We start from the raw sequence: 112,512 nt of genomic DNA, 5'->3' as shown, positions 1-112,512 counted from the left end.
GATCCGCACCAGCGTGCCTTGGGGGGAAACCAGCAGCACATAGGGTCGCAGGTCCTCCAGCACCAGGCGCTCGCGTGCCGCCAGCGGGTGCCCGCTGCGCACCACCAGCAGCAGGTCTTCCTCATACAGCGCTTCGAACACCACCCCGAGCATGTCGCGCCCGATCAGACGCCCGACGATCAGGTCCAGCTCGTGGGTGCGCAGCTTGCCCACCAGAAAGTCATACACCCCCGCCAGCACCTGCACCTGGATCTGCGGGAAGCGCTGGCGCATCTGCGCGATCACCGGCGCCAGCATGTAGCCGGCCGCCGTCGGCAAGGCGCCAACCCGCAATACCTGCGGCGCCTGGGGCTGCACCTGGCCCTCGTCCAGGGCCATGCGGAAACTCGCCATGGCCTGCGCCGCATGCTTGTGGAAGGCCTCGCCGGCCCGGGTCAGTTGCACGCCCTTGCGCCCGCGCACCAGCAATTGCGAGCCCAGTTCCTGCTCCAGTTCCTTGATGCTCTTGGACACCGCCGAGAGGGTGATATGCAGCAGGCGCGAGGCGGTGGCGAGGCTGCCGGAGCTGACCACGGCGAGAAACACGCGGAAGTGACGCAGGTTGATAGTGGAGAGATTCACTGGACCGACTCGAGAGTTAATCAACCTGCAAGTTAACCAAGGCGCGCTTTTATATCAATTTAATCAACCGCCAACTTCATCTAGCATCCTCTCCATCGTCAACAAGGATTCCCTCGCCATGACTCAAGCCCGCCCCCGCCTGGGTGTTTCCAGCGCCTCGCTGCCCAGCCTCGCTCCCGAGGCGCTGGTGGACGAACTCGCTCGCCTGGGTTACCAGGGCGTCGAATGGCGGGTCGCCAACACCGACCTGCTGGACGCCAGCCGCGGCTGGGATGCCCGCAGCAACAACCGCTGCACCCTGCCGCCGTGCGAATGGACCATCGCCCGGATCCGCCAGCAGTGCCAGGCCAACGGCCTGGAGATCTTCGGCCTGAGCCCCTACCTGCCGGTGGGCGATGTGGAGCAGGCCTTCCGTCTGATCGACCTCGCTGCCCTGGCCGGCAATGCCCGCCTGCGCCTGTGGGCGCCGGGCTACGAAGACGAACGCTACGCCGCTGCCAGCGCGCGCATGCGCCGCTTCCTCGACCAGTTGCTGCCCCGCGCCGAAGCCGCCGGGGTGCGCCTGGCCCTGGAAGTGCACCAGCGCACCATCTGCTCCAGCCCGTCCCTGGCCATGCGCATCGCCGAACACTATCCGGCGCAACACCTCGGCATCATCTACGACCTCGGCAACCTGGCCATCGAAGGCCGCGAGGATGTGCGCCTGTCCCTCGACCTGATGGGCGAGCACCTGGCCCATGTGCAGGTGAAGAATGTGGCCTGGGTGGCCCAGGCCGACGACTTGGGCTGGCGCTGGGAATGGTGCCCGCCGGACCAGGGCGTGCTGCCCCTGCGCAGCATGCTGCAGACCCTGGCCGCCCGCGGTTTCGCCGACTGGCTGTCGATCGAGGACTTCGACGCCACCTGGCCCGACGCCCACAAGCTGCTGCGCAACCGCGACCTGATCCGCCGCTATATCGACCTGGATGCGCCGGCTGTCCCTGTTTCCACCCCAGAGGTACTTTGCCCATGAACCTGCCCCACACCCCGCGCCGCGTCGCCCTGGTCACCGGTGCCGCCGGCGAGCTGGGCCGCGCCATCTGCCAGCGCCTGAGCCAGGACGGCCTCGACCTGATCGCGGCGGATATCAACCTGGACGCCGCCCAAACCCTGGTCGATAGCCTGCCGCAGGCCGAGGGCCAACGCGCCATCGCCGTGCACGCCGACCTCGGCGACGCCGCCTCCATCGCCGCCCTGGTGGCGCTGGGCGGTAGCACCTTCGGTCGCATCGATGTGGTGGTGAACAATGCCGCAGTGAATCATCGCGGCTCGATCTACGACTTCGACCCGGGGCAATGGGACCACATGATGGCCGTCAACCTGCGCGGCCCCGCCCTGCTCTGCCAGCAGGTGGCGCCGTACTGGAAAGCCCAGGCCAGCGGCCGGGTGATCAATATCGTTTCGCGCTGCTGGGTCGCCGGTGGCCCGCCCGCCTATGTCGCCTGCAAGGCCGGCCTGGTCGGCCTGACCCGCTCCATGGCGCGGGAACTGGCGCCGCACAACGTCACCGTCAATGCCATTGCCCCCGGCCTGTTGCCGTCGGCCTTCACCCTGGACGGGCGCGATGCCGAGAGCTTCGAGCGCATGGCCCAGGGCTCGATCAACAACACGCCGCTGAAGCGCCTGGTGACCCCGGACGACGTCGCCGGCACCACCGCCTTCCTGGCCTCGAAGGATGCCGCCTTCATCACTGCCGAAGTCATCCATGTCTGCGGTGGCAGCCAGCTGGCGCCCTTCGGCAACTGAAACCTGCCTTACCCGACCATCACAACTACAAGAAAGGTTCGCTATGACCACTCCCCATCCCGATAACCGGCGCATGGCGCGCCGGGCTGCGTTCGGCAGCTTCCTCGGCAGCGTCGTCGAGTACTACGACTTCTTCATCTACGGCTCGGCGGCGGCGCTGGTGTTCAGCACGCTGTTCTTCCCCTCCAACGACCCCATGGCCGGGACCCTGGCGGCCCTGGCGACCTTTGGCGTGGGCTATATCGCCCGGCCGATCGGCGCGCTGGTCTGCGGCCACCTCGGCGACCGCATCGGACGCAAGCAGGTGCTGATGATGACCCTGCTGCTGATGGGCCTGGCCACCTTCACCATCGGCCTGCTGCCCACCCACGCCAGCATCGGAGCCTGGGCTCCGGCGCTGCTGGTGTTCTGCCGCCTGCTGCAAGGCTTCTCTGCCGGCGGCGAACAGGTCGGCGCCAGCCTGCTGACCATGGAACATGCGCCCGGCAAGAGCAAAACCTTCTACACCAGTTGGTTGATCAACGGCGCGTCCATGGGCTCGATCCTGGCGACCTCGGTGTTCATTCCACTGTCGATGCTCAGCCAGGAACAACTGCTGGCCTGGGGCTGGCGGATTCCCTTCCTGCTCAGCGCGGTGATGGTGGTGATCACCTGGCTGATCCGCCGTGGCGTCGAGGAAAGCCCGGAGTTCAAGGCCAGCAAACCGGAGCCCCGGCGCCTGCCGGTGGCCGAGCTGTTCAGCAAGGAACGTCGGGCCTTCTTCACCGTGTTCTGCTGTGCGCTGATCTGCGCGGTGTCGTCGCTGGTGATGATCTTCGGCCTGTCCTGGGCGACCAACAACCAGAACGTCGATCGGCCCTCGATGCTTAGCGCGATTGCCGCGAGCCAGGTGGTGGCGCTGATCTGCCAGCCGCTGTTCGGCCTGCTCGCCGACCGCATCGGCCGCAAGCGCATCTTCGCCATCGGCTCGCTGGCCTGCTGCGCCGGAGTGTTCCTGTTCCTCTGGTCGATCAGCACCGGCAACCTCGGCCTGATCCTGTTCAGCACCGTGCTGCTCAAGGGCGTGCTGTACAGCGCACCGAACGCCCTGTGGCCGTCGTTCTATGCGGAGATGTTCAGCATTCGCGTGCGCTATACCGGGGTCGGGCTGGCGACCCAGTTGAGCTTCATCATCTCCGGCTTCTCGCCAAGCCTGTGCTATGCGCTGATGAGCGATGGCAATGACTGGCTTCCGGTGGCGTGCTTTATCGGCGGGCTGTCGTTGTTCGCGGCGATCGCGGCCATCGTGTCGCGGCCGGCGGGTGCCGACGAGCCGGTGTTGCAGGCACGACACGCCTGATTCCCTCTTGGCCCCGTCTTAGTGCGGGGCCTTTCTTTTTTCAAGGAGTACACACATGGCTTTTGCAGTGATCGCCCACGATTACCCGGATGCGCTTGAGCGGCGCCTGGCTTGTCGGGAGCAGCATCTGGGGCGGCTCAAGGCGCTGGCGGAACAGGGGCTGTTTCTCGGCGGCGGGGTGTTGCTGGATGAGGGCGGGAAGATGATCGGCTCGAATGTGCACCTGGGGTTCGAGCGGCGGGAGGAGCTGGAGGATTGGTTGCAGGGTGAGGTTTATGTGATGGAGCGGGTTTGGGAGAAGGTGGAGATTCGGGAGATCCGGCTGTTCAGCCCGGCTTGATACCGGGTCGATCCCATCGCTGGCAAGCCAGCTCCCACAGGTTCACCAGTGTTCTTGAGAGCACCGCGATACCTGTGGGAGCTGGCTTGCCAGCGATGAGGCCCGAGAGAACAACCATAAGCCAGGGTTGAAATGAGATTCGATATCAACTAGAGTTTTGTTACTTTATATCGTATCAATTGGAGTACCCCATGAAACCCGGCATCCACCCCGCCTATCGCCCTGTCCTGTTCCACGACACCAGCGCCAACGCCTTCTGGCTCATCGGTTCCACCGTCGACACCGACAAGACCTACGTCCACAGCGACGGCAACACCTACCCCTACGTGACCCTGGACGTGTCCAGCGCCTCCCACCCGGTCTACACCGGTCAGGAGCGCAAGGCCAAGACCGAAGGCCGGGTCGCCGGCTTCAACAAGCGCTTCGCCGCCTTTACCAGCAAATAAAAAACGCCGCTTTCCGGAACCCGGAAAGCGGCGTTTCTCTTCAATCCCGAAGCGGCTTAAACGGCCAGGGCGCGCTCACGCAGTTCGGTATTGAGGATGCGATCGTTCTCGCTGTAGTCCACCGGCACGTCGATCACATGCACGCCCGGAGTCTTGATGCAGTGCTCCAGCAGCGGCAGCAGGCCTTCCGCGCTTTCCACCCGGTGACCATTGGCACCATAGGCCTCGGCGTATTTGACGAAGTCCGGGTTGCCGTAGTCCAGGCCGAAATCGGTGAAGCCCATGTTCGCCTGCTTCCAGCGGATCATGCCGTAGCCATCGTCACGCAGGATCACCACGGTGACGTGCATGTTCAGACGCACAGCCGTTTCCAGCTCCTGGCTGTTCATCATGAAGCCGCCATCGCCGCACACCGCGATCACCGGACGGTCCGGGTACACCAGGTGCGAAGCCATGGCCGACGGCAGGCCCGCGCCCATGGTCGCCAGGGCGTTGTCCAGCAGCACGGTGTTGGGCTTGTGCGCCTTGTAGTTACGGGCGAACCAGATCTTGTAGATGCCGTTGTCCAAAGCCACGATGCCTTCCGACGGCAGGGCGCGACGGATGTCGGCAACCAGGCGCTGCGGATAGACCGGGAAGCGGTCGTCGTCCTTGCCTTCGGCGATCTGTGCTTCGTTGGCTTCGCGAATCGCCATCAGGCGGGTGAAGTCCCAGTGCGACACATCGCCCAGGCCTTCGCCGATCTGCCACACGGCGTTGGCGATATCGCCGATCACTTCGATCTGCGGGAAGTACACGGCATCGACTTCAGCGGAGCGGAAGTTGATGTGGATGACTTCGGTGCCGCCACGGACCATGAAGAACGGCGGCTTCTCGATCACGTCGTGGCCGATGTTGATGATCAGGTCGGCCGCTTCGACGGCGCGGTGCACGAAGTCACCGGAGGACAGCGCGGCGTTGCCGAGGAAACGCGGGTTGCGCTCGTCCACTACGCCCTTGCCCAGCTGGGTGGTGACGAACGGGATGCCGGTCTTGTCGATCAGTTGCTCGAGGACCTTGGCGGTCATCTTGCGGTTGGCGCCGGCGCCGATCACCAGGATCGGGCTGCGGGCGGTACGCAGCTTGTCGATGGCGGCGTCGATCGCCACGTGCTCGGCCAGCGGGCGACGGTGCAGGCTTGGCGGGATCGGCAGGACGTCGGTCTGCTCGGCAGCGATGTCTTCCGGCAGCTCCAGGTGCACGGCGCCCGGCTTCTCTTCCTCGGCGAGGCGGAAGGCCTCACGCATGCGCGACGGGATGTTGTCGGCGGAAGCAAACTGGTGGGTGTACTTGGTGATGGGGTCCATCATTGCGCACACGTCGATGATCTGGAAGCGGCCCTGCTTGGACTTCTTGATCGGCTTCTGGCCGGTGATCATCAGCATCGGCATGCCGCCGAGGTAGGCGTAGGCACCGGCGGTGACCAGGTTGGTCGCGCCCGGGCCGAGGGTCGACAGGCTGACGCCGGTCTTGCCGGTCAGGCGGCCATAGGTGGCGGCCATGAAGCCGGCGGACTGTTCGTGGCGGGTCAGCACCAGCTTGATCTTCGACTTGCGCAGGGATTCCAGCAGGTCGAGGTTTTCCTCACCGGGAATGCCGAACACATACTCGACACCTTCGTTTTCCAGGCATTGCACAACGACATCGGCGGCCTTGGCCATCTTGCTTGCTACCTCAAATGGGATTGCAGGATCGGGGAAAAAAGGTTGAGCGGTCAGCGCGGGGCACTGACATCAGTCTGTCCGGTCGCCAGCAAAGCGGCACGGACGAAGTCTTGACGTAAGCAACGCTGGATAAAGTCACTTACAAAGACGGCGCCATTGTCGCACCTTTTCGGCACCGCCATGGCTTGACGAATGGCCGTAAATGCACCGTTCAGCACACGAAAGCGCGAATCGGCGGCGGCGACCTTCTCCAGCGGCTGACGCACACCGGCCGCCGCATCGAGGTTTTGCTCGATAAACAGGTCTACGGCGCCAGCCGAGGTGCCGGCCCGCTGCAGTTGTGCGTGTTGCAGGGTGCGGCTGAGATACAGGTCATAAGCGGCGCCCTCGCCGACTGCCAGGCGCAGGCCGGGCTGGTCGAGTTGTTCCACATGCTGGAACGGCGCGCCTTTTTTCACCAGGTAAGTGCCTTCGATCAACACGTAGGGGGCGCTGAAATGGATCTGCGCCTCGCGCACCGGTTCGATGGCGAGGAAGGCGACGGTCCAGGCGTTGTCCTCGAGGGCGGCGAAGACCTTGCCGGCGGCGTCGAAGGTGCGCATTTCCAGGGTGACACCGAGTTCTTCGGCGAGGGCCTTGGCCAGGGCCACGGAAACGCCCTGGGGCTCGCCGTCGGGGCCGCGCTGGGCGAGGACCGGGTTGCCGAAGTTGATGGCGGCGCGGAGGATGCCGTCGGGGGCGAGGTCGGCGAGGATGGCGGGGGTTACTGGGGTCATTGGTGTGTCTCCGGCATTGATGGGATCTCTAGGGCCCTATCGCTGGCAAGCCAGCTCCCACAGTGTCCGCGGCGCTGCTGAACCCTGTGGGAGCTGGCTTGCCAGCGATGAGGCCCGAAAGGCTTACCAGATCGGCAAGGTATAGGAAACGATCAGGCGGTTCTCGTCCGCACCACGGGCAAAGCTGGAACGATAGGCCGCATTGCGCCATTTGACCCCGACATTCTTCAAGGCCCCGGTCTGGAACACATACCCCACATCGGTGTTGCGCTCCCATTCCTGCCCGCCACCGGCCGCCGTCGCGGCATCGGCCTGGTCACCACGGACATAGCGGCTCATGAAGGTCAGCCCGGGAATCCCGATGGCGCTGAAGTCATAGTCATAACGCACCTGCCACGAACGCTCCCCCGGCTCGGCGAAGTCGTTGATCTGGATGTAGTTGGCCAGGTACGGGTCGGTGCCATTGACGAACGGCATCGAGGTCGAGCCGTTCATCTTCTGCAAACCGAGGCCAAAGGCATGGCCGCCGAGGCTGTAGGTGAACAGGCCGCTCAGCGCCCCGCTGTCGATACGCCCGCCACGGGCCGCGCCGGCATCGTCGCTGAGCATGTAGCGCAGGTCGCTTTTCAGCTTGCCCGGGCCCAGCGGCAAGGTGTGGACCAGGCCCAGGAAGTGCTGGCGGTAGACCTCTTCCAGCTCGGCGTACTGGTAGCTGAGGGTGAGCTGCTTGTTCAGCGCATAGTCGGCACCGCCGATCAGCAAGGCATCGCCATCGGCTGCGGCGCGGAAGCGGCGGTTCTTGTTGTTCAGGGTCAGGCCCACGGCATTGGTCGAGTCGCGGTCGGTCATGCGCTCGAAACGCGCGCCGGTGACGGTCAGGCCGTCGATTTCCTTGCTGGTCAGCAGGCCGCCGTCGAAGGTCTGCGGCAGGATGCGCCCGGTGTTGGCCTGCAGGGTCGGCAGCTTGGGAATCAGGGTGCCGTACTTCAGTTCGGTGTCCGATACACGGACCTTGGCGGTCAGGGCAACCCGGCCGAATTCGTCGGCGGCGCGGCCGTCATCGTGGGTCGGCAGCAGGCCGGTGCCGGTACGGTCAGGGCTGGAGTCGAGCTTGAGGCCGAGCATGGCCATGGCGTCCAGGCCGAAACCGACGGTGCCCTGGGTGTAGCCGGAACGCAGGTCGAGGATAAAGCCCTGGGCCCATTCCTCGCGCTTGTTCTGCCCGGCACCGTCGCGGAAGTCGCGGTTGAAGTAGTAGTTGGAGGTTTGCAGGCTGGCCTTGCTGTCTTCGATGAAACCGGCGGCGGTTGCGGTGCCGGTGGCCAGGCAGGGGGACAGGGTGAGCAGGGTTTTGATGATGTTCTTGTTGTTGTGCATCGGTGGGGTCCGTCTTTTTATAGGTATAGGGCGGCCGGGGCCCTCGGGATCGGGGCCAGGCGGAGAAATAGGGGTGAATGGATTTGGGCCTGCTTTGCAGGCCTTCGCGGGCAAGCCACGCTCCTACCTTGGAATGCGGTGCTCTTGTAGGAGCGTGGCTTGCCCGCGAAGGACCGCGCAGCGGTCCCCGACGATCAATGAGCCGAAGCAGGAACCGTCTGACCCGGCTCCTTGTTGCTGACCCGCATCAAGGCCGTCATCAGGAAGGCAATCGCCAGCAGCCCGCTGAGGAACAGCAACCCGGTCGCCGCACTCTGGCTACTGCCCTTCACCACGCCGATCATCGAAGGCCCGACGAAGCCGCCCAGGTTGCCGATCGAGTTGATCACCGCGATCGACACCGCCGCCGTGGTGCGGTCGAGGAACAGCGTAGGCAGCGCCCAGAACGGCGATTTGAAGCTGTACAAGCCGGACAGCGCGACACAGATCATCGCCATCGACAGCACCGGGCTACCCAGCATGCCCGCCCCCACCAGCCCCAGCGCCGCCACCAGCAGCGGGATCGCCGAGTGCAGCTTGCGCTCGTTGCGGCGGTCGGAACTGCGCGACCAGATGACCATGGCAATGGTCGCGACGATATACGGCAGCATGGCGATCAGGCCGATCTCGGTGTGGGTCAGGCTGGTGGAGAAGCCCTTGATGATCTGCGGCATCCAGTAGCCGACGCCGAGGCTGCCGCACTGGTAGACGAAGTAGATGAACGCCAGGTACAGCACCTTGGGGTTGGTCATGGTCTTCATGACTCCCAGACTCTTGACGTTCTTGCGGCTCTTGCGGTCGCGCTCAAGCTCGGCCAGCAGCCATTCCTTCTCCTCGGGCTTGAGCCATTTGGCCTGCTCCGGCTTGTCGGTGAGGAAGAAGTAGCAGGCGACGCCCAGCAGCACGGCAGGGATGCCTTCGAGGAACAGCATCCAGCGCCAGCCGCTCCAGTCGAACCACTTGACGTTGTCCATGATCCAGGTGGAAAGCGGCGCACCGATGATGTAGCTGACCGGGATCGCCGCGGTGAACAGGGCCACGGTGGTCGCCAGTTCCTTGGAGCGGAACCAGTAGGTCAGGTAGACGATGATCCCCGGGAAGAACCCGGCCTCGGCCACGCCCAGGAGGAAGCGCAGCACATAGAGCTGGTTGGCGGTCTGGGCGAAAGCCGTGCCGGCGGCGATCAGGCCCCAGGTCACCAGGATCCGCGCGATCCACACCCGCGCTCCGTATTTGTTGAGCATCACGTTGCTCGGCACTTCGAAGAGGAAGTAGCCGATGAAGAAGATCCCGGAAATGAAGCCGAAGGCCTCGCTGGTCAGGGCCAGTTCCTTGTTCATCTCCAGCGCGGCGTAGCCGATGTTGGCCCGGTCCAGGTAGGAAACGATGTACAGCAGGAACACAAAGGGGATGATCCGCCAGGTGATCTTGCGGACTATCGCGTGTTCATCAAGCGTCTTGTTGTTGTTCATGGCGACCTCGTGGAGGACAAGCTTGCGCCCGCCTCATGCATTTTTATAGTGACCGGGGCAAATCCCGGGTGGATCAGGCAGAAAAAACCAGGCACACCGGGCTGCCGGTGGCGATCGAGAAACCGCTGTCGTGTAGCTGCCCGCTGGCGGCGTCGACGGCCAGCGAGACGATGGAATCGCTGTCTTCGTTGAGCACGAAGAGGAAGCGCTGGTTGGGCGTCAGGGCGAAGAATCGCGGAGTGCGGCCCAGGCTCGGGGCGAATTCCACCGGGCTCAGGCAGCCGCTGGCGGTATCGATGGCGAACACTGCGATGCTGTCGTAGCCGCGGTTGGAGGCGTAGAGGAAACGCCCGTCGGCGCTGACCTCGATTTCCGCTGCGCGGCTGTTGCCGGTGTAGGTCGAGGGCAGGGACGGCAGTACCTGCACGGGGTCCAGCGCGCCGGTCAGAGGATCGAAGCGGTAGCTGGTGACGCTGGAGTCCAGTTCGTTGACGGCGAATACCAGTGGCGCGCTCGGGTGCACGGCGACATGACGCGGGCCCGAGCCTTCGCGGGTGGCGACGAAGCCCTGGGCGGTGGGGACCAGGCGGCCGTCCTCGAAGTGGAAGACGAAGATCCGGTCCAGGCCCTTGTCCGGCACCAGGACGAACCGGCCGCTGGGGTCGAACAGGTTGAAATGGGGTTTGGCGAACGGCTGTTCGATCCGGTGCGGGCCGGCGGGGCCGTGCAGGGCGACCAGTTGCACGAGTGCGCCGAGTGCGCCGTCGACTTCGATGGCCAGTACCGCGAGGGTGCCGCTCAGGTGGTTGGACACCACCAGGAAGCGCTCGCTCGGGTCCAGGGCCAGGTGCACCGGGTTCTTGCCTTCGCAGCTCTGACGGTTGAGGAAGGTCAGCTGGCCGCTGGACTTGTCGACGCTGAAGGCGCTGACTTCGCTACGGTCGCCGTGGACGCAGTAGAGACGGTCGCCGGCGCGGTTGAGGGCGAGGAAGGACGGGTTGACCAGGTCCTCGACGACCTGCACACGCTCAAGCCGGCCTTGCGCAGGGTCGACGGCGAAGACGCTGATGCCGTCGCCGCGGGCGTGGCGTTCGCGGGTGGTGCGGGAGCCGATGTAGGCAAACATGGGGGTTACTCCGGGATTCTTGTTGTGTTAACGAGGACCGCTTTGCGGTCCTTCGCGGGCAAGCCACGCTCCTACAGGCGACCGCGCTCTACCGTAGGAGCGTGGCTTGCCCGCGAAGGAGCGCGCAGCGCTCCCAATCAATCCTTGGTCCTGGCCACGACCTTGCGGATCACATAGGGCAGCACCCCGCCATTGCGCAGGTAGCGCACCTCCTGCAGCGAATCGATGCGCACCCCGACCTGCACCTCTTCCCGCTCGCCACCGGCCCGGCGAATCACCAGCAGCACCGGGTTGTCGCCGACCTGCAGATCATCCAGCCCGACAAAATCCAGGGTTTCACTACCGTCCAGCTTCAGGTCGTCCACCGACTGCCCGTCCCTGAACTGCAGCGGGATCACCCCCATGCCGATCAGGTTGCTGCGGTGGATCCGCTCGATGCTGCGCGCCACCACCGCCTTGACCCCGAGCAGGGCCTGGGCCTTGGCGGCCCAGTCGCGACTGGAACCGGCGCCATAGTTGCTCCCGGCGAACACCACCAGCGGGGTGCCGGCGTAGCTCTTGGCCGCCTCGTACAACGGCAGCACGTCAGCGCCATCCGCCGTGCGCACCCAGGCGCCCTGCCCCGGCTGCTCGGTCAGCAGGCGGTTGTGCACGGATTTGTTGGTGAAGGCGCCGCGCAACATGACTTCGTGGTTGCTGCGTCGGGTGGAGTACTGGTTGAGGTCCTGCGGATCCTCGCCGCGCTCCAGCAGCCATTGCCCGGCCAGGCTGTTGGCCGGAATTGCCCCGGCCGGGGAGATATGGTCAGTGGTGACGTTGTCGCCCAGCACCATCAGAGCCCGCGCCCCGGCAATCGCCAGGCTGTCGCGGGCCTCGGCCTGGATATCGGCGAGGTATTGCGGGCGGCGCAGGTAGGTGGACTGCGGGCTCCACGGGAACTGCACGCTGCCCTCGGCAGACAGCGCCTGCCAGTGATGGGTCCCGTCCCAGACGGTCGCCAGGCGCTGCTGGAAGTACTCCGGCCGTACTACACGCGCCACCTGCTCGGCGACATCGGCGTCCGCCGGCATCAGGTCATGCAGGTAGACCGGCTGGCCGTCGGCGTCTTCACCCAGGGCATCGCAGTTCAGGTCGATATCGATGCGCCCGGCAATGGCATAGGCCACGCACAGCGCTGGCGAAGCCAGATAGCCGGCAGGCACCTTCGGGTTGACCCGGCCTTCGAAGTTGCGGTTGCCGGACAACACCACCACACCCTTCAGGCCCTGCTCGGCGAAGTCCTCGACATGTTCTTCGAGCTTGCCGGAGTTGCCAATGCAGGTCATGCAGCCGAAACCGGCGAGATCGAAACCAAGGGCGGAAAAGTCTTCCAGCAACCCGGCCTCGGCCAGATAGTCGGCAACCACCCGCGAGCCCGGCGACAGCGAGGTCTTCACCCACGGCTTGCGTTGCAGCCCCAGTTCACGGGCTCGGCGGGCCAGCAGGCCGGCCTGGATCATCAGCGACGGGTTGGCGGTGTTGGTGCAACTGGTGATCGCCGACATCACCACGGCGCCATGGGAAATGGATTCGCCAAAGGACGGCTCGAAGAATTGCTGGGCCGCAGGACCGGCGATCAGCCCTTCCCCGCCCAGCACTTCCTGGCGGAACGAAGCACCGGCGGCGGACAACGATTGCCGCTGGTGCGGCTGGTGCGGGCCGGCGACGCTCGGTTCCAGGCTGGCCAGGTCCAGTTCGATCAGTTCGTCGAACTGCGGCTCCACCAGGTCGTCCTGGCGCCACAGCGGCTGGGCCTTCATATAGGCGACCACCTGGCGGCGCAGCGCCGGCGAACGGCCGCTCAGTTCCAGGTAATTCAGGGTCTCGTCATCGAACGGGAAGAACACCACCGTGGCGCCATACTCCGGCGCCATGTTCGACACCGTGCCCCGCGCCGCCCAGCCCAGGGTCGACAGACCGGGACCGGTGAACTCGACGAACTTGCCCACCACCGAACGCCGACGCAGGATCTCGGCCACATGCAGGGCCAGGTCGGTGGCGGTGACACCCGCACGCAATGCGTTGCTGACGCGGATACCGATCACCTCCGGGAAGCTGATCGGCACCGGCTCGCCGACCATCGCCGCCTGCCCTTCGAGGCCGCCGACGCCCCAGCCGAGCACGCCGATGGCATTGATCATCGGCGTATGGCTGTCGGTGGCGACCATATCGTCCGGGTGCAGCAGGCGCCGGCCATCGGCCGTGCGGCTTTCCCAGACCACCTTGGCCAGGGCTTCCATGTTCATCTGGTGGATGATCCCGGTGCCCGGTGGGATCACCCCGAAGTTGTCCAGGCTCTTTTGCGCCCACTTGATAAAGCGGTAGCGCTCGCTGTTACGGCGAAAATCGATATCGAGGTTCTGCTCCACCGCATCGGCCTCGGCGTAGCGCTCGACGATCACCGAGTGGTCGATGGTCAGCACCGCCGGGATCAGCGGGTTCATCGCCTGTGGATCGCCACCTAGCTCGGCGACCACGTCGCGCATCCCGGCGAAGTCGGCCAGGGCCGGCAGGCAGGTGGTGTCGTGGAACATCAGGCGGTTGGGCTGGAACGGCGCCTCGCAGGTCGGGCCCTGGCCGACGGCACGGGCCAGCACCGAGGGCAGGGCCTCGGGCGAGCAACGGGCGACGTTCTCCAGCAGGATGCGGATCGAGTACGGCAGGCGTTCGATCTGCGCCGCGTCCAGCAGCTTGTGCAGGTCGACGTAGGCGAAGTCCTGCTGGTCGATCACCAGGGTAGAAAGAAGGTCGCGGGCTGTCTCGGTCATGCTGCTCATCGCTCGGCTTTTTTATGGTGTTCACGGGCCGGGCAAAGCCGAGGCACCGTTGATGGGGCCGATACTAGGAGCAGTCAGGAGGGATGAAAATTGATCAATTGCCACTGCAGCGTTCTCCGTTGGAGAACGCTCGCAGGGTCATCAGCCTTCGCTGAGTTTCAGGTGGTCGATGAAGGTCCTGAGGGTGGCGGAGGCGGCGTCGTATTTGCGGAACGCCAGCAGCAGCGAGCGTTGCGCCCAGTCTTCGGCCAGCGGCACCGCCTTCAGCGAATGACTGCGCTGGTACTGGCTGACCACGCTGCGCGGCAGCACCGCCACGCCCAGACCGGCGGACACCAGACGGCACATGCAGTCGAAGCTGCTGATCCGGATGCGCAGGCGCAGGGCCATGCTGAGTTTTTCCGCCTCGCGGGTGAGCAGCATATGCACCGAGCTTTCAAGATGCGGGCCGACGAACTCGTGCTCCAGGGCATCACGGAACGGCACCGACTTGCGCTGGGCCAGGGCATGGCCGGCGGGGACCACCAGGGTCAGTTGGTCGTTGCGGTACGGCAGGGTTTCCAGGCCCTGGGCAGCGGTCTGCGAGGCGATGATGCCGAGGTCGGCGCGGCCGTCGGCCACCGCCCGCACCACCGCCGAACCGACCCGTTCCTCGATATCGAATTTGATCTGCGGGTACAGCTCGGCAAAGCCGGCCAGGTCCTGGGGGAGGAATTGCGACAGCGCCGAGGTGATGGCGTGGATGCGGATATGCCCCTTTACCCCGCTGGCGTAGTCGCCCAGTTCGGTGTCCAGTTGGGCCAGGGTCTGCTTGAGCTGGCGGGCGTAGAACAGCAGCGACTGCCCTGCCGGGGTCAACTCGACGCCGCGGGCATTGCGGATCAGCAAGGGCGAACCGATCTGCGCCTCCAGCTCGCTGATGCGCTTGCTGATGGCCGACACCGCCAGGTGCTTGATCCGCGCGGCGCGGGTCAGGTTGCGCTCCTGGGCGACGGTGATGAACAGGTCGAGGCTGGTCAGGTCGTAGCGCATGGGCGGGTCCTCATTCGGCCAGCAGGGCCAGGGCGCGGCGGGTGACCCGCTCGATCGGCGCCGGATCGTTGTAGATGCGCGCCAGGAGGATCGCGCCTTCGTAGTCGGCGACCATCTGCTGGCCCAGTTCCCTCGCCTGCTCGTCATCGGCGATCGGCTTGAAGAGCAAGGCGCAGGCCGCCGCCCAGTCATCGAAAAAGGCCCGCACCGGCGCCATCAGTTCCGGCTTGCCGTAGCTGGCGTCCACCGCCACCACGCCCATCAGGCAGCCGATGGCATCGCCCTGGAACAGGCGCATGGCGCGGCGGCCCATGGTTTCCAGGCGCTCGGCAGGGCTCAGGGCCTGGTCGGCGGTGATGGCGAACAGGCCCTCGGCCAGGCCCTTGTGGGTCCAGTCGAGGACATCGCGCAGCAGCGATTCCTTGTTCGGGTAGTGGTGATAGAAGGATGCCTTGGTCAGCCCGCAGGCGGCAGCCAGGGTATCCATGGTGGTGCCGTGATAACCCAGGCGCTTGAAGGTGCTGGCGCACTGGAACAGCAGGTCATCACGGGAAATCTTCGGCGGTCGCATGGCCGGGCGTCCTCTCGATCAAGGGCGGTGATTCTAGGGTATAAGCGCAGCCCGCTCAATTTGACGGTTACCGAACGTTTGTTTAGTTTCATCAAACCGAACAAACGGTCAGTAACCCTCAACGATGCAGGAGAGCGAGTGATGAGTGAAGCCAACAGTGGACCGGGGCGGGTAAGCCGCGAGCAGCGTGGACCTGTGTTTCTCATCGGCCTGGACCGGGCCGGCAAGCGCAACGCCTTCGACAGCGCCCTGCTTGGCGAGCTGTCCCTGGCGCTGGGCGAGTACGAAAGCAACGATGAGTTGCGTTGTGCCGTGGTGTTTGCCCATGGCGCGCATTTCACCGCCGGGCTGGACCTGATGGAACTGGCGCCAAAGCTGGCCTCGGGCGCGTTCGCCTATCCGCCGGGCGGGATCGATCCCTGGGGTGTCGGCGGCAGGCGGCGGCGCAAGCCGGTGGTGGTGGCCGTGAATGGCACCTGCTGGACAGCAGGGATCGAGCTGATGCTGAACGCCGATATCGTCGTCGCCGAACGGGATGCGCGCTTCGCCCATCTGGAAGTGCTGCGCGGGATCGCCCCCCTGGGTGGGTCCAGCGTGCGCTTTACGCGGGCGGCGGGCTGGAGCGACGCCATGCGTTACCTGCTGACCGGCGATGAGTTCGATGCGGCAGAAGCGCTGCGGATGAGGTTGGTGACCGAGGTGGTGGAGCCGGGTGAGGCATTGGCGCGCGCCCTCGAGTTCGCCGGGAAGATTGCCCTGGCGGCGCCGCTGGGGGTGCAGGCCACCTTGGAGTCGGCGTTTGCTGCGCAGGATGAGGGGGATGCCGCGGCGCTGGCATTGCTGGACGAACAGATGCTCAGGTTGATCCGCAGCGAAGATGCCCGGGAGGGGGTGATGGCGATGATGCAGAAGCGGGCTCCGGTCTTCAAAGGTCGCTGAACACTTACCGGCCTCATCGCGGCGATGAGGCCCTCGAACCCACCAAAGACGGAACGAAAACAGTGCAAATCCACCTGCCAGCCCGAGACGGCTACCCAATCACGGCCACCCGCTACGAGGCCAGCGGCACACCTCACGGCAACCTGCTCCTGGCTGGCGCCACCGGCGTGCAGCAGCGCTTCTACCGACGCTTCGCCGAGTACGCAGCACGCCGTGGCTTCAATGTGATGACCCTGGACTACCGCGGTGTCGGCCAATCCCGCCCGCCCTCGCTCAAGGGCTTCGAGATGTCCTACCTCGACTGGGCGTACCAGGACCTCGCCGCCGCTGTCGACCTGCTCGCCGCCGAAAACCTGCCCCTCTACTGGATCGGCCACTCCTTCGGCGGTCATGCCATCGGCCTGCTGCCCAACCACCGGCACCTGCGCGCCTGCTACAGCTTCGGCAGCGGCGCCGGCTGGGCGGGCTGGATGCCGCCCCTGGAAGCGATGAAAGTCAGGCTGTTATGGACCGCCATCCTGCCGCTGATCATCCGCGCCAGGGGCTACATGGCCTGGAGCCTGCTGGGCATGGGCGACGACTTGCCGCTGGGGGTCTATCGCGACTGGAAACGCTGGTGCCGCTACCCGCATTACTACTTCGACGATCCGGACATGCCGCATGTCCACGACGCCTACGCCAGCGTGCGCCTGCCCTGTGTCTTCGCCACCGCCACCGACGACCCCTGGGCCCCGCCGCGTTCACGGGATGCCTTCGTCAAGGCTTATCGCAATGCCGCCCTGACCCTGCCGGATATCCAGCCACAGGGCGAACGCAGCATCGGTCACATGGGTTATTTCCGCGAAGGCTCCGAAGCGCTGTGGGACGAGGCGCTGGACTGGCTGCTCAGCCATGCACCGATTGCAGTCGCGCAATGACTGCTGACCGGACTGCACGTTTCATTGCCCTGCGGTCAGGGCGTAGGCTGGACTTCCGCTCACTTTCAGGACGAAGCCCATGGCCGAGAAACAACACCACTACGCCGTCACTGTCACCTGGACCGGCAACCAGGGCACGGGGACGGCGTCCTACCGGGGCTACAGCCGCGACCATCTGATCCAGGGCGACGGCAAGCCGGCGATCGAAGGCTCGTCGGACCCGGCCTTCCGCGGCGATCCGGCGCGCTGGAATCCGGAGGAGTTGCTGCTGGCCTCGCTTTCAGCCTGCCACAAGCTCTGGTACCTGGGGCTGTGCGCCGAGGCCGGGATCGTGGTGCAGGCGTATGAAGACCGCGCGGAAGGCGAGATGGTCGAGGAAGCCAATGGCGCGGGGCAATTCACCTCGGTGACTTTGAGGCCGAAGGTGCCCCTGGCTGCGGGCGCGGACCTGGAGCAGGCGCGGACGCTGCACCGGTTGGCGCATCAGAAGTGCTTTATTGCGCGGTCGGTGAATTTTCCGGTGGAGCATGAGGTGGAGCTGGTGCTGCATCCATCTTGAAGCCACCGCAAAACCCTGTGGGAGCTGGCTTGCCAGCGATGAGGCCGGCCTGAGCAATGATGCTGTCAGATGGGGCCAAATCGCTGGCAAGCCAGCTCCCACAGGGTCCGTGGGACGCTCAGTCCCGCGAAACACCCTCCTCCAGCGACGTCCACAAACTGCGCAACGTCGGGTTCTGGTTGGCACTGGCCCGGTACGACCGAATCTCCAGCCGGGTACTCCACTCCTCCCCGCCAGCCCGCACCAGCCGGCCCTGCTCCAGCTCCTCGGCCACCGCACTCTGCGGCAGCCACGCCACCCCATGCCCGTCGATGGCCATGCGCATCAGCAGCATGGCCATGTCCGCCTCGTAACAGCGCTCCAGGGCACAGGCCGAAGGCCCGTTCTTGATCACGATATCCGCCACCCGCCCAAGAAAGGTCGTGGCGGTGTAGGCCAGGTGCGGCACCGGCCGCGCCGAGCTGCCCGGCAAGCGGTAGCGCGGCTTGCCCTGGGCATCCGGGGCGCACACCGGCAGGAACGGATCGTGCCCGAGGGTCAGGCTGCCGAAACGGCTGGCATCCATGAGGATCGGCGCCAGCGCGTGGTGATAGACGATCATCAGGTCGCAGCCACCCTCCTCCAGGGCGATCACTGCGTCATGGATATTCGCCGCCACCACCCGCGCATTGAAACGACCGTTGCGCTGCTGGAACTGGTCGAGCCAGCGCGGCAGGAAGGTCATCGACAGGCTGTGCCCGGCCGTGATGCGGATCGAACGCCCGGGCATCCGCTCCACCTCACGCAACGCCGAACGCAAGCGCAACAGGCCGGCCAGTGCCTCACGGCCTTCCTCGCAGAAGATCCGTCCTGCCGGGGTCAGTTGCACCGGATAGGTTCCCCGGTCCACCAGTTCCACTCCGACCCACTCCTCCAGCGAACGGATCCGCCGCGACAGCGCCGACTGGGTCACGCAGCGCACTTCCGCCGCCCGGGAAAAATTCTTCCATTCGGCGATCGCCAACAGATCGTCCAGCCATTTGATTTGCATGCCGCCACCTCGCTGCGAGACGCCAGTGTACTGCTGCCCCGCCTTGTCCCGTCAGGCGTTTCGCCAAACTATTCCAAAAGCGCATGAGCCCATCGGGATTACTCATCAAGCCCCTGGGGCGGCGTTCCTACAATCGCCGCCATGGGCCGGTACCCCACCGCCCTCGACCGACAGAACAACAACATCGAAGAGGCTTGCATGAACAACAATCGACTTCCGCGCCGCATCGGCTACGGCATCGTGCTCGGCGTGCTGATCGGCTGGGCCTGCCATCACTTCGCGGGAAGCGAACAGCAGGCGAAGGACATCGCCGCCTATTTCTCCATGGTCACCGACATCTTCCTGCGCCTGATCAAGATGATCATCGCGCCGCTGGTCTTCGCCACCCTGGTCGGCGGGATCGCCAGCCTGGGCAATTCGCGCTCGGTGGGGCGCATCGGCCTGCGTGCCATGCTCTGGTTCGTTACGGCCTCGGCGGTGTCCCTGGCGATCGGCATGGGCCTGGTCAACCTGTTCCAGCCCGGCGCCGGGTTGAACATGGATATCAGCCAGCACGCCACTGCACCGCTGGCGGTGAATACCGGCGACTTCAGCCTCAAGGTGTTCATCAGCCATGTGTTCCCGCGCAGCTTCGCCGAGGCCATGGCCAATAACGAAATCCTGCAGATCGTGGTCTTCTCGCTGTTCTTCGGCTTTGCCCTGGCCGCAGTCAAGCGTGCCGGCTACAACGGCATCGTCAACGCCGTGGACGAGCTGGCCAAGGTCATGTTCCGCATCACCGACTACGTGATGGCCTTCGCCCCGGTCGGCGTGTTCGCCGCCATGGCCTCGGCCATCACCGTGCAGGGCCTGGGCCTGCTGCTGGACTTCGGCAAGCTGATCGCCCAGTTCTACCTGGGTATCGGCCTGCTCTGGGTGGTGCTGTTCGGCGCCGGCTACCTGTTCCTCGGCCGCAGCGTGTTCCACCTCGGCAAGCTGATCCGCGAGCCGGTGCTTCTGGCCTTCTCCACTGCCAGCAGCGAGTCGGCCTACCCGAAGACCATGGAAGCCCTGGAGAAATTCGGTGCGCCGAAACGGGTGTCGAGCTTTGTCCTGCCCCTGGGCTACTCGTTCAACCTCGACGGTTCGATGATGTACCAGGCCTTCGCCATCATGTTCATCGCCCAGGCCTACAACATCGACCTGAGTTTTACCCAGCAACTGCTGATCCTGCTGACCCTGATGATCACCAGCAAGGGCATGGCCGGGGTGGCGCGGGCGTCGGTGGTGGTGGTCGCGGCGACCCTGCCGATGTTCAACCTGCCGGAAGCCGGGCTGCTGCTGATCCTCGGTATCGACCAGTTCCTCGATATGGCCCGCACCGCGACCAATGTGGTGGGCAACAGCATCGCCACGGCGGTGGTGGCCAAGGCCGAGGCCGGGCGGACCGAAGAAGAAGATCAACCCGAAGCCGCCCGTCCGTCCGCCGCCTCCGTTGCCTGAGAATCCCGTCATGACCAAGACCCCACGCAAGCTCGGCATCGTCGGCGGCCTCGGCTCCCTGGCCGGTGGCGACCTGTTCTACAAGCTGGTGCGCTCCCGCGCGGTGCTGGAGGACCAGGACCGCTATCACTTCCTGTTCGAACAGCATCCGTTTCGCGACCTGAAGCTGCCGCTGGATCGCGGGGCGAACATGAATGCGCGCAAGTTCTATGTGTTCCAGGTGTGTCGCTCGTTCGAGGCCAGCGGGGTGGATGCGGTGCTGCTGCCGTGTTTCGCCAGCCACAGCTTCCGCGCCGAGATTCAGGAGGAACTGGGCATCCCGGTGCTGGACATGCTCGATGCCCTGGCCGAACACCTGCAACGCAGCGTTGTGCCGGGGACCCCGCTCGGAGTGATCGCCTCGGACTTCGTGCGCCATTCCGGGTTGCTTGAGCGTTACCTAGGCGGGCGTTATCCGCTGGTCTATCCCTCCACCGCGGAGCAGGAGGCGCTGATGCAGGCCATGTACGGCACTGGCGGGGTCAAGGATGGTCATCTCGACGGCCTGCCGCTGGAAACGCTGTACCAGGTCTGCCTGTCCCTGCAGGCCAGCGGCGCGCAGGTGATGGTGCCGGGCATGACCGAACTGTCGCTGGTCTGCGCCGACCTGCAACGGCGCGGCATCGCCACCCTGGACATCAACGAGATCTACGCCGGCTTCGCCATCCGCGAGCCCGGCGAAGAGCGCCGGCCACCCTTCAAACTGGGCATCGTCGGTGGCGTGGGGCCGGCGGCGACCGTGGATTTCATGGGCAAGGTGGTGGCCAGCACCCCGGCGGGCAAGGACCAGGACCACCTGAAGATGGTGGTTGAGCAGAACCCGCAGATCCCCGACCGCACTGCCAACCTGCTGCACGCCGAGACCGATCCGACCCTGGCCCTCTACGCCACCTGCAAGCGCCTGGAAAGCGCCGGGGCCAATGCCATCGCCATTCCGTGCAACACCGCCCATGCCTTCGTCGAGCGGATCCAGGCACACCTGCGGGTGCCGATCGTCAATATGCTCGGCGAGACGGTCGAGCATATCCGTCGCACCCATGGTACGGACAAGGTGATCGGCTTGCTGGCCACCTCCGGCACGGTGCAAAGCCAGGTCTATCACCAGGCCGCCGCCCAGGCCGGGCTGCAACTGCTCGCACCGGGGCATGATTACCAGGCCATGGTGATGGAGGCGATCTACGGGGAACGGGGGATCAAGGCGGGGTTTACCGAAGGGATCTGCCGCGAGCAGTTGCTGGTGGCGGCGGAACACCTCTGCGACCTGGGGGCCGAGGTGCTGATCCTCGGCTGTACCGAGCTGCCGCTGGTGCTCGGTCATTGCGAGGGATTTGCGCTGGGGGAGCATCGGGTGGCGCTGGTGGATCCGACGCTGGTGCTGGCGCGGGCTTGCGTGAACCTGGCGCTGGAGACTTAAGCGGCAAATACGATCCCGCAACGGGCCGCGGCATTGCGGATATGTTCCTGCATGGCCTTCTGCGCTGCAGCGGGCGCGTGCCGGGCCAGGGCACGGAGGATCTTGCAGTGCTCCTGCCAGGTCTCCATGGCCCGCTCCGGACGAATGAACGGCAGCTTCTGGCTTTCGACGAAGATCGCCTCGCTGCTGGTGACGATATGCAGCATCGCCAGGTTGCCACCGGCTTCCAGCAGGCGCCGGTGGAAGGCGAAATCCAGCTGCGCCGCCGCCTCGAAGTTACCCGCCCGTAGCTCCACGCGCATGGCCTCGACATTCAGCTCCAGGGCATCCAGGTCGTCGGCGGTCAGGGCATTGGCGGCCTGGCCGGCAGCGAAGCCTTCCAGCACATAGCGCAACTGGAAGGTGTCCGCCGCACCGATCTGCGCGGCGAAAGGCCAGGCGAACCAGGGTGACTCAGCGCTCGGCGCAGGCTTCGCCGCCTGCACGAACACGCCCTTGCCCGGGTGCACGCTGACCACGCCCAACGCACTGAGGGACGACAATGCCTCGCGCAGGGACGCCCGGCTGACCCCAAGGCGCTCCGCCAGATCACGCTGCGAAGGCAAGGCATCACCGGCCTGGTAGCCGCCGTCGCGGATCAGTTGCTGGATGGCCTGTAGAGCCTGCTCCGGGACGGCGCTGCGGGTGGGAGTTTCGAACATGTGTTCAGACCAGTCGGAACGGAAGATGCGCTGTTTTACGTCCTTTCTCACCCATCACGCAAGTTTGGCCCCATCCTGGCGCAGGCCCGTGGCGCCTGCCTTTTCTCGGGGCATCTGCGCTTTCTCCGCCGTTGACTCGCCGCACAACTGTTCAGACCAGTAATACCGCGCAAGCACCGGCTTCCAGCGCATTTCCATGGTTTTTTCGCGAGCTGGCACGGCGGCTGCAATAGCCGGAAACACACCTTTCCGCTGCGAGGCACCGACCATGATTTCGTTCCGCAAACTCCTGCTGGCCACCCTCCTCTGCGGCAGCGCCCTCAGCGCCCAGGCCGATGTGCTCGGCGATATCACCCAGCGCGGCGTGCTCAAGGTCGCCGTGCCCCAGGACTTCCCGCCCTTCGGCTCGGTCGGCCCGGACCTCAAGCCCCGCGGCCTGGATATCGACACCGCGCAACTGCTGGCCGACAAGCTCGGGGTGAAACTGGCCCTGACCCCGGTCAACAGCACCAACCGCATTCCCTTCCTCACCACCGGCAAGGTCGACCTGGTGATCTCCAGCCTCGGCAAGAACCCCGAGCGCGAGAAAGTGGTGGACTTCTCCCTGCCCTACGCGCCCTTCTACCTCGGTGTGTTCGGCCCCGAAGGCAGCAGCGTCGACAACGTCCAGGCCCTGGCCGGCAAGACCATCAGCGTGACCCGCGGCGCCATCGAGGACATGGAACTCAGCGCCGTGGCCCCGCAAGGCGCCACCATCAAGCGCTTCGAGGACAACAACTCGACCATCGCCGCCTACCTCTCCGGCCAGGTCGACCTGATCGCCAGCGGCAGCGTGGTGATGTCGGCGATCGCCGAGAAAAATCCGAAAAAGGTCCCGGTGCTCAAGGTCAAGCTCAAAGACTCGCCGGTCTACGTCGGCATGAGCAAGGAGCAGCCGGCGCTGCGCGACAAGGTCAACGCCATCCTCGCCGAAGCCCGCAGCAACGGCAGCCTCAACGCCAATGCCGAGAAATGGCTGAAGCAGCCGCTGCCTGCCGACTTCCAGTGAGCCTGTACGCATGGCCTATCAATTCGATTTCGCTGCGGTGCTGGCCCAGGGTGACCTGCTGCTCAAGGGCGCGCTGTTCACCCTGGAGCTGACCCTGATCGGCACCGTGGTCGGGGTGGCCGTGGGCATTCTTGGCGCGGTGGTCCGCGCCTGGCAGTTGCGGCCGTTCAACTGGCTGTTCGGGGTGTACGTGGAGCTGATCCGCAACACGCCGTTCATCGTCCAGCTGTTCTTCATCTTTTTCGGCCTGCCGGCCCTGGGCCTGCGCATGACGGAATGGCAGGCGGCGGTGCTGGCCATGGTGATCAACCTCGGCGCCTACTCCACCGAGATCATCCGCGCCGGCATTCAGGCGATCCCCCGCGGGCAACTGGAAGCCGCCTCGGCCCTGGCCCTGAGCCGCGCCGAGACCTTCCGCCACGTGATCCTGCGCCCGGCCCTGGCGCGGGTCTGGCCGGCGCTGTCGAGCCAGATCGTGATCGTCATGCTGGGCTCGGCGGTGTGTTCGCAGATCGCCACCGAAGAGCTGTCGTTCGCCGCCAACTTCATCCAGTCGCGCAACTTCCGCGCCTTCGAAACCTATCTCCTGACCACCCTGGTGTATCTGCTGATGGCCATTGCCGTGCGCCAGTTCCTGAACCTGCTGGGCCGGCGCCTGATTACGAGGAGGGGCTGATGGATTTCACCTTGTGGGACATCGTCCGCAACCTGCTGGTCGGCCTGCAGTGGACCCTGCTGCTGTCGCTGGTGGCCTTCGTCTGCGGCGGCCTCGGCGGCTTGCTGATGCTGCTGGCACGGACCTCGGAAAACGCCAGCCTGCGCGTGCTTGCGCGTTGCTATATCGAGCTGTTCCAGGGCACGCCGCTGCTGATGCAGCTGTTCATGGTGTTCTTCGGCATCGCCCTGTTCGGCATCGACGTCTCGGCCTGGATGGCCGCGGCGATCGCCCTGACCCTGTTCACCAGCGCCTTTCTCGCCGAGATCTGGCGCGGCTGCGTCGAATCGATTCCGCGCGGGCAGTGGGAAGCCGGGTCGAGCCTGGCGCTGAACCGCTATGAACAGCTGCGCCATGTGATCCTGCCGCAAGCCTTGCGCATTGCCATTGCGCCGACCGTGGGCTTCTCGGTGCAGGTGGTCAAGGGCACGGCGGTGACCTCGATCATCGGCTTCACCGAGCTGACCAAGACCGGCGGCATGCTGGCCAATGCCACCTTCGAACCCTTCCTGATCTACGGCCTGGTTGCCCTGGGCTATTTCATCCTGTGTTTTCCATTGTCCCTGGGTGCGCGTTACCTGGAGAGGAGGCTGCATGCCGCTGGTTAGAGTGTCCGCGTTGCACAAGTACTACGGGGACAACCACGTCCTCAAGGGCGTCGACCTGAGCATCGAACAGGGCGAGGTGGTGGCGATCATCGGCCGCAGTGGCTCGGGCAAAAGCACCCTGCTACGCACCCTGAACGGCCTGGAGTCGATCAATGACGGGGTGATCGAAGTGGACGGCGAATACCTCGACGCCGCCCGCGCCGACCTGCGTTCGTTGCGGCAGAAGGTCGGGATGATCTTCCAGCAGTTCAACCTGTTCCCGCACCTGAGCATCGGCGAGAACGTCATGCTCGCCCCGCAACTGGTGAAGAAAACGCCCAAGGCCGAGGCCCGCGACTTGGCGCAGCGCATGCTGGAGCGGGTGGGCCTGGGCAATCGTTTCGACGCCTTCCCCGACCAGCTTTCCGGCGGTCAGCAACAGCGCGTGGCCATCGCCCGGGCCCTGGCGATGTCGCCGAAGGTGCTGCTGTGCGACGAGATCACCTCGGCGCTGGACCCGGAACTGGTCAATGAAGTGCTGGCGGTGGTGCGGGAATTGGCCCGGGAAGGCATGACCCTGGTGATGGTCACCCATGAAATGCGCTTTGCCCGGGAGGTGGGCGACAAGCTGGTGTTCATGCACCAGGGCAAGGTGCATGAGATGGGCGATCCGAAGGTGCTGTTCGATGCCCCGCAGACGCCGGAGCTGGCGAATTTCATTGGGAGTGTTGCCTGAGGAGTTGCGGTGCTGTCGTAGGAGCGTGGCTTGCCCGCGAAGGACCGTGCAGCGGTCCCAAATGCTCACTGACTTCACCATTTTGGGACCGCTACGCGGTCCTTCGCGGGCAAGCCACGCTCCTACAGGGTGGTACGCAAACTAGCGGTCCTCAGGCCAAGTGGTGAGAACCTCGAACCCATCGCTGGTCACCACCACCATATGCTCCCACTGCGCCGACAATGAATTGTCCTTGGTGACCACCGTCCACTGGTCCGCCAGGGTCTGGGTCTGGCGCTTGCCGTAGTTGAGCATCGGCTCGATGGTGAAGATCATCCCTTCCTTCAGGCGCATGCCATAACCGCGCTGGCCGAAGTGCAGGATCTGCGGCTCGCCGTGATACACCCGGCCAATCCCGTGCCCGCAATACTCACGGACCACGCTGAACCCGGCACCCTCGCCCACCGCCTGGATGGCATGCCCGATATCGCCCAGGGTCGCCCCCGGCCGCACCACGCGAATGCCCGCCCACATGGCCTCGAAGGTCACGTCGATCAGGCGCTGCGCCTCGGCGCTGACCTTGCCCACGGTGTACATGCGGCTGGTATCGCCATACCAGCCATCCTTGATCACCGCGGTGTCGATATTGACGATATCGCCATCCTTCAGCACCCGCGCCGAGGGGATGCCGTGGCACACCACCTCGTTGACCGAGATGCAGATGGTCTTGGGGAAGCCGTGGTAACCGACGTTGGCCGGAATGGCCTTCTGCACGTTGACGATGTAGTCGTGGCAGATGCGGTCCAGTTCATCGGTGCTGACCCCCGGCTGGACATAAGGCGCGATCATCGCCAGGACATCGGCGGTCAGTTCGGCGGCAACCCGCGACTGGGCGATCTGCTCGGGGGTATGCAGGGTGATGTTTCTCAATGCTGGGCCTCCATGGCGCGGGCAGTCGAAGTGCCGTCGAGGGCGCAGACCTGCTTGATGTCGAGGCCGCCCTGCTGTTCGGCCTGGATCAGCAGGCGGCAGATTTCGTTGTGGTTCAGGTCGGGGTGCAGCTCGGCGAGCATGCCGATACGCATCCAGTGCTCGGCCTGGGCATTGATGGAACGGCTCAGGGCACTACTGGCGATGCGAAGACTCTCATGCATGTTTTCCGAGATCTTTACGATACCCATGGAAAATTCCTATATGAAACGCAGACGATTCGTATATTAACCGAAAATTTGCGCTGGGTAACATTTCCCGACTGAAGCCCTGTACGGCGCTTCGCTGGAAAAGCACAGTTTCGCGCTTACGCTTTATCCATGGCTTTCTCCCGCACACCACTCAAGGACGTCCCGGTGCCCTCGATCTACCAGCTCAAACCCCGCTTCCAGGCGCTGCTGCGCCCCGGCGTCACCCGCCTTTACCAACGCGGCATCACCGCCAACCAGGTGACCCTCGCCGCCGCGCTCGCCTCCGTGCTGCTTGGCCTGCTGCTGGCCTGGGGCGCCCAACATGCCTGGCTGTTCGCGCTGTTGCCGCTGTGGATGCTGCTGCGCATGGCCCTCAACGCCGTGGACGGCATGCTCGCCCGGGAGTTCGGCCAGCAATCGCGCCTGGGCGCCTACCTCAACGAACTGTGCGACGTGATCGCCGATACCGCGCTGTACCTGCCCTTCGCCCTGCTGCCCGGCGTATCGCCGCTGCTGGTGGTGCTGGTGGTGGTGGCCGCGCTGGTCAGCGAATACGCCGGAGTCATGGGACCGCTGGCCGGCGCTTCGCGGCGTTATGACGGGCCCATGGGCAAGAGCGACCGGGCCTTCGTCTTCGGTGCCCTGGGCCTGGGCGTGGCCTTCGCCCTCCCGGCCGCCTGGGTCAACGGCGTACTGCTGGTGGTCCTGTTGCTGAGCCTGTTCACCCTCTATAACCGGGTTCGCCACGGTCTGGCCGAAACCGCTGAATTCCCTGCCGGATAAGGATCTGCCCCATGCGCCAGGCGCACTCATCGCATTTCACCACCCACGACGGCGTCGAGCTGTTCTACCGCCACTGGCCGGCCCAACGCGAGCCGGGCCAGGACCGGAAAGCCGTGGTCATGTTCCATCGCGGCCACGAACACGGCGGGCGCATGGCCCACCTGGTCGACGAACTGGACCTGCCCGATCACGATTTCTTCGCCTGGGATGCCCGTGGTCACGGCCAGTCCCCCGGCACCCGCGGCGACAGCCCGGGCTTCGCCCACAGCGTGCGCGACGTGCAGACCTTCATCGATCACATCGGCGAACAGCATGGCATCGCGCAACCGCAGATCGCCGTCCTCGCCCAGAGCGTCGGCGCCGTGCTGGTGGCGACCTGGGCCCATGACTATGCGCCCAGGGTGCGCTGCCTGGTACTGGCCTCGCCGGCCTTCGACATCAAGCTCTACGTGCCCTTCGCCCGTCCCGGCCTCAAGGCCCTGCGCGCCTGGCGCGGGAATTTCTTCGTCAACAGCTACGTCAAGCCGCAACTGCTCACCCATGATCCGGAGCGGGTCATGAGCTACCGCAGCGACCCGCTGATCACCCGGCCGATCTCGGTGAACATGCTGCTCGGCCTGTACGACGCCGCCGACCGCGTGGTGGCCGATGCCCAGGCGATCCAGATCCCCACGCAACTGCTGATCTCCGGGGCCGACGTGGTGGTCCGGCGCAAGCCGCAGGAAGACTTCTTCGACCGCCTCGGCACCCTGCACAAGGAAAAGCACATCCTCCCCGGCTTCTTCCACGACACCCTCGGCGAGCGCGATCGCGGCCATGCCCTGGCGCGGATCCGGCGCTTCGTCCTCAACTGCTTCGAACAACCCTCGACCCGCCCCTCCCTGCTCGACGCCGACAAGCAGGGCGCCAGTTGCGCCGAGGCCGAGAGCCTGGCCGCGCCGCTGCCGAAGTACTCGCCGCGCAACCTCTACTGGCAGGCCACCCGTGCCTCGCTGCGCCTGGGCAAGGGCCTGTCCGAAGGGATCAAGCTCGGTTTCGACACCGGCTTCGATTCCGGCAGCACCCTCGACTATGTCTACCGCAACACCCCCACCGGCAAAGGCCGCCTGGGCGAGTTGGTGGACCGCAACTACATCGATGCCATCGGCTGGCGCGGCATCCGCCAGCGCAAGCTGCATGCCGAGGAACTGCTGCGCCTGGCCATCGCCCGCCTGCGCGAACAGGGGCGCCCGGTGCATATCGTCGACATCGCCGCCGGCCACGGCCGCTACATCCTCGAAGCCCTCGAAGGCCTGGAGCAGCGCCCCGACTCGATCCTCCTGCGCGACTACAGCGAGCTGAACGTCAGCCAGGGCAGCGCGCTGATCGCGGAAAAAGGCCTGGGCGATATCGCCCGCTTCGTGCGGGGTGATGCCTTCGACCGCGCCTCCCTGGCGGCCCTCGATCCGCGACCGAGCGTGGCGGTGGTGTCCGGGTTGTACGAGCTGTTCCCCGACAACGACCTGATCCGCGCCTCCCTCGGCGGCCTGGCCGATGCGGTCGAAGACGGCGGCTATCTGGTCTACACCGGCCAGCCCTGGCACCCGCAGCTGGAGATGATCGCCCGCGCCCTGACCAGTCACCGCGACGGCCAGCCGTGGGTGATGCGCCGGCGCAGCCAGGCGGAGATGGACCAGTTGGTCGAGGCTGCCGGCTTCCGCAAGCTGGAACAGCGGATCGATGAATGGGGCATCTTCAGCGTCAGCCTGGCCCGGCGGGTACGCTGATGCAGGTACCGCGCGAACCGGGGCTGATCAAGCGTGGAGTGCTCTGGCTACTGTTGCTCGGCCCGCTGTTCTTCCTCAGCTATGGCCTGAGCAACAGCTTCACCGCCGGGCGCGATGACGTCGGCACGCTGGTCTTCGACTGGGAACGCAAGATTCCCCTGTGGTCATGGAGCATCGTGCCGTACTGGTCCATCGACCTGCTCTACGGCCTGTCCTTCCTGCTCCCGCGCACTCGCCGGGAAATGGACCTGCACGCCCTGCGCCTGCTCAGCGCCCAGTTGATCTGCGTGGCCTGCTTCCTGCTCTGGCCGCTGCGCTTCACCTTCGAGCGGCCGGAACTGGACGGTGTGTTCGGCTGGCTGTTCGATGTGCTGATGGGCTTCGACAAGCCCTACAACCAGGCGCCGTCCCTGCATATCGCCCTGCTGGTGATCATCTGGGCCATGTTCGCCCGCTACACCCGCGGCCCCTGGCTGCGCGGGCTGATGCATGGCTGGATGGCGCTGATCGGGGTGTCGGTGCTGACCACCTGGCAGCACCATTTCATCGACCTGCCCACCGGTGCCCTGGCCGGTTTCCTGTGCCTGTGGCTGTGGCCCCGGGAAGGTGCCTTGCCGCTACGAGGGGCAGGCCGGCAACCGTCGGCGCGGCGCCTTGACCTGGCGACCCGCTACGGCGTGGGGGCCGGGCTGCTCGCGGCCCTGGCGTTCACCCTGGCGGGGGCCTGGCTGTGGCTGCTGTGGCCCGGCGTGGCGCTGCTGATGGTGGCGCTGAACTACGCCGTGTTCGGCGCTGCCGGTTTCCAGAAGCGTGCCGATGGCAGCCTGTCCTGTGCGGTCCGCTGGTTGCTGGCGCCCTATCTGGCAGCGGCCTGGATCAATTCGCGAGTGTGGACCCGCCGTCACCCCCAGGCCGATGAAGTCTGCGACGGCGTGTGGCTCGGACGCCTGCCGGCACGGGGCGAGGCCACGACCTTCACGGGGGTGCTCGACCTCTGCGCCGAATTGCCGATGAAGGCCGGCCCCGGCCAACACTACTGCAGCCTGCCCTGCCTTGACCTGGTGGCCCTGGATGCCGAACGTTGCCGCGAGGCCGCCGCGACGATCGAAGCTCTGCGCGGCCACGGTCCGTTGCTGGTCTGCTGCGCCCTCGGCTATTCCCGCAGCGCCAGCGCGGTGGCGGCCTGGCTGGTGCTGAGCGGGCGCTGCAAGGATGTCGATGACGCCGAAGCGCTGATCCGCAAGGCCCGCCCCGGCGTGGTGCTGTACCCGGCCCACCGCCGCATGCTGGAACAATTGCCCCCCGGAGCCCGTCCATGAGCGAAGAACCGCAACTGGCCCTGACCGCGCGCCTGCTGGAGCGCGGCCGGCAGATCGAGCGGCTGTCCGACCGCATCAGCCTGCTGGCCCTGGGCATTGGCCTGGCGCCATTGTTGGTCGCTGTGCGCCACCCAGGCCTGACCGCTATGCTCTGCGCCCTGCTGCTGATCTTCGGCCTGGCGCAGAAGTACCACGCCCTGCGCGTGGCCCTGGATGCCGAACTGATCGCGGCCCTGGCCAACGATGCCGGGCGCCTCAGCAGCCGCACCCGCGCCCTCGACCAGGCCCTGTATGAACTGGGCCTGAAACGCGGGGCGCATGAGCGCGACTGGCTGGCCCGCTGTCGCGGCGCCTTGCGCCTGCTGCGCTGGCAGGGCATCTGTTTCGTTGTACAAATGTTATTGGCGTTGTCGGGGCTGCTGATCCTGCCCTGGCTTCCACTGGCTGCATAAAGGACGCACCCATGCTCGCTACATTCACCGCCTTCCTCATCACCTCCTTCGCCCGCCTGGTCACCGGGGCTCGCGCCCTGTGGCTGGGCTGCAGTCCGCTGCCGATCCAGCGCCTGTACTTCGCCAACCACAGCAACCACGGTGACTTCGTGCTGATCTGGGCGTCCCTGCCGGAAAACCTGCGACGCCGCACCCGCCCGGTCGCGGGGGCGGATTACTGGCTCAAGCCGGGGATCCGCAGCTTCCTGATCAACAAGGTATTCAATGGCGTGCTCCTCGACCGCCAGCGCAGCGAGCCGCAGGCCGATCCGCTGCAACCGGTGAAAGAGGCGCTGGCCCAGGGCGACTCGCTGATCTTCTTCCCCGAAGGCACGCGCAACCTCGGCGACGAGCCGCTGCTGCCGTTCAAGAGCGGCTTGTTCCACCTGGCCTCGGCGCAACCGGGCATCGAGGTGGTGCCGGTGTGGATTGCCAACCTCAACCGGGTCATGCCCAAGGGTCGCGCCCTGCCGCTGCCGCTGCTGTGCACGCTGAGCTTCGGCGAGCCGCTGCACCTGCAGGCCGACGAAAGCAAGCAGGCCTTTATCGACCGTGCCAGCCAGGCCCTGCTGGCCCTGGCCCCGAAGGAGGTCTGAGATGCAAGAGTCTGCCTGGCCACTGTTCGCCGGAATCGGCGCCCTCCTCCTGCTTGCCAGCCTGATCGGCCGCGCCCTGAAATGGCGGGCCGGCCCCGAACCACATGCGGTGATCGACAACCTCAACGCACGGATCGACGCCTGGTGGGTGATGGTCCTGGTCATCGGCCTGGCCTTCATCTTCGGCAAGACCGGGGTGATCGTGCTGTTCTACCTGGTGTCGTTCTACGCCCTGCGCGAGTTCATCACCCTCACCCCGACCCGGCGCAGCGACTACCCGGCGCTGGTCCTGGCCTTCTACGTGGCGCTGCCGGTGCAGTACCTGCTGATCGGCTTCGACTGGTACGGGCTGTTCAGCATCTTCATTCCGGTGTACCTGTTCCTCCTGCTGCCGATCTTCGCCACCTTCGGCGGCGACACCACGCGCTTCCTCGAACGGGCCTCGAAGGTACAGTGGGGGCTGATGATCGCGGTGTACTGCCTGTCCTCGGTCCCGGCCTTGATGACCCTGGACATCCCCGGTTTCGAAGGGCGCAACCTGCTGCTGATCGCCTGGCTGATCCTCGTGGTGCAGATCAGCGACGTGCTGCAGTACGTCTGTGGCAAGCTGTTCGGCAAGCGCAAGGTGGCGCCGTCGCTGTCGCCGTCGAAAACCCTGGAAGGCCTGCTCGGCGGCGTGTTCCTCGCCACCCTGGTGGGTGCCGCGCTGTACTGGATCACCCCGTTCACGCCCTGGCAGGCAGCGCTGATGGCGCTGGTGGTGAACACCATGGGCTTCTTCGGCGGCCTGGTAATGTCGGCGATCAAGCGCGATCGCGGGGTCAAGGACTGGGGGCACATGATCGAAGGCCACGGCGGCATGCTCGATCGCATGGATTCGGTGTGCTTTGCGGCGCCGATCTTCTTCCATTTCGTCCGCTATTGGTGGGCCTGAGACCCACGCCGCTGGTGGCTTGCCGCCACCCGTGGCAAGCTGGATCAAGTGCTTGGCAGAGGAAGGCAAGCGGCGATGCGGGCAACCGTGTCCAATGGGCAGCCCGCATTCCCAACGCCGGGATGGGCCACAAGAGCCAGCCACTGGCCGGTATCGCCTGCGTGCCAACATCCCGATAATCGCCGCGCCCCGCCAAGAGGGCGTCTGCCACCAGGAGTTACCGTCATGGGCAAACTTGCTCTGGCTGCCAAGATCACCCACGTTCCTTCCATGTACCTCTCCGAACTGCCCGGCCCGCGCCAGGGCTACCGCCAGGCCGCGATCGACGGCCACAAGGAGATTTCCCGCCGCTGCCGCGAACTGGGGGTCGATACCCTGGTGGTCTTCGACACTCATTGGCTGGTCAACGCCAACTACCACATCAACTGCAGCCCGCATTTCAAGGGCACCTACACCAGCAACGAGCTGCCGCACTTCATCGCCAACATGGACTACGAAGTGCCAGGCAACGCCGAACTGGGCAAGCTGATGGCCGCCGAGGCCAACCGCCTCGGTGTCGAAACCATGGCCCACGACGCCACCAGCCTCGGCCCGGAATACGGCACCCTGGTGCCGATGCGCTACATGAACGAAGACCAGCACTTCAAGGTGGTTTCGGTTTCGGCGCTGTGCACCTCCCACTACCTCAACGACAGCGCCCGCCTGGGCTGGGCCCTGCGCAGGGCGGTAGAGGATCACTACGACGGCACCGTGGCCTTCCTCGCCAGCGGCTCGCTGTCGCACCGCTTCGCCCAGAACGGCCAGGCCCCGGAGTTCGCCGACAAGGTCTGGAGCCCGTTCCTGGAAACCCTCGACCACCGCGTCGTGCAGATGTGGGAAAACGCCGAATGGGACGACTTCTGCACCATGCTTCCGGAGTATGCGGTCAAGGGGCATGGCGAAGGCTTCATGCATGACACCGCCATGCTGCTCGGTGCCCTGGGCTGGTCGAAGTACGACGGCAAGGTCGAGGTGGTGACGCCTTACTTCGGTTCGTCGGCGACCGGGCAGATCAATGCGATCTTCCCGGTGACGCCGCAGGATGGCTCGGCGGTGCCGGCGGCACAGGCGTCTTCGGGGCAACTCGCCGCGGTCGGCCGCTTGTAAGCACTCCTCTCCTGCCGGACCGCAGAAGCCCGGCATATGCAAAACCCTGTGGGAGCTGGCTTGCCAGCGATTGCAATGGTGAATTCACTACAGCAATCGCTGCGGTTCGGCGGTCCGACAAGCCAGCTCCCACAGGTTCCGTGTCGACCCTCTTTCCTTTGCCAATCCTGGCAGCCCCGATCAAATCCCCCAGCAGCCTGAGTCAAGAACCTACCGCTCGTTAGGCATTTAATGCAAAGTGTAACCAGCGCCACGGTCGCCCTTGCCCAATTCCAATTACTCAGGCCGCCTCCATGATCAACATCGAAACGCCCACCTACTACTCCGCCACCAGGAAGTACAACCTCGCCTTCCCCACCCTGGAAGCCGATATCGAAGCCGATGTGGTGGTGATCGGCGGTGGTTTCTCGGGTATCAACACCGCCCTGGAACTGGCCGAGAAAGGCATCACCAATATCGTGGTGCTGGAAGCGCGCTACCTGGGCTTTGGCGGTACCGGGCGCAATGGCGGGCAGATCATGGCCGGCATCGGCCACGACCTGGAGAAGATCAAAAGCAGCGTCGGCGAGAAAGGCCTGCAACAGATCTTCGAAATCAGCGAGCTGGGCGCCGGGATCATCAAGGAGCGCATCGCCAAATACGACATCGATGCGGACTTCTGCCACGGCTACGGCTACATGGGCTTCAACGCCCGCCAGGAACAGACCCTGCGCACCTGGGAAAAGGAGTTCAGGAAGGTCAATACCCAGGACGAAATCCGCTTCCTCGGCGGTTCCGAGGTCAAGCAGATCATCGGCTCCGACGCCTACAGCAGCGCCCTGCTGCATATGGGCGGCGGCCATGTGCACTCGCTGAACCTGCTGCTCGGCGAAGCCCAGGCCCTGGTCGGCCACGGCGTGCGGATCTTCGAACACAGCGCTGCCCTCGAAGTGCGCTACGGCGACACCATTACCGTGCGCACCGGCCGTGGTTCGGTCAAGGCCGCCAAGCTGCTGTGGGCCTGCGACAGCTTCCTTAACAAGCTGGAGCCGGAGCTGCACAGCCGCACCATCAACACCTATGCCTTCCAGTTGATGACCGAACCGCTGCCGGACGAGCTGATCCAGCGCATCAGCCCGATCCGCGGGGCCTACAGCGATATCCGCCCGGTCATCGACTACTACCGGGTGACCAACGAGAATCGCCTGCTGTTCGGCGCCGCCACGCCCTTCGTCGAGCATATCCCCAACGACCTCAAGGCCTGGAACCGCGCCCTGATGCTGAAGATCTTCCCCTACCTCAAGGACGTGAAGATCGACCTCGCCTGGGGCGGCCCGATGGCGACCAGCGCCAATCTGTTCCCGCAGATCGGTACCCTCAGCGGGCGACGCAATGCGTTCTATGTCCAGGGCTACTCGGGCTTCGGCGTGACCCCGAGCCATATCATCTGCAAGATCCTCGCCGAGGGAATGGCCGAAGGTTCCGGGCGCTATGACCTGATCAGCTCGGTGAAACATGCGCGGATCATCGGCAAGGACAATTTCCGCCCGGCGATTCTCACGGCGGCGAAAACCCTGCATCAACTGTCGGGGTTCTTCAACGGTCGGCGCTGAACCTGCCGGCCCGTCATTGATCTGCCTCCTGCAAAACCTGGCAATAAGGATTATTCTTCGAGAACATCTCCCCGCCCCAGACTATGTGAGAAGCGAATATGAAGATCGATGACATGGACGCTTTCGTCGCGGTCATCCGCTGCCAGTCGACCAACCTGGCCGCGGAGGCCTTGCAGTTGACCCAACCGGCAATCACCCGGCGGGTACAGAATTTCGAGGAAGACCTGGGCGCCAACCTGCTTGACCGCAATACCAAGCCCCTCAAGCCGACCCCCATGGGCTGGCGGGTCTACGAGCAGTGCAAGGCGATCCTGCGCGAGATCGATACCCTGCGTGAACTGGTGGCCAGCGACGGCGCCCCCAGTGGCACCCTGCGCCTTGGGGTGCCGCAGACCATCGGCGATGTGGTCCTGCTCGACGCCCTGGCCAGGATCCGCGAAGCCTACCCGGACCTGCGCACCCAGGTGGTCAGCGGCTGGGGCAGTTCGCTGATCTCGCGCATGGAAAATGGCGACCTCGACGCCGCCGCCGCGCTCTTCCCCACCGGCAAGATCTTCCCCGAAGGCATCGCCAGCCGCTCCATCGGCCGCATGCAACTGCGGGTGGTGGCCGCCAAGGGCACGGCCAGCAAGAAGAGTTACAAGCTCAAGGACTGCTACCTGCGCGGCTGGGTGCTCAACCCTGATGGCTGCGGCTTCCGCGCCGGCCTGCAACGGGCCCTGAGCGAACAGGGGCTGTCGCTGCAGATCAACCTCGAGACCTTTGGCACCGAGCTGCAACTGGGCCTGGTCGCCAACGGCCAGGGCCTCGGCCTGGTGCCGGAACCCCTGCTCGCCACCAGCCGCCATCGCGACCAACTGGAAGTGCTCAACGTCAGCGACTTCAAGCCCCAGGTCGACCTGTGGCTGTTCCACCCACGCTACCTGGGCAACCTGCAGGAGCCGGTGGAGCTGTTCGGTGCGGTGTCGGCCCAGCGCCTGGACACCAGCAAAATAGCCTGATTGCATGTTGCGATCAGGATTTATGTCTTTTTCTGATAATTAACTTAGAACCAAAAAGCCTTTCACAAGCCCGTTTCAGACGCTTATGTTCGCTTTACCGACCCCGACCTGGTGGAGGCAAATGGATTTCCGCCGCCGCCAGAAGGGTCGTCCCGCCTTTCCCCGTTTTTCGGGTCTCTTTCCGGCCATGCGCGGAACGCCGCTATCCCAAGCTCGCTGTATGGAGAACGCGATATGGGGCTCACCCGTAGAGATCTGGTAACCCGCCTGGCCGCCATTGGCGGCTATTCGGCGGCATTGGGCGGCCTGTCTGCCCTCGGTCTGCCCGGCACTGCCCGGGCGGCAAGCTTCGAACCCCTGAACCTGGCCAGCCGCACCGGCAACGGCAAGCGCGTGCTGATCGTCGGCGGCGGCATCAGCGGCCTGGTGTCGGCCTACGAGCTGCGCAAGGCCGGCTTCGAAGTAAAAGTTCTGGAAGCCCGCGAGCGCATCGGCGGCCGCGTCTGGACCCTGCGCAACGGCGACCGCATCGAGCACAACGACGGCAGCCGGCAGACCGTAGCCTTCGACGATGGCCTGTTTTTCAATGCCGGCGCCGCGCGCCTGCCCAGCCATCACCTGACCATCCTCGGCTATTGCCGCGAACTCGGCGTGCCCCTGGAAGTGCTGGTCAACAGCAGCCGCAACGCCCTGGTCCAGCCGGACCTGACGCAACCGCCGCTGCTGCTGCGCCAGGCGGTCAACGACACCCGCGGCCACCTCAGCGAACTGCTGACCCGTAGCGTGCAGCGCAACACCCTCGACCAGGAGCTGGATGCCGGCGAGCGCAAGGCGCTGCTGGAATTCCTCAAGGTCTATGGCGACCTCAACGACGAGCGCCAGTACCGCGGCTCGGTGCGCTCCGGCTACACCCGCTTCGCCGGCGCCGGCGACCAGACGCCGGTGCAACGCACCCCGGTGGAGCTCAAGCGCCTGCTGGACAGCAACTTGCTGCTGCCGCTGGTGTTCGACGAGATCCCGGAATTCTCCGCGACCATGTTCCAGCCGGTCGGCGGCATGGACCAGATCCCCAAGGCCCTGTACCGCCAGGTCAAGGACGCGGTGCAACTCAACGCCGAGGTGCAATCGATCCAGACCTCGGACAAAGGCAGCCGCGTAGTCTGGCGCGATCGCCTGAGCGGCCGCCAGCACACCGAGGACGCCGACTACGCCGTGGCCGCCCTGCCCCTGCCGCTGCTGCGCCGGCTCGACAGCAACTTCACCCCGGCCTTCAAGCAGGCTCTGGAACTGGCCAGGCCGGACAAGGCCAACAAGGTCGCCTGGCAGTCGCCGCGCTTCTGGGAGACCGACTTCCAGATCTATGGCGGGCTCTCCTATATCAACCACGAGGCGCGCTTCCTCTGGTATCCGAGCGATCGCCTGAACAGTGCGCAAGGTGTATTGGTGGCGACCTACAACACCGGCGATGTCGCCGAGTCCTTCGCGGCCAAACCCTGGGATGCGCAGTTCGCTTCATCCCGCAGTGCGGTGGAATCCCTGCACCCCGGCCACTCGCAGAAGCTCGGCCGTGGCGTGGTGGTCAACTGGTCGAAGATTCCCTTCAGCGAAAGCCCGTGGATCGTCCACGACGAAGTGGCCCAGCCCGGCTACGACATCCTCAACCAGCCGCAAGGCCGCACCTGGCTGGCCAGCGATGCCCTGGCCCATGGCGGGGTCGGCATCTGGCAGAACAGCGCCGCCGAATCGGCGCGGCGGGTGGTCGGCCTGATCGCGCAACATGCCAAGCAAGCCCATGCCGGCGTCGCCGCCGCCTGAACCACGACAAGGAAGGTCCCATGAAAACATTCTCTGCCCTCACCCTCGGAGTCCTGATGAGCCTGACGCTGAACACCGCCCACGCCGACAGCATCCAGCGTATCGATCCGCCGGGTTCCAATTTCCCTATCTCCCAGGTGGTCACTGTGCCGGCGTCGGCGAAGCTGACCTTTATCAGCGGCACCCTGCCGGACGTTGCCGATGCCAAGGCGCCGAAAGGCAGCATCGCCGCCTACGGCAATACCGAAACCCAGACCCTGTCGGTACTCAACAAGCTGCAAGCGATCCTCAAGGCCCAGGGCCTGGGGCTCGGCGATATCGTGCAGTTGCGGGTGTTCCTTGTGGGTGATCCGGACAAGGGCGGCAATCTCGACTTCGCCGGGCTGCAGGCCGCCTACACGCGTTTCTTCGCCACGGCCGAGCAGCCCAACAAGCCGACCCGCACCGCCTTGCAAGTAGTCGCCCTGCCGCTGCCCGGCGCCCTGGTCGAAATCGAAGCCATCGCCGCCAAAGCACCTTGAAGCACCGGGCCCAGGCCCGGACATAACCAGAACAGGAAACACGCCTTGAACACTGCCCGCCTTTCCCGCTGGCCGGTGGCGAGCGCGCGCACCCCGCTGTTGGGTGCCGCGCTGCTTGCCGGCCTGAATCTGACCGTCGCCCAGGCTGAAGAAGCCGCCGCCGACACCGCTGCCTCGCGCCTGGATACGGTGATCGTCACCGGCAACCGCGGCAGCGAAAAACGCACCGTGACCACCAGTCCCGCGCCCATCGACGTGATCAGCGCCAAGCAACTGCAGGACACCGGCAAGCCCGGGCTGATGGAAGCCCTGAGCGCCACGGTGGCCTCCTTCACCCTGCCGGAAAAGACCGGCTGGGACGCCAGCGGCATGGCCCGCGCACCGAGCCTGCGCGGGCTGAATGCGGCGCAGGTGCTGGTGCTGGTCAATGGCAAGCGCCGCCATACCAGCGCGACCCTTAACATCAGCGGGATCAACGCCGGCGCCGCCCCGGCCGACCTCGACCTGATCCCCATCAGCGCCATCGACCATGTCGAGGTGCTGCGCGACGGCGCCGCGGCCCAATACGGCTCCGACGCCATCGCCGGGGTGATCAACGTGATCCTCAAGGCCGACACCAGCGGCACGGCGGTAACCAACGCCGGCCAGGGCTACGACGGCAAGAAGCAGACGGTGCAGCAGAGCCTGAACAAGGGCTTCGAGATCGGCCAGGACGGCGTGCTGCAACTGGCCCTGGATGCCCGCAGCCAGAACGACGATAACAAGGCCAGCGCCAACGGCTACAGCGTCGCCGAGGCCCACGAGAAAGCCGGCAAGGTCACCTATGGCGGCTACGGCACGCCGAAGATCAACCTGCTGACCCTGGGCTACAACGCCGAGCTGCCGGTCCAGGACGACCTGAGCCTGTACTCCTTCAGCACCTGGTCGTACCGCAAGGCCGAACAGGGCCAGAACTTCCGCCTGCCGACCATCGTCAACACCATCACCACCGGACCCAACGGCCGGCCTTCGGGTTACACGCCGACCTGGTACATCGAGGAGCACGACTTCCAGGCGGCCCTGGGCGCCAAGGGCCTGGTGGGCGAGTGGGACTGGGACCTGTCCAGCACCTATGGGCGCAACGACGCCGAACAGGGCACCTGGAACAACCAGAACCCGTCTCTCGGTGAAGCGACGCCCAATCACTTCAAGTCCGGCACCTGGATCTCCACGCAACTGACCAGCAACCTCGACCTGCATCGCGGCTTCGACGTGGGCCTGAGCAAGCCGCTGGACCTGTCCTGGGGCCTGGAGCAGCGCCGCGATGGCTATGAAGTGGAGGAAGGCGACTGGGCCAGCTGGGCCGATGGCGGTTATTGCCGGGCACCGGGGCAATGCGCGGCGTCCGGGGCCCAGGTCACCAACGGCATTTCGCCCGAGCAAACCGACAAGACCCATCGCAACAGCGTCGCCAGCTATGTGGACGTGGGCTTCAACCCGCTGCCGCAGTGGTATGTCGGCACCGCCCTGCGCTACGAGCACTACGACCAGGGCATCGGCGCCACCCGCAGCGGCAAGCTCAGCACCCGCTACGAGCTCACTCCGCAACTGGCGGTGCGGGCCACGGTGAGCAACGGCTTCCGCGCGCCGTCCCTGGCCAACAGCCTGTTCAGTGCGCGCTCGACGACCTATGGCGTGGTCGACGGCGTGTACCAGTCGATCAACTACGGCGTGTTGCCGGTGGATTCGGCGGCGGCCAAGGCCCTGGGGGCCGAAGCGCTGAAGCCGGAGCGCTCGACCAACTACAGCCTCGGCCTGACCTTCCAGCCCAGTGACCGGCTGTCGTTCACCGCCGACGCCTATGTGATCAACGTGCGTGACCGCATCACCCTGACCGGCACCCTGCTCGGCACCGAAGTCACCCAGACGCTGCTGGCCAACGGCATCGACTCGACGTCCGGCGGCCAGTACTTCACCAATGGCGCCGATACCCGGACCAAGGGCGTCGACCTGGTGGGCAACTACGACCAGGACCTGGGCGGCTACGGCAGCGTGAAATGGACGGCGGCGTGGAACTGGAACGACACCGAGATCCTTTCGTACAAGGAGAGCGTGAACATCCTCGGCAAGGACTACGAACTGATGAACCGCCAGGCGCGCAACTTCATCTCCGGGGTGCAGCCGAAGACCAAGCTGCTGCTGGGCGGGAGCTGGAAGCTGGATGACTACACGGTCAATCTGGGCCTGACTCGCTATGGTGCGTACCGCGAAGTCAACGACGCCAACGACCGCTCGCTGGACCGGGTGTACAAGGCGCGCTGGATCACCGACCTGGACGTGGGCTACCAGCTGACCAAGGCACTGAACCTGGCGGTGGGGGCGAAGAACCTGTTCGATGTGTATCCGGAGCGGCAGGCGCCGAGCAGCAAGACCATGACCAAGGGCTATGGGGCCTATTCGCCCTATGGGTTTACCGGGGGGTACTACTACACGCGGTTGACCTATGAATTTTGATTGACCTTTCGGGCCTCATCGCTGGCAAGCCAGCTCCCACAGGTTACGCGATCCCTGTGGGAGCTGGCTTGCCAGCGATAGGGCCCTCAAGATCAAGATTCAATTCACTGATATAAGCTAATCTTAAAATGCACAATTTACATAATTAGCATAGAAGAAAATGTGCTTTCACAGCACAGCCCGCAACAGCTTAAGGTCTACCCAACAGACCGACCCCATGCCAGGCGGAGGCCATCACCGAACTCCCCTCTCCTCAAGGAGCCAAGCATGAGCAAGCGACAGATCAAACTCGGCGCGATGATCCACGGTGTCGGTCACGGCTGGAGCGAGTGGCGCCATCCCGACGCCCTGGCCGATGCCAGCGTCAACTTCCGCTTCTACAAGCAGCAGGCGCAACTGGCCGAAGGGGCGAAATTCGACTTCGCCTTCATCGCCGACAGCCTGCATATCCACGCCAAGTCCAGCCCCCACTACCTCAACCGTTTCGAACCCCTGACCATCCTCTCGGCCCTGGCTGCCGTCACCGAGCATATCGGCCTGGTGGCGACCATCACCGTCAGCTACACCGAGCCCTTCCAGGTCGCCCGCCAACTGGCCTCGCTGGACCATATCAGCGGCGGTCGCGCCGGCTGGAACGTGGTCACCTCGTGGCTCTCCGGTACCGCCGACAACTTCGGCAAGGCCGAGCATCCGCCCCATGCCGAGCGCTATCGCATCGCCAAGGAGCATGTGCAGGTCGTCCAGGGCCTGTGGGACTCCTGGGAAGACGACGCCTTCACCCGTGACAAGCAGAGCGGCGAGTTCTTCGATCCGCACAAGCTGCATGCGCTGAATCACCAGGGCGAATTCTTCAAGGTCAAGGGCCCGCTGAACATCGCCCGCTCGCGCCAGGGCCAACCGCTGATCTTCCAGGCCGGCACCTCCGAGGACGGGCGCAATTTCGCCGCGCGCCAGGCCGACGCGATCTTCGTCAGCCCCGAGGGCTTCAGCGACGCCCGCGCCTACTACCAGGACCTCAAGCAGCGCGCGCGCAACTTCGGGCGCAATGCCGACGAGCTGTTCATCCTGCCGGGTATCCGCCCCATCGTCGGCGTCGATGCCGAGGACGCCGAGCGCCGCTACCAGCAGGCGCTGGAACTGGTCAGCATCGATGACGCCCTGGTCGCTCTCGGCCGGCCGTTCAACGACTACGACTTCAGCAGCCATGACCTCGATGCGCCCTTCCCTGACCTGGGCGACCTGGGCAGCCAGAGCCACAAGGGCTCGTCCGACCAGCTCAAGCGCATCGCCCGCGAAGAAGGCCTGACCCTGCGCCAGGTGGCCCTGCGTTTCTCCGCACCGAAGCGCGACTTCGTCGGCACCGCCGAGGAAGTCGCCAATGCCGTGCAGGACTGGTTCGAGCACGATGCGGCGGACGGTTTCATCATCAATTCCCTTTTGCCGGACGGCCTGCAGCGTTTCACCGAACTGGTGGTACCGGTGCTCCAGGCTCGTGGCCTGCTGCGTCGCGACTACGAGGGCCAGACCCTGCGCGACAACTTCGGCCTGGCCGTGCCGGACAACCGCAATACCTTGCGTCGCACCCAGGAAGCGGTCGCGTGAACCGCCCATGCCCTCACACAAGGAGTTAGTTTCATGAGTCTCGAATTCATCGGCCTGATCGGCCCCCAGGAAGGCAGCGAATCCCAGGCCCCCCGTGGTCCGGGGGTTGATCTGGAGTTCATCAAGGCCTTCGCTCAGGCCCAGGAGTACGGCGGTTTCGACAAGGCGTTGCTGGCGGTCGCCACCAGCGCAGCCGACTCGCTGATCATCGCCAGCCATGTTGCCGCCTACACCGAGAAGCTCGGTTTGCTGGTGGCCCACCGTCCGGGCTTCCAGGCGCCGACCTTCGCCGCGCGCCAATTCGCCACCCTCGACCAGCTCAGCCGCGGCCGCGCCTCGATCAACGTGATCACCGGTGGTGACAGCGGCGACCTGCAACGGGACGGCGACTTCCTCGACAAGGACGCCCGCTATGCCCGCACCGAGGAGTACCTGGACGTGGCCAAGCAGGTGTGGACCGCGACCCAGCCGTTCAGCCATGACGGCGCGCACTACCAGGTCCAGGACAACCTGACCCTGGTCAAGCCGCTGCAGAAGCCGCATATCCCGATCTACTTCTCCGGGGCGTCCGATGCCGCCGTCGAGGTGGCGGCCAAGCATGCCGATGTCTACATGATGTGGGGCGAGCCGCTGGAGCAGGTGCGCGAGCGCATCGCCAAGGTGCGCCGGGCGGCGGCCAGATACGGGCGGGAGAAGCACATTCGCTTCAGCCTGTCGCTGCGGCCGATTCTCGGGGCGACCGAGGAAGAGGCCTGGGCCCGCGCCGAGCGGATCCTGGCGGACGCCAAGGTGCTGCATGAACAGCGGGCCGGCAAGCGCCGCGAGCTGAATGTGGGCAAGAACAACGTCGGCTCCTCGCGCCTGGTGGAACTGGCGAGCCAGAAGGTGGTGCACGACAAGCGCCTGTGGACTGCGATCGCCGCATTGACCGGCGCGGCGGGGAACTCGACTTCTCTGGTAGGCACGCCGGACCAGGTGGCCGAGGCGGCGCTGGAGTATTACAACCTCGGGGTGACCACCTTCCTGTTCCGTGGCTTCGATCAACTGCGCGATGCGGTGGAGTATGGGCAGGAGCTATTGCCGCGTATTCGATCTCTGGTGGCGCAGCAAGCGCAGGGGAAACGGGCCAACGGCTGAGGCCCCAATCGCCGGCAACGCCGGCTCCCACAAGGTCCGGCGGCGCACACGATCCCTGTGGGAGCCGGCGTTGCCGGCGATGAGGCCCTAAAGAACAGCACAAACGCCCAGCGCAAAAAAAACCGCCGGCAACCCTGCCGGCGGTTCAAACGTAGCGCAGATATGAAGATAGTGCCGTCGCACCCAAAGGGACCTTTCCAGAGGGGCGACACCAGTATCCCCATCCAGCCCTCACCCTGCTTGTTCGTCCCTGCCAGTCGCTTGCACCTCGTTGCCAGGCCTGACGATTGTGTCGGCGCCTGACGGCGGGGCTAAATTACAAGGCGGTGGATAACGCCCTGATCAGATCACCACCCTCGCCACCTGCTCCTGCAACTGCCTGGACACCCGCTTCAACCCCTCGCACGCCTCCCCCGTCTGCTGCAAGGTGCGGGTCCCGGTCGAAGCCGCATCATGGATCCGGGTGATGCTGCGGTTGATCTCGTCCGCCGTCGCCGCCTGCTGCTCCGAAGCACTGGCGATCTGGAACGCCATCTGGCTGACCGTCCCCGCCGACGCGGTAATCCGTTCCAGCGCCTGCCCGGCCCGGGCCGAGGCCTCCACCGGGTGCTGCGCCGCCGCGACATTGTGGCCGATCTGCTGCGCCGCCTGCCCTGCCCCCGCCTGCAGCCGGTTGATGATCTGCTGGATCTCCAGGGTCGATTGCTGGGTGCGCATGGCCAGGCTGCGCACTTCGTCCGCCACCACCGCGAAGCCACGCCCGTGGTCCCCGGCCCGGGCCGCCTCGATGGCGGCATTCAGTGCCAGCAGGTTGGTCTGCTCGGCAATCGCGGTGATCACGTCCAGCACCTGGGCGACGCTCCCCGAGTCCGTGGCCAACTGGTCCACCACTCGCCGGCTTTCCTGCAAGCCGTCCGCCAGTACGCCAATGGCACTGACCGTCTCGTCCACCGTGCCGCGCCCTTCGCTGGCCTGGCGTTCGGCATCCTCGGTGGCGCGGGCGGCAACACTGGCGTTCTGCGCCACTTCCTGCACGGTGCTGACCATCTGGGTCATGGCCGCGACCACGCTGTCGGTCTCCAGTTGCTGGGCCGCCATGTTGTCCTGGGCCGCCCGGGTGATCTCGCCGAGATCGTCACTGGCCCGGGCAATCGCCTGGCTGGCCTCGACCACACTGGCGGTGACGTCATGGGCGGCCAGCACCAGGCTGTTGAAGCTGCGCGAGACCTGGCTCAGTTCGTCGTCACCGTCCACCGGCAGGCGCAGGGTCAGGTCGGTATGGCCCTGGGTGGCGCGGGCCAGGGCGTCCACCGTGTCATTGAGCGGACGGATGATGCTGCGCACCAGCAGCCAGGCGAACAGGATCAACACCAGCAAGGCCGCGCCGACCACCACCGCCGGCCAGCGCAGCACCTGGTTGACCTCGTCCTGCACGTCCTGGGGGTGAATGCCGCTGGCCAGCACCCAGCCCCAGGGTTTGAACAGCAGCACTTCGGAAACCTTGTACTCCGCCTGCCCGCCGTTGGCCCGGGGGAACCAATAGTCCACGGTGCCACGCCCCTGGCTGCGGGCGGTCTCGACCATCTCGCGGGAGAACGGCTTGCCATTGACGTCCTTGAAGTCCGCCAGTTGCTTGCCCACCAGGCCCGGCGCGGTGGGATGCATGAGCATGCGGTGGTCGAGGTCGATCACCAGCAGGTAGTTGTCGCCCAGGTAGCGGATGGTGCTGACCGCCTGCAGCGCCTGGCGCTGCGCCTCGTCCAGGCCCAGATGGCCATCGCGGGCCTGGCGCTCGTAGTGGGCGAGGATGTTCGACGCGGTGTTCAGCGCGGTGCCGACCCCGGCCATCTTCTCCGCCAGCAGGCTGCGTTGCAGGGTCAGCCCGAGCCAGCCGCTCAGGCACAGAACAAACAGGGAAATGCACGCCACCAGCAAGGTGACACGGGAACTGATGCGCAGTGTTCTCAACCCGGACATGGAATGCCTCGTTATTGTAATAAGTGATGGCAGGCACGCCTGCGCCTGCAAACATACACTTATGAATCCAAATTAACGAGACATTACGCAAAGAATCATCTGCGAATGAACGATAAAGGCCATTCGAACTATTGATTACGATTCATATCTGTTTTCTGATCTGGCAGGGCGACGATTTTTTCGACCTGCACCAGGCGCAGCACCGGCGGCCCGGACGGGCGCTGGCGCGGCGGGCGTTTCTCGGTCATCTGCCGCAGTTGCGCCTCCAGGCGATCGGCTTCCGCAGCCAGCTGCCGCAGTGCCTCCACCATCTCCCGGGCGGACTCGGGGTCAGTGGGGCTTGGCTCCCGGGCCAGGGACTTGATCAAGGCGTGATAGCGCCCGATCAGGGTCTTGAACAGCAGCATCCATACCTCCGGCATCCTGTTGAAGGTCTTGTGTCCACGGGGCGACCCGCAGACGCTCGTCCAGCCGCGCGGCTTCCTGCAGCAAGGCCTCGCTGGCGGCACGGGCCTGGCGCGAGCGCCAGCCCGAAGTGAATCCCAGGCGCTGGACCTCCGCCAGCGCCTCATCCAATTCCTGCACGCCACGTGCCTGCGCTTCGCACGCCACGGCAATCGACAGGCCGCGTTCCTCGATGTTGCTGGCTGCGGCGCTGATTCCGGCCAGGGCCAGGTTGGCGTCGTAGGTCTGGTCGCGGCCCTGGCGCGCCAGCACGCGCACCTCCTGGCCCAGGGCGACCGGTGCGGTCAGCACCGTCTGGTCGACACTGCGCAAGGCCATGAGGGTGGCGCTGAGCCCTGCCTGGCCCTTGAGCGCCAGCTTCATCGACTGTCGCGATTCGCTGCCGACCTGATGGGCATCGTCGGCCAGTTGCCGGCCCTCGACCTTGATCTGGGCAAAGGCGGACAGCGCCCGGTCGAGCTTGCGCTGCTGTTGTTGCAGGGCTGTGTCGCACTCGTTGCTCAAGGCACCGACCTGGATCGCCAGTTCGCCGAGATGGGCCAGTTCCGCGTGTATCAGGCCCAGGCTGTCGTTGACCTCGCGTTGCAAGGCGCGGCTGCGTTCGCGCAGGGTACGGGCGTACGCGCGACAGCGCAGCAGACGCGCGTGCTGGTCCAGGCACAGCCCAAGCAGCAGCACCAGGGCGCAGGCGCCCGCGACAGCGGGCAGGCCGAGGACCGGCTCCAGCGCCAGCAACAGGACGCCGAGGAGGACCAGGGTGTAACGGAGGAAAAAGGCGATTCGTGACATGCGGGCGGAAGGTCCCTCGACGGCGGCGCAAACGTGTGCGTATCAGTTTGGCGGGTTTTTCCCCAGGCATCTCCCGGCGGTGGCCGGGGGATAAATGAAAGGCCCGCACGGATAAACGAAAGCCTCAACCTTCTTCCCGGTAGCGCCCCGGGCCCATGCCGAACCAGCGCTCGCAGGCCTTGTTGAAGGCGCTCTGATGACGGAAGCCGACCTGGTAGGCGATCTGCTTGAAGCTCAGGTTGCTGTTGCGCAGCAGGCGATGGCTGTCGCGCAGGCGTACTTCGTCGAGCAGGCGCAGGAAGGTATGGCCCTCGCCTTCCAGGCCGCGACTCAAGCGCTGGCCGCTCAGGCCCAGGGCCTCGGCGACCAGGGCCAGGGTCACCGGGCGGCCCTGGCTCAGTTGTTCACTGATGACCCCGCGGACTTTCAGGCTCAACCGATCACCGCCCAACTGGGCCTGCCAGCGCGCCAGGTAGTCGCTGTGCACCGCATGCAGCGCAGGGTCGTGGCTGGCCACGCTCAGTGCCGCGTCAGCATGGCTGAACAGCAGGGCGTTCTGCGCCGCGCCATGGTGGATCTCGTCGCCGTAGACACGGCGGGCATTGGCCGTCACCACGCACGGCGGATAGCTCAGTTCCGCGCGCACGGGGCGGATCGCCCGCCCTGGCACCAGCCAGCACAGCAGGCCGACGGTGATTGCCGCCACGGCATCGATGAACACCCGGGACAGTTCACGCTGCCCGGTGCCTGTGGGCACCCCGACCAGACGCACGCCGTCGCTGCGCTCCTCGACGAACAGGCAGAACCCGGTGCCGACCAGATGATGATGCTCGGCCAGGCTGACCAGTACGCTCTTGATGGTCGGGCTGGACATCACCGCGTAGCCCAGCGGCCCGAGGTTGGACGGATGGGCATGCTCGAAGGCGCGCAGGCCGATGCCCGGATCGCCGCTGAGCAGGCTGGCCTGGTCGAACACGCCGTCAAGACTGGCCAGGGGTATGAAGGCCGGTGCCGAACTGGTCAGCAGCGGCTCGGCCAGGCGCTGGCACAAATCACGAACGGCGGGCTGGGCGCCTCCCAGGGCGGTGATCAGGGCGCTGGCGAAGGCCCGCGAAACGGTTGGCATGAACGGATTCCAGAAACGAATGGGTCAGGCATGGCCGGGGTCAGTCGTATGACCACCGAAAGCGCATTTGACTCAATGAATCGTCTTCCAGGACACAACCTTTAATGGCGTAAGGGCTTTCCCGATAAGGGTTGTGGAGGGGTTAGGGGAAACCATCAAGCGGCTGGCAGGGGTGGAGTGGTTGTCGCATGACCGTGGTCTTGGCAGGCTTTTGGGGATCGAAACGGACCCTGTGTGGCTTGTCGGACCGCCGCACTGCAGCGATCCCGGTGGCGAATTCAGCATGGCAATTCCGGTGTTCCGATAAACACGTCTCGACCAAACCGGAAAGATAAAGCCATTTCCTGCTGATCACTCAGAATCGTCCTACATACCCCGCCAAATATCCTCCCCATCCTCTGGCCGGTCGGCCTGCATACCTTCGGAACACCGGAAGGTTGTCGCAGGCCCTTACCCGTTATCGAGTACGACTCGATGGCCCAGTCCAGAGGAAATGCAGTAATGGATGGATATTTCATACGCCGGGGAGACAAGACCAGTTGCGGTGGCGAGGTCACCGGGTCCGACAGCCTGATCACCATCATGGGCATCGAACATGCCCGCGAGGGTGACAGCGTTAGCTGTGGGGTCACCGGCCTGACTTACCAGATACAGGGTGGTGTGTCTTACATCACCAGCTCGGGCCTGCGGGTTGCGGGCACCCTGGATAGCGTCAGTGGCTGCCCGTGCAAGGCCAGCCTGTATCACACCTGGACCGGCTCGACCTACGAGAAAGAAGGCACGCCAACGGCTCGCACAGCAGCCCCGCCAGCTGCCAGTCAACCCGGGAGTGCTTCCACCCGTACAGCCCCCGCCGGTTTTGCGCCAGCCACTGCCCCATCGGAACAAGAAGACTGCAGCGGCTGTTTCCAGCTTATCAACCAACGCTACCTGCCTTGCGGGCTACGCAGCTACGCCCTGCTGCAAAACGGCGAGCGGGTTGCCGACAGCCGACTCAACGAAGAAGGCTTCAGCAACATCGGCACCAGTTCCAAGCCCATCAGCACGCAACTCGCCATCGCCGCCCCCTCGCCTGTTCTGGAGTAACTGCCCATGTCCTTGAAAGATTTCCAACAAACCACCGCACTGGGGCCGGATGCCCTGTTCCTGCTGGAAGGCGTGACCTTCGACACCTCGCCCGGAGGACGGCACAGGCCGAAGCAGATCGTGATCAATGCGTTGCCGCTGAGCAAAGTCCCGGTGGCGATGCGGAAGATGGGGTGGCATACGTCGGCTGCGTTGATGCAACGGTGGTTTGATACTCCGGGGTGGGAAATGCCGGAACAGTGGAAAAGCGAACAAGGCCAACCAGTGGCCACGGACCTGCCAACAACACGGTGTGACGAAACCATCGTGAAAATGAGTTGGGCGATGGGCTTCGAGCGATGCCAGGCCGCGGTAAGTAGAGCTGAATCGGCCCTGACCACGCCAAACGCGATCAATCGACTAAAAAGCCTGCTGGAACAGGCCGGCTGGAAGAAATCAGGGGTCGTCACCCTGGGTTCTCCCGATTTTTCGGCGCGAGAGATCGACGCATCCTCTCAAGTCAATTACGCGGTACTTGGCACTCTGTCCGATACCCTTGACGATATGTATGGAGCGCTGGGTATCGCCACATTGAAAGTAGGTGTCGCCGGAAAAACGTTCAGCAAAATTGATTCAGAGACCCAACGAGTTAGAAATTATTTCCAGACTGAACATATTGGCTTCTATATTCGTGACCATTATGACTTCAATGGAATTCAATTCTTGGGAATCTGGACAGAAGATCGAGTCCTTACCAAGCCGGAAATGATGCGAGCAGCCGTTCCAAGCGGCCAATCGATTTATAACTGGGCCACAGACGAGTTCGCACTCATCAGAAATAATGACTTCAGAAAATACAGAGAAAAAACGGGAATGGGTGGCGACTATGTTATCTACTCCGATGTCCTTTGGAAAAAATCAAACATGGTCATCGACCTAGGCGACGCACTGTGAGGCGTCTATGGAAACTTTCTCTATTTACCACTGCCATCTCAGGACTCTGGTTCGCGTCCGAATGGTGGGAAAAAGGTCTCGCCTCACCCAAGTATGAAGTCAGGCAAAGCCCTAACGGATGCTCCAGCATCCAGACCTTCAAACCTTTCTGGTTGCTACCCGATATCCTGCATCGAGAATTTCCGCCTAATGAAGGCGGTGGGGGACACTGGTTTCCCGCCTGGGAGGTCCCTGGCTTCTACCGTTTATATGACAACCACAATGGTCAATTGATTGGAGAAACCGTGATTTACGACCTTGCGTTTTCCGGAGGTGGTTTGGACTGGGATCGCGGCGGTGGCGTCTGGGTTGGGATGACTTATGTAGGCCCGAGTATCCGGGACTGTATTGGCGCCAAGCCTGTGAAGTAAAACTGCGATTGATGGAACCTGGAAGAATAGCGTGGCAACCGGCCCCGGTCGGTTGCCACGCGCACGGGCTCGAGTGCACATGAAAACAGAGGCGAAGTCTGCAACGGCATGGGAATCTCGGAGTACGCATATTCCGCTGATTCTCGCTGCATTATTGAGCCTGTTTTCCTGGCTTCTTTCTGAGTGGTGGGAGAAAGGACTAGCCACTCCACTGAACGTCACAGTCAGTCCAAATGGGTGCTATCGGGTCGAAAGCTTCAAACCCTTCTGGCTGCTTCCAGACATGTTTCATCGGGAGCACGACCCAAATGAAGACAGGGAACCCACCTGGTTTCCCCATTGGGAATACCCCGGCTTCTATCGTCTGTACAATCACCGCAGCGGAGCGCTGTTGGGAGAGAGCCGTGTCTATGACCTGGCCTACGCCAGTGGTCCATTGACTTGGGGAGCAGGGTCAAAAAGTGTTTTTGCCGGCATGATTTATCTGGGCCCCAACACCTTGGATTGCATAGGTGACAATCCTTCTGGATAAAGAATAGTTACGTGATCCCGACACCCTCAAGGTCGCTCTCGGTCTTGAGGGTAATCAGCAGGTACCGGGAGCCCTGCCGTCACACCGATTGGGTATCAACAACCTCTCTTCGCTTGGCACGCAGCGACAAGCCACTTCCCATCCTGCATCTGTAGGATAGTGATCCACCCCCATTACCCCGACACTCTGCCCCAGGCCCTGCCCACCCCGGCCACCCGAAACCCCTGACGAAACCAATAACAAAAGTCGCACAGAGGTAGTTGCCCATGTCCCGGCACGAACACGATCCCGCCCGCCTGTTGCAGGCTTTCAGCAGCATGAGCCTGGAGCTCCAGCGCCTGGCGCAGAACCAGGACCTCGAGGATTTCCACCGCCCGGCCCTGGAATGCATCGGCCAACTGCTGCCCTTCGCCAGCGCCTGGTGGGGCCGTGCGGCGCTGATCGACGGGCTGCCGGAAGAACACAGCTCCTATCTGCACAAGCTGCCGGCCAGCTACCTGCCGGACTGGCAGTCGATCCGCCATATCGACGTGACCGTGGGCCGGGTGCATGCCCATCCGGGTCAGTCGGTGATCATCGACATGGCCGACCCGGCCAACGGCCCCGGCCTCAACTGGCTGGGCCAGGCCTACGGCATCGGCGAGCTGCTGTGCGTGGTGCATATCGATCCCCGCACCCAGCTCAGCGACCACCTGGCCCTGTACCGCGCCCCCGGTGCGCCGCGCTTCAGCGAGCAGGACCGGCTGATCCTCGACAACGCCATGCTGCATCTGGTGGCGGCGGTATCGGCCAACCAGATCCGCACCCTGGTGACCAAGCGCGAATCCCTCAGCCCGGCACGCAACCTGGCCCTGGCAGTGTGCGACCAGCGCGGCACCCTGCAATGCGCCGAACGCGGCTTCGTCGACCTGCTGCTGGGCGAATGGCCAGACTGGAACGGGCCGCTGCTACCAGTCCCGGTTGACGCCCGCGGCCACGAGGGCAAGCACCTGCAGATCGAGGCCTCGGCGGTGGGCGACCTGTTTCTCCTCGCCGCCCGCGCCCGCCCCCCGCTGGCCCAGTTGAGCCCGCGGGAGAACGATGTCGCCCAGGGCTTCGGCGAAGGCAAGACCTACAAGGAGATCGCCCGCGACCTGGGCATGGCGCCGAATACCGTGCGCCACCATATCCGCGCCATCTATCACAAGCTCGGGGTCAACGATAAGACCCGCATCGCCCATCTGCTGCACACCCCGCCCGACTGACCCGGGCCGCTGATCCGCACTGACCGCCCCGCCGGCGTTGTTCACCGGCGACGGCCCCGCTTTGCCTGCGATTTGCCAACAACCAGAAGAAGAGACGCAACGACCATGAAGCACACTCTGATCACCGCCCTGGCCCTGGCCAGCGGCTTGTCGGCCCTGCACGCCCAGGCCGCCGACCTCAACGCCCGGGACTTTTTCGGCGCCCCGGCCGGCACCAGCCTCGGCGTGCTGTATCTGCCGGCCACCCGTGCCGGTGATTTCCACGGCCCGGCCGACAGCACCGGCAAGGCCGAACTGAAGGTCAACGCCGTGGCTTACCGCCAGGTATTCTTCACCGACCTCTGCGGCACCCTGTGCACCCCGCAGTTCATCGTGCCCTTCGCCGATATCGATGCGCGCCTGCCCGGAGCCAGCCGGCACACCGGTGAAAGCGGCTTTGGCGACCCGCAGGTGGGCGGCACGCTGTTCTTCATCAACGATGCGACGACGCGCACCTACAGCGGCCTGCTGACCCTGATCACCCTGCCGGTCGGCGAGTACCACGGGCAGAACCCGGACGTCTCGCCCGGGGCCAATCGCTGGGGCGCCACCTTCGTGTACAACTACACCCAGGGCATCGGCGAGAAATGGGTGCTGGAGGCCAACCTCGAAGCCCAGCTCTACGGCAAGAACGACGACTACTTCGGCGCCGATCTCAAGCAGGATCCGCTGTACCGCCTGCAAGCCTTCGCCTCCTACGACTTCACCCCCGCCACCTACGGCGCCCTGCGCCTGATCCACGCCGACGGCGGCGAGCTGCGGATCAACGACCAGCGCATCGACGACACCCATAAACGCTACACCCAGGTCGGCTTCGAGGTCGGTCATTGGCTGGATAAACAGAACCAGCTGATGTTCAGCCTGTCGCAGAACGTCGCCACCGACAACGGCTACCACGGCACCGACGCGCTACTGCGTCTGGTCCATGTGTTCTGACGGAGGCATGCCGATGAGTAGCAAACCCTTGTCCGCCGCCGCTCCCGCTTCGTCGCAGGTGGCCCTGCTGGCCGCCATCGTGCTGTTCGCGGCGATCACCCCGACCATCCTGATGACCGCCCCGGCGGTGGCGGCGCAACTGGTCACGCAATGGCAACTGGCCCCCTCGCAGATCGGCGACCTGTTCTCGGTGGAACTGGGCGCCATGAGCCTGGCCACCCTGCCCGCCTTCTGGTGGCTCAAGCGCGTCGACTGGTGCCGTGCGGCGCTGCTGGCCGGGGTCGCCTTCATCGCCGCCAACCTGCTGTCGATCTGGGCCACGGATTATCCGACGCTGCTCGCCCTGCGCTTTGGCAGCGCCCTGGCCGGCGGTTCGCTGATGATCGTGTGCCTGTCCAGCGCTGCGTCCACGGCCAATCCGAGCCGGGTCTACGGCCTGTGGGTGATGGGCCAGCTGGTGGTCGGGGCGATCGGCCTGAGCGTGCTGCCGCCGCTGTTCGAGCGTTACGGCCTGGCCGCCTGCTACCTGCTGCTGGCGCTGCTGATGAGCCTGTTCCTGCCGCTGGCGCGCTCCTTCCCTGCCGCTGCGCCGGTTGCGCAGCCGGGGCTGGAAGCTGCGCCGGCGGTGGCGAACTGGAAAGTCGCCCTGGGCATCCTCGGCATCCTCAGTTTCTACATCAGCCTCAGCGGCGTGTGGACCTTCATCGGGGCGATCAGCGCCGCGGCCGGGATCGCCGCCGGGGCCAGCGGCGAGGTGCTGGCGATCGCCACCCTGATGGGCATCGTCGGCGCCGGCTGCGCCTCGCTGATCGGCGAGCGCGTGCCGCGCGGCGTGCTGTTGCTGCTGGGCTACGGGGCCATGGTCGGCTCGGTGTTGCTGCTCCTCGGCCAGCCGGCCCTGGCCCGCCTGGCGCTGGCGGCGCTGGTGTTCAAGTTCACCTGGACTTTCATCCTGCCGCTGGTTCTCGCCTGCCTGGCCGACCTCGACCGTTCCGGACGCCTGATGAATGCCTCCAACCTGGTGATCGGCGGCGGCCTGGCCATCGGGCCGGCCATCGCCGGGCGCCTGATCGAAGGCAGCGGTGGCTTCCAGGCGCTGCTGATCGGTGCCGCCAGCCTGACTTTCATTTCCCTGTTGCTGATCCTCGGCTGCCGTCGCGGCGCCTGAACACTCCCTTTTTACCCTGGAAAGACGGAATCACCATGAGCCGAAACACTGCCTTCTTCTTCGACGAACTGAGCCTCTGGCACAGCGCCGGCCTGCACGCCCTGACCCTGCCGGTGGGCGGCTGGGTTCAGCCGCCGGCCGCCGCCGGGCATGCCGAATCGCCGGAAACCAAGCGCCGCCTGAAAAGCCTGCTGGACGTCTCCGGCCTGACCCGCCAGTTGCAGGTGCGCAGTGCCGCGCCTGCCAGCGACGAGGATCTGCTGCGGGTCCACAGCGCCGGCTACCTGCAACGCTTCAGGGCCCTGAGCGATGCCGGCGGCGGCGAACTGGGGCCCCATGCGCCGATCGGGCCGGGCAGCTACGAGATCGCCAGGCTGTCCGCCGGCCTGGCCATGGCGGCGGTGGATGCGGTGCTGGCCGGCGAGGTGGACAACGCCTATTCGCTGTCCCGCCCGCCAGGTCATCACTGCCTGGCCGATGGCGCCATGGGCTTCTGCTTCCTGGCCAACATCGCCATCGCCATCGAAGCGGCCAAGGCCGGGCGCGGGCTGGGCAAGGTGGCGGTGATCGACTGGGACGTGCACCACGGCAACGGCACCCAGTCGATCTTCGAGGAGCGTGGCGATGTGCTGAGCATTTCCCTGCACCAGGACGGCTGCTTCCCCGCCGGCTACAGCGGTGAAGAGGACCGGGGGCGCGGTGACGGGCTGGGGGCGAATATCAATATTCCCCTGCCGCCGGGCAGCGGGCATGTCGCCTATCTGCACGCGATGGAGCGCATCGTGGTGCCGGCGCTGGAGCGCTTCGAGCCGGAACTGATCATCGTCGCCTGCGGCTACGACGCCAACGCCGTCGACCCGCTGGCGCGGATGCTGCTGCACAGCGACTCGTTCCGCGAAATGACCCGGCGGGTGCGCGAAGCGGCCGAGCGCTTGTGTCAGGGCCGCCTGGTGCTGGTGCATGAAGGGGGGTACTCGGAGGCCTATGTACCGTTTTGCGGGCTGGCAACGATCGAGGAACTGGCCGGAGTGAGGACTGGCGTGGAGGATCCGATGCTGGAGTTCGTGCAGTTGCAGCAGCCAAGTCCGGTGGTGACGGCGTTCCAGCGGGAACTGGTGGAGAGCATGGCTGGCCGGGTGTTATGAGGTGTGGCTGATGGCCTCATCGCTGGCAAGCCAGCTCCCACAGGGTCCTGCTTCGTTCGCAGAATCCCGGCTAGGCTCGGTCAACTGTGGAGCGGGTTTACCCGCGATGAGGCCATCAGCCGCTACCCAAACACCTGCCAATCAGCCCCGTCCTCAACCTCGACAACAATCCGCCGCAGCGGCCCGACCAGCGCCTTGTGCTGCCCCTCGTCGCAGGTCGGCAAGAACACCGAGAGCACCCGCGGGTCATAGAACCGGAAATTCAGCACCCGCCGGTCCTCGGTGCGCACCCTGAGGAATTTCTTGCAGTGCCGGCGCAACGCGTCCATCGACAACTGCGCAGGCGCCACCAGCAGGATGCCCCAGGCCTTGCCCCGGCCCAGCTCCAGCAATTCGAGGCTCGCGGGCGCCCGCGCCGGCAGCCTGACCAGCCACGGCGCCGCCGCCTTCAAGCGCGGGATCAAGGGGCCGGAGTACAGACACTCCCGCTCCAGGCCACTGCGCTCCAGCCATTTCAGGATCGCCGGGTCCCGGGCACCGTCGAGCAGATAGTAGAGTTGCTCGTGCGCCGCCTCATCAGTGTCGGGCCAGAGCAGTTCCGTCAGTGTTCCAGTCATTGCTTGCCCTCGCATATTTCACAGAACGGCGTACCGCTTGCGGCCGCTGCTTCGAGCGCGGCAGCCTGGGCGCCCTGGGCCGCTTCCCGTGGGGTGGGTCCGGCAGGCGCCTGGGTTCGCGCCGGCTCGCAGACTTCGCAAAACGCAGCGCCGCTTGCGGCCGCCTGTTCCAGCGTGACCGCCTGGGCTGCCTGGGCCAACTCCCGGGCCGTGGGCTCGGCAGGCGGCTGCGCCCTGGCCTGTTCGCAGACTTCACAGAACGGCGTAGCCTCCTGCGCCGCCTGCTCCAGCATCGCCGCCAGGGTCTCCTGCGCCACCGCCACGTCGGCGGGCGGTTCGCCAGCGGGCGCCGCGCTGACCGGTTGCACAGGCGCGACAACCGGCTGCGGCGGCAGCACCTCGACCCTCTCCGGCTGCGGCGCCGCCTTGGCCACCGGCGCAGCCACGACCACCACCGCGTCGGCCGCCCGGGTGATGACCTGCGCACGCCAGGCATAGATATCGGCGCGCAAGGTGCCGAACTGCAGTTCGTTGGCGACCTGGCGCAACACCTGCTCGTCGCTGAGCCGATGAATCATGAGGATCTGCCGGGCCAGCAGCCCGCGCATGTCGAACAGGCGATGCCGCAGGTAGCGCTGCACGAAGGCATCGGCCTGCCAGGCATCCTGCAGATCGACACGCTGCTGCCAGACCAGGTTGGCGCGGTCATGGACAACAGCCTCGAACCCGACCTGTTCACACAGGCCGATGTGTTCGACGCCATCGGCAACCCATAAACGCATGCTCCGTCCCTGATGCCTGGAAAAATGAGAGCACACACTACCGCGAGCAATGGCCTTTAGCCAGATCGCCGCGCGAATACTGGCCCTGTGCGGTCCTATCCCGTACCATCGCGCCCTCGCCGGTTTCCGCAGGAAGCCCGGCAGGTCAAGCACCTGCTCTTCGAACATGTCACTGGGTACTGCCGTTCCATGCTTGCATCCCGTCTCGCCATCGCCCCGCGTCTCCTGGGCCAGGCCCTGTGGGTCGGCGCCCTGCTGGGCCTGGCGGTCATCGCCGCGACCAGCATCGGCGAAACCCGCCTGGGCCTGTCCACGGTGCTCGAGGTACTGGGCAACCGACTGTGGGATGCCGGGAATGTCATCGACCCCATAGACGCCGGGATCATCTGGAACTACCGCCTGCCCCGCGCCCTGGTGGCCGCCGCCTGCGGTGCCGGGCTGGCAACTGCCGGCGTGGTGTTGCAGGCGCTGCTGCGCAATCCGCTGGCCGACCCCTACCTGCTCGGCATCTCCGCCGGGGCGTCCACAGGCGCGGTGCTGGTGACCCTGATCGGCTTCGGCGCCGGCGCCCTGAGCATGTCCGGCGGGGCCTTTATCGGTGCCTTGAGCGCCTTCGCCCTGGTCAGCCTGCTGGCGCGCGGTGCCAGGGGCCCGGGCGGCAATGGCCGGATCATCCTCGCCGGCATCGCTGGCTCGCAGCTGTTCAACGCCCTCACCTCCTTCCTGATCACCGCCTCGGCCAGTGCCGAACAAGCGCGTGGCCTGATGTTCTGGCTGCTGGGCAATCTCAGCGGCGTGCGCTGGCCGGCGGTGTGGCTGGCGCTGCCGGTGGTCCTGCTGGGGCTGCTGCTGTGCCTCTGGCATCGGCGCACGCTGGACGCCTTCACCTTCGGCAGCGATTGCGCCGCAGCCCTGGGTATCGATGTGCAGCGGGTGCGTATCGTGCTGGTGGCCGGTACCGCGCTGATGACCGCGGTGCTGGTGTCCATCGTCGGTTCCATCGGCTTCGTCGGCCTGGTGATCCCCCATGCCGTGCGCCTCCTGGTCGGACCGCGGCACGCCCGCCTGCTGCCGCTCAGCGCCTTGTGCGGGGCGCTGTTCCTGATGGCGGCGGATGTGCTGTCGCGCACCCTGCTCAAAGGCCAGGTGCTGCCCATCGGAGTGATTACCGCACTGGTCGGGGCGCCGGTCTTCGCCCTGATCCTGGTACGCGGGCAGCGCCGGCCATGAATGCCTTCAGCGAAGCCAGCGCCGTGCTTGGCTGCCGTGGCCTGGGCTACCGGGTCAGGGGTGCGGTACTGCTCAGCGATGTCGAGTTGCAGGTCCGCAGCGGCGAAACCCTGGGCGTCGTCGGGCCCAACGGCTCCGGCAAGTCGACCCTGCTCAAGCTGTTGGCCGGCTTGTTGCGACCGCACAGCGGCGAGGTCCGGCTCGGCGGGCGGGCATTGCAAGGCCTGCGGCGTATCGAGGTGGCCCGCACCCTGGCGATGGTGGAGCAGCAGGCCGGCACCGAGGACAGCATCAGTGTGCGCGATGCCGTGGAACTGGGGCGTACCCCCTGGCTATCGGCACTGGCGCCATGGAGCGCGAACGACACCGCGATCGTCGAGCAGTCGCTGTACGCCGTGGGCATGGCACACATGGCCGGACGCGCCTGGCATAGCCTGTCCGGTGGCGAACGGCAACGCGTGCACATCGCCCGGGCCCTGGCCCAGCAGCCGCAGATTCTCCTGCTCGACGAACCGACCAATCACCTGGATATCCAGCAGCAACTGGGCATCCTCGGGCTGGTGCAGCGCTTGCCGGTGACCACCCTGGTCGCCCTGCATGACTTGAACCAGGCCTTGGGCTGCGATCGCCTGGCGGTGATGGACAAGGGACGCCTGGTGGCGCTGGGGGCGCCGCTGGAGGTGCTGACGCCGCAACGGTTGCGGGAAACCTTCGGAGTACAGGGCGATGTGCTGGAGGATCCGCGGGATGGGAGTCGGTATCTTCGCTTGCGGCCCTTGCAGTGACTGACAGGGCCTCATCGCCGGCAACGCCGGCTCCCACAGGGTTCACACGATAACCGTGGGAGCCGGCGTTGCCGGCGATAGGGCCCTCAGCCACACCGCAGTTCCATATGCGTCGTCCGCCACAGCGGATCCTCCTCCACATCCACCACGTCGAACCCCTGCCGCTGCCAGAACGCGATCGCCCCCGGCAGGAACGGATGGGTATGCAGGTACAGCACCTCGACCCCGTCCTCCAGCGCAAGCGCCTTCAAGGCCTCGTACAAGCGCCGCGCCAGGCCGCCACGCCGGTACTCCGGCTCGACGAACAGCCTGACCACTTCCACGACCCGCAGACCGCGATAATCAAGCTGGGCGAAGCGATGGTCATAGGGCAGGTAACCCATCCCGGCGACGATCCGCCCGCGGTCCCGGGCCAACAGGAAGCGCCCCTGCCCTGGGGCCAGGTAATGCCCGGCAAAGTCCGCCAGATCCTGCGGAACAGGCGCCTCGGCCAGCATCGGAAAGATCCGCGCCCGCGCCGCCATGATGAAATCCACCACCTCGCCGATGTGACGCCGCTCGCAGGGCTGAATCGGAACTTCCACCGAACTCATGTCAATAAGCCATAAAAAAAGCCGGGATTTGCTTGACCCACGCCAGAATCCTCCCCTTAAATCCGCACATTCTTACAAAAATAACGGCCGCCGCCAGGCTTCCTCAAGGGACGTCCCATGCTCAGCACCGCCTTCGATAACGCACGCGTCATGTCGCTCAACGACCAGGCCGTGCATTACAAAGCCCACGGTTACCTGGACAAAGCGGAGCAATGCTTCGCCGAGGCACTGAATCTCGCCGAAGGCGTCGACGGTTTTGACCCCGCCAGCCTCGCCATCCTGCGCGACGGACTCGCCGGCCTGCGTTGGGAGCAGCAGCGACATGCCGAAGCCGAGGCACTCTACCTGGATGTGCTCACCACCCGGGAAAACCTCTTCTCCCCCAGCCACCAACTGGTAGGCCAGAGCCTGCAGACCCTGGGCAACTGCTACCTCAAGCAAGGCCGCATCAGTGAAGCTGCACGGATGCTGGAGCGCGCCGTGCAGGTCTACCGCGAAGACACCCCCGACGACCTGGAGCCGGTCAGCGCCTGCCTGGCGTCGCTGGGGCTGGCCCACCTGCAGCAGGACAACCTGGCCGCGGCGCACAAGGCGTTCAGCGAGTCACTGGGGATTTATCAGGTGCAGCAACCGCGGGACGAACAAGTGATCGCGGTGCTCGGGGAGCAGTTGAAGATGATCGAACACCTGGGCAAGGGCGCGTGGTGGAAGTTCTGGTGAACCCGCTGCGAGTCCACCCAGAACCGCCCTGCTGCACGGCGCGGCTCACACCGAAAGCTGATTGGTAAACTGCCCCACCGCGTTCACCACCTTCTGCGCCCCATCCTGGATTTCGACGATCACGCTGCCCGCCTGGGCCGAGAGTTGCAGGCCCTGTTCGGCACGGGCCTTGCCCTGCTCGATGATGCGCACCGCCTCCTCGGCCAGCTTCTGGTTCTGCGTCACCACGTCGACGATTTCCTCGGTGGCCTTGGTGGTGCGCGACGCCAGTTGCCGCACTTCATCGGCCACCACGGCGAACCCGCGCCCCTGCTCCCCGGCCCGCGCCGCCTCGATGGCCGCGTTGAGCGCCAGCAGGTTGGTCTGGTCGGCGATGCCGCCAATGCTCTTGACGATGCTGCCGACGATCTGCGACTGCTTGTCCAGCGCGGCGATACCTTCCACCGCCGCCGCCATCTGCACCGCCAGGCCCTGGATCACATCCACGGTTTCCTGGATCACCACGCTGCCACGCCGGGCGCTGTCGTCGGTGTGCTGCGAGGTGGTGAAGGCGATTTCCGCCGCCTTGGATACGGCGATCTCGCGGTTGACCTGGTCGGTGATCACCGTGGCGAACTTGACGATCTTGTACAGCCGGCCGTGGGCATCGGAGATCGGGTTGTAGGTCGCCTCCAGCCAGACCGCCTGCCCGTGGCTGTCGATGCGCTTGAAACGGTCGGCGATGAATTCGCCCCGGCGCAGCTTGTCCCAGAAGCGCTCGTACTGCGGCGAGTTGGCTTCGGCGGCATCACAGAATATCCGGTGGTGCTTGCCCTTGAGGGCTGCCAGCGTGTAGCCCATGCCCTGCAGGAAGCGCTCGTTGGCGCTCAGCACATTGCCCTGCAGGTCGAATTCGACCACGGCAGTGGAACGCTGCAGTGCCTCGATCAGGTTCTCGCGCTCGCGGGACGACTCGATGGTCCGGGTCAGGTCATTGGCGTAGAGCGAGATGTAGTTGACCTGGCCGTTCTTGTCCTTGATCGGCTGCACGATGGCCCGCAGCCAGGCCTCGTTGCCGTTGCCGCGCTTGAGCTGCAAGGCCCCGGCCCAGTGCTCGCCGCTCTGGATCGCACGCTTCATCAGGTTGAAGTGGTTGGTGCCCTGGGCGTATTCCGGGACCAGGCTGAACAGTACCTTGCCCTCCACCGCCCCGGCCGAATACTGCATCTCGCCAAGGAAATTGGAATTGGCAGCAATGACCTGCCCCTGGGAATTCAATTTGAGAAACAGCATCTCGCGATCAAGGCTTTCCTTGACCTGTTCGAGGGATGAAAGCCGGTCCTGAGCTTCTGCAAGCTCCTGCTTGAGCCGCCGGTACGCTGGAAACATGAGGGAGAACCTCCAAGAAAGGAAAATGACAGCAGCTTGCCTGATCAATACGTCAATACTTCATCATCCAGGCTTCCAGGTCTTGCGGCGTGAGCGGCTTCGACAGCAGATAACCCTGAGCGACGTGATATCCCTGATCCTTGAGGATCCTGTACTGGCCGTGTTCCTCAACCCCTTCGGCCACCACTTTCAAGCGCAGACTATCGCCGATCCGCATGACGGCGTCACTGAGCGCCCGACTGGTCTCATCCGCTTCCAGATCCAGCACGAAACTGCGATCCAGCTTCAATTCCTGTATCGGCAGCTTGCGCAGATAACTCAAGCTCGAATAGCCGGTACCGAAATCATCCATGGCCAGACGGATACCCTGGGCGTTCAGATCATGCAGCACCTTCATCGTTCCGGGGTTGGTGTCGAGAAGCAGATTTTCCGTCAGCTCGATGGTCAGGTCCTGCGCGGCCAGGCCATGCTGGTCGAGCACGCTGCCGACCATCCCGGCCAGATCGAGGTTGTGGAAGTTGCTCGGCGACAGGTTCACCGACACCGACGGAATGTTCAGGCCCTTGCGCCGCCACGCCGCCAGTTGCCGGCAGGCCTCGCGCAGCGCCCAGTGGCCCAGCTCGGTGATCAGCCCGCACTCCTCTGCCAGCGGAATGAAGCGCGCCGGCGAGACCACCCCAAAGGTCGGGTGGGTCCAGCGCGCCAGGGCCTCGACGCCATAGACCTGGCCGTCCTCGATATTCACCTGCGGCTGGTAGTGCAATTGCAGCGCGCCCTGCTCGATAGCCTCGCGCAGCGCGCTTTCCAGGGCCTGGCGCTCCTGGGCGAGTTCGTTGAGCTCATGGCTGAAGAAACTGAAGCGCCCGCGCCCGGAGTTCTTGGCCTGGTACATAGCCATGTCGGCACGGTGGATCAGGGTGCTCATATCGTGTCCATCGCGCGGATACAGGCACACGCCGATACTGGCCGACGGCGAGAAACACGAGCCGGCGATCTGGCACGGCTGGGAAAGTGCCTGGCGGATCTCCTCGATGGCATCGTTGACCCGCTCGCTGTCGCAGTCCGGCAGCACCACCACGAACTCGTCGCCGGACAGGCGCCCGACGATATCCACGCTGCTGCGGTTAGCCCCCAGGCGCTGGGCGACCAGCTTGAGCAACTCGTCGCCGGCCGGATGGCCGAGGGAATCGTTGATCTGCTTGAAGCGATCCAGATCGATGAACAGCACCGCCAGCGCCGTCTTCGTGCGTCGCGCCTCGATCAGCGCATGGTCGGCCTTGGCATGCAGCAGGCTGCGGTTGGGCAGGCGGGTCAGGCTGTCGTAGAACGCCAGTTGGCGAATGCTCTCGCGATTGACCTCGCGCTCCATGGCCAGGGCGCACAGCGGAATGATCACCTCGACGATCTGCTGGTGCAGCGCCGAGGGTGTGCGGTGCTCGCTGTAGTAGAAGGCCAGGACGCCGATGGCCATGCCCTTGGCGCTCTTGATCGGGATCGACCAGGCGCTCTTGATGCCCAATGCCAGGCACTCCTCGCGAATCGGCGCCCAATGCGGATCGCGGGTGATATCGCTGGCGAAGATCATCTCGCCCCGGCAGGCAGCGACGCTGGAGGAGCCGACGCACTCGCGGATCGACCGGCCTTCGAGCAACTGCCCGTAGCGCTCGGAGAAGCCCGGCGCCGCCAGCGGGTGCATGGCGCCGTCCTCGTCGACCTGGAGCACCGCTGCGCGGACTTCCGGCGACATGCGCTGGATCTCCTTGCACAGCAGGTCCATCACCGACTCCAGCGGCATTTCGCGGACCATGGCGTCGAGAATGCAGTGCTGCAAGACCTGGTGGATCTTCGACGCGGTGATATCGGTGAGCACCGTCACCGTGTGGGCCAGTTCGCCATTGGCGCCGTTCACCGGGTTGATCGCCACATTGCACCAGATGCGCTCGCCGCCTTTCACCTGGAGCAGTTCCTCGACCTGGAACGAACGCCCGCCGCGCAAGCCGCGCTGCAGTTCGGCCAGGCGCTGCGCAGGCAGTTCCGGCACCAGCAACTCCGCCGGCTGACAGGCGACGATCTCCGCGAGGTTGTAGCCGAACAGCTTCTCGAAGCCCTTGTTCAGGTACACCACCTTGCCGCTGCCATCGGTGATGAAGATCGCGTTATCGGTCTGGTCGGCCACCAGCGACAGCAGCTTGGTGTGCTTGCGCTCCTTGCGCTGCTCGGTCACGTCCTTGACGAAGGCGGTGTAGAGAATCTGCCCGTCGCTCTCGACCCGGGAAATCGACATCGAGCCCCAGCGCTGGCTGCCGTCCTTCTTGTGGATCGGCACATCGCGGGTGGTGCCAACGATCTTGTTGATCCCGGTATGGCGATTGGAATTGACATAGCCGTCATGTCGGCTGCGAATACTTTCCGGCACCAGCATGCTGACATTATTGCCAAGCACTTCTTCGCGATTGAAGCCCCACAACTGTTCTGCGGCACTGTTGAACAGCACCACGCAATTATCGCTATCGATCACCACGACACTGTCGATGGCCTGTTCCAGGGTTTGAACGAAGATCTCAGAAAGATTCTGGGTAATGGGCATCAACTCGATCCGAACGCAACTTGTTGATTGCGGCCAAAGCGCTACGGAGCCATGCAGTTCGTTGCTGCATAGCTGGGCGTAGAGCCTCTGGGGCCGGGAGGTGCGCGACAGGCGCGGGGGCATAGACTACGCCACGATATGGCGCTTAGCCATTATTCGGTCGATATTATTCGGATTATTTTATGGCGCCGGGATACTGGCGGGAGGTCAACCGTTTCACCGTTCTAAAAACGAGAATCCATTGAGACAGATCAATATTTAATCCGTTATATATGTTAGCCCCAAGCCGCTACACATACCTCGGCGACATGCATCTTCAGCCACAGGCAACTCTGTACTTCGACCTTACACATTTGAAAACGTTTCACTATTGATTGCCGACTCAACCAATCGACTTGGGCCTGACGCCTTCTCGCTCACTGTAAACAGGGTGCTTACGCCGCATCACTGCCTATATCTCGTAGGCCTATTCCACATCCCATGTAGTCCTGATCTGAAACTTATGTAACTCCGCCTTTTCACCTTGTCGCCCCCTCAGCCTTAGGCCAAGTTGCGCTCCTTCTCACGAGGCCAAGACCTCTGCGACAGGAACAAATAACCATGCTCAAGCGCTTATCCGAGTACCTGTTCGGCAAGGGTGACCCGCTGCCGCCGCCACCTTCCGTACCGCAACGCCCACAACTGACGGCGTGCCGAAGGCAACCTTGTCGACGGCTGGGTAAAGGTCATGCAAGAAACAGCCTGCTGGGTCAGCCCTTGGGAATGGGATGGCTACGAAATCATCGAAATCAGCCGTTCACCGGTGCTGGGCATGGCCTATCGAATGTACCGGGACAAGAACACCTGCGAAGAAGACCGTAATAGTCTCTGTCAGCAAGCTGAGGCATGGAACAAAGGCGAGTTGATGAGCAAGCTTTACAACCTTATCGATCGTAATCATGACCGCCACATGTGCGCTGATGAAGTTCGTACGGCGCTCAAATCCCCAATCCTGGCGCAAGCACTGTCAAAGATCCTGCTGTGCAGTGAAAGCGAGTGGTATTACCGCCAGGAGAAATGGGATGCGCTGGACAAGGTGTTTGGACATACCACGTCGGCGCCCTTGTTGAACTCGTTGGCAGAGAAGAAGCGAATCGAGGAGCTGAGTGGGTGGAAAGAAGTCTCCGCCGGGTTTAGGTTCCTGGAGAACACTTCCATCTACTTCCTGCACCCGCAGGCTCTGCTCGGACAGTTCATGGTCGATGACAACGACCTACGCTGGCTGAAAGTCCCTCACGGACAACTGACATTTGAGGTCGAGGGCAACGATATCCCCCCTTCATTGCAAATGACACAGTCCAGTTCCGGCGAGAGATCTCGAACCAGGATAATTGGCCGAACGTGCCTAAAGATCGTTTCCAGCGCCGCAGGGATTACATACAAGAATGAAAAAACTTGCGTTCATCACCCTCTTGCTTTTTACAGTTCCCTCCAGCGCCGAAAGACTCGGCTGCACAGCCATTTCCATGGCTGCTACCGGGCAAGCCGCCGGAAAAATCAGACGATTTACCGACCATTTTCCCAGCGCATGCATGTTTATCGAAACACTTCGCACCCGGACTGATGAAAAACCCATTGCGCTAGGGAAAATCTGTGAACTGGAAGGTAAAAGCATGTCCTGGGAGTACGCGGATGTGAGTTTCAACTCCGGAGAGTTCCACGACGATAAACTCTACTTTGAGCTCAGTATTACCCCGCTTGAGCTCACAGGCGAAGAGATCAAGCTATGCGAGGTCATCTTCGGCAAAGACAATGCAGTTAAATTGGAATGCACAAACGACAAACGGATGAGCGATATTCGCCCATCGCTATTCTCGTACGACACCAACTAAATACCCCATAGACTGAAGCGAGGGTCTCCATGACTTCAACTGCCTGCCAAAAGAAATTACGCGCAACGTTTGCCTATTACATCCTGACAAGCATGTGCCTGCCATCACTCTCCCAGGCTGAATCCTTTGATTGCAGAACCCTGTACCTGGCAGACTCAGGCCGTATCGGCGATCAATTTGTCAGGTATACCGCAGCAACAGGATCCCCCTGCATCTCCATCCAACTGCAGATCCCGGGCGGCAAGGGCCGTTATAGCGTTCGAAAAGACTTCTGCTCATTTGATGGAAAAAGCCTGATCGATGACTTCTCGAACGTCGAGTTCAAGCGCGGGGAGTTTCAGGATGACCAGCTCAGATTCGAGATTGCCCTCACCCCCTTGGGAACCAAAGAAGTCGAGATCAAAATCTGCCAGGTCAACTTCAAGGATGGACAACCTGAAGAGCTCACCTGCCAACTGTCATACGGGTAGCCCTCAGCCCTCAACACACTCGCCATAGCGCTCTCCAGACTCCCACCGCGCACGCCAATGTGCCATTTACTGCTGCACCAACTCCGGCACTCCGCTGATCACCACCACGCTGGCTTGCCAGCGATAACCATGGTGCATTCACCACCGCAACCGCTGGCAAGCCAACTCAGACCGCGGACCTTCTGCGCTCAGGGTGCCGGATTAGGAATCCGCTGGTGAACCGCCTGAAGCTGCCCACGCACCTCATCCCCCAGCACCACATCCAGCGCCCCCAGGTTCTCGCGCAATTGCGCCAGGCTGGTCTGTCCGGTCAGGGCACTGGCCACGAACGGCTGGTCGATCACCGCCGCCAATGCCAGTTGGGCCGGCGTCAGCCCATGCTCCCGGGCAATTTCCACATAACCGGCGATGGCCGCCTGGGCCGACGGGCTGTCATAGCGATTGAAGGTCCGGTACAACGACGACAGCCGCGAGCCCTCCGGCCGTGCTCCCCCCAGGTACTTGCCGGTCAGCGCCCCGAAGGCCAGCGGCGAGTATGCCAACAGCCCGATGCCCTCCCGATGCCCGAACTCCGACAACCCACCCTCATACAGCCGGTTCAGCAGGCTGTAGGGATTCTGCACACTGACAATTCGCGGCAATCCCAGCCGTTCGCTCTGCTTGATGAACTCGGCGACACCCCACGGCGTTTCATTGGAGACGCCGATATGCCGCACCTTGCCCGCCTTGACCTGTTCAGCCAGCACCGCCAGGGTTTCCTCGATGGCGATGCTCTCGGGATCGTCCTGCCAGGCATATTCGCGCTGGCCAAAGGTGGTGGTGCGACGATCCGGCCAGTGCAGTTGATAGAGGTCCAGATAGTCCGTGCGCAGCCGTTGCAGGGTGCCCTCCAGCGCTTCGACGATATTGCGCCGGTCATGGCGGCTGAGGCCGCCACGAATATGCGGCTGCGGGGCCTTCTCGCTGGACGGCCCGGCGATCTTGCTGGCGAGGATCACCTGGTCGCGCCGCCCGCTGGCAGCCAGCCAGTTACCGATATAACGCTCGGTGGTGCGCCAGGTCTCGGCATGGGTGGGCGTGGGGTACATTTCGGCGGTGTCGATCAGGTTGACCCCGGCAGCCAGCGCCAATTCGATCTGCTGATGCGCCTCGGCCTCGCTGTTCTGATGCCCCCAGGTCATGCTGCCCAGGCCAAGCACGCTAACCTGGAGTTCACTGTTGCCCAATTGACGGTAACGCATGCTCGATCCCTAGCTGGAATATTGATTGTCCGGAAACGGCAGCCCGAGGTGCTCGCGCAGGGTGCTGCCGCGGTATTCGTGACGGAACAGCCCGCGCCGTTGCAGCAGCGGCACCACTTCATCGACGAAGCGTTCGATACCGGACGGAAAGACGTCCGGCATGATGTTAAAGCCATCGGCGGCATGGGCCTGGAACCAGGTTTCCAGGCTGTCGGCGACCTGCTCCGGAGTACCGACCAGCAGGCGATGGCCGACCAGGATGCGCCGCGACAACTGGCGGATGCTGAGGTTTTCTTGCCGGGCCAGGTTCAGTTGCGCTTCAAGGAAGCCCTGGGAGCCGCGCTCGAACCCCGCCACCTCGCCGATCCGCGCCCAGGGCAGCGGCCCGTCCGGGTCCAGTTCGCTGGCGGCCAGGCCAAAGCGCGCCGCCACCCGTTCCAGCAATCCCTCCTCGCCATGCCAGGCATTCAGCTCGTCGAAACGCGCCCGGGCCTCGGCCTCGGTGCTGCCGATCACCGTGGCCAGGCCAGGCATGATCTTCAGGTGCGCGGGGTTGCGCCCCCAGCGTATGGCCCGCTCCTTGATGTCGCGATAGAAACGCTGGCCGGCGTCGAGGGTGGTCTGGGTGGTGAAGATCACCTCGGCATAGCGCGATCCCAGGACCTTGCCCGGCTCGGACGATCCAGCCTGGACCAGTACCGGTCGCCCCTGTGGCGAACGCGGCACGTTCAACGGCCCTTGAACGGCGAAATGCTCGCCGACGAAGTCGACAGGCCGGACCTTGGCCGGGTCCGCGAATCGCCCGCCGGCAACATCACCGATGATCGCGTCGTCTTCCCAGCTGTCCCACAGTTTGAGCACCACCTCGAGAAACTCCTCGGCCCGGGCATAGCGCTCGGCATGGCCCGGCACCCCGGGCAGGCTGAAGTTGCGCGCGGCCTCGTCACTGGCACTGGTCACCAGGTTCCAGGCGGCGCGGCCCCGGCTGACATGATCGAGGGAGGCGAAGCGCCGGGCGGTGCCGAAAGGATCGTTGTAGGTGCTGGCCGCCGTGGCGATCACCCCGATATGCCGGGTCACCGCCGCCACGGCACTGAGCAGCACCACCGGATCGAGATGGCCCACCGGCTGGCTTGCCGGGTCGCCACTCAAGGCCGACCAGTCGGCGAGAAACACGGCATCCAGGCAGCCACGCTCGGCGATGCGGGCGATGTCCTGGTAATGGGCGATATCCAGATGAGCCGTCGCCCCCGCCTCCGCCTTGCGCCAGGCACCCGGATGGGCGCCAAAGCCGAGGACATTCAGACCGATGCTGATCTGCCCTTCACGACGACCGCTCATACCGCACTGGCCTCGTCGCGCACGCCATTGCCGGTGCTTTGCTGGGCCAGCCAGGCCTGGTCCGGGGTCACGCCGTTGAGGTGGTAGTTGCCCAGCACCCGCTCGCGGTAGATCGCCGGGTTGTGCGAGGCCAGGGTCCGGGCATTGCGCCAGTGACGGTCGAAGCGCCGGTTCTCGCTGGTGGCAGACGCGCCGCCCACCTCGAACAGCAGCGTGGTGGCTTCCAGCACCTGGCCGATGACGATCTGCTGGGCCTGGAACGCCGCCACCTCCGCGTCGGTGTAGTGATGCTCTTCGGCGTAGCCGCCCTGCTCCGCATCGAACACCTGCTGCACCCGCTCGGCCGCCGCCAGTACCTGGGTTTGCGCCGACCAGGCGAGGCTGGACAAGCGGCCGATCACCCGTTGCACCAGCGGATCATCCTTGGGACTGGCCTCGCCGGGGAAACCGAACGCCCGGGTGCGGCTTTGCACGAAGGCCGTGGCATCCCGCAGCACGGCCTTGGCGATGCCGGCCAGGGTGGCGAGGTGGAACAACTGGTAATAGGCGGTCAGGTAGGACTCGGCCCGTACTTCGTCAGGCTTGTAGCGACGGATCACATGCTCGTTGGGCACGCGTACGGCCTCGAAGCGGGTGGTGCCGCTGCCGGTCAGGCGCTGGCCGAAACCATCCCAGTCATCCACCACGCTGACACCCTCGGCGGTCACCGGCAGTGCCACGCTGACGAAATCGTCGCCGGCCAGGGCCACCGCGGCTATCCAGTCGGCATAGACGGTGCCGGTGGAGTAGTACTTCTCGCCGTCCAGGCGCCAGCCGGCCTGTTCATTGCCGGCTTCCAGCGGGCTCAGCGCCACGGTGATGCCGGTGCTGCCGCTGCGCTCGGCCATGGCCGCGCCCCATAGCTGGTGGTCCACCACCTTGCCCAGCCAATGGGCCTGGGACACGGGATCACGGCTGGAAAGACGGCCTTCGACGAAGCCGAAGTGGGCACGGAAGATCTGCGGCAGGTTGGAGTCCGCTGCGCCCAGCTCGATCAGCAGGCCAAACAGTTGCGGGATGCTCGCACCCAGTCCACCCAGCGCCCGAGGCACGCGCAACGTTCCGAAACCGGCTTCGCGCAACCAGCGCACCGCGTCGAAGGCCAGTTCGCGCTGCTTCTCGCGGTGCACGGCGGTATCGGCAATCCGCTGGAAACTTTCGGCAAAGCGCTGACGCAGGGTTTCGTAACTAACGGCAGTGGAGCTCATGTTGCTTCCTTTCATTGGGCAGTGGCTCGGCGCAATTAAAATCGCCGCTCGCTTAGTTGAAAAATAAATTTCAGGAAATTGAGCAAGAGCGATAGCAAGCGACATGCCATGCCTTATCAGCGTCACTAACTCGATGATTTTTATGGATTACGACGCACTTTTAATAACCGCATCACCGGTACTTATGCTTATCGAACAACACGCCCCTGTCATGCCCAACACACTTTGTTGATCAACTGTTCACCCCTGAACAGTTACTCAATCACATATAACCGGAAAACTTTTTCCATACGATCTGGCTATTTGATTTTTAGTCGACCAGTGAATTTAATCGCCACCATTCATTGGTTCAGGACGTTCTTATGAAACTTCCACAGGCGCTGGTCGAGTTGCGCGCCTTGAGCAAGGACTTCGGCGCCCAGCGGGCGCTCGACCGGGTCGACTTGCAGGTTTTCCCCGGTGAAGTGGTCGCGCTGCTCGGTGCCAATGGCGCGGGCAAGTCCACCCTGGTGAAGATCCTCGCCGGCAGCCAGCCCCACGACGGCGGCGAGCTGCGGGTGCAAGGCACGGTGCAGCGCTTCGATTCGCCCCTGGTCGCGCGTCGGGTAGGGATCGTCGCGGTGCACCAGCATGTCAACGACGGCATCGTGCCGGGCCTGAGCGTGGCCGAGAACCTGGTGCTGGACGAACTGAGCCAGGCCCAGGCAAGCCCGTGGGTACGACGCCGCCGCCTGCACCAGCGGGCGGCGGCCATCGCCGCCGGCCTGAACCTCGACCTGCCCCTGCACGCGCCCATCGAACAGCTCGGCCAGGCCGAACGCCAACTGGTAGTGCTGGCCCGTGCCCTGGCCCTGCAACCGCGCCTGCTGATCCTCGACGAACCCACCGCGGCGCTGTCGGCAGCCGAGGCAGAGCGCCTGTTCGAACTGATCGGGCAACTGCGCCAGCGCGGCGTGGCGATCCTGTATATCTCCCATCGCCTCTCGGACCTGCAGCGCATCGCCGAGCGCGCGCTGGTCCTGCGCGATGGCCGGCTGGTCGGCGAATTCACCGCGCAACAGCTGCCGGAGGCCATCGAGGCAATGCTCGGCGCGGCGCTCGACGCCCACCGCTTCGTGCCCCGCCTGCCGGGCCGCGAAGTGCTGACCCTGCGCGGCCTACGCCTGCTGCCACAGACCCCGGCCTTCGACCTGAGCCTGCACGAAAACCAGGTGGTGGCCCTGACCGGTCTGCTCGGGGCCGGCAAGAGCGAGATTGCCGAGGTCCTGTTCGGCCTGCGTCGCCCCGCTGCCGGCAGCCTGCAGTTGGACGGCCAGCCATGGCAGCCGCGCTCGCCCCGGGACGCAATCCGGGCCGGGGTATTCCTCGCCGTGGAAGACCGTACCGCTGGCTCCCTGGTACCGGGCTTTTCCCTGCGCCGAACCCTCACCCTGCCCTTCCTCCAGCGCTTCAGCCGCGCCGGCTTTATCGACCGCCGCGCCGAAGCCGCCGCCGTCACCGCGCAGGTGAGCGCCCTGGGGATCAAGACCGCCGGCATCGACGCGCCCATGACCAGCCTCTCGGGGGGCAACCAGCAGAAGGTGGTGATCGGCCGCTGGCTGCTGCAGGACGCCCGCCTGCTGATCCTCGACGAACCCTTCCAGGGCGTGGATATCCGCGCCCGCCGCGAGATCGGCCGGTTGCTCCGTGATGGTGCCGGCCAGCGCGCGACCCTGGTGATCTGCGCCGATATCGACGAAGCCCTGGAAATCGCCGACTGCATCCTGGTGGTGCGGGATTTTGCCGTGGTCGCCGAATACCCCCGCGCCGACCTGAGCCGCAACGCCCTGGTGGCCGAGCTGGCCGGCAGCGCCGCCCCGACACCGCAAACACCAAGGAGTACCGCGCGTGCCTGATTCGCTTTCCCCTTCACGCCAGCCCGTGCCCCGGCGCTGGCTGGACGCCCTGATCCACTACGGCCTGCTGCTGGTGCTGGGCCTGATCGTGCTGCTGTTCAGCCTGCTCGAACCGGCGTTCGTCCAGGTCAGCAACCTGTTCATCATTCTCCAGTCAGTGTCCATCGTCGCCCTGCTCGCCCTCGGCGTGACCCTGACCATGGCCGTGGGCGGCCTCGACCTGTCCATCGGCGCAGTGGCGGCCATGAGCCTGATGATCGCCAGCTACGTGATGGTGGTGCTGGACTGGGGCCCGCTGCCCGCCATCGCCATCAGCCTGGCCGGAGGCGCGCTGGTCGGCCTGCTCAATGGCTGGCTGATCGTGCGCATGGGCATCCCGGACATCCTCGCCACCCTGGGCAGCATGTTCCTGGTGATCGGCGTGCAACTGATTCCTACCGGCGGGCGCTCCATTGCCGTGGGCATGACCCTGCCCGATGGCGAAGAGACCGAGGGCGTGTTCAGCCCGGCATTCCTCGCCCTGGGCCGCGGCCGGCTGTGGGACACGGTGCCGGTCCCGGTGCTGGTCACTGCGGTGCTGGCCCTGGCGGTCTGGCTGTTTCTCGAACGCACACGGATCGGCCGGCTGTTCTACGCCATCGGCGGCAACGAACAGGCGGCGCGCCTGGCCGGCGCCCCGGTGCAGCGCTACAAGCTGCTGGCCTATGTGCTCTCGGCCCTGCTCGCCGCGGTCGGCGGCCTGCTCCTGGCCGCCCGGCTCGGGCGTGGCGATGTCAGCTCCGGCAACGGCCTGGTGCTGGATGCCCTCGGCGCGGCGCTGATCGGCTTCGCCGTGCTGGGCGCGAAGAAGGCCAATGCCTTCGGCACCCTGGCCGGCGCCGTGCTGATCGCCACCCTGCTCAACGGCCTGACCATGCTCAACGCGCCCTATTACGCCCAGGACTTCGTCAAGGGCCTGGTCCTGGTGCTGGCTCTGATCTTCACCTTCGGCCTCGCCCGGCAGACCCGCTGACTTCATCGACTCGCAAGGACCCTCCATGAACCCATCACCCAAACGTTTCGTGCGCCATCTCCTCGCCGGGGTACTGCTCGCCGGCCTGGGCTGGCAAGCCCAGGCCAAGGGCCTGCCCGGCGCGCCCGCGCCCTTCGACAAGGGCGAGGTGCAGATCGCCCTGGTCGGCTACCTGTTCTCCGGCGACTTCCCCGAGGCCTACCTGCAAGGCGTGGAAAAACAGGCTGCCGCCCTCGACGTCAAGCTGCGCATCTTCGATGCCCGGCAGCAGGCGGCCAGCCAGCGCGAGATGATCGAGCGGGCCATAGACCTGGGTGTCGACGGCATCATCGTCCAGCTGGGGTTGGCGGAAACCCTGCGCGATTCGGTGGAAAAGGCCGTGGCCAAGGGCATCAAGGTGGTGGCCTTCGATGTCGACCTGAACAACCCCAGGGTCACCCAGATCGAACAGGACCACCACGCCATCGCCCAACTGGCCCTGGACAAGGCCGTGCAGGACAACGGCCCGGCGTTCAACGCCGGCTACGTCTATATCAGCGGCTTCACCCCGATGGAGCGCCGCGACGAGATCTGGCGCCAGGTCAAGGCGGCCCACCCGGGTATCGTCGAGAAGGCCCGTTTCGGCACCCTCAACCCGCCCGTCGCCAACTCCGTGGCCGACCAGGCCAGCGCCGTGCTGCGGGCCAACCCGGAGATCAACGTGATCTTCGCGCCCTTCGACGAGTTCGCCAAAGGCGCCAAGATCGCCGTGGATGAGGCGGGCCGTGCCTCGAAGATCAGGATCTACAGCGCCGATATCTCCACCGCCGATATCCAGATCATGAAGGAACCCGACAGCGCCTGGACCGCCACCGCCGCGATCAACCCGCAGGTGGCCGGGGCCATCAGCGTGCGCAGCCTGGCGATGCTGATCGCCGGGGAAAACCCGGGCCAGCGCCTGCTGGTGCCGCCGACCCTGATCAGCCGCCAGCAGCTGCTGGACCTGGACGTGAAGAACGTCCGCGACCTGGCGCGCAAGGTACCCGCGTTCGGCGACAGCGCGGCGATTGCCAGCCCGGCATGGATTCCCAAGGTGGACTGAACCCCGAACCCTGAACACTTGCGTGCAACGCCTCTGCCATACAGCGGCGCCTCCCCGCTTCAACTGCACTTTCAATCACAACTAAAAAACGGCTGCGGTACTGCCCTGCCCGACCACCTTCGAAGTGGTCGGCCGTTGACGGTATTGCCCGCTGTTCAAGGAGCGCTGCCATGCAACACCGCCCACTTTCACTGCTTGCACTTGCGATAACCTCTGCACTTTTCCAGATAAACGCCCAGGCTGAAGACACCCTGCCGAGCGGCGAAGACGCCGAGCGCCTGGACACGGTGCTGGTCACCGGCACCCGCGGCACGGCGCGTACCGTGCTGGACTCGCCGGTACCGGTGGACGTGCTCACCGCCGCCGACCTCAAGGCCACCGGCGCCAGCAACGGTGAACTGGGCCAGGCCCTGCAGACCCTGCTGCCGTCGTTCAGCATGCCGCGCCAGTCCAACTCCGGCGGCGCCGACCATATCCGCGCCGCGCAACTGCGCGGGATGAGCCCGGACCAGGTGCTGGTGCTGGTCAACGGCAAGCGCCGGCACACCTCGGCGCTGGTCAACGACTCCTCGAAGATCGGCCGCGGCACCGCCCCGGTGGACTTCAACTCGATCCCCATCAGCGCGATCAAGCGCATCGAAGTGCTGCGCGACGGTGCCGGGGCGCAGTACGGCTCGGACGCCATCGCCGGGGTGATCAACATCATCCTCGACGACGCCCCCGAGGGTGGTGAGGTCTCCACTACCTACGGCGCCTACCACACCCACCAGGACGCCATCGGCCGCACCACCACCGATGGCCAGAACAGCCTGACCACGGCCAAGGGCGGCGTGCGCCTGGGCGAGGATGGCGGTTTCGTGCGCGGCGGCGCCGAGTACAAGGAGCGCAACCCGACCAACCGCGCCGGTTTCGACGGTTTCGACAGCACGCCAAACCAGCGCAACTATGTGATGGGCGACGGCTCGACGCGGGACGTCAACCTGTGGTTCAACAGCTCGCTGCCCCTGGGCGAGCGCGAGCTGTATTCCTTCGGCACCTGGAACGAGCGCCATTCCACCGGCGCGCAGTTCTACCGCTACCCCTACGAGCAGCCGCAGTTCTACCCAAATGGCTACCTGCCGCAATCCCTCGGCACCAACCAGGACCTCTCCGCCACGGCCGGTTTCAAAGGGCTGCTGGGCGCTGGCTGGGACTTCGACAGCAGCCTGACCCACGGCCGCAACCGCTTCGAATCGGCAAGCCGGCGGACCCTGAACGTCAGCCTCGGCGCCGACTCGCCGACCCGCTTCGACACCGGCGACTACGAGCTGCGCCAGACCACCGCCAACCTCGACTTCAGCCGTGAACTGCGCCTGGCCGAGCGCTCCTTCGTGCTGGCCGTGGGCGGTGAATACCGCTACGAAAACTACCTGACCACGGCCGGCGACCCAGCGTCGTACTTCGGCAGCGGCGCCGATGGTGCCAACGGCCTGCGCCCCAGCGAGGAAGCCGACCTGGAGCGCAAGGTATTCGGCACCTATGCCGAGCTGTCCGGCGACCTCACCGACCGCCTGTTCGTCGATGCCGCCACGCGATGGGAGCATTACGACGATGCCGGCAGCAAGCTCACCGGCAAGCTCAGCGGGCGCTATCGCCTGACCGAGCAATGGGCGCTGCGTGGCGCGGTCTCGAACAACTTCCGGGCGCCATCCCTGGCGCAGATCGGCTTCCAGCACACCACCAGCAACTTCGGCGATGGCGGCACCCTCACCGATGTGCGCGTGCTCTCGGTCAACGACCCGATTGCCAGGGCCCTGGGTGCGGAAAAGCTCGACCCGGAAACCTCGAAGAACTTCAGCCTCGGCATCACCGCCCAGCTCAGCGAGCGCTTCGATGCGTCCCTGGACTTGTTCCGCATCGACGTGAAGGACCGCGTCACCCTGTCCCAGCGCATCGGTGGCGACGCCTTGGAGCAATACATCAATGACACCTTCGGCGTGGCCGGGGTGCATGACGTCAACTTCTTCACCAACGCCGCCGACACCCGCACCGATGGTGCCGAACTGGTGCTCAACTATCGCCAGCCGTTCTACGACGGCCAGTTGACCCTGACCGGTGCCTACACCTGGAACCACACCAAAGTGACCAAGACAAAGGGCACGCCTTCGCAGCTCACCGCCCTGGGTATCGGCAACGATGCACTGGTGGGTGTAGAGGAGCGCAACACCCTGACCGACGCCGCGCCCAAGGACCGTTTCGTGGTCTCGGCCAACTGGACCAGCCAGCACTGGGGCCTGCTCGGCCGCCTGACCCGCCAGGGCGAGACCACCCGGGTCTTCGACTTCGGCGACAGCCAGCCGGAGCAGACCTATGGTGCGGTATGGCAACTGGATGCGGAGGTGCAGTACAAGTTCACCCCGACCTTCGATATTGCCGTGGGCGGCAACAACATCACCGACAACTATCCGGAGCGTTCGAGTTCGACCATCAACTATGGGGGTAACTTGCCGTATGACGTGCTATCGCCGATCGGCACCAACGGAGCTTATTACTATGCCCGGGTAACTTACGGATTCTGACAATCAGGGGACTTCGGTCCCCTGATGCGTTTTCAGAAGGAGACTTGCGCCGGCTGTGACAGGCGCAGTACCGACAGGTCCCCGGTAATCCGTTTCCAGGCCAGGCGAATGGCCTCGATATCCTTGCCGGCCTGGGCGGTGTCGGGATGCAGGATCACGATGACGCGGGTGTCCAGGCGCTCGGGTTCCTTCGCCCCGTGATCCCGCCATTGGCCGTAGGCGTTCAGCACGCTGAAGCCATCGGGGAAGCGCGGGGTCACTTCCTGGTCGAGAAATTCGCGCCAGCGGGATTCGCTGATCACCTCCTTGCCGCCCTCGAGTCGACCGAGGGCGAAATACAATTCGGTGCGCTGCCAGGCGGCCTGGGCAGGACGGCTGGGGTCGCCTTGCAAAGTTGAACTTTCAGGGTGGGTTGTGTGAACGGGAAGTTGGGTATTGGCACAGCCGGAAAGTGCAACCAGCACCGAGGCAAGAACAAGACGGCGAAACATGGAATATCCTTTTCGAGTTATAGGCGAGGCACTATAGGAAGGAATATCCGGAGTTCAAAATAACCAATTAACAGTGAGATATAGCTGTGTTGACTGTAATGGCCTCATCGCTGGCAAGCCAGCTCCCACAGGGATCGCGTGCACCGCTGAACCTGTGCTGTACCTGATGCATCCATCACAGGCACAGCACAATCCCCAGAGCACCGCTGAACCTGTGGGAGCTGGCTTGCCAGCGATGAGGCCATCACAGACAACACACCTCTTATCTGTCACTCAACATCGCCTGAATCTGCTGCGTCGCCTGCCGGGTACTCTCCGCCAGCTTCTTCACCTCCTCCGCCACCACCGAGAACCCGCGCCCCACCTCCCCGGCCCGGGCCGCTTCGATCGCGGCATTCAGCGCCAGCAGGTTGGTCTGCTCGGCAATGCTCTTGATCACCCCCACCACCGTGGCGATCTGCGCGTAGGTGGTCTGATTCTGCGAGAGCATCTGCTCATGGCTGGCCTGGGCACTGCGCTCGTCGCTGATATCGCGCACCGCGCCGATCACCCGCACCAGCACGCCACGCTCGTCGCGCACCGCACAGCCGCGCTCACGGCACCAGATGTAGCCGCGAACCTTGTGCCGCATGCGGTATTCGAACACGTACTCGCCACTGGCCCCCGGCTTGAGGATCTCGCGGTCGAAGATCGCCATGATCTGCGGCAGGTCGTCCGGGTGGGTGATGCCGACCTGGGTGTCCCAGCCATCCGGCATTTCCGTCGGCCCATAGCCCATCACCGCACGGAACTGGTTGGAGATGCGCATATGGCTGTCCGGGTGCTGCAGGTCGCCCTGGGCCACCTTGATGTCCCAGGTGCCCTCGGTGATGGTGGATTCCAGTTGCGCCCAGATCGCCGCCTGCTGGCGGTGCGCATCGAGCTGCTGCTCCAGTTCGCCGACAAAGGCCTGCAGGTCGCTGCAACGCTGCTCCAGGCGCTGCACCTCGGCCTCGGCATTGCGGCTCTGGCCCCGGGCCTGCTCGACCTGCTGGCTCAGGTCACTGCCGAGGGCGCGCACCTCGTCGAGCTGCCGGCCATCCTGCTGACGGGCCATGGCCAGCTCGCGCAAGGCTGCCAGCACGGCCGGATGACGCTGCAACTGCGGCGTTTCCACATCGCCCCACAGCTGGCCCTGACTGATCCGCGCCAGCAAAGGCTCCAGCTCCCGCACCCAATGATCGTTCCTGAAAAACATCAGTGCACACCGTTCGGCAGTGAAAAACACCGAGTTGACCGGATTGTGCCGGTTACGTCTTGCATACGGGTGCCGGGCACTTGACCGTCGCTGCCAGAGGCGCGCCGTGCCTGGCAGGCAGACACATGCCCACGACAGGCTGGGTCAAGACGGCGCAGGCGCAAGCGGGTAAAGTCGGGCGGGCCCGTTCTTCCTCCGGCCATGGCATCCCGTATCGTGAAACCCGAGCAACAATCCCGCCCCAACCGCTGGCCCGCCGTGCTGCGCTCCCTGCACCACCGCAATTTCCGCCTGTATTTCATCGGCCATGCGGTGTCCACCCTCGGCACCTGGGTGCAAACCGTGGCCCTGTCCTGGCTGGTCTACCGCCTGACCGGCTCGGCCGCACTGCTGGGCATCACCACCTGCGCTACCCTGCTCCCACAACTGCTGGTAGGCCCGATCGCCGGGGCCTGGATCGACCGCCACGACAAGCGCCGCCTGCTGATGAAGGTCGAAGCCATGCTCGGTGCCCAGGCCCTGTTGCTGGCGGCGCTGACCGGGCTGGAGTTGATCACGCCCACGCTGATCGTGATCCTCGCCACCACCCTGGGCATCCTCAATGCAGTGGACACGCCACTGCGCCAGTCCCTGCTCAGCCGCCTGGTGGACGACCGCGACGACCTGCCCAATGCCCTGGCCCTCAACGCCATGCTGTTCACCTGCTCGCGCTTTATCGGCCCGCCGCTCGCAGGCCTGCTCCTGGCGCTGACCGGCGAGGCGCTGTGTTTCGCTCTGAATGCGCTGTCCTATGGCGGGCTGATCCTCGGCCTGCTGCTGATCCGCCTGACACCGGGGGAAAAGGCCAGCGGCAGCATGCGCAACATGTTCCGCGAAGGGCTCGACTACGTGCTGGCCTCGCCCTCGTTGCGCGGCCTGATCTTCGGTGTGCTGATGGTCAACCTGACCGCCTCCACCTATGCCGTGCTGCTGCCGGTGTTCGTCCACGATATCTTCGCCGGCGACGCGCGCACCCTGGGCTGGCTGTGGGGTGCTGCCGGGCTGGGTTCGCTGTTGTCCACCGTGCTGCTGGCCGGCAACCAGAGCAGCGAGCGCCTGCGCGGACTGATCCTGTTCTCCGCGATCGCCAGCGCCCTCGGCCTGCTGCTGTTCGCCAGCAGCCGCAGCCTGCCGCTGTCGTTGCTGGCGATGCTGATCCTCGGCTTCGGCGTGACCATAAACAACGTCGGCACCAATATCCTGTTGCAAGGCCAGGCCCCGGAGGCGCTGCGCGGGCGCGTGGTGTCTATCTACACCTCGACCCGCTTCGGCTTCGATGCCATCGGCGGCCTGCTCGCCGGAATACTTGCCGCCCATATCGGCGGTCCCTGGGCGATGCATATCGCCGCCGCCCTGCTGGCCCTGTACTGCCTCTGGCAACTGTTGTTGCGTGCCCGTCCTGAATCCACCCTCGAGGAATCCGCCCCATGAGCGACCTGCTGCGTCAGCAACCGACCATTACCCTGCGCCTGGCCATGCAGGCCCTTGGCGCCGCCGTGGACTTCGCCGAACAGGCTGGCGTGCGGGTCAGCGTGGCGATCCTCGATGCCAGCGGCCAGCCGATCCACAGCGCCCATATGGACGGCGCGCCCAGGCCCTGCCAGACCATCGCCCTGAACAAGGCACGGACCGCTTCCGGGTTTGGCGTGCCCACCTCGGCGTGGGAAGAGCGCCTGCAGAAGACCTCGCAGGCGGTACGCGAAGGGCTGCCACTGCAGGCGGACCTGGCGCTGTTCGGTGGTGGCGAGCCGTTCGTGCATCAGGGCCAGGTGATCGGTGCCATCGGCGTCTCGGGGGCGTCCGAGGCCATGGATGTGAACTGCGCCCGCGCCGCCGTGGACAAGGTCCGCGCGCTGCTGGAAGGCGCATGAACGGCGTCAGCACGGAAGAGCTCGGGCGTTACTGCCTGCACGCCTTCAGCCAGCAGGTGCCGGCCAGCCTGGCGGCGTTCTATCGGGTCGACAAGCAGTTGCTGGCCTGCGATTTCCAGTTGCTCGGCATGCAGCCGCCGATGCACCACCGCTATCTGGAACACTACCGCCATCTCGACCCGCTCAAACCGGACAACTGCAAGGCCATCGGCTTGCCGGTGGTCTCGCTGCGCCAGGGGCTGGCTCATCACGATGCGGCCCATGGCCGTGAGTACCTCGGCTTTCTCGACCAGCACCGGGTGGTGGATGTGGTGGAGATCATGGCCTGGGTCGACGGGCGGCTGGCGGCAGGGGTTTCGTTGTTGCGGGATGGTTCGCTGGGGGCGTTCAGGGTCGAGGAGCTGGAGCGCCTGTTGCCGCTGCACGGGTTGATGCAGATGGCAGCGCGGCAGTTGCCGGTAGCCGTGTCGGACCGGCTGGGCGGGTTGACGCCGAGGGAGCGGGAGATCGCCCTGCTGCTGCGTGACGGAGCCTGCAACAAGACCCTGGCGCGGCAACTGGAACTGGGCTTGCCGACGGTGAAGACCCATCTGATCAATCTGTTTCGCAAGGTGGGGGTGAGAAACAGGACGGAGTTGGTGGGGGTGTTGTTCCTTTAGTTTTCCGGCGCTGCTGATGGCCTCATCGCTGGCAAGCCAGCTCCCACAGGGATCGCGTGCACCGCAGAACCCTGTGGGAGCTGGCTTGCCAGCGATGAGGCCATTAGCAGCAACACATAATCCTGATCTAATCTCCCAGCTCGCCTACAAAGGACTGCCCCGATGCCCCAAACCACCTACCAAGGCGGCTGCCTCTGCGGCTTCATCCGCTACAGCGCCCAAGGCCCCGCCGAGAAGCCCCACACCTGCTCCTGCCGCAACTGCCAGCAGCACAGCGGTGCCCTCACCACACTCTGGGTCGAATTCCCCCGGGACCGTATCGAATGGACCGGCCCAGGCGGCGCCCCTGCCCTCTACCGCTCCTCGGACTATTCCAGCCGCGCCTTCTGCCCGCGTTGCGGCAGCTCCCTCGGCGCGGTGGACGACGAACCGGTGATCGCCCTGCTGGTCGGCGGATTCGACGACCCGAGCGGCCCCGAGCTCAAGCCCGAATACCATTCCTTCGAAGACTGCCAGCCCGCCTGGTGGCGCACCTGACCACTCAGCCCCCTGGCCGCGTCTCCATCATCCGCACCAGCGGCGCATATTCCGCGCGGCTCACCGGGGCGATGCTGCTGGCGTCCTGGGACGCGAGGAACGCCGCCAGCCCGTCCTGGTTCTCCAGCATCGCCTTGCGAATCAGCGCCTTGTACTCGGCGCAGAGATTGCCGCGGAACACGTAGGGGTCGTAGTAGATCCGCTCCGAGCGCCAGAGCACATTGAAGGTGTCCCGGGTGATCCTGCCGCTGTTGAGATAGGCATCGGCCCGCACGCTGGCGACGAACGCCGCATCCACCCGCCCTTCGAGCAAGGCGTCCATTGACTTGTCATGGGACCCGGAATACGCCACCGAACCGAAGAAGCGCGACAACGGCATGCCCACCTGGGCGGCGAACTCGACATTGGGCACCACGCTGCCCGAGGTGCTAGCCGGGTCGCTCAGCGCCCCCCGCTTGCCGCGCAAGGCTTCAAGATCTCCCGCAACCTCGCGTTTTGCCAGCAGCAATGCCTGATAGTGATGCCCCGCCGGGGTGAAGTAACCATTCTTGATCGCCAGGCTGGCGAACGGCTCGATCCGCGGATCACGCTGCTGCGCCAGCGCATAGGACGCCGGCCCCAGCCAGGCAATATCGACGCCACCGGAGACCACCGCATCCACCACGCTTTCATAGGACGACGCCGGGACGATGGACACCGGAATCCCCAACGTGTCGCTCAGCCGCTCCAGCAGCGGCTGATAGTCCTTCATCAGCTCTTCCATGCTCTTCTTCGGAATCACCGCGATGCGCAAGCTGGGCTGCCTGCACTCGGCGTAAACGGACAGGCTGAACAACGTGGCGAACATCAGGCAAAACAGTCGGGTCAGTGCTCGCATGCGGTTTCCGTCGCGTCCATGAAGGGAGGGTATTCGTGCAACTGGGCCACCGTCAGCGGCCGGCTGAAGTGGTAGCCCTGGGCATAATCACAACCGGCCAGGCGCAGGTAGACCACCTGCTCGCGGGTCTCCACGCCCTCGGCCACCACCTCAAGCCCCAGGCGCTTGGCGAGAATGATGGTGGACAGGACGATCGGGCTGTCGTCATGGCTGTTGGAGAGCTGGGCGATCAGCGAGCGGTCGATCTTCAGGCGGTTGATCGGCAGCGCCTGCAAATGGGAGAACCCGGAATAGCCCTGGCCGAAGTCATCGAGGCTGATGCTCAGGCCGGCGTCACGCAGGGCCTTGAGGTGCTTGATGCCCTGGCCTTCGTCGTCGAGCACCGTGGTTTCGGTGATTTCCAGCTCCAGCCGGCGCGGGTCGACGCCATGCTGGCGGATCTCCTCCAGCAGCCGCGCACTGAAATCCGGCTGGCGTAGTTGCAAGGGCGAGACATTCACCGCCAGCCCCGAGGGAATCCCCCTTTCCTGCCAGCGCACCAGTTCCTCGCAGGCCAGGCGCAGCACTTCCCAGCCGAGGGCGACGATAAAGCCGCTGCGTTCGGCCAGGGAGATGAAACGGTCCGGGTACAACAGGCCGAACTCCGGGTGCTGCCAGCGCACCAGGGCCTCGTAACCTTCCACCTGCATCGAGTCGAAGCGCACCTGCGGCTGGAAATGCAGGACGAACTGGCGCTCCTTCAAGGCCGAGCCAAAGGCTTGCTCCAGGGCGAACTCGCCGACATTGACCACGTTCAGCGACGGATCGAAGAAACGGTACTGCCCGCGCCCGGCCTGCTTGGCCGAGTACATGGCGGCGTCGGCATGGCGGATCAGCTCGTCCACCGACTGGCCATCCCGCGGGCAGATGCTCACGCCGATACTCGGGCTGCTGTTGAGTTCATGCTTGTCCAGGGAATAGGTGGCCGACAGCTTGTTCAGCAGCATGCGCACCCACAGGTCGATCTGCTCCTCGGTACGACTGCCGGCCAGCAGCACGACGAATTCGTCACCACCAAAACGCGCCGCTTCATCCCCCGGTTCCAGGGCCCGGCTGATGCGTCCGGCCACCGCCTGCAGGAGCAGGTCGCCGACCTTGTGGCCGAGGGAGTCGTTGATCGACTTGAAGCGGTCCATATCGATGAACAGGACCGCCATCAGGCGCCGCTTGCTGCGCTGCTCGCCCAGCACCCGCGCGGCGGTTTCCATGAACTGGCGACGGTTGTGCAGGCCGCTCAAGTGATCGGTGGCCGCCGCATGGCTGCTGCGCCGGTGTTCTTCTTCCAGGCGCTGGATCAGTTGCTGGTTGATGGTCTGGGCCTGCTCCAGGGCGGCGAAAGCTTCCTCGCGCTTGCCCAGCACGCGCCAGGTCCACAGCGCGCCACCGAGCACCAGCAGGGTCATGGCCAGGTTGAGCCAGAGCTGACGTTCGTATAGCGCCTGCGACGGCGCAAGGATCTCCTCCTCGCGCTGGCTCACGGCAATGCTGAAGCCCCGTGGCAGGACCTTGCGGAACAGGCTCTGGTAATGCCCGTCGAGGCTGTACTGGCTGATGCCACCGGAGGCCTCCAGGGTGTCCGGCAGGTCCGGTTTGAGCGTCTCGCCGGCCACCAGCACGCCGCTGTTGCCGATGCGCAGGCGCTCGTGGCCGGCGCTGTCGAGCAGGCGCATCAGGCCGCTGCTGCCCAGGTCGATATGCTGGAACAGCACCGCCAGGTAGCCGATATCCAGTTGCACCAGGAGGATGCTTTCGGCATCGCCCCGGGACGGATCGGTCAACGGCAGCAGGAATGGCAGACGCCAGTTGATCTCTTCGGCATCCTTGGCCGAAGCGTCCAGCGGCGGCAGGAAGGGCTTGAAGCCATAGCGGCTGGTATGTTCGCGCAGCGCACGCAGCCAGGGTTCGGGCAACTGGCCGGGTTCATCGCGGTGGCTGGCGGAGAGCAGGCTGCCATCGGCGCGGTACAGGCTCATGCGCTTGAGCACCGGGTCTTCGGCGAGCATGCGCACCAGGCTCAGGCGGCCCTGGCCACCGTCGCGCATATCGGCCTGGGCGGCACGGCCGATGGTCTGCGCACGATCCACCAACTGACTGAGGTTCTCGGCAGCCATGGTGGCCAGGTTGAGGTGTTCGGAGGCCTTGGCGGCCAGCGCTTCCTGCGCGGACGTGGCCTGCTGCTGGAAGAACAGCCCCCAGAGGAACAGCAGAATCGCCGCAGACGAGGAAAGCAGCAGGAACTGCAGCACATTGAGAGAGGAAAAAGACCGGCGGATCACTGCAATTCATTCCTGCCGCTGAGTGATGGCACATTACTACCGCTTTATGACAGCCAGATGACTGGTATACCGCCACCTCAACCATCCGGTTGATACCGCCCGACCGCCCTGCCCGGCACCATCACGGCTCCAATCAACAACAACGAGCCACCTCCCATGACCACCCATACCGACTGGATTTCCGTAGGCGCCCTGGCCGACGGTTTCGCCCCCGAAGCCTTTATCCTGCCGCAACTGGCCGAGCTGGCCGGGCAGCGCATGACCCTGAACTTCGCCAATGGCTGGTCCATCGAGCACCGCTTCGACGCCGAGCAACTGCACTGGCATGCCGCCGACGGCCACTCCACGGGCAGCGCGCCGTACCGCGCCACCTCGGTGCGTCCGGGCATCGTGCTGGTGGACTTCCTCAAGACCGAGAACGGCCAGACCTGGTCGATCTCCCTGGTCCTGGACACCCTGAGCCAGTCCTTCACCGCCGTGATCGGCAGCATGCCCGAGGCCGAGGAAACCCACCAAGGCATGTTCCACCGCGCCCTGTCCGGCAAGGCCCTGACCTGCGTCGAAGCGCAGTTCCTCCACGGCACCCTCGACCGCCCATGGCAAGACGGCGCCTGCCCGCACGCACTGACCACCGAGCTGGTGGGTATCCGCAACCGTTACCGCTACAGCCCGACCGAGGAATACGAGCACATCTACCTCAACGAGAACTTCTATACCTGGCAGTGCCTCAAGGGGGTCGAAAAAGGCCTGTGCGACACCGACCGCTGCCACTACTACAAGATTGCCGACGAGCTGTACCTGTTCGTCTGGCGAGAGAAGATCATCCCGACCCTGGGCCTGGTGATGATCGACCTGCGCGAGCACCGCAGCGACGGCAAGATCTTCGGCCATGCCGAAGGCGGCTTCGAGGCCTTCAGCAACTTCCCGGTGTCGTCCTACTGCAACCTGATCAACACCACGGTCCACGACAAATGAGCCGCACCGTGCTGGTGACCGGTGCCGGCAGCGGCATCGGTGCAGCCTGCGCGCGGCGCCTGGCGGCGGCCGGCGACCAGCTGGTGCTGGTTGGCCGGCGCCGCGAGGCACTGGAACAGGTGGCCGCGGACACCAACGCCTTGGTGCTGGCCGGCGATGCCGCCGACAGCGCCACCTGGCACGGTTTCGTCGAGCAGATCCGCGCCCGCTTCGGCGGCCTCGATGCGCTGGTCTGCTGTGCCGGCGGGCATGGCCTGGGCACGGCGCTCGAAACCGACGACGACGCCTGGGAAGCCGCCATGCGCGGCAACCTGCACAGCGCCTTCCACAGCGCCCGGGCCTGCCTGCCACTGCTGATCGAGCGGCGCGGCAGCATCGTCCTGCTCGGCTCCATCGCCTCCCTGGCGGCGGGGCCGGAGGTGTGCGGCTACACCACCGCCAAGCATGCGCTGGTGGGGCTGAACCGCTCCCTGGCGCGGGACTTCGGGCCGCAGGGTGTGCGGGTCAACTGCGTCTGCCCGGGCTGGGTGCGCACGCCGATGGCCGATGCCGAGATGCAGCCGCTGATGGAGCGTTACGGCGAAGACCTCGATGCGGCCTACGCCCGGGTCACCGCCGACGTGCCACTGCGCCGCCCGGCCACGGCGGACGAGATCGCCGCGCTGTGCCAATTCCTGGTCAGCAGCGAGGCGTCGATCATCACCGGGGCGGTGATTGCGGCGGACGGTGGTTCGACCATCGTCGACGTGCCGACCCTGGCCTACACCCGCATGGAGAACGACGCATGAATGCACGCTTCGATTTCAGTGGCCAGCAGGTGCTGGTCACCGGCGGCGCCCAGGGTATCGGCCGGGCCATCGTCGAGGGCTTTGCCCGGGCCGGGGCCGAGGTGCTGATCGCCGACCTCAACCTGGCCGGTGCCCAGGCGCTGGCCGATGAGCTGAATGGCCAGGGCCACCGGGTCAGCGCCAGCGGTATCGACCTGGCCGACCGCCAGGGCATCGCCGGCCTGCTGGCGGGCCTGCCGCGCCTCGATGTGCTGGTGCACAACGCAGCGTACTTCCCGCTGACGCCGTTCGAGCAGATCGACGAACCGCTGCTGCGCCGGACCCTGGACGTGAACCTGTCGGCGCTGTTCTGGTTGACCCAGGGCGCGCTGCCGCTGTTCCGTCGCCAGGGTCGCGGCAATGTGCTGGTGACCTCCTCGGTCACCGGGCCGCGGGTGGCCTATCCCGGGCTCAGTCACTACGCCGCGTCCAAGGCCGGGGTCAACGGCTTCATCCGCAGTGCGGCGCTGGAGCTGGCGGCCCATGGCGTGCGGGTCAACGGCGTCGAGCCGGGGATGATCCGTACCCCGGCCATGGGCAACCTGGGCGACGACGGCCTCAATGCGCGTATCGCCCGTGGCGTGCCCCTGGGTCGCCTCGGCGAGCCGGAGGATATCGCCGCGGCGATGCTCTTCCTCGCCTCGGACAATGCCGCCTATATCACCGGCCAGACCCTGATCGTCGATGGCGGCGCAACGCTGCCGGAAACCATGGCGGCACTGGACTGAAGACTGGCCATTGCGGTCAAAAGCGCTGGCAGCCACGAACAAGACTTGCCCCGACTGCCAGCGCCCTAATAGCCACTGATCTGCCAAACAAGAACCGCATTGGGGAAGCACACATGGACAAGCAACACCGCCTGTTACCACTGGCCCGGGCCGTCGGCCTGAGCCTTGCCAGCCTGGCAGCGGCGCAACCGGCCCTGGCCTACGAGCTGTACGCCGACGAAGACACCCACCTCAACGCCGACATGCTCGCGGTGTACGGCATGTTCAACAGCCGCAAGAACTACGACGGCAGCAGCGGCGGCTCGACCTGGCGCGAAGGCTTCATCAAATACGGGGTCAGCGGCGACCAGGGCCTGGGCGGCAACGGCACCTTGTACGGCACCTTCAACCTGGTCAGCTCGGCGACCTGGGGCGATGGCGATGCCGCCGGCAATACCGATGGTTCCGAACGCACCACCAAGATCGAGGATGCTTTCCTTGGCTGGCGTTCCGGCGACCTGTTTCCGGCCCTGGGCAAGGATGGCGTGGACTTCTCCGCCGGGCGTCAGGTGGTCAAGCTGGGTAGCGGCTTCCTGATCAACGACGACGGTCCCAACCTCGGCAAGGGCCCGGCGGACGGCGCATTGAACCGTGGCGGCGCCTACTACCTGGCAGCCCGTCATGCCTTCGACCGTACCGCCGTACTGAAACTCGGTGGCCAGGACGGCCTGCACGGCAGCGTGGTCTGGCTGAAATCCGACAACCGCGCCCAGGCCGAAACCGAACTGGCGGCGGGTACCCTGGACTACACCGCCGAAGCCGGCACCCTGGGCCTGACCTGGGTGCATGGCCTCGACGTGGTCGACCAATGGGCCAGCGACTTCCAGAAAGAGCGGGAGAACATGGACGTCTACAGCCTGCGTGGCGAAGGCAGTGCGGGCATCGAGAATGCCAGCTTCGCCTTCGAATACGCCTGGCAGGACAAGGACGCGGGCCCGGAAAAGGCCTGGTACGCCGAAGCGGGCTATACCTTCGCTGATGTCGCCTGGTCGCCCAAGGTCACCTATCGCTATACCCGTTACTCCCAGGGTTGGGACTCGCTGTTCACCGGCCTGAGCACCGGTTACGGCACCTGGTTCCAGGGTGAGGTGGCGGCCAACTATTCGGGGCCGTTCAACAGCAATACCGGCATTCACCATGTCGGCCTGAAGGCCACGCCGCTGGAGAACCTGACCGTGGGCGCGCTGTACTTTGATTTCCATACCCTGAGGACCCGCGACACCCTGAATCTCGATGCCCGCGAGCTGGATTTCTATGCGGAATGGGCGGTGAACGAGCACCTGATCATCAGCCCGGTGATCGGCCTGTACCAGCCGAAGAAGGATGAGACGACCGGGGGGAATCAGGTGGGGGGGAATGGGACCAATGTGTATAGCCAACTGACGGTGGCGGTACCGTTCTAGATCTTCATTGCTCTTGAGGGCCCTATCGCTGGCAAGCCAGCTCCCACAGGGATCGCGTACACCACCGAACCCTGTGGGAGCTGGCTTGCCAGCGATGAGGCCCGCAAGAACACCTCAACCATCCGCCTTCTTGTCAGCCTTCTCCTGCTTCACCACCTGCTGTTCCCGATCGCCCCACAGCCGGTCCTGCTCGGCCTGGAACTTCGCCTGGAACTCCTGGATCCGCTCCATACCATCCGCCGCCTGGGCCGTGCCGACCATTGCCGACAACAGACCCGCCACCGCCATCACCTTGAGCATCCGCATCACTCACCTCGAACATTCCGGGCGCACCAGGAAAGTGGCCCTTGTTGCGAGCCAGTCTATGGAGCAACAGCTAACGCCAAGGTGAGGCGCGGATGACAATTTCGAAAGTTTCAGTAGCGCCGCGTGCTCATCAGCTCATCCAGCACCCGGTTCGGCACGCGGAACGGAATCGCTGCATGGTCCTCCCCCGCCTCGATCTGCAGGTCACTGCGCAAACCATACTGCGACAGGTTCTCCAGGCGCAGTTGCAACGAGCGCACATCCTGGATCTCCTGCGGCATTTCACGGTCCCCGGCACTCAGGCTCAGGCTGCGGTGGATCAGGTCCAGCTTGCCGGCATGGGCCTTGGCGGTGAACGCCCGTTCATGGGCCAGCAGGAAGCGGTCCTGCCACCACAGGCTCGGGCTGATCGCCACGTAGTGCTGGAACAGCTCGGGCCGGGTGAACAACGTGTAGATGGCGAACATCCCGCCAAACGAATGGCCGACCAGGCTGCGCTGGTCCTGGTCGATCTTGAAGCGCTGGTTGACCTTGGGCATCAGGCGCTTCTCGATGAAGTCGAGGAACACATCCTGCCCGCCCTGGGGCGGATCGTTGCGGTCGGCCGGAGCCGGCGGCGACAGATCGTAGGCGCGCCGAACGAAATCCAGCGGCGTGTCGCTCGGGTAACCGATCGCCACCAGCACCGCCCCGCGCAGGCGGTCCTGGGCGCGCTTGGCGGCATGAAAGGCCGGGAAGTAGGCATTGCCGTCGAGCAGGTAGATCACCGGGTAGCCGCCGGTCCAGGGCACATCGCCCTCCGGCAGGCTGACCATGATCCGGTACTCGCGCCCCTCGGCACTTTTCATCGTCCATTGCTCGGTGCCATCTAGGGTCACCGGCTCGGCCCGCGCCAGCCCGCTGAACAGCAGGACCGTCAGGCTCATCATCCAGGTACGCAGCATGTCCGTTCCTCCCCTTACCAGCGATAGCTGAGGCTGGTGACCACGCTGCGCGCTTCACCGCGGTAGCAGTAGCCGTCCTGGCAATTGATGAAGCGCTCGTCGAACAGGTTGCGCGCATTGACGCCCACTCGCACGCCGTCGAGACCGCCGCCGAAGTCGTAGTGCACGCCGGCATCGACCAGGGTGTAGCCCTCGTTCTTCACCAGGTTGGCCGCGTCGCCATAGGTGCTGCCGGTGTAGCGCGCACCACCGGAAATGCCGAAGCCGAACGGCAGCTTGTAGTCCAGCCACAGCGAGGCCAGGTGGCGTGGCACGTTCTTCGGCACCTTGCCCTGGTCGCCGTTGTTGCCCTTGGTCACCTCGGCATCGTTGAAGGCGTAGCTGGCGGTCAGGCGCAGGTTGTCGTTGACGTCGGACACCGCTTCCAGCTCAAGCCCACGGGACACCTGCTCGCCGGTCTGCACGTTGTTCAGCGGGTTGACCAGGTCGCGGGTCTGCACGTTGCTCTGGGTCAGGTGGTAGAGCGAGGCGGTCAACAGCGTGCTGCTGCCCGGCGGCTGGTATTTCACGCCAACTTCGTACTGCTTGCCTTCGGTGGGCTTGTACGGCTGGCCCGTGGCGTTCACGCCGCTGACCGGCAGGAACGAGGTGGCGTAGCTGGCATAGGGCGCCAGGCCGTTGTCGAACAGGTAGAGCACGCCGACCTGGCCGGTGGTGGCCGAGTCGCTGGTGGTGCTGTTGATATCGGTGAGGTTGTCGTCACGCCGCACATGCACCCAGTCGCGGCGCAGGCCGGCGGACAGGCGCCATTGATCGAGTTCGATCTGGTCCTGCACATAGGCGCCCATGCGGTGTTCGAGGCCGTCCTGGTCGGCCAGCGGCGAGGTCGGCTTGGCCACCGGCTGGTGGTAGTCGGGGTTCCAGCGGTCGATGGTCGGCGCGGGGCCCATGGCATAGAGCAGCGAGGTGTCGAGCCAGGCATAGTCGACACCGCTGACCACGGTGTGGTGCAGGTTGCCAGTGGCGAAGCGGCTGACCAGGCGGGTGTCGGTAGACAGGGAGTTCATGTCCTCGTACAAGCCCACGGCGGAGCGTTCGAGGATATGCCCGTCGATGACCGCGGTCGGCTGCAGGTACTGGTTGGTGGTGCTGACCTGGCCGTAGCGCAGGTTCTGCTGGACGCTGAAGGTGTCGTTGAAGGCGTGCTCGAACTCGTAGCCGAAGGTCCACTGGCGCTGGTGCAGCTTGTCGAAGTACTCGTCGCCCTGCCAGAAGTGGGTCAGGTGGTCGCCTTCCTGGAGCATCATCGGCGAGGCAGCGGTCTGGCGTTCCTGGTACTGGGCCAACAGGGTCAGGCTGGTGTCCGGGTCGATCTGCCAGCTCAGGGATGGCGCCAGCAGGCGCGAATCGTTGTCCATCTGGTCGACCGAGTAGCCGGAGTCGCGGTACAGGCCGACGGTACGGAACAGCACGTCGCCGGCCTCGTCCAGCTTGCCGCCGATATCGAACTGGCCCTGCTGGTGATCGTAGCTGCCGCCCTGCACCTGCACTTCGTTCTTCGCCAGCAGGCTCGGGCGCTTGCTGACCCGGTTGACCATCCCGCCGGGGCTGATCTGGCCGTAGAGCACCGAGGCCGGGCCCTTCAACACTTCGATTCGCTCCAGGGCGTAGGCCTCGGTGGAATACAGCGACAGCCAGCCGCTGCCGGGCTGGCGCAGGCCGTCGAGGAAGTCGGCGGCGATGGTGGTCTCGAAGCCGCGCACCTGGATATTGTCGAAACGTGGGTCCAGTCCCGAACTGCCGACCCGCACCCCGGCGCTGTAGGCCACCGCGTCCTCGACCTTGTTGACCTTGCGGTCGTTGATCTGCTCGGCGGTGACCACGCTGACGCTCTGCGCGGTTTCCAGGATCGGCCGGTCACTCTTGGTGGCGCTGCTGGCATTGCTGGCGAAATAGCCGGTGACCGGGGCGAAGGCGCTTTGCATCGAGGTGCTTTCGATGCTGGTCGGCGCCAGTTGCAGGCTGGCCTCGGTATCACGCAGCACCACGTAGCCGGAGGCGGTCTTGTGCGCCACCAGGCCGCTGCCCTTGAGCAGCCGGTTCAGGCCGTCTTCCAGCGAACCGCCGCCACCGAGGCCGGCGGTGCTCAGGCCGCGCACATCATCGGGGGCGAACGACAGGGTGATCCCGGAGCGCTCGGCGAAACTGCTCAGGGCCTGGGCCAGCGGGCCGGCGGCTACGGCCGGTGCTACCGGGGTTTCGGCGCGGGCCGGCAGGCTGGCGACAGCGCCACCCAGGGCCAGGGCCAGGCACACGGCGCGGGACAGGGAGCGAGGCTGGAAAGGGATCGACGGGGGACTGTTACGGCGCATTCAGGAGTCCAATAAGGGAAGTGATATCCCATAACCGGACGAGTCCATGAAGTCCGACAAAAAAATTTCAGCTGGCGTCTATGCCGGCACTACCCGTACCCACCAGCGGGTGCGCTCCACCACTTTCACCGGCAGCAGATGGCTGATGTTGTCCAGCAGCGACGCCGGATCATCGAGGCGGAACACCCCGGACAGGCGCAGGTCGGCGATCCGCTCGTCACAGCCCAGCCAGCCATGCCGGTAGCGCCCGGCCTCGGTGAGGAATTCGCCCAGGCGGATATCGTTGACCACCAGCAGGCCACGGCTCCAGGCGAACGGGTCGAGGGGGCTCTTGCCCAGCACCGTCATCGCCGACGCCGACACGCCAAGCCCCTCGCCCGCCAGCACGCGGCGCTGGCCGACCGGCGAGGTGACCAGCACCTCGCCGCGATCGACGCGGATCTCGCTGTAGCCATCGCGCTCGCGCAACGACACCCGCGCCTCGCGGCCGCTGCACTCGGCGAAGCGGCAGCGCGCATGCCAGCGCGCACCGTCCAGCAGCACTTCGCCGGACAGCAGCAACAGTTCGCCGCCCTGCACGTCCACCGAGCTGTCGCCGTTGAGGGTGACCCGGGTGCCATTGCCGAGGTTGATCTGCCGGCGCTCGCCCAGGTGGGTGATGTAGTCGGCATGCCAGGCCGGTGGTGCGCTGACCGCCGCCAGGGCCGTGCCGCCGGCGACCAGGCCGAGCATCTTCAACATCCTGCGTCGGCTGAGGTCGGCGGAGGCGCGCTGGAGCAGCGGGATACTCTGCTCGGCCCGGGGCAACTGGCTGGACTGAAACATCCCGGCCATCTGCTGCAGGCGTTGCCAGGCCAGTTGATGACGCGGGTCGCGGCGCAGCCAGTCATTGAACGGGGCCTGCAACTCGGGGTGGCCGCGCAGGCGCATCTGCCAGTCGATGGCGGCACGCACCACGCTTTCCGGCAGGCGGCTCATGGTGTTGCCTCGAAACACAGGCGGTAACAGTGCAGCAGGGCATTGGCGACATGGCGTTCCACGGTACGGCTGGACACGCCCAGTTGCGCGGCGATCTGCGCGTGGGTCAGGCCGCCGAGCTGGTACAGCAGGAAGGCTTCGCGGGCCGCCGGCTTGAGGCCTTCGAGCATCTGCGCGATGCGCTCCAGGCATTGCAGGGCTTCGTGGCGGACTTCCGGCGAGGGGTAGCTGGCTTCCGGCAGATGGGCCAGGGCTTCGAGGTAGGCACGTTCAAGGGCATCGCGGCGCCAGTGGTCGATCACCAGGCCGCGGGCGATGCGCGCCAGCAGGGCGCGGGGCGAGCGGTTGGTGACCGGCTGGTTGCGTACGAGCAGGCGCACGAAAGTGTCCTGGGCGAGGTCCGCGGCCTGCTGCGAACAGCCCACCGAACGCCGCAGCCAGCCGTTCAGCCAGCCGTGATGGGTGCCGTAGAGCACCTCGAAAGGCACGATGGAATCCGCTTCATGTAGCGACATGGCACCCCCTTCGGAACCAGAGCGGCTGAAATACGGGGGCACATTAATAGCGAATCATTCTTATTTCAATATGTGATTTTCTGACCCATACACAATCCAGGTAGGAGCGTGGCTTGCCCGCGAAGGAGTGCGAAGCGCTCCCAAAATAGTAGGGTCAATGAGATTTTTGGACCGCTGCGCGGTCCTTCGCGGGCAAGCCACGCTCCTACAAGAGCTATGCGCGACCGGGTCAAGGCCCATCCCTGTACCCAAGATTCCACGAAGCCCGCAACGCCGCCTTCTTCAAGGCATGCACCTGCGCCGGGTCCACCTGGCGGGTGATGTTCTGCACCGTCGCCACCAGCGCCACCGCGCCGATGAACTCGGCATTCAACCCGAGGATCGGCGCCGCAATCGCCGAGATCCCCAGGGTCTCTTCCTCGATCGCCGCCGCCCAGCCCTGGGCCCTGACTTCTGCGACCTGGCGCTTGAGTTCCTGACGATCGGTTACGGTATTCACCGTCACCGCCGGCAGCTCCGCCGCCCCCAGCTGATCCACCCCCAACTGCCGGGCAAAGGCCAGCGCCACCTTGCCCTGGGCATTGCAGTGCAGTTGCAGCTCGGTACCGGTGCGCACTCCAATCTCCAGCGCCGACTTGCCCAACTGGGTGTCCACCACCACCAGGCGCCGCCCCTGCAGGACCGAAAGCACCACCGACAGCCCCAGTTCGTCACGCAAATCGCGCAGGGCATCGGCCGAGGCGCTGAGCAGGTCGATGCCCCCCGCCGCCGCATGCCCCAGCACATAGGCCTGCACGCCCAGGCGGTAGCGCGAGGTCTGCGGGTTCTGGCTGAGGTAACCGCGTTCCACCAGGGTTTTCAGATGGCGAAACACCGAACCCTTGGTCGTGCCCAGTTGCACCGCCAGCTCGCTGACGCCGATGTCCTCGCTGGCCCCCGCCACCCGCTCCAGCACATCCAGGGCGAGCTGCACCGAGCGCACGCCGCCCGAGGTCGTTTCTTCCTTCATCGTGAAGATCCCTGATTGGGTAGAAAAATAGACCGCGTTCGCACAGGCGAAACGCGACGATGGCCGGACTATCGCGCAGTTTTATGAAAGCTGACAAGCCCCGCTCCGGCCCGTCCAGGTCCAACCAGATGGCGTATTGCTACGCAACTCCATGATTTACCGAGAATTATCCTTTTACCTCGAACCATCATCACTTGGATAGTTCTTTCAGCGAAAAGCCATTCTTTTAAAAGAAACAAAAAGGATTTGACGAAACTCGCGACCAGTCGTAAAAATGAAACCACGTACCGCATACGCATACAAAAATCGCATCGAGGATAACGTCATGACAGCTCGTGGTTCGGCCCTGGCCCAGCGCGACATCGCCTACCATCTGCACCCCCAGACCAACCTGCGCCTGCATGAGGAGGTCGGACCGCTGCTGATGGAACGTGGCGAGGGCATCTATGTGTTCGACGAACAGGGCCAGCGCTATATCGAAGGGATGTCCGGCCTGTGGTGCGCGACCCTGGGCTTCAGCCAGCCGCGCCTGGCCGAGGCGGCCTACCAGCAGTTGCTCAAGCTGCCCTACCAGCAGACCTTCGCCCACCGCAGCCACGGCCCTGCCGCCGATCTGGCCGCCTTGCTGATCGAACATGCCCCTGCCGGCCTGACCAAGGCGGTGTTCCAGAGCTCCGGCTCGGAAGCCGTGGACACCGCGATCAAGTTCGTCCGCTACTACCACACCGCGATCGGCAAGCCGGGCAAGACCCGCCTGATCGCCCGCCAGCGCAGCTACCACGGCACCACCCTGGCCGCCGCCAGCCTGACCGGCCTGCCGAACATGCACAAAGGCTGGGGCGAGCCGCTGGCCGACGTAATTCATGTGCGCTGCCCGCACCTGTATCGCCAAGGCCTGCCGGGGGAAAGCGAGGAAGCCTTCGCCACCCGCCTGACCGAAGAACTGGAGCAGACCATTCTTGAAGCCGGCCCGGACACCATCGGTGCCTTCTTCGCCGAACCGGTGATGGGCACCGGCGGGGTGATCCTGCCGCCCGCCGGCTATTTCGCCAAGGTCCAGGCGGTGCTGCGCAAGTACGAGATCCTGATGGTCGCCGACGAGGTGATCTGCGGTTTCGGCCGCACCGGCCACTACTGGGGTTGCGACGCCATGGGCATCGAGCCGGACATGCTGACCTGCGCCAAGGGCCTGTCGGCGGCGTTCCAGCCGATCTCGGCGCTGCTGGTCAGCGAGCGCATCTACCAGGTGATCGCCGATCAGAGCCAGGCCCTCGGCGGCCTGGGCCATGGCTACACCTACGGCGGCCATCCGGTGGCGGCGGCGGTGGCCCTGGAAACCCTCAAGCTCTACGACGAGCTGGATATCGTCGCTCATGTCCGCGACGTGGCCCCGGCGTTCCAGGCCGGCGTGCGCGCCCTGGCCGACCATCCGCTGGTGGGCGAGGCCCGGGGCATAGGCCTGATGGCGGCCCTGGAATTCGTCGCCGACAAGGACAGCCGCACGCCCTTCCCCGCCGAGCTGAAGATCGCCCAGCAGGTCAGCAACGCCCTGCAGCGCAACGGCATCCTCCTGCGCGCCCTCGGCGACACCCTGGTCATGGCGCCGCCGCTGATCGTCGATGCGCAGCAGATCGCGACTATCCTCAACGCACTGACCCAGGCCCTGGACGACGTGCTGGCAGGTATCCGGCCATGATCGCCCAGGACCTCCGCCCCTTGCCCAAGGCTGCCATGAACACCGAGCCCGACGCCCCCGACCCGCTGGCCGACGCCCCGCTGCTGGTGCGTTTCGAGGAGGTCTGCAAGACCTACGACGAACGCGCCTGGGTGGTCGACAACCTGCACCTGGATATCCGCCAGGGCGAGTTCCTGTCCTTGCTCGGCCCCAGCGGCTCGGGCAAGACCACCACACTGATGATGCTCGCCGGCTTCGATGCCCCGGACCGCGGGCGCATCCTCATGGACGGCGCCGATATCAGCCGCCTGCCGGCCTACCGCCGCGATATGGGCGTGGTGTTCCAGAGCTACGCGCTGTTCCCGCATATGAGCGTGGCGCAGAACGTGGCCTTCCCTCTCAACCTGCGCAAGGTGGGTGCCGCCGAAACCCGTGAGCGGGTGCGCGAAGCCCTGGCCCTGGCGCGTCTCGAGGGTTTCGAGGACCGCCAGCCGGGCCAGCTCTCCGGCGGCCAGCAGCAACGGGTCGCCCTGGCCCGGGCCCTGGTCTACCGGCCGCGCATGCTGCTGATGGACGAACCCCTCGGCGCGCTGGACAAGGCCCTGCGCGAGCATATGCAGCTGGAGCTCAAGGCGATCCACAAGCAACTGGGCATCACCTTCATCTATGTCACCCATGACCAGGACGAGGCGATGACCATGTCCGACCGGGTGGCCGTGTTCAACGAAGGCCGCATCGCCCAGATCGCCGCGCCGCAGACCCTGTACAACCGCCCGGCGACGCGCTTCGTCGCCAACTTCCTCGGCGAGACCAACCTGCTGGAAGGCCGGGTGGTCAACAACGCCGACGGCTTCGCCACCCTGCGCCTCGACGAGGACGGCTCGCTGCACCACGCCCGCTGCGCCGACACCCGCCTGACCGTGGGCGACAACGCGGCCCTGGCGATCCGCCCGGAAAACCTGCGCCTGGCCAGCGGCGACGAGCCGGCCGTGGCCGCGCGGGTGATCGACAGCATCTTCCATGGCGCCCACTGCCGCCTGCGCCTGCACATGGCCGGCGGCAGCGAGCTGTCGATGACCTACAACCCGGGCAGCCTCGGCCGCCCGGCGCCGCTGCCGGGCGAGGCCGTGACCCTCGGCGTGCCGCCGCAGCTGGCGATGATCCTGCGCTGATCCACTACAAGAACAAGCACCACCCGATTCGATGAACCGCTCTGACACTGCCGTCCAAAACCAATTTCAAAGGCTGGGAGTTCCATCATGTTCAGCACCCGCTCCGTCCGTCATTTCACCCTCACCCTCTGCGGCCTTGCCCTGTGTGCCGGCGCGGCCCAGGCCCGCGACCTGACCGTGGCCTCCTGGGGCGGCGCCTACCAGGACGTGCAACGCAAGATCTTCTTCGAGCCCTACAGCCAGGCCAGCGGCAACAAGGTGGTCGACGACAGCTGGGAAGGCGGCATCGGCCTGCTGCGCACCCGGGCCGAAGGCCAGGACGGCGGCTGGGACCTGGTCCAGGTGGAAGCCGAGGACCTGCAACTGGGTTGCGGCGAAGGCCTGTTCATGGCCCTGGACTTCAACCGCATTGGCGGCAAGGACAGCTACATCCCCAGCGCCGTCAGCGAATGCGGCGTGGGCAACGCGGTGTACAACTTCGTCATCGGCTACGACACCAGCAAGCTGTCCCGCGCCCCCACCGGCTGGGCGGATTTCTTCGACACCAGGACCTTCCCCGGCAAGCGCGCCCTGCGCCAGGGGCCCAAGGGCAACCTGGAAATCGCCCTGATGGCCGACGGCGTGGCCCCGGCCGAGGTGTACAAGACCCTCAACCTGCCCGGCGGCGTCGATCGCGCCTTCAAGAAGCTCGACAGCATCAAGGACCAGCTGCTGTTCTGGAAGGCCGGCGGCCAGCCAATGCAACTGCTGGCCTCGGGCGAAGTCGCCATGACCACCTCCTACAACGGCCGGGTGACCAACGCCATCCGCCAGGACCACAAGCCCTTCGGCCTGGTCTGGAACCAGTCGCTGCAGACCATGGACAGCTGGGTGATCCTGGCCAACTCGCCTAACGAGGACAAGGCCTACGGCCTGCTCAAGGTGATGGGCGAAGGCGAGCACCAGAAGCTCTGGCCGGCCCTGCAACCTACCGGGATCACCTCGCGCAAAGGCATCGCCGACACTGACCCGGCCGCCCTGGCCGACTCGCCGAGCGCCCCGCAGAACGCGGCCAACGTACTGGTACTGGACGACAAGTTCTGGGTCGACCGCATCGACGAACTGAATGCCAAGTGGACCGCCTGGTCGGCCAAGTGACCCTTGCCACCGTTGCCGAGGAATCGACATGAGCGCTGTAGCCCTCACCCCTTCACTGCCAGTGGTCGCGCGCAAGGACCGCGCCGCCCTCTGGCGCGCCTATGGCCTGCTGGCGCCACTGGTACTGTTCCTGCTGCTGACCTTCGTCGGCCCGATCGGCACCCTGCTGTGGCGCGCCGTGGCCGACAACGAACTGCCCCAGGCCCTGCCCACCACCGCCCGCGCCCTGTCGGCGTGGGACGGGCGTTCGGCGCCGGACGAAACCCTGTTCAAACCCTTCGCCGCCGACCTGCGCCAGGCCAGCCCCCGCGACCTTGCGGCACTGGCCCGACGCCTGGCCTATGAAGCGCCGGCCCTGCGCAGCCTGCTGGCCACGGCCAAGCGCGAAGTCGCCGGCCTCGACGGCAGCGCCGCAGCCATGGGCGCCCTGGACCCGCGCTGGCTGGACAACGCCACCTGGCAGACCTTCAAGCGCGCCGCCGGGCCGGTAGGCAGTTACCACCTGCTGTCGGCGGTGGACCTCAAGCACGACTACCAGCAGGGCCTGGTGAACAAGGACGAAGCGGGCCTGTACCGCTCGATCCTGGCGCGCACCTTCAGCATCGCCGCGCTCACCACCCTGTTCTGCGTGTTGCTGGCGTTCCCGCTGTGCGTGTTCCTCGACCGGCGCACGCCGCGCACGCGCAACCTGCTGCTGTTGATGATCCTGCTGCCGTTCTGGACCTCGATCCTGGTGCGGACCACCGCGTGGATGGTGCTGTTGCAGGACGGTGGCATGGTCAATGCCCTGCTCATGGCCCTGGGCTGGATCGACAGCCCGGTACACCTGCTCTACAACCGCTTCGGGGTGATCCTCGCCCTGGTCCATGTGATGTTGCCGTTCATGGTCTTCCCGCTGCTGGCGGCCATGGCCGGCTGCAACCGCCTGCTGGTGCAGGCCGCGTATTCCATGGGCGCGCGACCGCTGCGGGTGTTCTTCCAGGTCTACCTGCCGCAGGTACTGCCGGGGCTGGCGGCCGGGGCGCTGATGGTGTTCATCGTCACCCTCGGTTTCTACATCACCCCGGCGCTGCTGGGCGGGCCGGCGGATCAGATGATCAGCTTCTATATCGCCCAGTTCACCACCGGCACCCTCAACTGGGGCCTGGCCTCGGCCCTCGGCCTGGTGCTGCTGGTCGCCACCACCCTGCTCTACCTGATCCAGGCGCACCTGGCCCGGCGTGGCGCGCAAGGAGTCCAACGATGATACGCAACCCCAACAGCGGCCGCCTGGCCTGGTTCGGCAACCTCGGGCTGTCGCTCAGTGGCTGGCTGGTGCTGGCCTTTCTCCTGCTGCCGATCCTGGTGGTGCTGCCGCTGTCGTTCAGCGACAGCCGCTATATGTCGTTGCCGCTGGGCAACTTCACCTTGCACTGGTACGAGGCATTCTTCGGCTCGTCGCAGTGGCTGGGGGCCTTGTTCAACAGCTTTGCGATTGCCGTGGCCAGTACCGTGCTGGCAGTGGTCCTGGGTGGACTGGCGGCGCTGGGCCTGCGCCATCCGGCGATGCCGGGCAAGCGGGTGATCGAGGTGCTGCTGATCGCGCCGATGATCGTCCCGGCGGTGATCGTCGGAGTGGGCATGTACTTCGTCTTCGCCAATGCCGGGCTGACCCGCAGTTATCTCGGGTTGATCCTGGCGCACACCACGCTGGCGGTGCCCTTCGTCATCGTCAACGTCGGCTCGGCGCTGGGGGGCTTGAACCAGCGCTTGCTGTGGGCGGCGGCGAGCATGGGCGCAACGCCGTGGATGACCCTGCGCAAGGTGACCTTGCCGCTGGTCTCGCCGGGGCTGATTTCCGGCGCGCTGTTCGCCTTCGCCACCTCGCTGGACGAGGTGGTGGTGACGCTGTTCCTCGCCGGGCCTGACCAGCGCACCTTGCCGCGGGAGATGTTCACCACGGCGCGGGAAGCGTTGAGCCCGGTGCTGCTATCGGCGGCGACGATCATGGTGCTGTTTGCCACGTTGCTGTTGCTGGTATCGCGGTCGTTGAGCAAACGCTGAACTATCACTGACTTGCCGAGCCCCCCTGTGGGAGCTGGCTTGCCAGCGATTTGGCCCGACCTGGCAACCTCTTTGTCCAGGCCGGCCTCATCGCTGGCAAGCCAGCTCCCACAAGGTCCGCGCCAAACACTGATCTGGGGACTGGCATAGAACCTGTGGGAGCTGGCTTGCCAGCGATTTGGCCCGACCTGACAACCTCTTCGTCCAGGCCGGCCTCATCGCTGGCAAGCCAGCTCCCACAAGGTCCGCGCCAAACATTGATCTGGGGACTGGCATAGATCCTGTGGGAGCTGGCTTGCCAGCTCCCACAGGGTCTTCGGCTGCCTGGGAGATAGCGGTGAAAAACCCGCCGAAATGCCCCGCCAAGATCCTTGACAGCCCTCCCAACCCCTCCCTAACATCACCAACCAGAGAAACGCTGTTTCTTCAAAAAGAACAAAACCCACATTGCTCACTGCCAACAACAATTCCCATAACAGAGAGACGCAATGAACCTGATCTCCCGCCGCACCTTCGCCAACGACCAGGACAGCATCCTGTACAACCGCATCGCCTGGCGCATCCTGCCGTTCCTCTTCGTGCTCTACGTGGTGGCCTTCCTCGATCGGGTCAACGTCGGCTTCGCCAAGCTGCAGATGGCTGCCGATATCGGTCTCAGCGACATGGCCTTCGGCTTCGGCGCCGGGGTGTTCTTCCTCGGCTACTGCCTGTTCGAGATCCCCAGCAACATGATGCTGCAGAAGGTCGGCGCACGGCTGTGGATCACCCGCATCATGGTGGCCTGGGGCATCATCTCGACCTCGATGATGTTCGTCTCCAGCCCCACCTCCTTCTACATCCTGCGCTTTCTCCTCGGCGTCGCCGAAGCCGGCTTCTACCCGGGCGTGGTGCTTTACCTGACCTACTGGCTGCCGTCCTATGCCCAGTCCCAGGGCCTGGCCTGCCTGAGCCTCGGCGTGGGTATCGCCGGGGTGATCGGCGGGCCGCTGTCGGGCTGGATCATGCAGACCTTCGCCGGCATGGGCGGGCTGGCCGGCTGGCAGTGGCTGTTCCTCCTCGAAGGCCTGCCGGCGGTGATCCTCGGTATCGTGGTGTTCTTCTACCTGGATGACCGCCCGGGCAAGGTGCGCTGGCTGAGCAAGGAACAGAACGCCAAGGTGGTGGCCGACCTCGACCGTCAGCGCCAGAGCTTCGAAAAGGCCGGCGCCACCCACACCTTCGCCAGCGCCTTCCGCCACCGCGGCCTGTGGTGCCTGGTGTTCGTCAACTTCGCCCTGCTCTGCGGCACCTACGGCGTGTCGTTCTGGCTGCCGCAGATCATCCGCAGCCTGGGTGAACAGACCCTGCTGCAGACCGGGCTGATCTCCGCCATTCCCTTCGCCGTGGGCTCGGTGTGCATGCTGATCGTCGGCAAGCACTCCGACCGCACCCGCGAACGGCGCTGGCACGCCTCGCTGTCGATCCTCGCCGCCTGCCTCGGCCTGACCCTCAGCGCCGCCCTGCAGGCCAACCCGTTCCTGTGCCTGTTCAGCCTGTGCATCGCCATGGCCGGCTGCCTGTCGGCGTTCAACGTGCTCTGGGCGATCCCCGGCACCCTGCTGACCGGCAGCGCCACCGCCGCCGGCATCGCCCTGATGACCACCGTCGGCAACCTCGGCGGCTATGCCAGCCCGTTCATGATGGGCTGGGTCAAGCAGGCCAGCGGGCACCTCGAGTACGGCCTGTACATCCTCGCCGCACTGACTTTCGCCGCCGCCCTGGTGATGACGCGCATGCGCCCGCAAAGCCAGCCCGCCGCCCTCGCCGCCTCGCACTAAGGAGCCCGCATGAGCGCTACCCGTTTTTTCCACGACGAACACTGTTTCTGGCACAGCGGCGGCATGTTCGCCCTGACCCTGCCGGTGGGCGGCTGGGTCGAACCGCCGTCCGGCTCGGCCCATGCCGAATCGCCGGAATCCAAGCGCCGCCTGAAGAACCTGGTGGAGGTTTCCGGCCTCGGTCGCCAGCTCACTCACCAGGGTGGCGAGCCGGTGAGCCTGGAGCAGATGCTGCGCGTGCACACCCCCGGCTATCTGGAGCGCTTCCGCCAGCTCTGCGAGAACGGCGGTGGCCTGCTCGACCCCGGCGCCCCGGTGGGTCCGGACACCTGGGCCGTGGCGCGGGTCTCCGCCGGGCTGGCCTGCAACGCCGTCGGCCAGGTGCTGCGCGGTGAATGCCGCAATGCCTACGTGCTGAGCCGGCCACCGGGGCACCACTGTCTCGCCGACCAGGCCATGGGCTTCTGCTACCTGAACAATATCGCCATCGCCATCGAGGAAGCCCGGGCGCAACTGGGCCCGCTGCGGGTCGCGGTGCTGGACTGGGACGTACACCACGGCAACGGCACCCAATCGATCTACTACGAGCGCGACGACGTGCTGACCCTGTCGATCCACCAGCAGCGCGCCTACCCTCGCGGCTATACCGGCGAAGAGGACGTCGGCAGTGGCGCCGGCCATGGCTGCAACCTGAATATCGCCCTGCCACCAGGCAGCGGCCACGAGGCCTACGTACATGCGATGAACAGCGTGGTGGTCCCGGCCCTGGAAGCCTTCGAGCCGCAACTGATCATCGTCGCCTGCGGCTTCGACGCCAACGGTGTGGACCCGCTGGGGCGCATGCTCCTGCACAGCGACAGCTTCCGCGAGCTGACCCGCATCACCCGGGAAGTCGCCGAGCGGGTGTGCCAGGGCAAGCTGGTGCTGGTCCACGAAGGCGGCTACGCCGAAGCCTACGTGCCGTTCTGCGGCCTGGCGGTGATCGAGGAACTGGCCGGCATCCGCACGGCAGTGGCCGACCCGATGCTGGACATGCTGGTCGCCCAGCAGCCAGACGCGCATAACGTGGCGCACCAGTGCGAGGTGATCGACCGCGGCGCGCGGCTCTGGCGACAGCAGGTCGAGCGACTTCGCTGAGGTAAAACCTTTCCGTTTCTACAACCCTGCGGTCCACGCCCTGTTCCGATCCCGGAGCAGGCCGCGTGCCCGCGCACCTGCCTGGAAACCTAAAACAATGAATGGCAAAACCCTTCTCGCCCTGGCGATTCCCTGCGCCCTTCCCTTCAACGCCCTGGCCGAGGGCGGCGGCTTCGTCGAGGACGCGCACTTGTCGATCAAGGCGCGCAACTTCTACATGAACCGCAACTTCCTCGACGACCGCACGTCGCAGAACTACTCGGAAGAATGGGCCCAGGGCTTTATCGGCATCTTCGAATCCGGCTTCACCCAGGGCACCGTCGGCTTCGGCGTGGACGCCATCGGCCTGCTCGGCATCAAGCTCGACACCGGCAACGGCCGCAAGGGCGGCGGCACCCTGCTGCTGGAAGAGGACAGCGACGGCGCCAAGGGCAGCTACGGCTACGGTGGCGCGGCGGTGAAAGCGAAGTTCTCCAACACCGTGCTCAAGTACGGCGACCAGTTGATGAACCTGCCGGTACTGGCCACCAGCGACAACCGCCTGCTCCCGGAAACCACCCAGGGCTGGCTGCTGACCAGCAAGGAAATCGACGGCCTGACCTTGCATGCGGGGCACTTCACCGCCCTGCGCAGCCGGGACCAGAGCGAGCATGACAGCGGCGGCATGACCACGGTGGACCTGGTCGGCGGCAACTACCAGTTCAACCGCGACCTCAGCGCCCGCCTCTATCACTCGGACGTCGACGACTACTGGCGCAAGACCTACGCCGGCGCCACCGCGCTATGGCAACTGGCGCCGAACTGGCTGGGCAAGTTCGACTTCAACGGCTATGACACCCGCAGCCAGGGCCGTGAGCTTGGTGGCAAGCTGGACAACCGTATCTGGAGCCTGGCGGCGACCCTGAGCACCGGCCCCCACAGCGTGATGATCGCCCACCAGCGGGTCAGCGGGGACGGCAACTACACCTATGGGGTGGACGGCAACAGCACGGTGTTCCTGGCCAACTCGGTGCAGTATTCGGACTTCAACTACGAGAACGAGCGCTCGTGGCAGGCGCGTTATGACTTCGATTTTGCGGCGGTGGGGGTGCCGGGGCTGAGCTTTATGACCCGGTATCTGCGCGGTACCGATTTCCATACGGCGCAGACCACTGACGGCAAGGCCTGGGAGCGGGATATCGAGCTGAAGTATGTGGTGCAGTCGGGGGCGGCGAAGGACTTGTCCATGCGCGTGCGCCAGGCGAGCTTCCGCAGTGCGGACCGGGGGCTAAACTTCAATGAGGTGAGGTTGATTACCGAGTATCCGTTGAACATCTTCTGAGGATTCAAGGGCCTCATCGCTGGCAAGCCAGCTCCCACAGGGACCGCGTGCACCGCTAAACCTGTGGGAGCTGGCTTGCCAGCGATTGCGGTTCTACAAGCGCTGATAAGTCCCCGCATGCAACCGCTCGCTGATCTCCGCCGCCGCCGATTGCAGTTCCCGCAGCATCGCTGCCGGTGGCGGCGAAGGGATCGCCGCGCTCGGCCCGACAATGCCGATGGTCCCGACGATCTGGTCGTTCTCCCTGAACAACGGGCAGCACAAGGCATTGATCCCCAGGGTCACCTCCCCGTCCGCATCGTCATACAGCCGCTGCCGAATCAGCTCAAGACGCGCCGCCAGTTGCTCCGGCTCATGCAGGGTGCGCTCGGTCAGTTGCGGCATCTTGCGTCGCATCACCCGCTGCTGGCTGGCCGCATCGGCAAACGCCAGCACCGTCCGGCCCTGGGCCGAGCAGTACGGCAGCACACGGTTGCCCGGCTTGACCGAGATGCACACGTTGGCCTTGGATTCGACGCAGGACACCACCAGCGCCGTGTCGTGGGTGGCCACGGCGAGCAGCGCGGTCTGCCCGGTGGCATCGCGGATACGGGTGAGATAGGGGTCGGCGATGGCGCGCAGGTCGAACTGCTCGCCGGCCGCCTCGCCATAGGCCACCAGGCGCGCACCGAGCATGTACTTCTCGCTCGCCGGATCCTGTTCGAGGATGCCCAACTGGCGCATCGAGGCGAGGTGGCGGTAGGTACGCGGCTTGGCGGTCTGCAGCAGTTGCGCCAGTTCGGTCACGCCCAGGGGACGGCGGGCGGCGGTGAGTTCATCGAGCAGGCGGAAAACCATTTCCACCGACTCCAGCAGCGCAGGACCGCTGCTGGGCTTTTCTTCATTCTGGTCCAATCGATCACCTCGTACCGGTAACGGGAAAGTGATCGATTGTATCGCTGCGCGAAACGCTTGTGTTGGTGCGCAACACTAAATTGCTGAAGGTTGGCCGACTCGCTGTGCCTGTCCGCTGCCCGGAGTCTTCACCGAGAACATCGCCAGCGCGCCGAGTACGGTCATCACCGCCAGCACGTACAGACCGTATTCCAGGTGCCCGCTGCTCTGCTTGACCCAGCCCATCATGAACGGGCTGGCATAGCCGCCGAGGTTGCCGATGGTGGCGATCAGGGCGATGCCCGCCGCCGCCGCAGTCCCGGTTAGCAGTACGCCCGGCAAGGCCCAAAGCACGCAGAACCCGGCCAGGCCACCGGACATCGCCAGGCTCAGCCCGGCCAGGGACAGCACCGGCTGGTCATGGAAGAACGCCGCCATCGCCAGCCCCGCCGCCGAGGCCAGGTTGCACAGGGTGCCGTGCCAGCGCCGCTCGCGGGTGCGGTCGGAATGGCGGCTGACCAGGATCATCACCACCGAGGCGATGGCGAACGGGATCGCGGCGATAAAGCCGGTGCGGGTGAGGCTCTCGATCCCCAGGTTGCGGACGATCTGCGGCAGCCAGAACGACACGCCATACGTGCCGCAGAGCAAGGCGAAGTTCACGTAGATCAGGCGCCACAGGTCCTTGTTGACGAAGGCCGCGCGGAAGTTGTGCCCGGCACCGGCCTGCTCCTGCTGGCGACGCTGTTCGGCCAGCTGGCGCACTACCCGCTCGTTCTGCTCCGGGGTCAGCCAGTGCACCTTGCCGGGACGATCATCCAGGTAGAAGAACACCACGATGCCGAGGATCACCGCCGGCATCCCTTCGAGCAGGAACAGCCATTGCCAGCCGGCCATGCCCGCTACGCCGGCGAAGGTCTGCATGATCCAGCCCGACAGCGGGCTGCCGATCACCCCGGCCATGGCGATGCCGAGGTTGAACCAGGCCATGCCCTGGGAACGGGCGTGGGACGGGAACCAGTAGGTCATGTACAGGACCACGCCGGGATAGAAACCGGCCTCGGCCATGCCCAGGAGAAAACGCAACACGTAGAACTGGTTCGGCGTGCTGACGAACATCATCGACACCGAGAGCAGCCCCCACATCACCATGATACGGGTGATCCAGAAACGCGCCCCGACCCGCTGCAGCATCATGTTGCTGGGGATCTCGCACAGGCAGTAGCCGATGAAGAAGACCCCGGCACCGAAGCCGAAGGCCAGGTCGCTGAGGCCGATATCGGCGGACATCTGCAACTTGGCGAAGCCAACGTTGACCCGGTCGAGGAAGGCGATGATGTACAGCACGAAGAGAAACGGCAGCAGCCGCCAGGCAATGCGGTTGTAGAGCTGGCTGTCCTGCTCGTTGTCGAAGGTATTGCGGGCTATGAGGTTCATCGCGGCACTCTTGTAATTGTTGTCTCGGCGAAGGGTGTAAAGCGCATCCGTGCGGGCCGGCGTCAGCGCCGGCCTGAAGAACCTCCGGTCATGCCTGGGCGGCGAGGATGAAATCCGCGCAGCGCTCGCCGATCATGATGCTCGGCGCATTGGTATTGCCACTGACGATCGTCGGCATGATCGAGGCGTCGGCCACGCGCAGGCCCTTGATCCCGTGCACGCGCAGGTCAGGAGCGACCACCGCATCCCGGCCCTGGCCCATGCGGCAGGTGCCGGCGGGGTGGAACACGGTCTTGGCGACCATGCGCACATAGTCCTCGAACACTTCGTCGGGAACATCGTCCTCTTCCGGTAGCAGCAGCATGCTTTCCACCAGGGAGGCCAGGGCCGGGGCACGGAGGATGCGGCGAGCCATCTTTACTCCGGCGACCATGGTACGCATGTCTTCCGGGTCGCTGAGGTAGTTGGCGTTGAGCGCCACCTCGTCCTGCGGGTCGGCGCTTTTCAGGCGCAGGCGCCCACGGGAACGGGGACGCAGGGCGCAGGGGTTGATGGAAACACCATGGCCGTCCGGCGGCAGGCGGTCGATATCGCCGACCAGCGCCGGAACCACGTGGAACTGCACGTCCGGGCGACCGCAACCGGTGGCATCGACGAAAGCACCGCTTTCCACCACATTGGAACTGAGCAGGCCGCGGCGCGAGGCCAGGTACTTGAGGCCGTGGCCGAGGGCACGCAGGCCGCGGTCATGGCCGAGCAGGCTGTCGGGCGTGCGGATACGGGCGTAGACCGAGGCGCTGAGGTGGTCCTGGAAGTTCTCGCCGACACCGGGCAGGTCGAGGCGCACCGGGATGCCCAGTTCGTCCAGGTGGGCACGGGGGCCGATGCCCGAGAGCATCAGCAGTTTCGGCGAGGCGATGGCCCCGGCGCTGACGATCACTTCGGCGCTGGCGCGGAAGCTGACGGTGGCGCCACGGCTGTCCACGGCTTCGACACCGACCACGCGCTCGCCTTCGAACAGCAGGCGGGTGGCGAGAGTTTCGGTCATTACGGTCAGGCGCGGATCACCGCGCAACGGCTTGAGATAGGACACCGCCGAGCTGGCCCGACGGCCCTGGCTGGTGGTGGTCTGGTAGAAGCCGGCGCCTTCCTGGCGGGCGCCATTGAAGTCGTCGTTGGCCGGGACCCCGGCCTCCACGGCGGCGCAGACGAAGGCTTCGCTCAGCGGGTGGCGGTGGCGTGGGTCGCTGACCTTGAGCGGCCCGGCCTGGCCGTGGAGCTGGCCGCCGAGACGGGCGTTGTCCTCGCAGCGACGGAATACCGGGAGCACGTCGTCCCAGCCCCAGCCGGGGCAGCCGCTGGCCTTCCACTCGTCATAGTCCTCGGCCTGGCCGCGGATATAGATCATCGCGTTGACCGCGCTGCCGCCGCCCAGGGTGCGGCCCTGGGGGATGAAGACCTGGCGCTGGTTGACGAAGGGTTCCGGCTCGGTGCGGTACATCCAGGTACGGCGGGTGCCGTGGACACGGATGAAGGTGCCGGGGATATGGATATAGGGATGGTTGTCGGCGGGGCCGGCTTCCAGCAGCAGCACGCGGCGCCCGGCCCGGGCCAGGCGCGCGCTGAGGGCGCAGCCGGCGGAACCGGCGCCGATCACGATGTAGTCGAAGGTTTGCATTGTTTTTATTCTCGCCGTAAGTCGCTGGACTCAAGGAGCGGGAGCGGCGCGAACCTTGTGGGAGCTGGCTTGCCAGCGATGACGTCAGTGAATTCACTATCGCTATCGCTGGCAAGCCAGCTCCCACAGGTTCCCTGCTAGCTCAGGAGGTCATGTGCTCGATCAGCCCACCTGGCTGACGAACTTGGTGGTGAAGTAGGCGTCCAGCCCTTCGCTGCCGCCCTCGCTGCCATAGCCACTGTCCTTCACACCGCCGAACGGCGTTTCCGGCGCGGCCAGGCCGAAGTGGTTGATCGAGACCATCCCCGACTCCAGTTCGTCAGCGAGCAAGGTGGCGCGCTGGATCGAACGGGTGAAGGCGAACGCAGCCAGGCCAAACGGCAGGCTGTTGGCCTTGTCGATCACGTCCTCCAACGTGGAGAAACGCACGATCGAGGCGATCGGTCCGAACGGTTCCTCGCTCATGACCCGGGCATTCTCCGCCACGCCCGTCAGCACCGTGGCCGGATAGAAGAAGCCCTCGCCCTCCCCGCGCTGACCACCCAGGGCCAACTGCGCCCCCGTCGCCAGGGCATCGTCGACATACTCCTGCACCGCCGCCACCCGCCGCGGGTTGGCCAGCGGGCCGAGCTGGCTGGACGGGTCCTGGCCATCGCCCATCTTCAAACCGGCACCGGCACGGCAGAAGGCCGCGACGAACTGGTCGTACACCGCATCCTGCACATAGAAGCGGGTCGGCGAGGCGCAGATCTGCCCGCCGTTGCGGAATTTCAGGCCAGCGCCCAGCGCGGCCACCGCCTCGACATCGACGTCATCGCAAACGATGAACGGCGCATGCCCGCCCAGCTCCAGGGTGCAGCGCTTGAGGTACTGTCCGGCCAGAGCGCCCAGCGCGCGGCCCACCGGCACGGAACCGGTAAAGGACACCTTGCGGATCACTTCGGAACGGATCAGGTAGTCGGACACCTCGGCCGGCACGCCGAACACCAGGTTCAGCACGCCCGGCGGCACCCCGGCATCCTGAAACGCGCGGCACAGCTCGATGCAGGACGACGGGGTTTCCTCCGGGCCCTTGGCGATGATCGAGCAGCCAGCCGCCAGCGCCCCGGCGATCTTGCGCACCAGCTGGCTGACCGGGAAGTTCCACGGACTGAACGCTGCCACCGGGCCGATCGGCTCGCGCAGCACCACCTGGCGCACGCCACGGGCACGGGGCGGAATCACCCGGCCGTAGGCGCGCCGCCCCTCTTCGGCGTACCAGTCGATATGGTCGCCGGCACCGAAAGCTTCCATCTTCGCCTCGGCCAGCGGCTTGCCCTGCTCCAGGGTAATCAGCGCGGCGATTTCATCGGAACGCTCGCGCACCAGGTCGGCGGCACGGCGCAGCACCTTGGAGCGCTCGTAGGCCGAGACCTTGCGCCAGGCCTGGAAACCGCGCTGGGCAGCGGCCAGGGCGCGGTCCAGATCGGCAGTGCAAGCCAGGCCCAGGCGGGCGATCAGCTCGCCCGTGGCGGGGTTGAACACATCGGCCTGGCGCTCATGGCCACCTGCCGACCATTGACCGTCGATAAGAAGAGACTCGATAACGCGCATGGACCAACTCCTCCAGAGCTTTCTATTTCTTGCATAGAAATGTTGTTTTGATGTGCGACACATCCTATGAGGCGATCCGAGCACCTGTCAAGGCATGAAAAAGGCACTTGACCGGCGCTGCCAGCGAGGATTAGCTTTATCGAACAGCGAAACAATATTCCTACAAAAGAAATACAAAACGGAGTGATACCGATGAGCCTCGCCCAAGCCCTGCTGCATAACTGGAACGATCTGCCCCGCGAAGTGGTACGCAAGGGCGTGGAGCGCGTCGCCTTCCGCGGCGACGACACCCTGTGCGTGATGAACTGGCTGAGCCCGGGCATGGATGTCTTCCCCCACAGCCACACCTTCGAGCAACTGGTGATCATCGTGCAGGGCCGGGTGCGCTTTCACCTGGGCGACGAGGTGGTCGAGGGCGGCCCCGGCAGCATGATCCGCATCCCGCCGCACGTGATGCATTACGCCGAGCCGCTGGGCGACGAGGTGGTGATGAACCTCGACGTGTTCTCGCCGATCCGCGACGACTACCGCCACCTGATCGAATACCAGGCTGCCGAGTTCGCCGCCGTGGAAGCCTCGGCATGAGCAGCCCGACCTTCACCCAGCGCCTGCGCGCCGGGGACACCCTGCTGACCAGTTTTATCAAGACCCCGGCCCATGCCGTGGTGGAGATCGCCGGGGATGCCGGGCTGGACGGTGTGGTGCTGGACACCGAGCACGCACCCTTCGATGCCGCCAGCCTGGACCGCAGCCTGCTCGCCTGCCGTGCCGCTGCGGTGGCGGGCTTGGTGCGGGTCGCCGACCAGCGCCCGGCCACCCTGCTCCAGGCCCTGGACCTGGGCGCCGACGGCCTGGTGCTGCCGCATATCGTCGGCGCCGAACAAGCCCGCCACGTGCTGGCCGCGACCCGTTATCGCGACGGTTGCCGGGGCTTCTCCAACTCGCCCCGGGCCGGTGGTTATGGCCGCGCCAACCTGGCCGAGCACCTGGCGGCGGAAGACGGTCGCCACGCCATGGTCGCGCAGATCGAGGACCGTGAAGCGCTGGACAACCTGGCGGCCATCGCCGCCGTCGCCGAGATCGACTGCCTGCTGGTGGGGCGTGCCGACCTCAGCGTGTCCCTCGGCGCCAGCCGCCTCGACGATCCCCGGGTCGAGGACGCCACCCTGCGTGCCATCGATGCCGCCCGCAGCGCCGGCAAGGCCGCCGGGATCTTCGTCGCCAGCCTCGAGGATCTCGACCGTTTCGCCGAACGCGGCGTGACCCTGTTCATTCTCGGCTCCGACCAGGCGC

General features: G+C 65.2%; 101 protein-coding genes and 4 pseudogenes (2 of these 105 running past the window's edge). 63 read left to right on the top strand and 42 right to left on the bottom strand.

Annotation, left to right across the window (positions count from 1 at the left end):
- Positions 1 to 621, bottom strand: the 5' portion of a protein-coding gene (locus tag AC2CQI_RS03460) for a LysR substrate-binding domain-containing protein (RefSeq protein WP_484579181.1). 297 nt of this gene lie to the left of the window's left edge; 621 of the gene's 918 nt are visible here — the first part of the coding sequence; it begins with the start codon at positions 619 to 621; its stop codon lies off the left edge, out of view.
- Between the two features lie 118 nt (positions 622 to 739).
- On the opposite strand from AC2CQI_RS03460, the gene AC2CQI_RS03455 reads away from it, so the two are divergent.
- The 5 genes from AC2CQI_RS03455 (at position 740) to AC2CQI_RS03435 (ending at position 4,531) form a co-directional block, all read left to right on the top strand.
- A complete protein-coding gene (locus tag AC2CQI_RS03455; RefSeq protein WP_484579180.1) occupies positions 740 to 1,633 on the top strand; it encodes a sugar phosphate isomerase/epimerase family protein in 894 nt (297 codons plus the stop codon).
- The gene (locus AC2CQI_RS03450; protein WP_075801899.1) at positions 1,630 to 2,406 is read left to right on the top strand and encodes an SDR family NAD(P)-dependent oxidoreductase; all 777 of its coding nucleotides are present in this window, start codon (positions 1,630 to 1,632) and stop codon (positions 2,404 to 2,406) included. The genes AC2CQI_RS03455 and AC2CQI_RS03450 overlap by 4 nt, the downstream gene beginning before the upstream one ends.
- A 43-nt stretch (positions 2,407 to 2,449) precedes the next feature.
- The gene (locus AC2CQI_RS03445; protein WP_075801900.1) at positions 2,450 to 3,745 is read left to right on the top strand and encodes an MFS transporter; all 1,296 of its coding nucleotides are present in this window, start codon (positions 2,450 to 2,452) and stop codon (positions 3,743 to 3,745) included.
- Positions 3,746 to 3,800: 55 nt separating this feature from the next.
- Positions 3,801 to 4,085 carry a YciI family protein gene (locus AC2CQI_RS03440; RefSeq protein ID WP_075801901.1) on the top strand — a complete coding sequence of 95 codons (285 nt, stop codon included), beginning with the start codon at positions 3,801 to 3,803 and terminating at the stop codon, positions 4,083 to 4,085.
- Between the two features lie 191 nt (positions 4,086 to 4,276).
- Positions 4,277 to 4,531 (top strand): type B 50S ribosomal protein L31, encoded by a 255-nt coding sequence (locus AC2CQI_RS03435; RefSeq protein WP_075801902.1) that lies wholly within the window; start codon positions 4,277 to 4,279, stop codon positions 4,529 to 4,531.
- A gap of 56 nt (positions 4,532 to 4,587) precedes the next feature.
- On the opposite strand, the gene AC2CQI_RS03430 is transcribed toward AC2CQI_RS03435, so the two are convergent.
- From AC2CQI_RS03430 to AC2CQI_RS03395, 8 genes are all read right to left on the bottom strand, one after another.
- On the bottom strand, positions 4,588 to 6,231 hold the full coding sequence (locus AC2CQI_RS03430; RefSeq protein ID WP_075801903.1) for an acetolactate synthase large subunit: 1,644 nt from the start codon (positions 6,229 to 6,231) through the stop codon (positions 4,588 to 4,590).
- Positions 6,232 to 6,284: 53 nt separating this feature from the next.
- Entirely contained in the window at positions 6,285 to 7,010 is a 726-nt protein-coding gene (locus AC2CQI_RS03425) for a transporter substrate-binding domain-containing protein (RefSeq protein ID WP_484579179.1), read from the bottom strand.
- A gap of 123 nt (positions 7,011 to 7,133) precedes the next feature.
- Positions 7,134 to 8,387, bottom strand: coding sequence for an OprD family porin (locus AC2CQI_RS03420; RefSeq protein WP_484579178.1), 1,254 nt, complete (start codon positions 8,385 to 8,387; stop codon positions 7,134 to 7,136).
- A gap of 194 nt (positions 8,388 to 8,581) precedes the next feature.
- The gene (locus AC2CQI_RS03415; RefSeq protein WP_484579177.1) at positions 8,582 to 9,898 is read right to left on the bottom strand and encodes an MFS transporter; all 1,317 of its coding nucleotides are present in this window, start codon (positions 9,896 to 9,898) and stop codon (positions 8,582 to 8,584) included.
- A gap of 73 nt (positions 9,899 to 9,971) precedes the next feature.
- Positions 9,972 to 11,024, bottom strand: a complete 1,053-nt coding sequence (locus AC2CQI_RS03410) for a lactonase family protein (protein ID WP_484579176.1) — start codon at positions 11,022 to 11,024, stop codon at positions 9,972 to 9,974.
- A gap of 137 nt (positions 11,025 to 11,161) precedes the next feature.
- The gene (acnA, locus tag AC2CQI_RS03405; protein ID WP_484579175.1) at positions 11,162 to 13,831 is read right to left on the bottom strand and encodes an aconitate hydratase AcnA; all 2,670 of its coding nucleotides are present in this window, start codon (positions 13,829 to 13,831) and stop codon (positions 11,162 to 11,164) included.
- 150 nt (positions 13,832 to 13,981) lie between these two features.
- Positions 13,982 to 14,872 carry a LysR family transcriptional regulator gene (locus AC2CQI_RS03400; RefSeq protein ID WP_484579174.1) on the bottom strand — a complete coding sequence of 297 codons (891 nt, stop codon included), beginning with the start codon at positions 14,870 to 14,872 and terminating at the stop codon, positions 13,982 to 13,984.
- 10 nt (positions 14,873 to 14,882) lie between these two features.
- Positions 14,883 to 15,443, bottom strand: coding sequence for a TetR/AcrR family transcriptional regulator (locus AC2CQI_RS03395; protein WP_484579173.1), 561 nt, complete (start codon positions 15,441 to 15,443; stop codon positions 14,883 to 14,885).
- A 141-nt stretch (positions 15,444 to 15,584) separates the two neighbouring features.
- On the opposite strand from AC2CQI_RS03395, the gene AC2CQI_RS03390 reads away from it, so the two are divergent.
- From AC2CQI_RS03390 to AC2CQI_RS03380, 3 genes are all read left to right on the top strand, one after another.
- Positions 15,585 to 16,382, top strand: a complete 798-nt coding sequence (locus AC2CQI_RS03390; protein WP_484579172.1) for a crotonase/enoyl-CoA hydratase family protein — start codon at positions 15,585 to 15,587, stop codon at positions 16,380 to 16,382.
- A gap of 62 nt (positions 16,383 to 16,444) precedes the next feature.
- A complete protein-coding gene (locus tag AC2CQI_RS03385; RefSeq protein WP_484579171.1) occupies positions 16,445 to 17,299 on the top strand; it encodes an alpha/beta hydrolase family protein in 855 nt (284 codons plus the stop codon).
- A 79-nt stretch (positions 17,300 to 17,378) separates the two neighbouring features.
- On the top strand, positions 17,379 to 17,858 hold the full coding sequence (locus AC2CQI_RS03380; protein WP_484579170.1) for an OsmC family protein: 480 nt from the start codon (positions 17,379 to 17,381) through the stop codon (positions 17,856 to 17,858).
- A gap of 118 nt (positions 17,859 to 17,976) precedes the next feature.
- Here AC2CQI_RS03380 and AC2CQI_RS03375 read toward each other — a convergent pair whose 3' ends face one another.
- Positions 17,977 to 18,888 carry a LysR substrate-binding domain-containing protein gene (locus tag AC2CQI_RS03375; protein ID WP_075801913.1) on the bottom strand — a complete coding sequence of 304 codons (912 nt, stop codon included), beginning with the start codon at positions 18,886 to 18,888 and terminating at the stop codon, positions 17,977 to 17,979.
- A gap of 198 nt (positions 18,889 to 19,086) precedes the next feature.
- Between AC2CQI_RS03375 and AC2CQI_RS03370 the strand changes: the two genes are divergently transcribed.
- Together AC2CQI_RS03370 and cuyB are read left to right on the top strand one after the other, a co-directional pair.
- Entirely contained in the window at positions 19,087 to 20,370 is a 1,284-nt protein-coding gene (locus AC2CQI_RS03370; RefSeq protein WP_075801958.1) for a dicarboxylate/amino acid:cation symporter, read from the top strand.
- Between the two features lie 10 nt (positions 20,371 to 20,380).
- The gene (cuyB, locus tag AC2CQI_RS03365) at positions 20,381 to 21,823 is read left to right on the top strand and encodes a cysteate racemase (RefSeq protein WP_075801914.1); all 1,443 of its coding nucleotides are present in this window, start codon (positions 20,381 to 20,383) and stop codon (positions 21,821 to 21,823) included.
- Here the strand turns inward: cuyB and AC2CQI_RS03360 are convergent.
- A complete protein-coding gene (locus tag AC2CQI_RS03360; RefSeq protein WP_484579169.1) occupies positions 21,820 to 22,524 on the bottom strand; it encodes a FadR/GntR family transcriptional regulator in 705 nt (234 codons plus the stop codon). The two genes, cuyB and AC2CQI_RS03360, sit on opposite strands and share 4 nt — an antisense overlap.
- Positions 22,525 to 22,578: 54 nt before the next feature.
- Positions 22,579 to 22,794, bottom strand: coding sequence for a hypothetical protein (locus AC2CQI_RS03355; protein ID WP_484579168.1), 216 nt, complete (start codon positions 22,792 to 22,794; stop codon positions 22,579 to 22,581).
- Between AC2CQI_RS03355 and AC2CQI_RS03350 the strand changes: the two genes are divergently transcribed.
- The 4 genes from AC2CQI_RS03350 to AC2CQI_RS03335 are packed head-to-tail and all read left to right on the top strand — an operon-like array spanning position 22,793 to position 25,610.
- Positions 22,793 to 23,572 carry a transporter substrate-binding domain-containing protein gene (locus AC2CQI_RS03350; protein ID WP_075801917.1) on the top strand — a complete coding sequence of 260 codons (780 nt, stop codon included), beginning with the start codon at positions 22,793 to 22,795 and terminating at the stop codon, positions 23,570 to 23,572. The genes AC2CQI_RS03355 and AC2CQI_RS03350 overlap by 2 nt on opposite strands.
- Before the next feature lie 10 nt (positions 23,573 to 23,582).
- The gene (locus tag AC2CQI_RS03345; protein ID WP_484579167.1) at positions 23,583 to 24,248 is read left to right on the top strand and encodes an amino acid ABC transporter permease; all 666 of its coding nucleotides are present in this window, start codon (positions 23,583 to 23,585) and stop codon (positions 24,246 to 24,248) included.
- Positions 24,245 to 24,895: an amino acid ABC transporter permease gene (locus tag AC2CQI_RS03340; RefSeq protein WP_081430198.1), complete on the top strand. Its 651-nt coding sequence runs from the start codon at positions 24,245 to 24,247 to the stop codon at positions 24,893 to 24,895. Before AC2CQI_RS03345 ends, AC2CQI_RS03340 begins: the two co-directional genes overlap by 4 nt.
- Positions 24,882 to 25,610: an amino acid ABC transporter ATP-binding protein gene (locus AC2CQI_RS03335; RefSeq protein WP_075801920.1), complete on the top strand. Its 729-nt coding sequence runs from the start codon at positions 24,882 to 24,884 to the stop codon at positions 25,608 to 25,610. Before AC2CQI_RS03340 ends, AC2CQI_RS03335 begins: the two co-directional genes overlap by 14 nt.
- A 141-nt stretch (positions 25,611 to 25,751) precedes the next feature.
- Here the strand turns inward: AC2CQI_RS03335 and map are convergent, their stop codons facing one another.
- Positions 25,752 to 26,519, bottom strand: coding sequence for a type I methionyl aminopeptidase (gene map, locus AC2CQI_RS03330; RefSeq protein ID WP_484579166.1), 768 nt, complete (start codon positions 26,517 to 26,519; stop codon positions 25,752 to 25,754).
- Positions 26,516 to 26,770: a ParD-like family protein gene (locus AC2CQI_RS03325; RefSeq protein ID WP_075801922.1), complete on the bottom strand. Its 255-nt coding sequence runs from the start codon at positions 26,768 to 26,770 to the stop codon at positions 26,516 to 26,518. The genes map and AC2CQI_RS03325 overlap by 4 nt, the downstream gene beginning before the upstream one ends.
- A 165-nt stretch (positions 26,771 to 26,935) precedes the next feature.
- On the opposite strand from AC2CQI_RS03325, the gene AC2CQI_RS03320 reads away from it, so the two are divergent.
- From AC2CQI_RS03320 to AC2CQI_RS03255, 14 genes are all read left to right on the top strand, one after another.
- Positions 26,936 to 27,553 (top strand): CDP-alcohol phosphatidyltransferase family protein, encoded by a 618-nt coding sequence (locus tag AC2CQI_RS03320; RefSeq protein ID WP_075801923.1) that lies wholly within the window; start codon positions 26,936 to 26,938, stop codon positions 27,551 to 27,553.
- 11 nt (positions 27,554 to 27,564) lie between these two features.
- Positions 27,565 to 29,319 (top strand): bifunctional alpha/beta hydrolase/class I SAM-dependent methyltransferase, encoded by a 1,755-nt coding sequence (locus AC2CQI_RS03315; protein WP_484579165.1) that lies wholly within the window; start codon positions 27,565 to 27,567, stop codon positions 29,317 to 29,319.
- Positions 29,319 to 30,638, top strand: coding sequence for a phosphatase PAP2/dual specificity phosphatase family protein (locus AC2CQI_RS03310; RefSeq protein WP_484579164.1), 1,320 nt, complete (start codon positions 29,319 to 29,321; stop codon positions 30,636 to 30,638). The genes AC2CQI_RS03315 and AC2CQI_RS03310 overlap by 1 nt, the downstream gene beginning before the upstream one ends.
- Positions 30,635 to 31,090: a hypothetical protein gene (locus AC2CQI_RS03305; RefSeq protein WP_484579163.1), complete on the top strand. Its 456-nt coding sequence runs from the start codon at positions 30,635 to 30,637 to the stop codon at positions 31,088 to 31,090. Before AC2CQI_RS03310 ends, AC2CQI_RS03305 begins: the two co-directional genes overlap by 4 nt.
- Before the next feature lie 11 nt (positions 31,091 to 31,101).
- Positions 31,102 to 31,725, top strand: a complete 624-nt coding sequence (locus AC2CQI_RS03300; RefSeq protein WP_484579162.1) for a lysophospholipid acyltransferase family protein — start codon at positions 31,102 to 31,104, stop codon at positions 31,723 to 31,725.
- Between the two features lies 1 nt (position 31,726).
- Entirely contained in the window at positions 31,727 to 32,659 is a 933-nt protein-coding gene (locus AC2CQI_RS03295; RefSeq protein ID WP_075801927.1) for a phosphatidate cytidylyltransferase, read from the top strand.
- Between the two features lie 225 nt (positions 32,660 to 32,884).
- Positions 32,885 to 33,805: a 3,4-dihydroxyphenylacetate 2,3-dioxygenase gene (gene hpaD / locus AC2CQI_RS03290; RefSeq protein WP_484579161.1), complete on the top strand. Its 921-nt coding sequence runs from the start codon at positions 32,885 to 32,887 to the stop codon at positions 33,803 to 33,805.
- Positions 33,806 to 34,098: 293 nt separating this feature from the next.
- The gene (locus AC2CQI_RS03285) at positions 34,099 to 35,397 is read left to right on the top strand and encodes an NAD(P)/FAD-dependent oxidoreductase (protein WP_484579160.1); all 1,299 of its coding nucleotides are present in this window, start codon (positions 34,099 to 34,101) and stop codon (positions 35,395 to 35,397) included.
- Between the two features lie 98 nt (positions 35,398 to 35,495).
- Positions 35,496 to 36,398 (top strand): LysR family transcriptional regulator, encoded by a 903-nt coding sequence (locus AC2CQI_RS03280; protein WP_075801930.1) that lies wholly within the window; start codon positions 35,496 to 35,498, stop codon positions 36,396 to 36,398.
- A gap of 234 nt (positions 36,399 to 36,632) precedes the next feature.
- Positions 36,633 to 38,213 carry a flavin monoamine oxidase family protein gene (locus AC2CQI_RS03275; protein ID WP_484579159.1) on the top strand — a complete coding sequence of 527 codons (1,581 nt, stop codon included), beginning with the start codon at positions 36,633 to 36,635 and terminating at the stop codon, positions 38,211 to 38,213.
- 20 nt (positions 38,214 to 38,233) lie between these two features.
- A complete protein-coding gene (locus AC2CQI_RS03270; protein WP_484579158.1) occupies positions 38,234 to 38,734 on the top strand; it encodes a RidA family protein in 501 nt (166 codons plus the stop codon).
- A 45-nt stretch (positions 38,735 to 38,779) separates the two neighbouring features.
- On the top strand, positions 38,780 to 41,227 hold the full coding sequence (locus tag AC2CQI_RS03265) for a TonB-dependent receptor plug domain-containing protein (protein WP_484579157.1): 2,448 nt from the start codon (positions 38,780 to 38,782) through the stop codon (positions 41,225 to 41,227).
- A 267-nt stretch (positions 41,228 to 41,494) separates the two neighbouring features.
- Positions 41,495 to 42,829 carry an LLM class flavin-dependent oxidoreductase gene (locus AC2CQI_RS03260; RefSeq protein ID WP_484579156.1) on the top strand — a complete coding sequence of 445 codons (1,335 nt, stop codon included), beginning with the start codon at positions 41,495 to 41,497 and terminating at the stop codon, positions 42,827 to 42,829.
- Positions 42,830 to 42,862: 33 nt separating this feature from the next.
- Positions 42,863 to 43,966, top strand: coding sequence for an LLM class flavin-dependent oxidoreductase (locus AC2CQI_RS03255; protein ID WP_484579155.1), 1,104 nt, complete (start codon positions 42,863 to 42,865; stop codon positions 43,964 to 43,966).
- A gap of 342 nt (positions 43,967 to 44,308) precedes the next feature.
- Here AC2CQI_RS03255 and AC2CQI_RS03250 read toward each other — a convergent pair whose 3' ends face one another.
- From AC2CQI_RS03250 to AC2CQI_RS03235, 4 genes are all read right to left on the bottom strand, one after another.
- Positions 44,309 to 45,943 carry a methyl-accepting chemotaxis protein gene (locus AC2CQI_RS03250; protein ID WP_075801935.1) on the bottom strand — a complete coding sequence of 545 codons (1,635 nt, stop codon included), beginning with the start codon at positions 45,941 to 45,943 and terminating at the stop codon, positions 44,309 to 44,311.
- 128 nt (positions 45,944 to 46,071) lie between these two features.
- A complete protein-coding gene (locus tag AC2CQI_RS03245; RefSeq protein WP_144443534.1) occupies positions 46,072 to 46,350 on the bottom strand; it encodes a hypothetical protein in 279 nt (92 codons plus the stop codon).
- Complete coding sequence (locus AC2CQI_RS03240) at positions 46,274 to 47,197, bottom strand: hypothetical protein (protein ID WP_484579154.1); 924 nt, start codon at positions 47,195 to 47,197, stop codon at positions 46,274 to 46,276. The genes AC2CQI_RS03245 and AC2CQI_RS03240 overlap by 77 nt, the downstream gene beginning before the upstream one ends.
- Positions 47,198 to 47,321: 124 nt before the next feature.
- Positions 47,322 to 48,323 (bottom strand): AraC family transcriptional regulator, encoded by a 1,002-nt coding sequence (locus tag AC2CQI_RS03235; protein WP_484579153.1) that lies wholly within the window; start codon positions 48,321 to 48,323, stop codon positions 47,322 to 47,324.
- Positions 48,324 to 48,797: 474 nt separating this feature from the next.
- On the opposite strand from AC2CQI_RS03235, the gene AC2CQI_RS03230 reads away from it, so the two are divergent.
- The 7 genes from AC2CQI_RS03230 (at position 48,798) to AC2CQI_RS03200 (ending at position 55,816) form a co-directional block, all read left to right on the top strand.
- A complete protein-coding gene (locus tag AC2CQI_RS03230) occupies positions 48,798 to 49,409 on the top strand; it encodes a PAAR domain-containing protein (RefSeq protein ID WP_484579152.1) in 612 nt (203 codons plus the stop codon).
- A gap of 6 nt (positions 49,410 to 49,415) precedes the next feature.
- Positions 49,416 to 50,342: a DUF6402 family protein gene (locus tag AC2CQI_RS03225; RefSeq protein ID WP_075801940.1), complete on the top strand. Its 927-nt coding sequence runs from the start codon at positions 49,416 to 49,418 to the stop codon at positions 50,340 to 50,342.
- A 489-nt stretch (positions 50,343 to 50,831) separates the two neighbouring features.
- Entirely contained in the window at positions 50,832 to 51,284 is a 453-nt protein-coding gene (locus tag AC2CQI_RS03220; RefSeq protein ID WP_484579151.1) for a hypothetical protein, read from the top strand.
- Between the two features lie 266 nt (positions 51,285 to 51,550).
- The gene (locus AC2CQI_RS03215; protein WP_484579150.1) at positions 51,551 to 52,528 is read left to right on the top strand and encodes a helix-turn-helix transcriptional regulator; all 978 of its coding nucleotides are present in this window, start codon (positions 51,551 to 51,553) and stop codon (positions 52,526 to 52,528) included.
- 105 nt (positions 52,529 to 52,633) lie between these two features.
- Complete coding sequence (locus AC2CQI_RS03210; protein WP_484579149.1) at positions 52,634 to 53,503, top strand: transporter; 870 nt, start codon at positions 52,634 to 52,636, stop codon at positions 53,501 to 53,503.
- 7 nt (positions 53,504 to 53,510) lie between these two features.
- A complete protein-coding gene (locus tag AC2CQI_RS03205; RefSeq protein ID WP_484579148.1) occupies positions 53,511 to 54,671 on the top strand; it encodes an MFS transporter in 1,161 nt (386 codons plus the stop codon).
- A gap of 35 nt (positions 54,672 to 54,706) precedes the next feature.
- Positions 54,707 to 55,816 carry a class II histone deacetylase gene (locus AC2CQI_RS03200; RefSeq protein WP_484579147.1) on the top strand — a complete coding sequence of 370 codons (1,110 nt, stop codon included), beginning with the start codon at positions 54,707 to 54,709 and terminating at the stop codon, positions 55,814 to 55,816.
- Between the two features lie 122 nt (positions 55,817 to 55,938).
- Here the strand turns inward: AC2CQI_RS03200 and AC2CQI_RS03195 are convergent, their stop codons facing one another.
- Positions 55,939 to 56,433, bottom strand: coding sequence for a DUF4123 domain-containing protein (locus tag AC2CQI_RS03195; protein ID WP_484579146.1), 495 nt, complete (start codon positions 56,431 to 56,433; stop codon positions 55,939 to 55,941).
- The gene (locus AC2CQI_RS03190; RefSeq protein WP_484579145.1) at positions 56,430 to 57,215 is read right to left on the bottom strand and encodes a hypothetical protein; all 786 of its coding nucleotides are present in this window, start codon (positions 57,213 to 57,215) and stop codon (positions 56,430 to 56,432) included. Before AC2CQI_RS03190 ends, AC2CQI_RS03195 begins: the two co-directional genes overlap by 4 nt.
- A gap of 189 nt (positions 57,216 to 57,404) precedes the next feature.
- On the opposite strand from AC2CQI_RS03190, the gene AC2CQI_RS03185 reads away from it, so the two are divergent.
- Together AC2CQI_RS03185 and AC2CQI_RS03180 are read left to right on the top strand one after the other, a co-directional pair.
- Positions 57,405 to 58,445 carry a FecCD family ABC transporter permease gene (locus AC2CQI_RS03185; RefSeq protein ID WP_484579144.1) on the top strand — a complete coding sequence of 347 codons (1,041 nt, stop codon included), beginning with the start codon at positions 57,405 to 57,407 and terminating at the stop codon, positions 58,443 to 58,445.
- Entirely contained in the window at positions 58,442 to 59,230 is a 789-nt protein-coding gene (locus AC2CQI_RS03180) for an ABC transporter ATP-binding protein (protein ID WP_484579143.1), read from the top strand. Before AC2CQI_RS03185 ends, AC2CQI_RS03180 begins: the two co-directional genes overlap by 4 nt.
- An 86-nt stretch (positions 59,231 to 59,316) precedes the next feature.
- Here the strand turns inward: AC2CQI_RS03180 and AC2CQI_RS03175 are convergent, their stop codons facing one another.
- Complete coding sequence (locus tag AC2CQI_RS03175; protein WP_484579142.1) at positions 59,317 to 59,823, bottom strand: GNAT family N-acetyltransferase; 507 nt, start codon at positions 59,821 to 59,823, stop codon at positions 59,317 to 59,319.
- A 117-nt stretch (positions 59,824 to 59,940) separates the two neighbouring features.
- Between AC2CQI_RS03175 and AC2CQI_RS03170 the strand changes: the two genes are divergently transcribed.
- Positions 59,941 to 60,543 (top strand): tetratricopeptide repeat protein, encoded by a 603-nt coding sequence (locus tag AC2CQI_RS03170; protein ID WP_075806011.1) that lies wholly within the window; start codon positions 59,941 to 59,943, stop codon positions 60,541 to 60,543.
- Between the two features lie 45 nt (positions 60,544 to 60,588).
- On the opposite strand, the pseudogene AC2CQI_RS03165 reads toward AC2CQI_RS03170, so the two are convergent.
- From AC2CQI_RS03165 to AC2CQI_RS03155, 3 genes and pseudogenes are all read right to left on the bottom strand, one after another.
- Positions 60,589 to 60,942, bottom strand: a pseudogene (locus tag AC2CQI_RS03165) (methyl-accepting chemotaxis protein); the annotation flags it as partial.
- Positions 60,943 to 61,182: 240 nt separating this feature from the next.
- Positions 61,183 to 61,815 (bottom strand): annotated as a pseudogene (locus AC2CQI_RS03160) (PAS domain-containing protein); the annotation flags it as partial.
- Between the two features lie 148 nt (positions 61,816 to 61,963).
- Positions 61,964 to 64,498, bottom strand: a complete 2,535-nt coding sequence (locus AC2CQI_RS03155; protein ID WP_484579141.1) for an EAL domain-containing protein — start codon at positions 64,496 to 64,498, stop codon at positions 61,964 to 61,966.
- 727 nt (positions 64,499 to 65,225) lie between these two features.
- Here AC2CQI_RS03155 and AC2CQI_RS03150 point away from each other — a divergent pair.
- Genes AC2CQI_RS03150 through AC2CQI_RS03140 form a run of 3 tightly spaced genes read left to right on the top strand, consistent with a single transcriptional unit; the run spans position 65,226 to position 66,839 of the window.
- Positions 65,226 to 66,101: a hypothetical protein gene (locus AC2CQI_RS03150; protein ID WP_484579140.1), complete on the top strand. Its 876-nt coding sequence runs from the start codon at positions 65,226 to 65,228 to the stop codon at positions 66,099 to 66,101.
- Positions 66,070 to 66,369: a hypothetical protein gene (locus AC2CQI_RS03145; protein ID WP_484579139.1), complete on the top strand. Its 300-nt coding sequence runs from the start codon at positions 66,070 to 66,072 to the stop codon at positions 66,367 to 66,369. The genes AC2CQI_RS03150 and AC2CQI_RS03145 overlap by 32 nt, the downstream gene beginning before the upstream one ends.
- Positions 66,370 to 66,398: 29 nt before the next feature.
- Entirely contained in the window at positions 66,399 to 66,839 is a 441-nt protein-coding gene (locus AC2CQI_RS03140) for a hypothetical protein (protein ID WP_484579138.1), read from the top strand.
- Positions 66,840 to 67,027: 188 nt separating this feature from the next.
- On the opposite strand, the gene AC2CQI_RS03135 is transcribed toward AC2CQI_RS03140, so the two are convergent.
- Genes AC2CQI_RS03135 through AC2CQI_RS03125 form a run of 3 tightly spaced genes read right to left on the bottom strand, consistent with a single transcriptional unit; the run spans position 67,028 to position 70,668 of the window.
- Entirely contained in the window at positions 67,028 to 68,080 is a 1,053-nt protein-coding gene (locus tag AC2CQI_RS03135; protein ID WP_484579137.1) for an NADP(H)-dependent aldo-keto reductase, read from the bottom strand.
- Positions 68,081 to 68,089: 9 nt separating this feature from the next.
- Positions 68,090 to 69,421, bottom strand: coding sequence for an LLM class flavin-dependent oxidoreductase (locus tag AC2CQI_RS03130; RefSeq protein ID WP_484579136.1), 1,332 nt, complete (start codon positions 69,419 to 69,421; stop codon positions 68,090 to 68,092).
- On the bottom strand, positions 69,418 to 70,668 hold the full coding sequence (locus AC2CQI_RS03125) for an acyl-CoA dehydrogenase family protein (protein WP_484579135.1): 1,251 nt from the start codon (positions 70,666 to 70,668) through the stop codon (positions 69,418 to 69,420). The genes AC2CQI_RS03130 and AC2CQI_RS03125 overlap by 4 nt, the downstream gene beginning before the upstream one ends.
- 362 nt (positions 70,669 to 71,030) lie before the next feature.
- Between AC2CQI_RS03125 and AC2CQI_RS03120 the strand changes: the two genes are divergently transcribed.
- From AC2CQI_RS03120 to AC2CQI_RS03105, 4 genes are all read left to right on the top strand, one after another.
- Positions 71,031 to 72,563 (top strand): sugar ABC transporter ATP-binding protein, encoded by a 1,533-nt coding sequence (locus AC2CQI_RS03120; protein ID WP_484579134.1) that lies wholly within the window; start codon positions 71,031 to 71,033, stop codon positions 72,561 to 72,563.
- Complete coding sequence (locus AC2CQI_RS03115) at positions 72,556 to 73,575, top strand: ABC transporter permease (RefSeq protein ID WP_484579133.1); 1,020 nt, start codon at positions 72,556 to 72,558, stop codon at positions 73,573 to 73,575. Before AC2CQI_RS03120 ends, AC2CQI_RS03115 begins: the two co-directional genes overlap by 8 nt.
- A gap of 25 nt (positions 73,576 to 73,600) precedes the next feature.
- Positions 73,601 to 74,656, top strand: a complete 1,056-nt coding sequence (locus tag AC2CQI_RS03110) for a substrate-binding domain-containing protein (RefSeq protein WP_484579132.1) — start codon at positions 73,601 to 73,603, stop codon at positions 74,654 to 74,656.
- Between the two features lie 170 nt (positions 74,657 to 74,826).
- A complete protein-coding gene (locus AC2CQI_RS03105) occupies positions 74,827 to 77,214 on the top strand; it encodes a TonB-dependent receptor plug domain-containing protein (protein WP_484579131.1) in 2,388 nt (795 codons plus the stop codon).
- 32 nt (positions 77,215 to 77,246) lie between these two features.
- On the opposite strand, the gene AC2CQI_RS03100 is transcribed toward AC2CQI_RS03105, so the two are convergent.
- The 3 genes and pseudogenes from AC2CQI_RS03100 to AC2CQI_RS03090 form a co-directional block, all read right to left on the bottom strand.
- Positions 77,247 to 77,705 (bottom strand): DUF3574 domain-containing protein, encoded by a 459-nt coding sequence (locus AC2CQI_RS03100; RefSeq protein ID WP_075805593.1) that lies wholly within the window; start codon positions 77,703 to 77,705, stop codon positions 77,247 to 77,249.
- A gap of 274 nt (positions 77,706 to 77,979) precedes the next feature.
- A pseudogene (locus AC2CQI_RS03095) lies at positions 77,980 to 78,165 on the bottom strand (methyl-accepting chemotaxis protein); the annotation flags it as partial.
- Positions 78,166 to 78,303: 138 nt separating this feature from the next.
- Positions 78,304 to 78,462 (bottom strand): annotated as a pseudogene (locus AC2CQI_RS03090) (PAS domain-containing protein); the annotation flags it as partial.
- Between the two features lie 681 nt (positions 78,463 to 79,143).
- Here AC2CQI_RS03090 and AC2CQI_RS03085 point away from each other — a divergent pair.
- From AC2CQI_RS03085 to AC2CQI_RS03070, 4 genes are all read left to right on the top strand, one after another.
- Positions 79,144 to 80,412 (top strand): MFS transporter, encoded by a 1,269-nt coding sequence (locus AC2CQI_RS03085; protein ID WP_484579130.1) that lies wholly within the window; start codon positions 79,144 to 79,146, stop codon positions 80,410 to 80,412.
- A complete protein-coding gene (locus tag AC2CQI_RS03080; protein ID WP_075805590.1) occupies positions 80,409 to 80,852 on the top strand; it encodes a GlcG/HbpS family heme-binding protein in 444 nt (147 codons plus the stop codon). The genes AC2CQI_RS03085 and AC2CQI_RS03080 overlap by 4 nt, the downstream gene beginning before the upstream one ends.
- A complete protein-coding gene (locus AC2CQI_RS03075; RefSeq protein WP_484579129.1) occupies positions 80,849 to 81,511 on the top strand; it encodes a helix-turn-helix transcriptional regulator in 663 nt (220 codons plus the stop codon). Before AC2CQI_RS03080 ends, AC2CQI_RS03075 begins: the two co-directional genes overlap by 4 nt.
- A 162-nt stretch (positions 81,512 to 81,673) precedes the next feature.
- On the top strand, positions 81,674 to 82,048 hold the full coding sequence (locus AC2CQI_RS03070; protein ID WP_484579128.1) for a GFA family protein: 375 nt from the start codon (positions 81,674 to 81,676) through the stop codon (positions 82,046 to 82,048).
- 4 nt (positions 82,049 to 82,052) lie between these two features.
- Here AC2CQI_RS03070 and AC2CQI_RS03065 read toward each other — a convergent pair whose 3' ends face one another.
- Both AC2CQI_RS03065 and AC2CQI_RS03060 read right to left on the bottom strand, forming a co-directional pair.
- The gene (locus AC2CQI_RS03065; RefSeq protein ID WP_484579127.1) at positions 82,053 to 82,925 is read right to left on the bottom strand and encodes a phosphate/phosphite/phosphonate ABC transporter substrate-binding protein; all 873 of its coding nucleotides are present in this window, start codon (positions 82,923 to 82,925) and stop codon (positions 82,053 to 82,055) included.
- Entirely contained in the window at positions 82,913 to 85,240 is a 2,328-nt protein-coding gene (locus AC2CQI_RS03060) for a putative bifunctional diguanylate cyclase/phosphodiesterase (protein WP_484579126.1), read from the bottom strand. Before AC2CQI_RS03060 ends, AC2CQI_RS03065 begins: the two co-directional genes overlap by 13 nt.
- Before the next feature lie 156 nt (positions 85,241 to 85,396).
- On the opposite strand from AC2CQI_RS03060, the gene AC2CQI_RS03055 reads away from it, so the two are divergent.
- From AC2CQI_RS03055 to AC2CQI_RS03040, 4 genes are all read left to right on the top strand, one after another.
- Positions 85,397 to 86,215, top strand: a complete 819-nt coding sequence (locus tag AC2CQI_RS03055) for a molybdenum cofactor biosynthesis F family protein (protein ID WP_484579125.1) — start codon at positions 85,397 to 85,399, stop codon at positions 86,213 to 86,215.
- On the top strand, positions 86,212 to 87,003 hold the full coding sequence (locus AC2CQI_RS03050; RefSeq protein WP_484579124.1) for an SDR family NAD(P)-dependent oxidoreductase: 792 nt from the start codon (positions 86,212 to 86,214) through the stop codon (positions 87,001 to 87,003). The genes AC2CQI_RS03055 and AC2CQI_RS03050 overlap by 4 nt, the downstream gene beginning before the upstream one ends.
- On the top strand, positions 87,000 to 87,770 hold the full coding sequence (locus tag AC2CQI_RS03045) for an SDR family oxidoreductase (RefSeq protein ID WP_075805583.1): 771 nt from the start codon (positions 87,000 to 87,002) through the stop codon (positions 87,768 to 87,770). The genes AC2CQI_RS03050 and AC2CQI_RS03045 overlap by 4 nt, the downstream gene beginning before the upstream one ends.
- A gap of 113 nt (positions 87,771 to 87,883) precedes the next feature.
- Complete coding sequence (locus AC2CQI_RS03040; RefSeq protein WP_484579123.1) at positions 87,884 to 89,212, top strand: alginate export family protein; 1,329 nt, start codon at positions 87,884 to 87,886, stop codon at positions 89,210 to 89,212.
- A gap of 114 nt (positions 89,213 to 89,326) precedes the next feature.
- On the opposite strand, the gene AC2CQI_RS03035 is transcribed toward AC2CQI_RS03040, so the two are convergent.
- From AC2CQI_RS03035 to AC2CQI_RS03010, 6 genes are all read right to left on the bottom strand, one after another.
- On the bottom strand, positions 89,327 to 89,512 hold the full coding sequence (locus AC2CQI_RS03035; RefSeq protein WP_484579122.1) for a hypothetical protein: 186 nt from the start codon (positions 89,510 to 89,512) through the stop codon (positions 89,327 to 89,329).
- Between the two features lie 116 nt (positions 89,513 to 89,628).
- A complete protein-coding gene (locus tag AC2CQI_RS03030) occupies positions 89,629 to 90,462 on the bottom strand; it encodes an alpha/beta hydrolase (RefSeq protein WP_484579121.1) in 834 nt (277 codons plus the stop codon).
- Between the two features lie 14 nt (positions 90,463 to 90,476).
- Positions 90,477 to 92,834, bottom strand: a complete 2,358-nt coding sequence (locus AC2CQI_RS03025; RefSeq protein ID WP_484579120.1) for a TonB-dependent siderophore receptor — start codon at positions 92,832 to 92,834, stop codon at positions 90,477 to 90,479.
- A gap of 78 nt (positions 92,835 to 92,912) precedes the next feature.
- Positions 92,913 to 93,812: a DUF4880 domain-containing protein gene (locus tag AC2CQI_RS03020; RefSeq protein ID WP_484579119.1), complete on the bottom strand. Its 900-nt coding sequence runs from the start codon at positions 93,810 to 93,812 to the stop codon at positions 92,913 to 92,915.
- The gene (locus AC2CQI_RS03015; RefSeq protein WP_484579118.1) at positions 93,809 to 94,327 is read right to left on the bottom strand and encodes a sigma-70 family RNA polymerase sigma factor; all 519 of its coding nucleotides are present in this window, start codon (positions 94,325 to 94,327) and stop codon (positions 93,809 to 93,811) included. Before AC2CQI_RS03015 ends, AC2CQI_RS03020 begins: the two co-directional genes overlap by 4 nt.
- 229 nt (positions 94,328 to 94,556) lie before the next feature.
- A complete protein-coding gene (locus AC2CQI_RS03010; RefSeq protein ID WP_075805576.1) occupies positions 94,557 to 95,336 on the bottom strand; it encodes an IclR family transcriptional regulator in 780 nt (259 codons plus the stop codon).
- 325 nt (positions 95,337 to 95,661) lie between these two features.
- Between AC2CQI_RS03010 and AC2CQI_RS03005 the strand changes: the two genes are divergently transcribed.
- From AC2CQI_RS03005 to AC2CQI_RS02970, 8 genes are all read left to right on the top strand, one after another.
- A complete protein-coding gene (locus AC2CQI_RS03005; RefSeq protein ID WP_484579117.1) occupies positions 95,662 to 97,032 on the top strand; it encodes an aminotransferase in 1,371 nt (456 codons plus the stop codon).
- A 35-nt stretch (positions 97,033 to 97,067) separates the two neighbouring features.
- On the top strand, positions 97,068 to 98,183 hold the full coding sequence (locus AC2CQI_RS03000) for an ABC transporter ATP-binding protein (protein ID WP_484580576.1): 1,116 nt from the start codon (positions 97,068 to 97,070) through the stop codon (positions 98,181 to 98,183).
- An 87-nt stretch (positions 98,184 to 98,270) separates the two neighbouring features.
- Entirely contained in the window at positions 98,271 to 99,320 is a 1,050-nt protein-coding gene (locus AC2CQI_RS02995) for an ABC transporter substrate-binding protein (RefSeq protein ID WP_075805574.1), read from the top strand.
- 28 nt (positions 99,321 to 99,348) lie between these two features.
- The gene (locus AC2CQI_RS02990; protein ID WP_484579116.1) at positions 99,349 to 100,566 is read left to right on the top strand and encodes an ABC transporter permease; all 1,218 of its coding nucleotides are present in this window, start codon (positions 99,349 to 99,351) and stop codon (positions 100,564 to 100,566) included.
- Entirely contained in the window at positions 100,563 to 101,363 is an 801-nt protein-coding gene (locus tag AC2CQI_RS02985; RefSeq protein WP_484579115.1) for an ABC transporter permease, read from the top strand. The genes AC2CQI_RS02990 and AC2CQI_RS02985 overlap by 4 nt, the downstream gene beginning before the upstream one ends.
- 488 nt (positions 101,364 to 101,851) lie before the next feature.
- The gene (locus AC2CQI_RS02980) at positions 101,852 to 103,180 is read left to right on the top strand and encodes an MFS transporter (protein WP_484579114.1); all 1,329 of its coding nucleotides are present in this window, start codon (positions 101,852 to 101,854) and stop codon (positions 103,178 to 103,180) included.
- Positions 103,181 to 103,189: 9 nt separating this feature from the next.
- Positions 103,190 to 104,317 carry a class II histone deacetylase gene (locus tag AC2CQI_RS02975; RefSeq protein ID WP_484579113.1) on the top strand — a complete coding sequence of 376 codons (1,128 nt, stop codon included), beginning with the start codon at positions 103,190 to 103,192 and terminating at the stop codon, positions 104,315 to 104,317.
- A 97-nt stretch (positions 104,318 to 104,414) separates the two neighbouring features.
- Positions 104,415 to 105,638, top strand: a complete 1,224-nt coding sequence (locus AC2CQI_RS02970; protein WP_484579112.1) for an OprD family porin — start codon at positions 104,415 to 104,417, stop codon at positions 105,636 to 105,638.
- Between the two features lie 93 nt (positions 105,639 to 105,731).
- Here the strand turns inward: AC2CQI_RS02970 and AC2CQI_RS02965 are convergent, their stop codons facing one another.
- From AC2CQI_RS02965 to AC2CQI_RS02950, 4 genes are all read right to left on the bottom strand, one after another.
- On the bottom strand, positions 105,732 to 106,532 hold the full coding sequence (locus tag AC2CQI_RS02965; protein WP_075805568.1) for an IclR family transcriptional regulator: 801 nt from the start codon (positions 106,530 to 106,532) through the stop codon (positions 105,732 to 105,734).
- Positions 106,533 to 106,607: 75 nt separating this feature from the next.
- Positions 106,608 to 107,948: an MFS transporter gene (locus AC2CQI_RS02960; protein WP_484579111.1), complete on the bottom strand. Its 1,341-nt coding sequence runs from the start codon at positions 107,946 to 107,948 to the stop codon at positions 106,608 to 106,610.
- A gap of 88 nt (positions 107,949 to 108,036) precedes the next feature.
- Positions 108,037 to 109,626, bottom strand: coding sequence for a GMC family oxidoreductase (locus AC2CQI_RS02955; RefSeq protein WP_484579110.1), 1,590 nt, complete (start codon positions 109,624 to 109,626; stop codon positions 108,037 to 108,039).
- A 162-nt stretch (positions 109,627 to 109,788) separates the two neighbouring features.
- Complete coding sequence (locus tag AC2CQI_RS02950) at positions 109,789 to 111,219, bottom strand: NAD-dependent succinate-semialdehyde dehydrogenase (protein WP_484579109.1); 1,431 nt, start codon at positions 111,217 to 111,219, stop codon at positions 109,789 to 109,791.
- A 192-nt stretch (positions 111,220 to 111,411) separates the two neighbouring features.
- Here AC2CQI_RS02950 and AC2CQI_RS02945 point away from each other — a divergent pair, with 192 nt between their 5' ends.
- Both AC2CQI_RS02945 and AC2CQI_RS02940 read left to right on the top strand, forming a co-directional pair.
- Positions 111,412 to 111,804, top strand: a complete 393-nt coding sequence (locus AC2CQI_RS02945; protein ID WP_484579108.1) for a cupin domain-containing protein — start codon at positions 111,412 to 111,414, stop codon at positions 111,802 to 111,804.
- Positions 111,801 to 112,512: the 5' portion of an HpcH/HpaI aldolase family protein gene (locus AC2CQI_RS02940; protein ID WP_484579107.1), read on the top strand. The gene runs 56 nt beyond the window's last position; 712 of the gene's 768 nt are visible here — the first part of the coding sequence; its start codon is at positions 111,801 to 111,803; its stop codon lies off the right edge, out of view. The genes AC2CQI_RS02945 and AC2CQI_RS02940 overlap by 4 nt, the downstream gene beginning before the upstream one ends.

This window comes from Pseudomonas sp. P2S-1 (assembly GCF_057197725.1).
This window is presented reverse-complemented; position numbering and strand designations above follow the sequence as displayed.

Excerpts from the sequence above, each read along its gene's own strand:
- AC2CQI_RS03045 (WP_075805583.1), top strand. The coding sequence starts at position 87,000 with ATGAATGCACGCTTCGATTTCAGTGGCCAGCAGGTGCTGGTCACCGGC.
- AC2CQI_RS03280 (WP_075801930.1), top strand. The coding sequence starts at position 35,496 with ATGAAGATCGATGACATGGACGCTTTCGTCGCGGTCATCCGCTGCCAG.
- AC2CQI_RS02960 (WP_484579111.1), bottom strand. The coding sequence starts at position 107,948 with ATGAACCTCATAGCCCGCAATACCTTCGACAACGAGCAGGACAGCCAG.
- AC2CQI_RS03350 (WP_075801917.1), top strand. The coding sequence starts at position 22,793 with ATGATTTCGTTCCGCAAACTCCTGCTGGCCACCCTCCTCTGCGGCAGC.
- AC2CQI_RS03275 (WP_484579159.1), top strand. The coding sequence starts at position 36,633 with ATGGGGCTCACCCGTAGAGATCTGGTAACCCGCCTGGCCGCCATTGGC.
- AC2CQI_RS03380 (WP_484579170.1), top strand. The coding sequence starts at position 17,379 with ATGGCCGAGAAACAACACCACTACGCCGTCACTGTCACCTGGACCGGC.
- AC2CQI_RS03040 (WP_484579123.1), top strand. The coding sequence starts at position 87,884 with ATGGACAAGCAACACCGCCTGTTACCACTGGCCCGGGCCGTCGGCCTG.
- AC2CQI_RS03245 (WP_144443534.1), bottom strand. The coding sequence starts at position 46,350 with ATGCTGCTGTTCAAGACCCTGATCGGGCGCTATCACGCCTTGATCAAG.
- AC2CQI_RS02980 (WP_484579114.1), top strand. The coding sequence starts at position 101,852 with ATGAACCTGATCTCCCGCCGCACCTTCGCCAACGACCAGGACAGCATC.
- AC2CQI_RS03440 (WP_075801901.1), top strand. The coding sequence starts at position 3,801 with ATGGCTTTTGCAGTGATCGCCCACGATTACCCGGATGCGCTTGAGCGG.
- AC2CQI_RS03200 (WP_484579147.1), top strand. The coding sequence starts at position 54,707 with ATGAGCCGAAACACTGCCTTCTTCTTCGACGAACTGAGCCTCTGGCAC.
- AC2CQI_RS03415 (WP_484579177.1), bottom strand. The coding sequence starts at position 9,898 with ATGAACAACAACAAGACGCTTGATGAACACGCGATAGTCCGCAAGATC.
- AC2CQI_RS03070 (WP_484579128.1), top strand. The coding sequence starts at position 81,674 with ATGCCCCAAACCACCTACCAAGGCGGCTGCCTCTGCGGCTTCATCCGC.
- AC2CQI_RS02990 (WP_484579116.1), top strand. The coding sequence starts at position 99,349 with ATGAGCGCTGTAGCCCTCACCCCTTCACTGCCAGTGGTCGCGCGCAAG.
- AC2CQI_RS03025 (WP_484579120.1), bottom strand. The coding sequence starts at position 92,834 with ATGCGCCGTAACAGTCCCCCGTCGATCCCTTTCCAGCCTCGCTCCCTG.
- AC2CQI_RS03390 (WP_484579172.1), top strand. The coding sequence starts at position 15,585 with ATGAGTGAAGCCAACAGTGGACCGGGGCGGGTAAGCCGCGAGCAGCGT.
- acnA (WP_484579175.1), bottom strand. The coding sequence starts at position 13,831 with ATGACCGAGACAGCCCGCGACCTTCTTTCTACCCTGGTGATCGACCAG.
- AC2CQI_RS03005 (WP_484579117.1), top strand. The coding sequence starts at position 95,662 with ATGACAGCTCGTGGTTCGGCCCTGGCCCAGCGCGACATCGCCTACCAT.
- AC2CQI_RS03120 (WP_484579134.1), top strand. The coding sequence starts at position 71,031 with ATGAAACTTCCACAGGCGCTGGTCGAGTTGCGCGCCTTGAGCAAGGAC.
- AC2CQI_RS03185 (WP_484579144.1), top strand. The coding sequence starts at position 57,405 with ATGCTTGCATCCCGTCTCGCCATCGCCCCGCGTCTCCTGGGCCAGGCC.
- AC2CQI_RS03000 (WP_484580576.1), top strand. The coding sequence starts at position 97,068 with ATGAACACCGAGCCCGACGCCCCCGACCCGCTGGCCGACGCCCCGCTG.
- AC2CQI_RS03170 (WP_075806011.1), top strand. The coding sequence starts at position 59,941 with ATGCTCAGCACCGCCTTCGATAACGCACGCGTCATGTCGCTCAACGAC.
- AC2CQI_RS03015 (WP_484579118.1), bottom strand. The coding sequence starts at position 94,327 with ATGTCGCTACATGAAGCGGATTCCATCGTGCCTTTCGAGGTGCTCTAC.
- AC2CQI_RS03430 (WP_075801903.1), bottom strand. The coding sequence starts at position 6,231 with ATGGCCAAGGCCGCCGATGTCGTTGTGCAATGCCTGGAAAACGAAGGT.
- AC2CQI_RS03210 (WP_484579149.1), top strand. The coding sequence starts at position 52,634 with ATGAAGCACACTCTGATCACCGCCCTGGCCCTGGCCAGCGGCTTGTCG.
- AC2CQI_RS03110 (WP_484579132.1), top strand. The coding sequence starts at position 73,601 with ATGAACCCATCACCCAAACGTTTCGTGCGCCATCTCCTCGCCGGGGTA.
- AC2CQI_RS03300 (WP_484579162.1), top strand. The coding sequence starts at position 31,102 with ATGCTCGCTACATTCACCGCCTTCCTCATCACCTCCTTCGCCCGCCTG.
- AC2CQI_RS03255 (WP_484579155.1), top strand. The coding sequence starts at position 42,863 with ATGAGTCTCGAATTCATCGGCCTGATCGGCCCCCAGGAAGGCAGCGAA.
- AC2CQI_RS03130 (WP_484579136.1), bottom strand. The coding sequence starts at position 69,421 with ATGAGCGGTCGTCGTGAAGGGCAGATCAGCATCGGTCTGAATGTCCTC.
- AC2CQI_RS03240 (WP_484579154.1), bottom strand. The coding sequence starts at position 47,197 with ATGTCACGAATCGCCTTTTTCCTCCGTTACACCCTGGTCCTCCTCGGC.
- AC2CQI_RS03445 (WP_075801900.1), top strand. The coding sequence starts at position 2,450 with ATGACCACTCCCCATCCCGATAACCGGCGCATGGCGCGCCGGGCTGCG.
- AC2CQI_RS03190 (WP_484579145.1), bottom strand. The coding sequence starts at position 57,215 with ATGCGTTTATGGGTTGCCGATGGCGTCGAACACATCGGCCTGTGTGAA.
- AC2CQI_RS03305 (WP_484579163.1), top strand. The coding sequence starts at position 30,635 with ATGAGCGAAGAACCGCAACTGGCCCTGACCGCGCGCCTGCTGGAGCGC.
- AC2CQI_RS02995 (WP_075805574.1), top strand. The coding sequence starts at position 98,271 with ATGTTCAGCACCCGCTCCGTCCGTCATTTCACCCTCACCCTCTGCGGC.
- AC2CQI_RS03075 (WP_484579129.1), top strand. The coding sequence starts at position 80,849 with ATGAACGGCGTCAGCACGGAAGAGCTCGGGCGTTACTGCCTGCACGCC.
- AC2CQI_RS03225 (WP_075801940.1), top strand. The coding sequence starts at position 49,416 with ATGTCCTTGAAAGATTTCCAACAAACCACCGCACTGGGGCCGGATGCC.
- AC2CQI_RS03270 (WP_484579158.1), top strand. The coding sequence starts at position 38,234 with ATGAAAACATTCTCTGCCCTCACCCTCGGAGTCCTGATGAGCCTGACG.
- AC2CQI_RS03080 (WP_075805590.1), top strand. The coding sequence starts at position 80,409 with ATGAGCGACCTGCTGCGTCAGCAACCGACCATTACCCTGCGCCTGGCC.
- AC2CQI_RS02945 (WP_484579108.1), top strand. The coding sequence starts at position 111,412 with ATGAGCCTCGCCCAAGCCCTGCTGCATAACTGGAACGATCTGCCCCGC.
- AC2CQI_RS03215 (WP_484579150.1), top strand. The coding sequence starts at position 51,551 with ATGTCCCGGCACGAACACGATCCCGCCCGCCTGTTGCAGGCTTTCAGC.
- AC2CQI_RS03125 (WP_484579135.1), bottom strand. The coding sequence starts at position 70,668 with ATGAGCTCCACTGCCGTTAGTTACGAAACCCTGCGTCAGCGCTTTGCC.
- AC2CQI_RS03230 (WP_484579152.1), top strand. The coding sequence starts at position 48,798 with ATGGCCCAGTCCAGAGGAAATGCAGTAATGGATGGATATTTCATACGC.
- AC2CQI_RS03065 (WP_484579127.1), bottom strand. The coding sequence starts at position 82,925 with ATGCGAGCACTGACCCGACTGTTTTGCCTGATGTTCGCCACGTTGTTC.
- AC2CQI_RS03345 (WP_484579167.1), top strand. The coding sequence starts at position 23,583 with ATGGCCTATCAATTCGATTTCGCTGCGGTGCTGGCCCAGGGTGACCTG.
- AC2CQI_RS03395 (WP_484579173.1), bottom strand. The coding sequence starts at position 15,443 with ATGCGACCGCCGAAGATTTCCCGTGATGACCTGCTGTTCCAGTGCGCC.
- AC2CQI_RS03425 (WP_484579179.1), bottom strand. The coding sequence starts at position 7,010 with ATGACCCCAGTAACCCCCGCCATCCTCGCCGACCTCGCCCCCGACGGC.
- AC2CQI_RS03050 (WP_484579124.1), top strand. The coding sequence starts at position 86,212 with ATGAGCCGCACCGTGCTGGTGACCGGTGCCGGCAGCGGCATCGGTGCA.
- AC2CQI_RS03335 (WP_075801920.1), top strand. The coding sequence starts at position 24,882 with ATGCCGCTGGTTAGAGTGTCCGCGTTGCACAAGTACTACGGGGACAAC.
- AC2CQI_RS03450 (WP_075801899.1), top strand. The coding sequence starts at position 1,630 with ATGAACCTGCCCCACACCCCGCGCCGCGTCGCCCTGGTCACCGGTGCC.
- cuyB (WP_075801914.1), top strand. The coding sequence starts at position 20,381 with ATGACCAAGACCCCACGCAAGCTCGGCATCGTCGGCGGCCTCGGCTCC.
- AC2CQI_RS03260 (WP_484579156.1), top strand. The coding sequence starts at position 41,495 with ATGAGCAAGCGACAGATCAAACTCGGCGCGATGATCCACGGTGTCGGT.
- AC2CQI_RS02950 (WP_484579109.1), bottom strand. The coding sequence starts at position 111,219 with ATGCGCGTTATCGAGTCTCTTCTTATCGACGGTCAATGGTCGGCAGGT.
- AC2CQI_RS03295 (WP_075801927.1), top strand. The coding sequence starts at position 31,727 with ATGCAAGAGTCTGCCTGGCCACTGTTCGCCGGAATCGGCGCCCTCCTC.
- AC2CQI_RS03135 (WP_484579137.1), bottom strand. The coding sequence starts at position 68,080 with ATGCGTTACCGTCAATTGGGCAACAGTGAACTCCAGGTTAGCGTGCTT.
- AC2CQI_RS03250 (WP_075801935.1), bottom strand. The coding sequence starts at position 45,943 with ATGTCCGGGTTGAGAACACTGCGCATCAGTTCCCGTGTCACCTTGCTG.
- AC2CQI_RS03400 (WP_484579174.1), bottom strand. The coding sequence starts at position 14,872 with ATGCGCTACGACCTGACCAGCCTCGACCTGTTCATCACCGTCGCCCAG.
- AC2CQI_RS03085 (WP_484579130.1), top strand. The coding sequence starts at position 79,144 with ATGGCATCCCGTATCGTGAAACCCGAGCAACAATCCCGCCCCAACCGC.
- AC2CQI_RS03325 (WP_075801922.1), bottom strand. The coding sequence starts at position 26,770 with ATGGGTATCGTAAAGATCTCGGAAAACATGCATGAGAGTCTTCGCATC.
- AC2CQI_RS03410 (WP_484579176.1), bottom strand. The coding sequence starts at position 11,024 with ATGTTTGCCTACATCGGCTCCCGCACCACCCGCGAACGCCACGCCCGC.
- AC2CQI_RS03145 (WP_484579139.1), top strand. The coding sequence starts at position 66,070 with ATGTTTATCGAAACACTTCGCACCCGGACTGATGAAAAACCCATTGCG.
- AC2CQI_RS03020 (WP_484579119.1), bottom strand. The coding sequence starts at position 93,812 with ATGAGCCGCCTGCCGGAAAGCGTGGTGCGTGCCGCCATCGACTGGCAG.
- AC2CQI_RS03435 (WP_075801902.1), top strand. The coding sequence starts at position 4,277 with ATGAAACCCGGCATCCACCCCGCCTATCGCCCTGTCCTGTTCCACGAC.
- AC2CQI_RS03150 (WP_484579140.1), top strand. The coding sequence starts at position 65,226 with ATGCAAGAAACAGCCTGCTGGGTCAGCCCTTGGGAATGGGATGGCTAC.
- AC2CQI_RS03055 (WP_484579125.1), top strand. The coding sequence starts at position 85,397 with ATGACCACCCATACCGACTGGATTTCCGTAGGCGCCCTGGCCGACGGT.
- AC2CQI_RS03205 (WP_484579148.1), top strand. The coding sequence starts at position 53,511 with ATGCCGATGAGTAGCAAACCCTTGTCCGCCGCCGCTCCCGCTTCGTCG.
- AC2CQI_RS03175 (WP_484579142.1), bottom strand. The coding sequence starts at position 59,823 with ATGAGTTCGGTGGAAGTTCCGATTCAGCCCTGCGAGCGGCGTCACATC.
- hpaD (WP_484579161.1), top strand. The coding sequence starts at position 32,885 with ATGGGCAAACTTGCTCTGGCTGCCAAGATCACCCACGTTCCTTCCATG.
- AC2CQI_RS03355 (WP_484579168.1), bottom strand. The coding sequence starts at position 22,794 with ATGGTCGGTGCCTCGCAGCGGAAAGGTGTGTTTCCGGCTATTGCAGCC.
- AC2CQI_RS03100 (WP_075805593.1), bottom strand. The coding sequence starts at position 77,705 with ATGTTTCGCCGTCTTGTTCTTGCCTCGGTGCTGGTTGCACTTTCCGGC.
- AC2CQI_RS03180 (WP_484579143.1), top strand. The coding sequence starts at position 58,442 with ATGAATGCCTTCAGCGAAGCCAGCGCCGTGCTTGGCTGCCGTGGCCTG.
- AC2CQI_RS03035 (WP_484579122.1), bottom strand. The coding sequence starts at position 89,512 with ATGCTCAAGGTGATGGCGGTGGCGGGTCTGTTGTCGGCAATGGTCGGC.
- AC2CQI_RS03360 (WP_484579169.1), bottom strand. The coding sequence starts at position 22,524 with ATGTTCGAAACTCCCACCCGCAGCGCCGTCCCGGAGCAGGCTCTACAG.
- AC2CQI_RS02985 (WP_484579115.1), top strand. The coding sequence starts at position 100,563 with ATGATACGCAACCCCAACAGCGGCCGCCTGGCCTGGTTCGGCAACCTC.
- AC2CQI_RS03235 (WP_484579153.1), bottom strand. The coding sequence starts at position 48,323 with ATGCCAACCGTTTCGCGGGCCTTCGCCAGCGCCCTGATCACCGCCCTG.
- AC2CQI_RS02955 (WP_484579110.1), bottom strand. The coding sequence starts at position 109,626 with ATGCAAACCTTCGACTACATCGTGATCGGCGCCGGTTCCGCCGGCTGC.
- AC2CQI_RS02975 (WP_484579113.1), top strand. The coding sequence starts at position 103,190 with ATGAGCGCTACCCGTTTTTTCCACGACGAACACTGTTTCTGGCACAGC.
- AC2CQI_RS02970 (WP_484579112.1), top strand. The coding sequence starts at position 104,415 with ATGAATGGCAAAACCCTTCTCGCCCTGGCGATTCCCTGCGCCCTTCCC.
- AC2CQI_RS03220 (WP_484579151.1), top strand. The coding sequence starts at position 50,832 with ATGAAAACAGAGGCGAAGTCTGCAACGGCATGGGAATCTCGGAGTACG.
- AC2CQI_RS03155 (WP_484579141.1), bottom strand. The coding sequence starts at position 64,498 with ATGCCCATTACCCAGAATCTTTCTGAGATCTTCGTTCAAACCCTGGAA.
- AC2CQI_RS03310 (WP_484579164.1), top strand. The coding sequence starts at position 29,319 with ATGCAGGTACCGCGCGAACCGGGGCTGATCAAGCGTGGAGTGCTCTGG.
- AC2CQI_RS03140 (WP_484579138.1), top strand. The coding sequence starts at position 66,399 with ATGACTTCAACTGCCTGCCAAAAGAAATTACGCGCAACGTTTGCCTAT.
- AC2CQI_RS03420 (WP_484579178.1), bottom strand. The coding sequence starts at position 8,387 with ATGCACAACAACAAGAACATCATCAAAACCCTGCTCACCCTGTCCCCC.
- AC2CQI_RS03285 (WP_484579160.1), top strand. The coding sequence starts at position 34,099 with ATGATCAACATCGAAACGCCCACCTACTACTCCGCCACCAGGAAGTAC.
- AC2CQI_RS03455 (WP_484579180.1), top strand. The coding sequence starts at position 740 with ATGACTCAAGCCCGCCCCCGCCTGGGTGTTTCCAGCGCCTCGCTGCCC.
- AC2CQI_RS03315 (WP_484579165.1), top strand. The coding sequence starts at position 27,565 with ATGCGCCAGGCGCACTCATCGCATTTCACCACCCACGACGGCGTCGAG.
- AC2CQI_RS03010 (WP_075805576.1), bottom strand. The coding sequence starts at position 95,336 with ATGAAGGAAGAAACGACCTCGGGCGGCGTGCGCTCGGTGCAGCTCGCC.
- AC2CQI_RS03030 (WP_484579121.1), bottom strand. The coding sequence starts at position 90,462 with ATGCTGCGTACCTGGATGATGAGCCTGACGGTCCTGCTGTTCAGCGGG.
- AC2CQI_RS03195 (WP_484579146.1), bottom strand. The coding sequence starts at position 56,433 with ATGACTGGAACACTGACGGAACTGCTCTGGCCCGACACTGATGAGGCG.
- AC2CQI_RS03370 (WP_075801958.1), top strand. The coding sequence starts at position 19,087 with ATGAACAACAATCGACTTCCGCGCCGCATCGGCTACGGCATCGTGCTC.
- AC2CQI_RS03375 (WP_075801913.1), bottom strand. The coding sequence starts at position 18,888 with ATGCAAATCAAATGGCTGGACGATCTGTTGGCGATCGCCGAATGGAAG.
- AC2CQI_RS03105 (WP_484579131.1), top strand. The coding sequence starts at position 74,827 with ATGCAACACCGCCCACTTTCACTGCTTGCACTTGCGATAACCTCTGCA.